We start from the raw sequence: 111,463 nt of genomic DNA, 5'->3' as shown, positions 1-111,463 counted from the left end.
TGCTCGCGTACTTCGACCTTCCGGTGAACCTCCGGTTCGTCCGGGGGATCGGCACGGACGATATCGCCCGTCTCGGTGCGGGATCGCTCAACATCCTCCGCGAACCGGCTCTCCTGCCGGTCGGGGAAGAACTCCGGCACCGGCACGGTACACCCTTTATCGATTCATTTCCGACGGGTCTTGCCGGAACCCTCCGGTTCCTCGAAGAGGTGGGCAGGCTGACGGGGCAGGATACGCGTAAAGCGGTGCGTGAAGAGGCTGCATACCAGGAGGAGATCCTCTCGGAGTTCAGGGAACTTGCCGGAAACCGGGTCAGGTTCAACCGCCTCTCACCGATGCTCAAAGAGGACGGGATCGATCGGGAGATCATCAGAGAACTTGCAGAAGCACTCGATCTCCGCATCGCAGAGGATGGGATCCCACTATCTGCACCCTACCCGGCCCCGGTCGGAACCGGGGGGGTTCACCGGATGCTGCACCGCTGGCAGCGGGCAATCCGTGCCGGCAGCCACCGATAACAGCCGGTTCCTACCCTCGCCCAACCGTACTGTTATATACAGGGTGAGCAAAGGTTTGGATATCCATACAGGAGGATTGAGCCGTGTTTCAGCGCATTTTATTCCCCACCGACTTCTCCGAGCCCTCGATGAAAGCAATGGAATCTATCCGGGATCTGAAGGCCGCAGGCACCCTCGAGGTGGTGATGGTGCATGTCATCGACCAGAAGGACATCACCATGATCGCATCGGGCGGAGCGGGTTTTCTCGGTTCGGTGCCGGACGTCGAGACCGAGGTTCAGCGACGGCTACGGGAGGAGATCCAGAACAGCATCATCGATACCCGCCGGCAGCTCGAACGGGAAGGGCTCAGGGTGCATCTCCGGACACCCATCGGCGACCCGGGGAAAGAGATCGTCAAAGCAGCCGACGAGGAGAACGTCTCCCTCATTGTCATAGGCTCGCACGGCAGAAGCAATCTCCGTGACCGTCTGCTCGGCACCGTCTCCGAGTACGTCGTCAAGAACGCTCACCAACCGGTCATGGTCGTAAAACGCTAAAGCCGCCCAGAGGGGAAAAAGGGAATTATTCTTTTCTCGTTCTGCCCGCGAGGAAGAGCACCGCGGCGAGCGCGAGCACGGCCGGCAGCATGATGGGGGCGCCCCCTGCCTCCTGCGAACTCTGCACCGCCATCATACCTGCCGTGACTTCGGTGCTTTTCCCTGCCGTCACCTGGATCTCGCCCGACCAGTCCGTGTAGCCGTTCATCTTCAGGAGCAGCGTATGCGAACCGGCCGCGACACCTGCCTCTGTGAGCGGCGTTATCCCGAGATACTGGTTGTCGAGGTAGATGTCAGCGCCGGAGGGCGTCGAGGAGACGGCGATTGAACCACCCTCCCCCGGGCCTGCACCCGGCTGCATCACAGCGGATACGCGCACCGTCTGACCCGGAGCAACGGAGATGCCGGTGACGTAATCGGCATACCCGGCACGCGTCAGCGTGACGGTGTGCGTTCCGGGAGAGACCCCGGTGATATCTATCGGGTTCCCGGCGACAGTCGTACCCCGGTAAGTGCTATCGAGGTAGATCGCCGCTCCCGCAGGCGTGGACGTCACGGCGACATCTCCGTTTGTTCCGGCAGGCGTCGGGATGAGAACGGCGTTGACCGAAGTGCTCTTCCCGCCGGCGACCGACGCCGTCCCTGTCCAGGTCTGATACCCGGCGAGCAGGAGGCGGAGCTCGTGCCCGCCCTGGACGACGTTCCCTATGGTCAGCGGGGTATGCCCCCGGTACGTTCCGTCAAGGTAGATATCGGCACCGGGGGGGGTCGACGTGACCGAAAGCGTCCCCGTATCAGGCGCCGGGTTCAGGATCGCGTTAACGGTCACGGTCTTTCCGGCCGTCACGGTTACCGTCTTCGACCAGGGGACGAATCCCGGTTTCGTGATCTTCACCGAGTGCGTCCCGGGCGCCACAGCGGTGAAGTTTGCGGGAGTCGTCTGCGACTCGCCGCCGTCGAGCGTCACCGCCGCACTCCCTGGCGTCGAGGCGACATAGACCGCACCCGACGGCGGGGAAGGAGCAAGGGTTATCGAGAGCGTCCGCAGTTCACCGGGGTTCACCTGAACGGTGGTGACCGAGGGCTGGTACCCGGGAAGCGCTACGGCCACGGTATGCGTTCCTGCGTTCACGCTGACCGAGAACGGGATGGTCGACCCTGCTCCGGTCATGCCGACGTAGGAGCCGTCTATCGTGACGGCGGCGCCTCCGGGGGAGGAGACGATCGTTACATCCGCAGTACCGGCAGCGGATCCGGCAGAGACAAAACCGCCCGCGAACAGCAGGAGCACAACCAGGATCAGGATACGATTCTGAGTCTTCATACCGCATATATTCACGAATAAAAAGATAATACCCCATCATTCGGATCGACGCCGGTGAAGCGCCCGTCCCTTCGCCACCCTTTTTATCCCGCCACATCGATGATCTTGCGAGACCCCATGCACCCCCCCGCACAGCAGGACTGCACGAACCCGCTCTGGCCGTGTGCCATGACCGGAGCGGTCGCGTGCCTCGCCGGGTTTGAGAACCTCGCCGTCATCGTCCACGGTTCGAGCGGATGCTACTTTTACCCGGCCTCCCTCGTCGGTGCCCCCATCTACGGGACGTTCCTCGTCGAGAACGAGATCATCTTCGGGACGGAAGAACGGCTCGCCGAGGTTATCGACGAGGTTGCCGATCGCTACGAGCATATCGCCGTCGTCACCACCTGTGTGCCCGCGATCCTCGGTGAAGACCTCGCGGGCGTTGCCGACGAGCACGACCTGCTCCTCGTCGACAGCCCGGGATTCCTCGGTACGCTCGAGGCCGGGTACCATGCGGCACTGGAACGGATACGCCCGACTGTCGACGAAGGGAGGCAGGGCATCAACATCGACGGGGTCAGCCTCATCGATCCGCTGCACCGGGGGAACATGCTTGAAGCCCGGCGCCTGCTTACCATGGCAGGCGCGGAGATCGGGACGACCTTCTGCTGCGACCGATTCGAAGCGGCATACCGGGCGGCTCCGTTCACGATCGGCACGAACCCCGACCTTGCGAGCGGCGTCGGGGAATGGTACGGTTCCCTCCTCGGCCTCGACGCAGTGGCCGAGACCTTCGAAAGACTCACGGATGCTTGTGAGTCTCTCGATCCCGCACCCGTCTACCGGGAGATCGCCTCGGCAGAGGAGCGGATCGCGAAGGCATGCGACAAGTACCTGCGCCGTTTTGAGCCGCCCCGGGTAGCGGTATGTGGAGGAGGGGCATATGCCGTCTTCGTCGCCGAGACGCTCGAGCGGCATCTCGACGCCGATATAGCCTGCATATGCTCCCGAAACCACACCCCGCCCTCCCGCTTCCGGGTCGAGGAGACGGTCGATTTCATCCGGATAGCGGACCGGCTCAGGGCGTGCGAACCCGATCTCGTCATCGGTTCGTCCTACGAGCGGAGCGTCCTTCCAAATATTCCTTTCGTCCCCTTAACGCCGCCGGTCAGGGGACGGGTGCACCTCCGCGCCCGGGCGCTTGCCGGGGTCGAGGGGACGCTCGAGCTTCTTGATGAAGTGCTGAACGCCTGTATGGACGGAAAGCAGCGGAGAATATAGCCTGGCGCAGGAAACGGAACTGATCCTCCCTTATCCGCTGATCTCTGCGGGCACGGCAGGCGGGGAGAGCGGGAGGAGCGAATGCCGGATCAGATGTCACTTCTGCAATCACAGTATTACCAGTTTTTGTCGCCCCACAAGGTTTTAATATCCTTACCGGCACAGGGGGTGCCCTGTCCCTGGGAGGAAAACGAGTATGACGTACCATGGCTATGATGCACACGGCCAGCTCGTCGAGAAGATGTGGAAGTGCCTCGGCGAGGATCAGATCCGGCAACTTATGATACGGATGATCGATTCACGGATAAAGATGAAAGAGCACTGGATCGAGCAGATGCAGTATAAGATCGAGACGTACCAGATGGCTCGCGATATGCTCGAACAGGGTCAGAAGAAGAAGCAAGAGAAGCAGAAAGGCAGCGAAAAAACACTGTGAGAGGCAGACCCCTTCATCGATCCGTGCGGCGGAGCTCCGGTATTACCTTTTTTACGTCATCCGCGAAACCTCATGCTATGACTCTTACGATCCGGCGCTATCGGGAGAGCGAGTACACCGCCCTCTGTTCCCTCGAAGAGGCAAATACTCCCGGAGAATGCAAACCCGCGGTCTTCATCAGGCAGGCGGGCGTCCTCTTCCCGGAGACCTTCCTCGTCGCCGACCGTGACGGTGAGGTCATCGGGTATACCATCGGCGCCCGGGTGCAGCAGGACCCGACCCAGGCGTGGATCATCCGGCTCGCCGTCCGGGAGAAAGACCGGAGGCAGGGTGTGGGAGCGGAACTTGTCGCGGGTATCCTTGCAGCGTTTCGGAGCATGAGCATACGCGAGGTGTTTTTATCGGTCTCACCGGCGAACGTCCCCGGGCGAAACCTGTATGACAGAAACGGATTTTTTGAGGTCGACTACTGCGGCGATTATTTCGGTGCCGGAGTAGATCGGACTATCATGAAGAGGACAATTGAATGAACCCGGAGGTTATTCCGGCCTCCCGGAAGAGCATGGATTTTTATATCCATCAGGCGATTCATCTATAACAGGCACCATGCGGCTTGAAGGTCTTATACTGGTTCTCTTTGTCTCGCTCAGCGCGATGACGCTGCTCTCGGCATTCGCCGTCGTCGGTTTCTCACAGGGCTACCTTGCGGTGCAGGCGGTCGATAAGGACACACCGGAAGACGAGATCGTCTACCGCCTGACCGAGGACGATCTTACCGGGTACCCGGCGCTTGCAGCGATGATCCTGGATCAGGAAAGGATCATCCGGCCGACCGGCACACTCCTCGATCACCTCCCCCGTCTCTCAAACAACCCCGGATACAGTTCTATCCGTATCACGCCCGACGAAGAGGAGGAACTGATAACCCGTTACGCCTGGTACCCGGATGAGCATGGAAACGTCCGGAACATCATCCTTGATTACCACGGGACATACTACCGGCTCATTGCAGGCAATACGTAGGCGGGCACCCGTGCTTCCGAACTGATACCTTCAACACCGGGAAGCGCAAACCAGAGAGGTGATACAGATGGCAACCGTACCTTTTCGCATCGGAGAGCCGTTCAAACCCGAACCGGCATACCGGACATATATGTATATCTCGCTTCTCCTGATCGTCGTGGTATTCGTCCTCCCCTTCGTCGTCCTGCCCCTCGGCCTCACGGGATCACTGCCTGCCGTTCTCGCCGTCGGGGTTCCGCTCGCCGCAGCCCTCGCCTTCATCGCGGTCTGGATCCCGCTCTACTACGAAAGCGTCGTCTACCGGCTCACTCCCGACGAGATCTCGTGGAAGCGCGGGGTCTGGTTCCGGCAGACCGGGATCGTCCCCTACAACCGGATCACGAACGTCGACATTACCCAGGGGCCGCTGATGCGCTACCTCGGGTTCTCGTCTCTCCGGGTCCAGACGGCGGGTTACTCCGCCCAGGCCAGAGCCGAGATCCACTTAAACGGGATCGAGGACGCTGAAGACCTCCGGGAGACGATCATGGGCTTTGTCCGGGGCGCCCCTCCCGTCGCGACCGAAGGCCAGCCCGAGCAGCCTGCAACGACGGGCGACGACGCCGTGCTCGCGGAGCTTCAGGCTATCCGCAGGCTTCTTGAGAAGCGGGTTGAGTAGATCGCCATACTTTTTTTCGGGACTGCCGCCCGATACGGGCAGGGAAAAAGAATTAGTGTTGCAGGACGAGCGACGCGATATGCTCGCCGACCTCGCTCGTCGTCGCCTTCCCGCCCATATCCCGGGTGACGAACCGCCCGGTGATACTCTGCTCGATACCGCGGAGAACGGCCGCCGCAGCCTCGTGCTCGCCGAGGTGGTCGAGCATCATCGATCCCGCCCAGATGGTGGCCATCGGGTTTGCGACGTTGAGCCCTTTGTACTTCGGCGCCGACCCGTGGATCGGCTCGAACATGGAAGTGCCCTGCGGGTTGATGTTCCCGCCAGGGGCGAGACCGAGCCCGCCCTGGATCATCGCCCCGAGATCGGTGATGATATCGCCGAACATGTTCGGGGTGACCACGACGTCGTACCACTCGGGGTTCTTCACAAACCACATCGTGACGGCGTCGACGAAGTTGAACTCGGTCGAAACGTCGGGGTAATCCTTCGCAACGCCCGTAAAGACGTCCCGCCAGAGGCCGTAGACGTCGGAGAGGACGTTCGCCTTGTCCACGGAGGCGAGTTTCTTCTCCCGCCGTTCTGCAAGGTCGAAGGCATAGCGCATGACGCGTTCCGCTCCCTCGCGGGTGATGACGCCGATCTGGTAGGCGATCTCCTCCGCGTCGGTCGTAACGTCCATCCCGAACTTCACCTGGTAGATGTCGCGGACGACCTCAAGCGTCGCCTTCTCGCTCTCGCCGGCAAAGCGCGACCCGATACCGACGTAGAAGTCCTCGGTATTCTCCCGGACGACGACGAAGTCGATATCCGACGGAGTTTTGTTCGCGAGCGGGGTCGCGACCCCCTCCAGCAGTTTGATCGGCCGGAGGTTGACGTACTGGTCGAAGTGGAACCGGAGGGCAAGCAGGATACCCTTCTCGAGAACACCGGGTTTCACCCGGTCGTCACCGATGGCGCCGAAGTAGATAGCCCGGAACCGGGAGAGGTCGGCAAGGTCGTCCTCGGTGATGAGTTCGCCGGTCGCGAGGTAGCGGTCGGCCCCGATAGCGAAATCTTCCCACGCGATGTCAAAGCCGTACCGCTCGCCGGCAGCGTCCAGCACGACCTTTCCTGCCTCGATGATCTCAGGGCCTATCCCATCTCCGCCTATGCTTGCGATCCTGTACATGTCTCCACCTCATCCATTCCCTTTGCATACTCGACGAGTCCCCCGGCATCCACGATGCGCTGGAGGAACGGCGGCACCGGCTCGATGGCGAGCCTCCTGCCGTCAACTTCGATATAGCCTTCGGCCGTGTTCACCGCGATCGCGGAACCGTCCTCGATCGCCTCCGCCTCCGGGCAGACCAGGGGCAGGAGCCCCGTGTTGACCGCGTTCCGGTAGAAGATCCGGGCGAAGGACTTCGCGATCACAACCCGTATCCCGGCACCCCGGAGCGCGAGGGGGGCATGCTCGCGGGACGAACCGCACCCGAAGTTGTTGCCGGCGACGAGTATGTCGCCTTCCGCGACGGTTGCGCGAAGTTCGTCGCGGGTTCCCTCAAAGACGTGCTCTGCAAGTTCCTTTTCGTCGTAGATCGTCAGGAACCTGCCGGGGATGATTGCATCCGTATCGATGTCGTCACCGAATTTCCAGACTCGCATGCTGTTACACCTCCCTCGGATCGGTGATCTCGCCGTAGATGGCGCTCGCCGCCGCGGTCGCCGGAGAACAGAGGTAGACCGACGCGGCGGTGCTGCCCTGTCTCCCCTTGAAGTTCCGGTTCGAGGTCGAGAGCGAAACCTCGCCGGGTGCGAGGAGCCCGAACGCCCCGCCCATGCAGGGGCCGCAACAGGGAGCCTCGAAGAGGGCTCCGGCCTCCACGAACCGCTCGATCAGCCCTGCCTTGAGCGATTTTAAGTACTCGTCCCGGGACGCGGGAATGACGATGACCCGGACGCTCTCCGCAAACTGCTCTTTCCCGAGCACCTCGGCAGCCTCGGCGAGGTCCTCGAACCGGCCGTTCGTGCACGATCCGATAAAGACCTGATCGACCTTCGTGCCCGCCACCTCACCGACGTCCACGACGTTATCGACGTTGTGCGGGACGGCGATCTGCGGGGCGAGGTCGGCAACGTCGTACTGCCGGTACTCGGCGTAGACGGCATCCGGATCGCTCGCAAGCGCGAAAGGCTGCATCGCCCTCCGTGGAGCGATGTACTCCCAAGTCGTCTCGTCCGGCGGCACGATCCCGGCTTTCGCCCCCATCTCGATGGCCATGTTGGCGCAGGTCATCCTGCCCGCCATATCCATCGTCCGGAACGTATCGCCGACGAACTCGAGCGCCTGGTAGGTCGCTCCGTCGGCACCGATATCGCCTGCGATATTGAGGATGAGGTCTTTTGCACCGACCCGGCGGTCGAACCTGCCGTTCGCCTCGACGAGGATGCTCTCCGGAACCCGGAAGTAGAGGGCTCCGAACTTTAAGACAAAACCCATATCGGTCGACCCGATACCGGTGGCGAACGCACCGCCCGCCCCGTAAGTGCAGGTATGCGAATCGGTGCCGACCACGATCTCTCCCGGAGCCGCGTGGCCTTTTTCCATCACGACCTGGTGGCAGACACCCTCCCGCATATCGTAGTTGTGGATGCCCTGCTCACGCGCAAATTCCCGCATGAAGACATGGTTCTCCGCAGCAGGGATGGAATCCGCAGGAATCTGGTGATCAAAGAGCATGACGATCTTCCGCGGATCGAAGACCCGCTCGCCGCCCATATCACGCAGCACCCGGATTGCAAGCGGGCCGGTGATATCGTGAATCATCGCCGCATCTACCGGTGCCATCACTACGTCGCCTGCACGAATTTCTCTGCCGCAGTGCGACGAGAATATCTTTTCAACAATCGTCGCTGCCATGTATTACCGGGTAAAATTGTGATCTCCTGACGTATGTAGTTTGGCTGCACCACGCGATTTTCACCGATCTGGTGCACCTGATTTCGCCGGTCATTCACTTTTCCGGCAAAGACGCATACCTTATCAGCCCTCGCGAGGACCTTACTAAGGAAGAGCGATGAAGGACGGACCAAGCCCTGCGATGAAACAGTATTATACGGCTAAGGCAGCACACCCCGATGCCATTCTCTTCTTCCAGATGGGCGACTTTTACGAGACCTTCGGTGAAGATGCCGCCGTCGTTGCGCGAGAGCTCGACATCGTCCTGACCTCCCGCGGACGGGACAAAGACGGTGAGCGGATGCCGCTCGCCGGCGTTCCCCACCATGCCGCCGAGGGCTACATCGCCCGCCTGGTGAACAAAGGGTTCAAGGTTGTCGTCTGCGATCAGGTCGAAGACCCGAAGAAGGCGAAAGGTGTCGTCAAGCGGGATGTCGTGCGCGTCATCACGCCCGGCACCGTCATCGACTCCTCGATGCTCGGGTCACCCGGAGCACAGTATCTCATGGCCGTCGCTCCCGGAAAGAAGGGATCGATCGGGACGGCATTCCTCGACGTCTCTACGGGAGAGTTCTTCGTCTCGGCCTCGGACGGCGGGCGTGACTATGCCGAGCTCGTCTCGGAGGTCGTCCGCTACCACCCGTCCGAGTGCATCGTCCCGGAGAGTTCCCCGGACGCGCTCGCCGTCAGGCTCCGGGCGCAGGGTCTCCTTGTCTCCCGCTACCGCGACGATGCCTTCCTCCCGGAGAGTGCTCGTTCGCTCCTCTGCGAGCAGTTCGGCACGAATTCGCTCGGCGGATACGGCTGCGAGGAGCTCGACGGAGCGGTCGCTGCCGCAGGCGCCGCCCTCCGCTATGCCCGGGAGACACAGCGGTCGGAGCTTGCCCACATCGCCGGCCTCTCGACCAGGCTTTCGGCACGGAACATGGCACTCGACGCCATCACCCTCCGGAACCTCGAGATCACGAAGAGTATCCGGAGCGAAGCGGCCGGGATCACGCTCCAGGGCGCCCTCGACGTCACCGAGACCTCGATGGGCAGCCGCCTGATGCGGTCGTTCCTGATCGCCCCCCTGCTCGACCCGGAGGCTATCGGCCGCCGGCTCGACGCGGTCGAGTACTTCGTCGGCAATCCGATGGCACGAGCGGATCTACGCTCGCATCTCGACCGGTGCGGTGATATTGAACGTATCGCCGGGCGGATCTCCTACGGGAATGCGGGACCTCGGGATCTCTTAACGCTGAGAGAGTCTATCGAGAGAATCCCGGCCTTAAAGGATCTCTTTACCGACGAGACTCCGGAGAATATCAGAGAAGCCCTCGAGGCTATGAGCGATCTCTCCGCGACTGCGAACTTCATCGCCCGGGCGATCGTCGACGAGCCTCCGGCGCTGGCGCGGTCGGGCGGGATGATCCGGGAAGGGTTTTGCGCCGAACTCGACGAACTGCGGAATCTCTCAACCTCGGGGAAGGACTGGATCGGACAGTTCCAGCAGCAGGAGCGGGAGCGGACAGGGATCAAGTCCCTGAAAGTCTCCTACAACCGGGTCTTCGGCTACTTCATCGAGGTGACGAGGGCGAACCTCCATCTGGTGCCGGAAGAGTACGAGCGCCGGCAGACGACGGCAAACGGCGAACGGTATACCATCCCGAAGCTCCGGGAGAAGGAAGCGATGATCGCAACCGCCGAAGATCGGCTCTCGGTTCTGGAGGCAGAGGTATACGCGGATCTTGTGCGGACGCTCGCCGCATGCGTTCCCGAATTGCAGGCGACCGCCCGGGCAATAGGGCACCTCGACGTCTACGCGGCCCTCGCCGAGAATGCGGCCCGCTATGACTACACCCGCCCGGTCATCGAGGAGAGCGGCAGGATCGTCGTCCGGGAAGGGCGTCACCCGGTCGTGGAGCGGAGCATGGAGGTCGGGTTCGTCCCGAACGACACCGACCTCGACGGGAGCGGCAACCAGATCATGATCATCACCGGTGCGAACATGGCCGGAAAATCGACGTACATGCGAGCGGTCGCCCTCCTCTGTATCATGGCGCAGATGGGGAGTTTCGTCCCCGCCCGGCACGCCACGATCGGGATCGTCGACCGGGTCTTCACCCGGGTCGGGGCGTTCGACGACCTCGCGAGCGGGCAGAGTACCTTCATGGTCGAGATGCTCGAGCTTGCGAACATCCTCAACAACGTCACCCCCCAGAGCCTCGTGATCCTCGACGAGATCGGCAGGGGAACGAGCACCCTCGACGGATTCTCGATCGCACAGGCGGTAGTCGAGTTCCTCCACGGCAAAGCGGTGACGGGTCCGCGCACCCTCTTCGCCACCCATTTCCACGAGCTGATCGAGCTTGAGGGGAAACTAAAAAGGGTGAAGAACTTCCACTTCGCGGTGAAGGATACGGGACGCGATGTGATATTCCTCCGGAGGCTCGTCCAGGGGGCGACCGATAAGAGTTACGGCGTCCACGTTGCGGAGCTCGCCGGCATCCCGAAGAAGGTGACCGAACGGGCACTCGTCATCCTCAAAGAAGCGATGGTGCAGGAACTGAAAGGAGGCGGGAAAACACCCCGCTACACCCAGATGCTGCTCGTCGATACGGGCGAGGGCGTCGCCGAGACGAACCCGGCGGTCGAAGAACTCCGGGCGATGAAACTCGACGAGATGACCCCGCTCGCGGCGTTAAACACCCTCCACCGGCTCCAGAACCTGGCGAACGGAGGAAACGGACGGCGATGAGCGCCTCTCACCCCGAACCCCGGATTCACCGGCTCGACCCCGCGACGGTGAACCAGATCGCCGCCGGCGAGGTAGTGGAACGGCCGGCATCGGTCGTCAAGGAACTCGTCGAGAACGCCGTCGACGCCGGGGCGACGTCCATCCTCGTGGACGTGACATCCGATATGAAGGGGATCACGCGCATCCGGATCGCCGACGACGGGTACGGGATGACACCCGAGGAGGCGCTCCTCGCCTTCGAACCCCATGCAACAAGCAAGATACGGGAGATCGGCGACCTGCACGTCATCCGGACACTGGGGTTCCGGGGCGAGGCGCTCGCCAGCATCGCCGCCGTGGCGCAGGTGACGCTGGTCACCCGGGCAAGGGGGGAGGGGGCGATCGCCGGAAGGCGGGTCGTCGTCCGGGGCGGCGAGGTGCTCGAAGACCGCGAGACGGGTGCTCCCGAGGGGACGACGGTGATCGTGGAAGATCTCTTCTACAACACCCCCGCCCGCCGGAAGTTCTTAAAGAGCAGGAACACCGAGCTTGCCCATCTCTACGGCACGGTCGAGACGATAGCCCTCGCCCACAGCGATATCGCGTTCCGCCTGGTGCAGAACGGCCGCGAGCGGATGGCGACCCAGCGGTCGGCGGAGCTCCGCGACGCCATCGTCGGGCTCCACGGGATCGACCTCGCCCGGTCGCTGATCCCGGTCGCGGGGCGGACGCCGTTCATGCGGATCGGGGGCTACGTCTCCCGCCCTGCAGAGAGCCGGGGGAGCCCGTTCCATATTAGTATCAGCATCAACGGCCGGAGCGTCGCATCCCGCCCGATCGTCGGCGCAATCAGGGAGGGATACGGCACCCTCCTCCCGAAAGACCGCTACCCGGTGGCTTTCCTCGACCTTGATATCGACACGAGCCTCGTCGACGTGAACGTCCACCCCACCAAACGCGAAGTGAGGCTCAGCCGGGAGCGGGAGATCCTCTCTGCGATCACGGATGCGGTGGCGGAGGCGCTCGGGGAGCGGGATCTCTCCCGCGACGAGGCGGGCGGCGAGCCGGTTCAGACAGCAATAACGCCCGAGAACCCTCCGCTCCCGGAGACCAGGGGCGTCGCGTCGCCGGAACCGGCCTACGCCGCCGGTCACCGGACACTCGCTACCTCGGATCGCCAGCTCCGCCAGACGGAACTCGCGGTTCCACGAGAGCAGAACCTCCTCCCCGCGATGGAGCCGATAGGACAGGTCGCTGCGACCTACATCGTCGCCCGTGGATCGGACGGGACGCTCTACCTCGTCGACCAGCACGCCGCCCACGAGCGGGTGCTCTACGAGCAGGTCGTGGAGCGGCGGGACGCCGCCGTCCGGTCGCAGGAGCTTATCACGCCGGTGATCCTCTCGCTGCGGGCGGCAGAGTCGGCTATCATCCGCGAGGCGATCCCCCTCCTCGCCGAAGAAGGGTTCGTCGTCGAGGAGTTCGGGCGGGACACCTACGCCGTCAGGGCGGTGCCGGTCGTGCTCGGAAAACTTGAGGATATGGCAGTAGTCCGCGAGACGATCACCGAACTCATCGGAGACGGGCAGAAGGCCGCCGCCGGGGCGAAAGAGCGGATAACGACAATCGTCGCCTGCCGGGGAGCGGTAAAGGCGGGAGCTCTCCTTACGGGCGAGCAGATGCGGCGGCTCATCGATCAGCTCGCGGCGACGAAGACTCCCTGGACGTGCCCGCACGGACGCCCGACGGTAGTGGCGCTCGAAAAGCAGAAACTCGACAGGATGTTTCAGCGGACGTGAGTGCCGGAGAAACACCAAAAGGTACCTCCGTTTCGATGTTGCACCGGATCAATCGGCCGATACAGCGAAAGAACGTTTGAACAGAGTTTTGTAGCAGAAGCATGAATATGGCATTACTGTATGAAGAGAGCGCCTTCCCGGAAGAGGCGGGAGACGGCCGGACGTCCATGACACTCCTCCGGCAGATCCGCCTCTGGATGAAGATGAAAGAGCCGGGCGAGCAGTACCACGACGAGCAGGACGACGCGATCATCGAAGAACTCTTTGATCTCTCGCCCGAGGTCGTGGTGCCGTCGGACGAAGACGAACTCCCCAGGCTCCCGGAAGAGAACTGACGGCGTTTGAGGAGCATCCCGGTCAGGTAAAGCCGGATCACTCCCCCCGTTTCTCGCGCATCTCCTTTGCCCTGCCGATGACGTACTCGAGCTCAGCGAGCTCGCCGGCGGTTCCGCAGGCACCCTGACGGCACGCCTCCTCCTGCAGCCGCCGGCATTCCCCTGCGAGCCGGTCGAGGTCCCCGGGCGTATACCGGTGGTACCGGGAAAGGATATCACCGTGCTCGCGGGAAAACTCCCGCATCTCCATGAGGAGGTGCATCCGGTCACTCTTCCGCTTCCGTTCTCCGGCAGGCGGGGACGAAGGGGCGCCGCACCGGGACGGCCCGGTGGTGAAACGATCCATACTCTCTCCTTTCGGCGCCCGGTATCTTATCATTACCGTCAGCGCTGCGTTCGCACCGCCCGTCTCATCTGATCGGTAAAGGGCATCGGCAGCGTGACGACCGGAAGGAGCAGAAGAAAAAGAGTGGGGAAAGGTCAGACCGTGACCGTGATCGTCCACGCGCCTTCGGCCATCACGTTCAGCAGATAGTTATCCGCATCGGCGATCCGGACGGTTGCAGTGCCGTTGTACGGTCCCCTGTGCCAGTGGAGCGGTTCGACGTAGGTATCGGTCGGATCGAAGACGAGCCATCCGGTGCTGTTGTAGAGCCAGACCGCGCACTCCGCCGGGCTCTGAACCGTCATCGCAAAGGAGGCGTTCCCTGCCGGGATCTGGAAGAGCGGCGTTGCACCGTCGCCGGTGCCGGTGAAGGTCTGGGGCGGGATACCGTTGATCGCCTGCGGCCGGTCGACCGCTATCGTCCAGTTACCGTCGGCAACGACCGTAAACTCGTACTCACCGGAAGCGGGGAGGCCGAACGCCTGTTTTCCGTCATATGCGCCGGTGGCGTGGGCAAGGGTGCCATAGACTTCTTCACTCTCGATCTCGACGCTGAACGGGCCGGTGCCGTCGTGCTGCATGGTAAAGACGTACAGCCCGGCATCGAGCGCGACGACCCGGGTGGCGTTTCCGGCACCGCCGAGTGTCGTCACCTTGCCATCCGGTGTCGGAAGAGGAGCAGCGGTATCCGTCGGAGTCGGAGTCGGTGTGGCGGTCGCCGCCGTGTCGGGTGCCGCCGGTGCGGTTCCCATGCACCCACAGGTGATGAGAGCGGTGCAGAGGAGGAGCGGGATCAGGAAATACGATCTCATAGAAGAGGTACGGCGGCGAGCAGGAAAAAGACCCCGGTTTCCCCCGACGGAGAAGAGCCCGAACGGGAGAAAGACGGCAGAGAGATCAGATGAACCGGAACGACTCAAGCATCTCCTTTCCATGGCCGGTATACGGATCGTATGCGGCGGGGAACTCCGTATACATCACCGAGTAGACGACACCCTCGTGCACTGCATACCGGGCGACGAATTGATACCGCTCCTCCCCCTGTATCGGGATCGAAAAGACGCTCTCATACGCAGGAGCGCCGTCAAGCACGGTTTCGCTCATCGAGACCCACTCAGTGCCGGGGATATCCCGCGCAAAATCCGCTGCATAGGTGGTGTTCAGCGAGCGGAGGACGGACTCGATCGGGAAATCGCCGGCGAGGGGATCGGCAGTGATCCGCATCTCCTCGTGGCCGTCCGGGGAGGAGAACGCGACACCTCCGGCAGTCTCGGCGTATTGCCACCCGTCCGGATAGGTGACCGCATAACCGTAGGTCGTATTCGTATAGGTCGGGGCGGAAGGATCGGTGCCCGACAGCAGGAGCGCCGCACCGAGAGCGGCGGCGGCCGTGACCACAAGGGCAGCGAGCAGCAGGAGCAATCGTCGATTCATAGTACTTCCCGGGTACAGGGCGGGGAGTCCATAAAAGGCTTGAGGAGGATGGATCCCCCGGGATGAAAGGACACCTTTCCACAGAGATGATGCCGACCGGGGATCGACTCAAGAGCACCTCTCCGTCGGGCGATCGGACGGCAATTCCAAACCCCTTTATCCCCGGCCACCGAGTCGTACTGTATGATAGAGTGGATCTTCATCGCCGCCCTCCTGCTCCTGTTGATCTACATCGCCTGGCGCTACGCCCGCGTAGCGGGAGAGGTCGAGCGGCGGGCGCGATCGCTCTTCGACGAATGGCGCTCGACCGAGATGCAGCGGCTCGTCGACGAGAAGGCGGAGCTGCTCTTCCGGGAGTGGAAGATCACCGAGGAGAAGAGCATCCGCCGCGACGCCGTCACGCGGAGCGAGGCGGTGATCCGGGGGAAGGTAACCGAACATCTCATCCCCTACTTCCCGGACTTCACCTACAACCCGAAGGATGCCCGCTTTCTCGGCACCCCGGTCGACTTCGTCATCTTCAACGGCCTCTCGGACGGGGAGGTGACGAGCGTCGCCTTCGTCGAGGTGAAGAGCGGCCGATCGAACCTCTCTGAACGTGAGCGGGCAGTCCGCGACTGCATCCTGCAGCAGCGGGTGACCTACGAGGTCATCCGCCAGAACGGGAAATAAAAAAAGAGAAGCGCTATTCCCCGATAGCCAGCGTCCAGTCCCCGGCACACTGCACCGCAAGCAGGTAGGCTCTGCTCTCGGGGATCTCGACGGTCACGGTCTCCTGAGACTGCCCCTCACCGGGGAGCGTGAGCGTCCACCCGGGGTATGCGTAGACATCGTTCCCTCCCTCATCGAAGAGCCAGACATACAGGTCGTCCTCTCCGCTGTGCCATACCGTAAGCGGGAGAGCCCCTGCGGGCAGGTTAAAGTAGCCGGTAACCATGTCGCCCGTCCCCTCGAAGCGGTAGGGCATACTCTGGTCAACGACGCCTGCCGCACGGTCGACCCGGATCGTCCAGAGGCTGTCCCCCTCATCCGTCACGTTCAGGTAGTAGCGGCCGGGCATCGTAATGCCGAACGCATCCACTCCGGAATATGCTTTATCGGTTCCGCGAAGACCGATATGGCAGTTCTCCTTCTCGAGTTCGATCGTAAAGTAACCGGTGCCCTCACGGGTGGTGGTGACGACGTACGTTCCCGTCTTCAGATCGACAACCTGCGACGCGCCGCCCTCTCCGGATATATCCAGAACCGGCATGACCTGCCCAGAAACGGATGGCTCGGAGGTTTGAACTCCCGGTGCTGCCGGTTCGGCGGCAGGGGTCGCGGTCGGCATCGGTGTCGTTTCGCCGACGGATGCGGTATTCGTGCACCCGCACGCGAGCAGGGCAACGGTAATAAGCACAATAAGGGTTACGGCTGTTTTCATGCCAGTTCTATTGGCAGTAGGCAAATATAAACTCCGAAGAATCTCTTCGGCATCGGGGGGGCGCCGTGGCCCCCGATTACCAAAGGAAGGCGGTAACGTCGTCGATCGTATCCACGTACTCCACCGGGATACCGATCTCGTCCTCGATGAACCTTTCCGCATCCACAATCTCCGGCCGCTGCTCCGTGACCACAAAACCGCCGACGTTCCGCGAGACACTCCGATACCGGACGAGCCTGCTGTTCTCCCGGGGGAGAAGGAAGAGATCTTTCCCGGCCTCGCGTACCGCCCGTGCCTTCTCGACGACGCCGCTTATCTCGCCGACGTTCCCGAACGGATCGATGGTGCCGGTCAGGGTGACGGAGTCGTTCACGGGCCGGTCTTCGAGCACCGAGAGGAGGAGCGCCGTCATCAGTGCACCGGCACTCGAGCCGTCGATCGCCGAGACCTCGCTCTCCGCCATAACCGAGAAGATCACGTCGCTCCCGGAGAGGTTTACATCCGAGCGGTTCTGGGCAGCAAGGACAGCCATATTGGCGGCATCCTGGAAGACGAGCCCCATCAGCGGCGTGGTCTGGACGAGCACCCGTCCGCGTCCGGGGGCGACCTCGACCGAGACGTCCACGAGCGAACCCTCTTCCGTCACCTGCTCCCGGGTAAAAGGTCCTTCCCGGGTGAGCTCTACGATCTGCATAATCACCGGTGCCTGGAGCGTCGCTGCTCCCGGGAGACCCTCTCCCGGGACAGGAGAGGCCGGAACCGGGGCTGATGCAGGATTGGATGGAGCGGGTGCCACAGGAGTCTCTGCCGGGAACAGCGACGGTGAGACGATGACCGCCACGAGGTAAGCATTGGCAAGAAGCGACAGGAGGAGGAGCGCGGCAAGGATCGACACAGCCTTCATGGATCTTCCGACAGGGAGGGGCACCCCGGATATTTAAGCATGCGGCACCGGGGCAGACAGATCGATCAGGCAATATACCGCATGACATCCCGGATGGAGTCCACGTACTCGACCCGGATGCCGATCTCATTCTCGATATACTGCCGGGCGTCGATATCCTCCGGGTGTTGCAGCGTGAACTCCACCCCGCCGATGCTCCTCGTCACGTCGCCGTAGGACACGACCCGGTTGTTCTTCCGGGGAAGAAGGATGAGATCTTTGCCGGCATCATGCGCTGCCTGCGCCTTCTCGGCGACGCCGCTTATCTCACCGACGTTCCCGAACGGATCGATGGTGCCGGTCAGGGTGACGGAGTCGTTCACGGGCCGTTTCTCGAGCACCGAGAGGAGGAGCGCCGTCATCAGTGCGCCGGCACTCGGCCCGTCGATCGCCGAGACCTCGCTCTCCGCCATAACCGAGAAGATCACGTCGCTCCCGGAGAGATTCACTCCGGCCTCTTCACAGGCGACGGAGACAGCTGTGTTGCCGGCATCCTGGAAAACCACCCCCATCAGCGGCGTGGTCTGGACGAGCACCCGTCCGCGTCCGGGGACGACCTCGACCGAGACGTCCACGAGCGATCCCTTCTCCGTTACCCGCTGCCGCACGAGCGGATAGTTCCTGACGGACTCGACCTTCTCGACGACCACCGGCGCCTGAAGCGTCGCTGCCCCGGTGAGGGATTCCGCTGCCGGCGGGAGATACGGGGTCGGCTCAGCGGCAGGAGCCACCGCCTGGGAGGCATACTCGGAAACCCTGGCCAGCAGATCGGCATTCTCTTCTTCAAGGACGGCAATCCGGCTATTGAGGTCACGGAGATCCCCATCGACCGCGGCGGGAACGATGACCGCGGAGTATACATTTGCAATCAGTAAAACAACCAGTACTATGACCAGTAAGCGGGATCGCATCGGGGATCAGGCGGGATATACTCTATACCCGGATATAATGGTTTGGGGCAGGCGGATGCAGGAGCTGCAGGATGCCGATCCCGGGTTTTACCGGCCGGCATCCCCCCAATGTCTCGCAAGATCATCTGCAAACGCCGCAGCATGCGCAAGATCCCGGGCATCGGGTCTTCCCTTGTTGATTCCCCCGACGAGCCCGAGCACGGTATAGGTATCCCAGCCCTTGCAGACAAAGTCACCCACGATCCAAAACCCCTTCGCTTCGAGAACCTGCTTCAGGGCAGTATGATCCTGCGCCACACCCCGCCCGCTCGTCGAGAAGACAAACGCAAGCGTTCCGTCGACGGCAGGAAGCATCTCGACGAAACGAAAGAGAGTCTGGTGGTGGCGGCCGTGGTAGATGCCCGAACCAAAACCGATCAGGTCGTAGTGGTCGATCAGCCCGGGCTCGGCTCCAGCCGCATCGACCATATCGGCACCGAGCGCCCCCGCCATCGCCTGGGCAACCTTCCCCGTATTCCCATGGTGCACCGAGGTGTAGATGATGAGCGTCCTCATAGTCCCCCGAAACCGTGAAGGGAACCGGAGTATAAAATGGTGTCCCGCCACCCGGCCGGACGACCTCCACGGAGGGAAAATCAGTCGTTCCGGGCGAGCTCAACGAGCGAGAACCACCCGGCATCGTCGGTGAACCAGCGTTCGGCCGCAAGGCCTGCCCGTTCGAAGAGCCTCATTGCACTCTCCCGGGAAAACTTGCGGGATATCTCGGTATGAATCGTCTCACCCTCCCGGAACTCCACCGCCATATCGAGGAGCCCGATATCGACGGTCATCGCCTGCTTTGCAGCGAGGTGCATCTCGATCTGCTCCGCATCTTCGTTAAAGAACGCGACGTGATCGAAGAGCAAAGGATCGAAGCCGGCGTTGAGTTCCCGGTTGACAACGTGTAAGATGTTGCGGTTAAACGCGGCGGTGACTCCCCGGGAGTCGTTGTATGCCGCCTCGAGAACCGCTCTCTCCTTCAGCATATCGAGGCCGAGAAGGAACCGGTCACCCGGGTGCATGAGCCCGGCGACCATTCCAAGCAGGGACTCGGCCTCCGGCCCGGTGAAATTCCCGAGCGTACCGCCGAAGAGGCTGACGATCTTTGAGGTATTATCCGGTATACTACCGAGGTCGCGGGTGAAGTCCGCGACGATCCCGAGGACGGAGAGCCCGTCATACCGCCGGAGCAGATCCACAGCGGCCGTTCGAAGAGCGGCCTCGCTCACATCGACCGGTACGTAGCGTATGACGCGACTGTCCGCCTGCCATGCCGCATCGAGCAGGCGGCAGATCTTCCAGTTCGCTCCCGACCCCATCTCCACGAGATCGCCGCCGGCAAACGGCTCCATGATCGCCCCGGCATACTCCTGCAGGATGGCCATCTCGGTCCGGGTGGGATAGTACTCGGGGAGCATACAGATCTCTTCAAAGAGCCGCGAACCCCGCTCGTCGTAGAAATACTTGCTCGGGATCCTTTTTTGACCCCCGGATAGGCCAAGACGGACGTCACGGGCTATCTCCTCGGCATACGAACTCGTAAGATAGTTCCGGATCTCAAGCCTCGACTCCCCACCGCCGGTCTGCATCTCCGGATATGTCGCAGGTTCCCCGCTGTCGGAGTGAGCCGGATCGTTCCGACCGTTCGGAGCTACAGGGAGGAACTGCGATACCTGCGAACAGAGCAAACCGGCTGCGGGGTTCAGGCGACTGCGCCGCCCGTATGATGGTGACCCGGACGAACAATCCGCCGTTCTCTCCACCTGCAGATCTTCACGTGCCCAGTCAGAATACGTCATGGAACCGACTTGATGCCCCCGATGCTATAAATACATTGTGGGAAATCGAAGGATACGCCGCTTTTTGGAGAGATAGAACTCTGTAATCGCTTCCGGCTGCCGGGCAGAGAGGACCCTACGAAAGGCCGGGATGACCGGAGAGGAGGGAGAGAACTCTCCCTAACGGCAGGTTACGAACCGGACGGTCGCCTTCCGGTTATGGAGCGTATCGTCCAGAACCGCAAGCGTCCTCTCAACCTCCTCTTCGGTCGTTCCGGCACCAAGAGAGATCCTGATCGAGCAGTGAACCTCCTCGTCTGAGAGACCCATCGCACGCAGCACGTGCGACGGTGCCGGCGATCCCGAGTGGCATGCCGAACCGGAGGAGATTGAGATCCCCTGCTGATCGAGGGCGAGCACCACCGACTCCCCCCGATACCCGGGAAGCGTCATATTGACCGTATTCGGGAGGCGCTCCGTCGGATGCCCGTTCAATCGTGCTTCAGGAACGAGCGCCCGGATCCCGTCTTCAAGACGGTCACGGAGGAGCCTGACCGCCTCCATCCCGGCAAGGTGCTGCTCTGCAAGCTCCGCCGCCCGCCCGAGCCCGACGATACCGAGCACGTTCTCCGTACCGGCACGCAGGCCTCGCTCCTGTTCGCCCCCGTGCAGGAGGGGATCGAGCTCGATCCCCTTGCGGATGTACAGGGCGCCGACCCCCTTCGGCCCGTAGATCTTGTGGGCGGAGAGACTGAGGAAGTCGACGTCCAGGTCGGCGACATTGACCGGGATCTTTCCTATCGCCTGCGTCGCGTCCGTGTGGAAGAGCGCCCCGCTTGCGTGCGCTACCCGGGCGAGCTCCCGGATCGGCTGGATCGAACCGGTCTCGTTGTTCGCGGTCATGATGCTGACGAGCAGCGTCTCCGCCGTGATCGCCTCCGCGAGATCGGCGGGACTGACACGACCGGTCGCGTCGACGGAAAGCTCGGTCACGGTAAACCCGAACTTCCTGAGCCACCGGATCGGCTCGAGCACCGACGAATGCTCGACCGACGAGGTGATGAGATGCTTATTCTCACCGTCCCGGGAGGCGAACGCCAGCCCCTTGATGAGGAAGTTGTTCGCCTCGGTGCAGCACCCGGTAAAGACGATCCGCTTTGCCGTGCATCCGAGGAGCCGGGCGAGCACGCGCCGGGCATCCTCGACGGCCCTCTTTGCCGCCTTGCCCTCCCGGTAGATGCTCGACGGATTCCCGTAGTTCGCCTCGCCAAAAGCGACCATCGTCTCCCAGACCGCGGGATCGATCGGGGTCGTGGCATTGTTGTCAAGGTAGATCCGGGCGGTTTCGGAAGTGGCGGCCGCCGCCGGCAGATCCCGAGGAGCCCCAAGCTCGCCCGAACCGATGGCGACCGTCTCCCCGCCGGAGGTATCCGCCCGCGTTACATCGCAGAGGAGGACTTTATAGACCGGAAAACCGGATATAGGATCGTAGCGCTGCATATCGGTCAGTTCGTTGACGTTCCCCTCCTGCCAGGCCTTCGGCCCGATGTGGCACCCGCCACCCATATTCGCCTCTATAGCACCCCGGACGATATCGTCGGTGACGATCGCCCGGAGCGGGATCTGCCCCCGCAGCGTTCGGACGGTGACCCGATCGCCGTTCCTGATCCCGCGCTCCTCCGCGTCACGGGAATGAATGGTCACTGTCGGCTCGGGACGCTCCCGGATCAGGCTTTCGACCCCGTGGTGCTGTGCATGAAAGTCGGTCGTCACCCGGGCGCCGGAGTTGAAGATTAGCGGATACGTCTCCGCAACATCTGGCCTTGAGACCGGGCTCTCCTGCGGTTCCGTATAGACCGGAAGCGGATCGTACCCGGATTCCTCGAGGATCGTCGACCATATCTCGAACTTGCCCGTCGGGGTATCGAACCCGGGCTTTCCGTCGGGGCGAAGAAGTCCTTTCTCCCACTTTTTGTACTGCATCATCACCGTCGGCGACTGCACCGTCCCCCCGGCAGCCCTGACAGCCTCGAGGCTGAACCCCGAACCCTTCAGAACGTGCCGGAGCATCGCCTCCTCGTCCTGCGGATAGAGATGGCCGTACCCGAGATGCTTCGCGAGTTCCGCCATGATGAAGACGTCGTGCCGCGCCTCGCCGAGGGGCTCGATGACCTTTTCTCGGATCCGGAAGAGAGGGCCGTAGGTCATGTACGACTCACGTTCGTACATCGTCGTTGCCGGGAGCACGATATCGGCGTACGCCGCATCGGCGGTGAGGGTGCGGTCGACGCAGACGAGGAACTCGAGGTTCTCGAGTGTCTCGCGCCAGAGCGGCGTCTGTGGCCAGGAGATCAGGAGATGCCCGGCCTGGATGATCAGGGCTCGTACCTTGTAGGGTCTCCCGTGCAGGACGGACTCGGGGAGGGCGATCGGGTGAGCCTCCTGCCGGTACGCCGTATAGACCGGGAACCGATCGACCCCTATCGCCCGGTTCAGATCCGGATTTTCCAGGTACTCCGAGCGGTTGATAGGGAAAGTATTCTCGAGCATCGAGAAGCAGCGGCCGCCGGGAACATCCATCTGACCGGCGAGCGCCCAGAGGACGATGGCCGCCCGGATCGCCTGCACACCGGAGTCGCTGTACTCAAGCCCGGTGTACATCGCCCACGTCGCGCCGTCCGCCGCAGCTATCCGCCGGGCGAGCGAGAGAACGGTCTCTGCAGGGATGCCGGTTATCTCTTCCACGACCTCCGGCCGGAAATGCTGGACGTACGTGGAAAACTCCGCAAAACCATGCGTCCAGTTTTTGACGAACTCCTCGTCGTAGAGTTCCTCCGCGATCAAGACATTGCAGAGCCCGAGAGCGAGAGCACCGTCGGTGCCCGGACGAATGGGAACCCACTCGGCACCGGCGAGATCGACCGTCTTCGTCCGCCGGGGATCGATGACGACGACCTCGGCACCCCGGCTTTTCGCGGCCAGGATCTTCCGGAGGTTCAGCGGCGGGAAATCGGTGGCGGGATTCGTGCCCCAGACCACGATGAGATCGGCGTTCTCGAAATCGGAGTAGGTGTTGATGTGGAGCCGTCCCATGGTGACGTGGGGCGCTATCATGGCAAATGCAACATAGCAGAGGGCACCGACCCCCATGGTGTTCGGGGAGCCATACGGGAAGAGGACGCTCGATGCAGAGGAGACCGCTACGTCTTTCGGCTGGAAGACATCGCAGTGCGAGAGTTCGAAACTGCCTGAGCCTGTGTAGATCGCCGCTGCCTCAGGCCCGTGCTCATCCTTGATCCGGGTGAGGTTTTCCACAATGATCGCGTATGCCTCGTCCCAGGAGATCCGTTCGAACGCGTAGGTTCCCTTCGGACCCACCCGCTTCAGTGGATGGATTACCCGGTCTTTCGAGTAGACGATCTCCGGCGTACGCTCGCCCAGTTTGCAGATGATCCCGATCTCCGAGTCTTCATCCGCCCGGACACCGGCTATCTTTCCTTCGTCGTCGTAGGTAACGATGACGCCGCAGCCTGCAGAGCAGATGCCGCAGAGTGCGCGGCGTTCCCGCATTCTCGATTCACTCACTCCTGTTGCCTCCGTGCGGGGCGTTCCGGCCAGCCCCGGCGTATCCCCCCTTACTACCGGCAGGCACCTTAAACCTTATCGCAGATCGGTCTCCCGCCCGTCTTTCGATCCGCGTCGTAAGAGGGAACTGCTCCGTGCCGGACCCCACGGGCGGGCCGGCCTCGCCCCGGCTTATCGCAGCGGCGAGGCGTCCGGATACCTTCGACCACTATGGCGCGTGGCGACCCGGCCAGGAGAAATAACACACCGCAATGAGGGCATGGGCGAACAATATTTCTTATAACACGATGAATCGTAATAATATTTTACCCGGAACGGTAATTTCAGAAATAATCATTCCAGAAGAGATATCGCAGGGAAGCATCAAAGGCATATACGGATATGCATCGTTGAGGAGCAAAGATGGCAGAGATCACGGAGAACATTTTTCGGCACCTGCTACGGAGCGACGAACTCCCGGAGGCGGAACTGATTGCAGCCTGCCGAACCGGTTCCACCGACGATGAGCGGATCGGAGAGAGACTCACCGCCCTCGTACGCCAGGGAGCCCTTGCCTTTGATACCGCAGAGGCTCCCGATCCCTGCATATATCGGATACCGTCCGATCCCGGGATCTTCTCCCGGTTATGGCTCGCGTATCCGAATCTCAGAACAGAGCTCATAAAGGCGCCGCGGGTGGTCGATACCATCGCCCAAAAGCGCCTTTTCGTCACCGGCGACGAACTCCGGAGCGAGGTCTCCGATCTGCTGCGCCAGTCTCCCCTCTTCTTTGAACTCTCCCTGAAACACCCGGATATCGCCGGCATAATTGCAGACTGGGACAGAATAGTATGCGAGCCCGGGCATACCTTCGAAAGAGAGATGACCAAACCCGGAAGCGACCCGCTCCCGGCATACAAGATCCACGGATTCTTTGCCTACTGCGTCTTTTACGAATGCATGACGGCGGAGAACCGGGATGAATGGATGAAAATTCGTAGCTCGGTACAGAAGAGCACGCCGACGCTCATCGCCGTCCTGAGCCTGATCAACCGGTTGCGTTGATCCGGCAGAAGTCCCGCGTTGCCCGGAGCACGTATAGCCTCTCCCCCTCAAGGGGTTCCTCGTCGACGATGAACGATACGAACCCGTGGGCGGCGAAGATCTCGCGCACCGCATCCAGACCCGTCAGCGTTGAGACAAGCAGCAGAACCCGGCCGTACGGCGATAAGATGCGGCCGAGATCGCGGATGAACCGCTCGATGACCCATCTCCCGTCAGGTCCTCCGTCGAGGGCATACTCAAGCCAGTCGTCGATCCGCTCCTCCGGCGACGTCGGCAGGTAGGGCGGGTTGAAGACGATGAGATCGAACGGTCCGGCAAGACCGGCGGCAAGATCGCACCGCACCGTCTCGACACCGCACGAACGGGCGGCGAGCACGGCGTAGGGGTTGATATCGGTTGCAACGACGCTGTCCGCAGCCTTCGTAAGCCCGGCAGCGACCCGTCCGCTGCCGGTGCCGACCTCGAGCACCCGGTCGTGCGGCCGGACCTCCCTCTCTGCCGCCCTGAGCAGCAGGAAGGTATCGGCTTCGGGCTGGTAAACCTGATCGTCCATATCCGGCATCCCTTCAGATCAGGTTCGCTATCATCGCGAACTCCTCAAGCGAGAGTTCCTCGGGGCGGCGACCGAGGAGATCCTCCGGCAGGCCTGCGATCACCCGTTCGATCGTCTCCTTATCAAAGAAATCCTTCCCGCTCCGAAGGCCTTTCCGGATCGTCTTACGGCGGTGCGAGAAGAGCACCCGGAGAAGATCGGCGTAGGCCTTCCGATCGTTGATGGGATACGGCGGCTCATGCGGCGTTATCTTCACCACCCACGACCGCACCAGGGGTTTCGGCCGAAACGCGCTCGGCGGAAGCTCGAGGAGCGGTTTTACCGTCGCATACGTCTGCACCATCACCGAGAGACGACCGACCGCGGGCGTCCCGGGCCGTGCGATCATCCGCTGGGCGAACTCTTTCTGGTACATCAGCACGGCCACCTCAAAACCGATCTCGAGCAGACGGAAGGTTATCTTCGAGGAGGCGGAGTAGGGGAGGTTCGCGACCACGATATCAAAGGCCGGAAGGTCGACGCGCGTCGCATCGCCCCGGATGAGGTGGAGCCTTCCCTCCTCAATCTCATCGGCAAAAGAGAATTCCAGTTCCTCACAGAGGGGAGGGTCGAGCTCGACCGCAATGACCTCGGCACCCCGTTCGAGGAGTGCACGGGTAAGCGGCCCTTCTCCGGGGCCAACCTCAAGCACCCGGCGGCCGGAGACGTCGACGAACCCTGCAATCCTCTCGATCGCACGGGTATCGACGAGAAAGTGCTGGTCTTTCGGAGCGCTCATTTCGACGTGAAGAGGTGATACTTTTCTTCGGGATCCTCGATCTCGTGCAGGATCCGGTTGACGACCATCTTATCGGGATGAGGCATCGACTTGATCCGCTGGCTGATGTCGGCATAGCTCTCGAACGGCTTTCTGTTCCGCTGTTCGATCACTTCCCACATCAGCTTCTTGCCGATACCGGGGAGGAGGTGAAGCATATGGAGCTTCGGCGTGATGGAGATGGACTTGTTGAAGAACTCGACGAACCGCCCCTCCTGCTCCCGGACGATCGTCTCGACGGCATACGGCAACTCGAGTTTCGCCGCATGGGTCAGCTCCTCGTATCCAACACGCCTCTTGACGCGCTCGATCTTCTCACGCTCGGAGTCGCCGATATACACCTGATCGTGGATCTGAATATCGACACCCGCCTTCGGCACGAGCTCGAGCAGCTTGAACTGATCCGAACCGACGGCCAGGACAACCGGCTCACGCTTGTAGACCGGACGGGGATCGTTCACGTAGCCTTTCGGAAGGATGTCAATCACTAACGCGTTGACCTCTTTCTTATCGGATTTCACAGGCGCCCTCTCCTAGAAGTGGGTCATTACCAGATCGATAATTTCGTCGAGTTCTTCCGGTGTCAGGGTGAAACGCTCTTTTGCGTAGATGGCACGCAGTTCGTCCCGCGTCCGCGGCATGAGGTTGACGATGCGGAACGCAATCTCCTCCTTCATCTTCTCAAGTTTCAGGAGCTCGTCAAGCAGCGCCTTTGCCTTATCGGCCGGGGTCTTTGAGAGATGATTGGCATGCTCGATGCTCTTGCGAAGTTCATAGGACATCTCCTCTCCTGCAGCAAGTCGTCCGGTTTCCACTTCAAGCAGAATCTCACGTACTTCGGAAAGCAGGATTCGCTCTTCGCTCACAACTCTTTTTACCTTCATGCCAATCACTTGATGGAGATTATACGGTTTGTGCTTTTAGATGTTGCGGTCGCGCGATTACCACTTTGGTGGAATTTCCGTCGCGGATCTCAAGAACCCACGCCCGGCCACGCTGACCGACGACCGTCCCCGTCCTGCCGTGGAACCGGCGGTGGGGCATACCCTTCTGAACAGAAGGCTCGATAACGATGTGGACTTTCTGACCGACATCGAAGTTCTGTATCACGGAGGTGACAGGCGGAAGCCCGCGTTTTCTCAGATCCTTCTTGAATTTATATCTCGTCTTCTTCCTGGGTCCGTTGTGAAGTGCCATTCCTACTCACCATCATAACCTGTTTCAACCAGCATCACATCAAGGCTGGTAACGCGTGCGTCTCTTCCGAGGATCTCCGAGAGGCTCGGCCGGGTCCGGCCGTTGTCACCTGATATCAGTTCTTTGATATAGAGGCCTGCTTCGCCGACAACGTCGATGAAAAACGCATCGTCCTGCACGCCTCCGTATTCGATATCGATGACCCGTCGTTCCCGAACCTTATCCGCCCGTCTGTGCGACACCCGCTTTGGTGTGCGCTGCTGTATTGTCACACCTTTGAGTTGATCGAGAGCCGTTCCGAGCTCTTCTGGCGATACGGAACCGTCGATCTCGACCAAGATCCTGTATTTTTTATGCGCTTTGTCCGATTTAAGGCTTTGCACCGTCTTACGATCCGCCCATCCGGAGAAGGTTACGCCGACCCTGTTTTCAGCGCTCGCATTCACGATCCCCTCAAGCTCGGCGAGGTCGACCTGGCGGCGGCGCGGCGTGACGACCTCCATGACGAACGGCCGGCCGGTGCCGAGCATCCGGGCATCGATATCCTCACGTCCGGAACCGTGCAGGACGGCGTTCTCGGCATCGAACGCAGCGATGAGCGGCCGGCCGATCAGTTCCTCCACCGAGTCGGGATACTGCTTGCCGGTGTAATTGCACGTCTCGCAGCCCTTCCCGCGGCAGAGGCGGCAGTCCCAGTGCGTCTGGGGAATGCCCCGCTCGTACTTCATATACCTGCCTGCGATAAAGATCGGGTTTATCTGGATCTCGACCGTTCCTGCTCCGAGATCGAGGATGGCCACGACATCCGGCTTTGAAACGTCAGCAGGTTTCTCTATCCGGGCAGAGACCGCTTTCCCCACCTCCCGGTTCATCTCCGCTTTCAGCGGCTCCGGGTCGCGGAGCGCAAGATCGCTCCAGACCATCTCTTCGCTCTCCGCCATAAGCGGCGGAACCTTCGTGCCGATCAGGAAGGTCTCGAACTCAAGCCCGGCAAGCGCTTCGACAACCTTCTCCGCCCAGAGATCGACCATCTCGAATTCGCCTGCGCAGATCCAGCAGGCTTCAGAAACCGGCTCGGCGTGAGGAGTATTCCCGGCGAGTTCGTGGGTGATTCTGAGTGCTCTGCCGCGCTCTGCATTTGTAAGACCGTGCGACCGCTTGCCGAAGAACCTGCCGAGGCAGTGATCGCAGATCTCTCCATAGTCGAGAATCGACTGTACTTTCTCCGTCATCTCCATCCGTGTTCCCTCCGGTCAAGTTCGTTCTGGAGGATAGTGATTGCATGATCCGCGTGGAGCGACTTTGGTCCGACAGAATGCCGGGAACGCCCGGCTATCAGTTCACATTCCTCGTCCGAAAAGTTCCGGTGATCGCTCAGCAGGTACGCCTCGGGCAGCGCCTCTTCGTGCCTGATATCGCCGCCGTCTTCGGCGAGCACGGCAAACGGGTGCTCGTCGAGCAGCCGTGCAAGCCCGCCCCGCCGGACATAGACGCCGGGCGTCGATTCCCGGAAGGCATCGCCGCAGGGGAGAGCGAGCGCCTTTTTGATGAGCGATGCGCTACTTCGTTCGTCCGGGCTGAGATAGCGAACCTCGCCGCCTACAAAGAGTACGGTCTTTTCGGGTCCCGGCTCGCCGCAGAGAACCAGGTAGCACTCGACGTCTGCGCGAAGATCATGCGAGAGAAAAAGTGCCGCGTTCACGCAGCGGCAGAGCACATCCATCCTTCCGGCGCTGCCGGGAAGGTCGTTTAAGCTGAAGGTGCCGGCAGTAGCGGCGAGATGGCCGACGATTGCAAATCGCTTCATCTCACTGCGTCCGCCCGAACTTCTTCATCATGCGCTGCATGTTGAATTTGCCGCCGCCCATGCCCCGCATACCCTTCAGGGCGCGCTGCATCGTCTTGTAGTATTTAATAAGCTCCCGGACATCGTCCGGCGAGACACCAGCACCCCTGGCAATCCGGTGAATACGGGAGCTGCTGATGACCGACGGGTCGTCGAGCTCGGCCGGCGTCATGGAGTCCATAATCACCTTATAGCGATCCATCTTGGAGCTCGTGATATCGTAGGCATCGTCCGGGATCTGCATATTGCCGAGCGGCAGCATTCCCATGATCTGCTTTAAGGGCCCCATGCGGTTTAAGGCCTCGAGCTGCTTGTACATGTCCCGGAGCGTGAACTTGCCCTTGAGCATGGCATTGACGTCGAGATCTTCACCCGAGACCGCCTCTTCGGCACGTTCGACGAGCGCCCGAAGGTCGCCCATCCCGAGGAGCCGGGAGATAAACCCGTCCGGGTCGAACCGCTCGAGGTCTTCGATCGTCTCCCCGCTTCCGATGAAGACGATCCCGCTCTTCGTCTCGGATACCGCCGAGAGCGCACCGCCGCCCTTTGCCGTGCCGTCCATCTTGGTGACGATGACGCCGTCGATCCCGATCGCCTCATGGAACCGGCGCGCCTGCTCGCTCGCCTGCTGCCCGAGCGCCGCATCGATCACGAGCCAGCGGTGGTCGGCCTTCGAGAGCGTATTGAGGTTGATGATCTCTTCGATGAGGTGATCTTCGAGCGCGTGGCGGCCCTGGGTGTCGATGATGACCACTTCGAGCTGCTTATAGGCGGCAAGCCCTTCCCGCGTGATCTTCTCGGCATCCGTCTCCTTCGGGTTGCCGAAGCAGGGGACGTTGATCCGGTCGCAGAGGGTCTTCACCTGGTCATACGCACCCGGACGGAAGGTATCGGCACAAATAACGCCGACGCGAAGCCCTTTGCGCTGGAAGTAGCGGGCGAGCTTCGCGGTCGTCGTGGTCTTGCCGCTCCCCTGGAGGCCGGCCATCAGGATCTTCTGCGGCCCGAGAGTGACCTCGGTCGTGCTCCCCATCAGCCGAACGAGTTCCTGGTAGACGATCCGCAGGACATGCTCGCGCACGCCCATCCCCTTCGCCGGCTCTTCTTCGAGCGAGCGCTGTTTGATCGACTGGGAGAGCTGCATCACCAGTTTGACGTTGACATCGGACTGGAGGAGTGCCCGCTGCAGATCGCGCACGAGCTCGTCGACCGCCGCCCGGTCGATCACCGTCTTTCCGGCGAGCTTCTTCACCGCGTCTTTGAGCGAGGTGCCGAGTTTATCGAGCATCAGGCTTCACCTCCGAGGAGGACTTCCACGACTTCGCGCGGGGCGAACGGCATGATATCGTCGTAGCCCTGCCCGGTGCCGAGGAAGACGATGGGCTTACCGACGGTGTGGGCTACAGAGATGGCAGCGCCTCCCTTCGGATCCATATCGGCCTTCGTCAGGACGACCGCATCGGTGCCGACCGTCTTGTTGAACTCATCCGCCCTGATGACCGCGTCGTTTCCGGCGACCGCCTCGTCGACGTAGATGACGAGATCGGGCTTCATGACCCGGCGGATCTTCTCGAGCTGGTTCATAAGGTTCGCACGGTTGTGGAACCGTCCCGCGGTATCCGCAAGGACGACGTCGATATCGTGCGCTTTTGCGTACTGCACCGCATCGAAGAGGACGGCGGACGGGTCGGCGCCCTGCTGGTGCTGGATGACCTTGATGCCGAGCCGGTCGGCGTGCGTCCTGATCTGCTCGATCGCTCCCGCACGATAGGTGTCACCGGCACCGATAACAACCGAAAAGCCGTTCTTCGTGAGATAGTGGCCGACTTTCGCCACCGTCGTAGTCTTCCCGGTACCGTTCACCCCGGTAAAGAGGATCTTCACCGGGCGATCGTGCTGCCGGATGTAGTCACAAAGGTCGAGCCCCTCGCCGAGCACGCCGCAGAGGGCGCTCCGAAGCGTCGCAAGGACGAGATCGTCGACCGACGAGCCGATCTTCCGGTGCTTCCCGACGAGTTCCTCCTTCATCCTCGAGATAATCTCGTCCGTTACCGGCAGTGCCACGTCGTTCTCGAGCAGCACCATCTCAAGTTCAAAGAGCGGTTCTGCGATATCCTTCTCCTTCAGAAGGAGCTCGCGCTCGGTGACCAACACCTTGAACTTATTGAAAAACGAGGGTTTGTCGCGTTCCTCTCTCGGCGGTGCCGGTGCGATCTTCGCCTCTTTCGCAGCCGGTAACGGGGATGGTGCCGGCTTCTCCGTCGAAAGGGGCTTTTGCACGGATTCGCTCTCTGCCGGTGCCGGGATGGCGGGTACGGCAGCCGCCTGCTGCTCTACCGCCGGCTCCGGAGGAACCGATCCCGCGGCCTCCTCGATGCTGGAGCCGAACTTATTCCGAATACCTTTCAGCTTCGCTTTGAGAGAATCGAACATAACCTAGCGACCACCCTGGCCAGGCTGAGGTGGCTGACCTCGCTGCCGGTATACGGCTTCGAGCCTGCGGGAGATCTCGTTCACCTGCCCTCGGAGCTGTTCCAGAGAGCCGGCCACCTTCTTGCCAAGCGCTTCAAGTTCAGTGATGCGATCCTGCAGATACTCTACCGCGTCGGCATGGGTACGCTCGACGACCACATCGGAGCCGATGTTAACCATCACGTGCTCGGGATCGAGAACCTTCGCACGCACGACCGCACCGCCGCCGATAGGGAGGAGTACTGCCCCGTCGTCGCTCTGCCCGAGTGCCTGGATCGACTCGACGGCAGCGAGCGACTCAAGCCGCTGCTGCTCGATCAGATTGAGCTGCTGCGCGAGAACCTCCATCTGCTGACCGTACTCGTTCAGGTACATCTGGAGCGTCTGAACCTCGCGGGGATCTACAGAGTCCACAATCATTCACCAGCTACTACGTTAACTGCCTTGACGCTGATATAATTTCTCTTAAGGCGGTGTTTGCTTCCGATGGTGCAGAACATGCGCTCAACAGCGAGACCCTCGCTCGGAGCTTCAACAACGGTGGTGTAGGGCTTCCACGTGTTGTTGATCCTCACCGCACCGACTACCTCATACTTCTGATTTGCCATTGAATCATCACTCCAAAAACCCAAATACTTCTTCAACTCTACCGAGCTCGAAACCGCTCGTATACGTACCTGCAACATACCCCTTCGTGTTGGCAAGGAGACCCGTTCCCACAAGGCCGCTCCCCATGTTGATCGATCCGCGGCCGATGGGAAGGTCGGTCACCCGTTCGAGCGCCGCGATCTCGGCCTCTCCCGCACGGGAGTGAACCAGAACACCTTTGTTGGTGGCGAATCCCGCCATACCGACGGTCTTGACTCCGCCGAGAGAGACGCGGACGACCGGAACACCGAGGAACGCTCCTATCTCCTCCGCTACGTCGACCTCCATGTCGGGGTGGACGGCAGCGAAGTAGTCGTTTGCAAGGATGACGTTTCCGGCGGCGTTCATGGAGCCCTCGAGGAGGTACACATCACGGTACTCCCCGAGCGCTGCCCGCTCTTCATCGGAGACAAGACCGCTTACCACGAATCCCCGGCTGTTGCCGGCGAGCAGCGATCCGATGATCTCGCTTCCCTGGATGGGCGTGACGAGCAGGTCGACGTCCAGTTCCTCCCGGAGCACGGAGCGAAAACTCTCCGGCGTCGTCGGGTATACGACTGCGACGTCCTCAAATACACGGGCGTACACACCGATATTCGGGTCACCGGCAAGATCGGTTGTACTGCTCATTTCACTCCTCTGCGAGTTCGGCCTGAACCTGGCCGTCCTCGAACTTCATCGCACGGATGCGGATCTTTCTCGGCGGCTTCCCACTGCCGTGTTCCCAGACCTTCTCGTTGATGGTGCTGTCGAGCTTGATATCCTCGCTCTTCATGTGCTGCACGAGGAACGACCTGATATCCTTGATGGCGGTGTTGCATCTCTTCCACCGGGGAGAGCGCTTCACATCGCGCAGGGGGACGACATAGATATGTTCTTTGAGTATCTCGGCCATGATCTTACACCTTCAGCGTACTCTTTCTCCAGTTGCGCCGGTACGGGTGCGAAACGACGCTCCGGTTTGTTCTTATCATCACCCATGCAGGCACGCGGCGGTTCTGCTCGCACGCCTTTGCCAGCCGGACCTTCCGGCCTTTCGTTACTTTGCTCATAGTTCATCACGTCGATTTGTATCTGTCGGTGATACCGATCACCAGCGACTGCCGGTGGTGCTCGGGAAAGAGTGTCGCCGGATCTATCCCGCAGGAACGAACCTTTGAACGGAGTTCCTGTTCGTAGTCCCCGTTCTCGATTGTTCCCGTCTCACCGTATGTAACCACCAGGAATCTCCCGGCGAGGCGCTCAACCTCGGGTTTGCCGTAGCCGAGCAGCGGTCGGATATACGAGCAGCGATAGAGTGCTTCTATGCGCTGCACCTCCGGCCGTGCCAGCATGGGAACCCGGTCGTTCCAGCGGGTGCCGTCCCCCACCACGGTATAGTCGCGGCAGAGGTCTTCGATCGCCCGCCGGTGCACCATATTTATGGCATCGTTCGGGTAGCGGCACCGCAGCACCATGGCCACGGCCTCATCGAGGACGTCGTTCCCGAAGATGCGTTTCCTGAGTGGGAGGCCGAGTGCGGCTGCTGCAGCCTCGACGCCAGGCATCTCCCGCTCCGGGTCGAACACGAAGGTGTTCAGTTCCACGTCGTAATCGCGTGCAAGCATGATCGCCGCAAGCGCGCTGTCTTTCCCTCCGGAAAAGAGAACACCGGCTTTCATCACTTTCGCGTTATCTTGTAGTCTCTCTTCGAGGGGACAAGCTGCTTGAGCAGCTCTTTCAGCTGGTCGTCCGTGATCCGCTGCCGGATCCGGCCGCTCTGCGCAAGCATGACGAGCTGCTGCTCGACAGCCTTTGCAAAGTCCGGCTTCGTCAGCTTGATGGTATTGAGCCGCTCTCTCGCTTCCGGTTCGAGTATCTGCATCAGCACCATGTGAATCTGGGATTCCATCTGCTTCTGCCGCTCGAGCTCGTCCTCCATCGACTGTTGATCCGCCGCCTGCCGCTGCAGCTGCTCCATTCTCCGGCGACGAAGATCAGCGAGTTCGTCGTCTCCCATCAGGCATTCCTCCGGTTAATATTTTGAAAGACCGGGCGCAATCTCGACGGCCTGGGCTTTCATGCTGTTCGCGATGTTGTCCATGAAAGACCTGCCGGCCGCGGTGACGATGCGTCCATCCTTATTCTGTGAGACGTATCCGGCAGCTTCGAGCTGCTGGAGGGCTTTGCGCAGGATCGACCCGCTGCCTCTCCTGAACCGGTAGGGGTTCGAGCCCCGGTCGCGCTTTCCGCCGTAGAAACTGCGCATCCGCTGGATGCCGACAGGTCCGTCGACATAGACGCGCCGCAGTATCGATGCGGAACGAATGTACCACCAGTCGGGGTTTTCGGGGGGCATCTCTCTGTGTACTCCCGTCTTACTGAACGCCGCCCAGTCGGGGGGCTGAACCTCGGGAGTTTTCTTCAGTTCTTCTGCTACCTGCCGAATGAACATATCAGCAGGAATGTCATATACGGTTGTCATTGATAATCCTCACCATCGCTAACAGTCTTTACATATTCGTCCAACGACGTTTTATATATTTCGAGAATCTCATCTGGAGCGCCGGGAGGTCCGCTCTGCAAGCACCATCGTGCGGCCTCGCACGTTGATGAGGTCGGCGCCGGCGGCAGCTGCTATCGCTTCCGGATCGATCTCCGTGTTCCGGAGCCATTTGACCTTAATCACTTTCCGATCCTTGATCTGCCGTTTGATCTCATCGATCATAACATCAGTGCAGCCCCGTTTCCCGATCCAGATCGTGGCCTTCAGATGATGGATCATCTCTTTATCCATGCTGTGACCTCACTACCGGATATCGTGCCCTATGTCCACAGAGAAGGCAGGTGACGATCACCCGCCCCCGATGTATCCGCACTCTCATATTTTCTCCCGGCACAAGAAATGCATTGCAACGGCGACAGAACTGCCGTTTGAACCGACGGTCGATCCGCACCCGGTGGCGCATTCCGATCTTACGTGCGAGTTCCACACAGCGGTTGCTCCACGCCGGATTCTCCGGGTGGAATGCTGCTGCCTGTCGGAAGAGCACCTCGATCCGTTCACGGGCAATCTTCCTGTGATTGATCTTGCGTGCCTTCCCTGCCATCACATTGCCCCCTTATCGTCTGGGTCCCTAAAACTTGGCCGGGAGAGAATATATAAGAGTAGGGAGATGCCGGATCACCGGATCCGGATACGCCGCCCCTCAACCGATAGCCGGTTCTCGCAGAAGAGCCTGACCGCTTCCGGGAGTGCCCGGTGTTCTTCTGCGAGGATTCGCTCGGAGAGCGTCTCCACATCGTCGCCGTCGAGCACCGGCACACACCGCTGCAGGACGATAGGGCCCGTATCCATGCCTTCATCGACCAGGTGAACGGTGCACCCGGAGACCCGGACGCCGTACTCCAACGCCTGGCGCTGTGCATGCAGGCCTGAAAAGGCAGGAAGCAGAGCGGGATGGATGTTCATCATACGCCCGGAGAAGACGTGCACGATCTGCTGCCCGAGGATCCGCATATACCCTGCAAGGACAAAGAGGTCGGCCTCGCACCCCTTCATGGCATCGAGGAGCGCGCCTTCGTACTCCTGCTTGCTCCGGAATTCTCTGAAGTCGACGACCGTGACCGGAACACCGGCCCGTTTCGCACGCTCGATTGCATACGCGGACGGATTGTCGGTGATCAGCCCGACGCAGACCGCCGGGATAAAGCCCGATGCGATACCGTCGATAACGGCCTGAAAGTTGGAACCCCTCCCCGAAGCAAGGACGGCGATCCGTTTCTTCGGAATAGCTCTCTCTGGACACATAGTAACGAATACTCCTCGGCGATAGTGCCGCCTTCAGTGCAGCTCCGCCGCGGGCGGCGGCGGGAGGATAATCTTCACCTTCGTAATCCTCCGCCCGCGCATCTGCATTACGACGAGCGTCGTATTGCTCTCCTCGATCTTGACCACTTCGCCCCGTCGCGGGATATGCCCGAGACGATCGAGCACAAGGCCGCCGATGCTCTCGTACGACTCATCCTCAGGGAGGTCGATCCGGAGATCCTCATTGAGCCGCTCGACCCAGGTGCGGGCATCGACGATATATACCCCCTCCTCGAGCTCCTGCACCTCGGGCTCCTCCTCGTCGAACTCGTCCATAATCTCACCGACGAGTTCTTCAAGCATATCCTCGACCGTGATGATACCGGTGAACGATCCGTACTCATCGAGGACGACGGCCATATGGACTTTCCGGACCTGGAGTTCCTTGAGGAGCTCGTCGATCTTCTTGCTCTCCGGGACGAAGTACGGATCGTGCTTCAGGTCTTTGATCGTCGCGTTCGACCGCTGGCGGAAGACCGAGGCAAAGACATCTTTGACGTTCAGCAGCCCGACAACGTTGTCGATGTGATCGTGATAGACCGGTATTCGTGAAAAACCTGTCTCATTGAAGATGGTGACGGCACTCTCGACCGTGCTCGCGTCGTCGATCAGCACGACGTCGAACCTCGGCGTCATCACCTCGCGGACGGTCGTGTCGCCGAACCGGAGCACCGAGTAGAGCATCTCCCGCTCTTCCTGCTCGATGGTTCCCTCCTCCTCGCCGACGTCGATCCACTCCTTGATCTCCGCCTCCGTAACGACGGGTTCGGTCAGCCCCGGGCCGAACGCAAAACGGCGCTTCGCACGGTCGAATCCCCAGAGCAGGGGGTAGAGAACCCGCGAGAGGAGGAGGATCGGCTTTGAGACCCGGAGCGCGAGGCTCTCGGTGTTGCGGGCGGCGTACATCTTCGGCCCGATCTCGCCGAAGATCAGCATCAGCAGCACGACGACACCGGTCGCGATACCGATACCCGCATCCCCGTAAAAGCCGATCGCTATCGCGGTTGCGAGCGATGCCGCAGCAACATTGACGATATTGTTCCCGATCAGGATGGTTATCAGGATGTGATCAGGTGAACGCTTTAGCGTGTCCAGAGCTGCCGCTCCGCTCCGATTCTGACTGACGAGCGCACGCACCTTTGCACGCGTTATCGATATCAGTGCAACCTCGGAACTTGAGAAAAATCCGGACAGAAGCAAACAAACGAGAAACAGGATAATTTCTACAGTTAAAATATCTACGACTACCATTTACTCCACGCCGCAAAACGGCCGTATCACAGTGGTGTTCATACGCGTCTGTAACGAGAATAATGTCGCAGTCGGATCTAATAAAGCCAGCGCATCAGGCCATGATATCGCGGAGGACTGCCTGCTCTTTCATCAACAGCAGGATCTTCTCTTCGGATGTAAGTTCATGGCTGAAATGGAGATCCTGGAGCTCAAGTGTGAGGTAACCGGCGTATCCGCGTTCGGCAAGCGCTTCCAGGATCAGCTTCGCGTTCTCGTCGGGATGGATAGGGTAGTGCGGCCGGCCGTTCTTCGTTGCACTGACGTGGACGTTCACGAGCCGTTCCCCGGCAAGATCGATATACCGGATCGCCTCCCCGACCGAGGTCATCAGGGCATGCCCCATATCGAGCGTGAAGTACAGCCACGGCTCCCGCTCGAGGAGCTCTGCGGCACTTTCGGGCGTGTAAAGGAGCGAATTCACTTTCGGCTCCATATTCTCGATCGCGACGCGCACCTGCTTTCCTTCCGCCGCATCTCTGATGCGGCCGATGTAACGCTCGAAACGCTCGTAGTCGTACGCACTCGGGACGCGCCGGGCCGTCCTCTTGCCGGGATGTATCGTCACCACCCCTGCACCTATCCGCTCCGCGAGCGCGATCGCCTCGACGGTGTACTCTATCGAGGCAGCGGCGACCCGCGGGTTGATGGAGGTCGGATTTAAATCGAGCGTCGGCGCGTGGAGCGTGATCGGAGCAAACTCAGGGTGGTTGTCGATGCAGCGCAGAAGTTCATCCTCGGGCCTCCCGCGGAGCCAGAAGTGCGGGGTCTCGACCCAGAACTCGATGCCGTCAAGGCCGGACTCGGCAACGTAGTCGAAGATGTACTCGCTAGGATACTCGTGGAAGAGCATGCTCGAAACGGCGAAGCGACCCATGTCACTACTTGATATAAATTATCGGTCTAATAGATTGTGATGGACTGCTCCGGCAACGTAGGCCATCCCGACCTGCACGGAACGCCGATTCTCCGCGTCTCCGAGGTCTCGGGGATGATATGCACCCTCCTTGAAGACTCACGGCTGCAGCATATCTGGGTGCGGGGCGAGGTGACCAACTACAAAAACCACGGTTCGGGCCACCGCTACTTCTCGCTCGGAGAGCAGAACGGCAGGGGAAACGCCGTCATTAACTGCGCCATGTGGCGAACGAACGCACGCCGTCTCGATTTTGAGCCGCAAAACGGCATGGACGTTCTGGTGTTGGGATCGGTCGAGGTATACGAGCCGCACGGAAAGTACCAGCTTATCGTCCGGGATATCCTGCCGGCCGGCCGGGGGGAAAAGCACCTTCTCATCGAGGAGTGGAAGACCGAGCTCGCACGGGAAGGGCTCTTCGCGGAGGAGAAGAAACGCCCCCTGCCCCGGTTTCCGTCCCGGGTAGGCGTCGTCACCTCCCCGACCGGCGCAGCGCTACAGGATATCGTCACCATCATCTCGCGCCGTTTCCCGGTCGAGATCGTCCTCTCACCGGCGACGGTGCAGGGGGAAGCGGCGCATCGCGAGATCGCACAGGCAATCCGGAGAATAGACGGGCTCGTCGACGTCCTCATCGTCGGGCGCGGCGGAGGGAGTTTCGAAGACCTCTTCCCCTTTAATCATCCCGATGTCGTCCGTGCCGTTGCAGGGTGCACGACACCGGTTATCAGCGCCGTCGGGCACGAGGTCGACACGGCGCTCTGCGACTTCGCCGCCGACGTGCGGGCGCCCACGCCGTCGGGTGCGGCGGAGCGCGCGGTTCCCGACCGGCAGGAGCTCCTGAAGGAGGCGGAAGGGCTTGCCGGGCGGATGCAGTCGCACCTGCTCAGAAGGCTCGCGGAGAAGAGACGGGAGGTCGAAGACCTGCGGGCACGGATGCACCCCGCGAGACTCGGCCGCCGGATCAACGAGCGAATGCAGCGTCTCACCGAGCAGGAGGAGCACCTCCGCCGGGCGGTCACCGTCAGGATGGAACGCAACCGGCTGCACCTGGCGGAGCTTCGCGCCCGGATCGAGAGCAGGAGCCATGTAGCCATCCTGCGGCAGGGGTACTGCATCGCCGCAAAGGACGGCCGGGTCGTCCGGTCCGTCCGCGAGCTTGCCCCGGAAGACCGGATCACTCTCTGCATGCAGGATGGACGGAGCAGAGTTATCGTGGAGGATCTTGACTATGATGAGTAGATATGAAGAGATGCTCGCAGAACTGCGGGAGATTGTACGGAAGATCGAAGACGGAGATACCGGTCTTGACGAGAGTATCGCTCTCTATGAACGCGGTTCGCTGCTCGTGAAACAGTGCGAAGACCTGCTCACGACTGCAGAGCTGAAACTCACCGAGCTCGGGCGGGACTGACCCTCCGGGGCATATCAACTGCCGCACACTCCGACAGGCCGGTACAGTCCCTGAGGGATTCGGATCTCAAACCTCGCGCCTTCGCCCGGAATCCCGGTCTCCCGGATGGTGAGATCGGTGATCGCAAGGATCTCGCGGACCAGGAAGAGGCCGAGGCCGGTCTGTTTCCCGTAACCGCGATCGAAGATCCGGTTCTTATCCCGGTATGCAACTCCGATACCGTCGTCTTCATAGACGACGGCAAGCCCCGCTTTTGATTCCGAACAGGAGAAGCGTATCCGCGTGACCGACCCGCCGTGCCGGAGCGAGTTGTCGAGAAGGTTTGCAAAGGCCTTCTCGATCATCGGATCCGCGTACATCTCAATCGGCGGAATGTCGATATCGACCCTGATCGAGCCGCCGGTCTGGGACGCAAGCGCCTTCCTGATCACCCTGCGCACCGTCTGCCACTGCGGTGAACGGACGCCGACCTCCTGGTATGCCCGTGTGAAGGCGATGTAACTGCGTATCCCGAAGGCAGCATCTTTCGCCCGCCGCACGTACTCCTGCAGGATAGGATCGCTCGTCTGTCCCTGCGCAAGTTCGAGGTACCCGAGGAGGACGTTTAACCGGTTGAGGATATCGTGCCGTGTTACACTGGTAAGGAGGTGCAGTTTCCGGTTTGAGAGCCCGAGCACCTTCTCCGTATGTTTCAGGGCGGTGATCTCACCACCCTTCTGTCTGGCGATGTCCTGAAACCCCAGCAGATATCCGGCGTGTGCACCCCGTTCGTCATGCACGTGCGAGACGGAGAGAGCGACCGGGATCGGTTCGCGGTTGCAGGCGAGCAGGCAGGTCTCCCATCCGGATTCGCTCCTCTCCTCCTCGGAGAGGCGGAGCCATGCCGCAAGACCCTCGTGATCCTCCTCCGCGATGAACCGGAAGAGGGAGGTGGCGATCAGGACGTCGCTATCGGCACCGAAGAGTGCGGCTGCTCTCCGGTTTGCCTCACGGATGACACACTCAAGATCGATTACGATACAGGCTTCGGGCGCGGCATCGAAGAGAGCACGATAGTGCCTGCACCGCACCTCGGTCACGGCCAGTGCCGCCGCTATCTCCTCGCAGCGCGCCTGCATGACACCAACCCCGGCCTGCATCGTCTCGAGAGCACCCATACGCTCGTCATCGCCGCCCGCCTGCAGGTGCCGCCGTGCCTCTCCGGTCTCCCGCTCCGGAGGTCTCATCCCTCGCTCACATCCCTTGCAAAAGCCCATTCTCCCATTCCGGGTACCCGGCAGTACGGTGCAGGGGCACCCGGCCTCATCCGCCGCGTTACGGCTTTGGTTTTGCACACCGCTCCGCGCCCTGATTCGACTCAAAGTACCGTGGCAGACGTTTTTTCACGCGCTGAAGGAGATGTTTTGAATGATAAATGTATCTATGGGAGGGGCGGATTCGGCATCCGGACAGTACCATTCAGCAGGATTCGTCAGGCGTCGCGGGAACCTCCACGATCAGTTCTACGATCAGGTCGTCACCCTGCCGGAGCCGGTCGATGAATGAACGGGGCAGCGTGCGGGCAACGCAGTCGGAATAGATGCCGACCGTTCTTCCGCAGACGAATCCGCTTCGCCTCCAGACGAGATCGGTCGGGTGATCCAGTGTAAACTGCGAGCTTCCCCGTGAACGGACTTCAACCGATTCGCTACCGGCGCATAGCCGGGTGAGAAGAACCGCCTGATCGTCGGAGAGCAGGCGCTTGAACGGAGCGGAGAGATCGGCGGCGCCCTTATCGGCGCAGACGCCGATGATGCAGTCCCCGGAAAGGGTCAGCTCGCATTCGCGGGTCACCTCGAAGGTCGTTTTGTGCAGCCCCTGCACGAGCGGGTGTCCGCGGGACCGTACGACATCTCTGGCCTTCATGATTTATAAGGAGAGGGTGTCCATTGCTAATCAATGATCAGTATCCATTGCCCGACCTGCGATGAGGAGTGCACACACAGGATTCTCAAGGAATCCACCGATCTGCTCGTTCAGTGCACCGAATGCGGGCACGTACACCATGCCCAGAGACCGCCCGCCCAAAAGCTCCTCTCCATTCGGACGATCGTGAGCCGCGAGACCGAATCGACGGTCTGCATCGTCGAGATGACGAGCGACGATTACTGCAACGTAGGCGACATGATCGTCGCGGAGTGCGGCGACGAGGCGCTCGGGGTCGAGATCACCAGTATCGAGAGCGGCGACCGCCGGGTCGAGCGTGCAGTAGCTTCCGACGTCACCACACTCTGGACACGGGCTATCGAGACGGTGGTGCTGAAGGTCTCGATTCACAGCGGTCGGACGACAAAACCGGTCTACAAACCCGTCGAAGGGGAGGAGATGTTCGTGGTGGGCGAGGTCTACACCATGGGCGGAAGCAGGTTCCGGATCTCCCACATAAAGCTCCGTGAAGGCCAGGTTATGCGAAAAGAGGGCTGGAAAGCAGCTGCCCGCAGGATTAAAAGAATATACGGCTACCGGGTATAACCACTCCGTGCCGGGAGGGAACTACACGCAGTTCCCGGGATCCGGCTCTTTTACAAGGCTCCCGCCGGGCATACCATCTCCCGGATCCGTCACTCCCGAAGATGCTTTTTAATCGCCGCCTCCAGGTCTTCGCGGTGGACGAGCCCTTCCATCCGCTCCTGCACATCTCCGTCCACGAGAACGAGGGTCGTCGGCGTCACCCGGAGACTGTACTCCTTGATGTACTGCGGCTCTTTGGCGGCATTGATCTCCTCGATCCCGATACCGAGATCGGCTTTGACCTCCTGCAGGATCGGTTCCTGCTCACCGCATGCCATGCACCCGTCCTGGAAAAAACTGAGTACTTTCACTGCCATAGAAAGAAAACAGAAGGGACGATTATAAAAAAATTCCGGTTGGGGATCCGGTCCCTCAGGCGATCTGCTGGAGGAGGATATCCGCACTACCGTAGCGGTATTGAATGACCAGCTGGTCCGGGGTCTTCTCGACGATCTCGCCGATGCGAAGTGCAGCCGTCACGGTCGAGTTCTCCTCGAGGGAGAACTCCGGGGTCGCGGTCAGCCCTATCGTGAACTTATCGCCCACCGTCGCGTTCTTAAAGTCAAGTCCAAACCCTTCTGCCGCCTCGATACTGAAGTTCATCCGCAGATCGTTTCCACCGTAGTCGAACCGGACGGACTTCACCTCGCCGGGGCGCATACCGACGAGCCCGGCCGAGATTGCATTCGTCTCGAACCCGAGGAGCCCGAATCCGGCAAACTCAGACATCTGCGGATAGTAGATCGGAACCGGTGCGACGTTCTCGCCGGAGACTGCAATGCCTGCCGGGATCTCCATCCCGCCCGTCAGAACGACGATGTTCCCCTTTTCGTACTCACTCTGCACAAGCTGCTGATCGGTGGTGAGGACGGGCTGCCCCGCCGCATCACGTATCGTATAGGCGATCACGGCAGTATCCCCGGGCTGCACCGTGCGGGGCGCAGTGAAGATCGGCGTCAGGTACGTCAGCACCATCGCGGCTGCGAACATGACGGCGACACCGACGAAGACCAGTTTGTACCAGTTCTTCTCGTCTTTCTTGGAGCCGTTCTTCTGCGTATTTTTCATTGCGAGTACAATCGGCATGCGGTAAAATAAAATAGTATCGTTCTTGCAGGGGGCAGCCGGGCAGCAATAAGATATATATAGATTTGATACTACCTTAAAGTGAGGCCTGATCCAAAAGCCATTTCAGGCAATCGAACGGTAAAAGGAAGTGGAACCAATGGCAGGAACTGAAAAGCGACCATATCGCTCGGTATGGCAGGATTTTGATGACCTCATGGCAGAGATGGAGAGCAGGTTCCAGTCAATGCTCGGCGGCATCAGCTCACGGGGAGAGGAGGTTCGCGGCCGGATGATGCCCTCGATCCGCGCCGATTTCCGGGTCGACGTCCGGGACCATGAGGACGAGGTCATCGTAGTCGCAGATCTCCCGGGTGTCGAGAAAGAGAGTGTCAACGTCCGCCTTCTCGACCCCCACCACCTCGAGATCTCGAGCGTGCGCAGCGGTGCGGCCGAAGAGCACGTTGAAGACTTCTATGTCAGAGAACGCACCTACGGCACGATGAGCCGCATGGTCGTGCTGCCTGTCGAGGTGACCGATCAGAACTCCGCGGCGAGCTTCAAGAACGGCGTCCTCGAAGTCCGCATGAGGAAGGCACCGACCGAAGTAGGGACATCAATTCCAATAGAGTAACCTTTTTTTCACGATTCTTCATCGATTTCCGACCGAACAATTCATCTTTCGGCAATGTGACATATTCATGATGGACAAAAAGAAGGTCAAAGATTACATGACCTATGATGTCGTCACCGTCGACGTCCACGGGACGGTGAAAGACGTCATCGAGACTATAAAGAAGACACACCACGATGGTTTTCCGGTCATCTGGAACAAAGAAGTAGTCGGATATATAGCAGCCCGCGATCTCCTTTTTGCGCATCCGTCCACCCCCGTCGAGCAGGTTATGTCCCGTCATCTCATCGTCGCCGACCCCGATATGAGTGTCAACGATGCAGCCCGGGTTATCTTCCGGTCGGGTATTCAGAAACTCCCTGTCGTCAACGAGGAGAACAAACTGATCGGGATCATCTCGAATGCGGACGTCATCAGATCCCAGATAGAGCACGTATCCCCCGAGAAGGTCTTCAAGTTCATCGAGACATTAAAGAAACTCTATGACATCGAACCGACACTGAAACGCGGTCAGGTTCCGACGAACGCACTCCTCCCCACGCAGTCGAAGATCTACGAAGACGAACTCGAGGGGAGGATGTACGAGATTAAAAAGGGTCTTGCCGAACCGGTCATCGTCGTCAGGCGCCCAGGCCGCCTGATCCTGGTCGACGGCCACCACCGGGCTATTGCAGCAAAGAGGCTCGGGATCAAGAGCCTCGATGCCTATATAATCGAGATTGCCGCCGATATCGAGCTCGGCATGGAGCGGACAGCACGAACCCTGAACTTAAAGACGCTCGACGACATCAAGGTCATGGATTACGCCCGCCACCCGCTCGTCGCACTCACGCACCGGCTCGTCCGGCACGGTTAGGATCCTTCGATTCTGGTATCGAACGCATCGTTCAGAACGTGTTCTTTCACGACGGTGCCCTCCGGGATGGTGACCTCCGGCCAGAGCCTTGTTCCGGAGTGAACGACCACATTGTCCTTGAGGACGACCTTCGGCCCGATGACGGTGTCGTTCTCGATATTGCAGCCGTCACCGATGTAGGTGCCGTTGTCGAGGATGCTGCCGCTGATGGTGGTGTTCCGGCCGACGACGACCCGGTTGTAGATCGAGGACGAGAATATCTTCGCGTTGCTCTTGATGATACACCCTTCCCCGATACTCGTGTACGGGCCGATGATGACATTCTCCTCGACGATCGTCCCGGCTCCGATGGAGACCGGCCCTATGACCCGGGAGTTCGTGGAGAGCGAGACCGAACCGCCCATCTGCACGGGTCCGGCAATCTTGGCGCCCTTGACGACCAGATCGCCGCTGATATTCGTATACGCGATCTCCTGCAGTTTCCACCGCTCCGCCTGCCGCAGCGAGCGGGGGTTGCCGACGTCCGACCAGTTGCCGCGTGCAAGCCAGGCTTTCAGCGTATACCCCTTCTCCATCAGCGCGGGGAAGAGATGCCGTGCAAAGTCATACTTCTCCCCGGCAGGGATGAAATCGAAGACTTCCGGGTCGCAGACGTACATACCGGTGCTGGCAAGGTTTGAGAAGATCTCGCCGGGTCCGGGCTTTTCCTTGAACCGCTTTATGGTATAGTCGGCATCGATCTCCGCAATCCCGTACTCGGTGGGATCATCGATGCTGATAAGCCCGATAGTCGTTATCGAGTTGTTATTGAGGTGCTCCCGATAAAATTCGAGCAGGTTCAGGTTGATGACGTGATCCCCACCGACGACGAGGAACGGTTGTCCGTCCAGATGCTCCTGTGCGTTCTTGACGCTGCCGGCCGTCCCGAGCTTGGTTCTCTCGGGGACGTAGGTAATGTTCGCGCCAAAGAGCGAACCGTCTCCGAGCGACTCTTCGATCGCCGTGCTCATATACCCGAGCGTGATGATCACGTCGTTGAACCCAAGATTCGCAAGGTGGGATACGAGATGCTGAATCGAAGGCTGGTTGACGATCGGAACGCAGGGCTTCGGACGCCCGAACGTGAGAGGGCGAAGACGGGTGCCTTCGCCTCCGCACATAATGCATACCTTCATGCCACTCCATTGGCAGCAGACGGATTTAACCCTATTGACGGGATTTTCGGAGAGCGTTCCCGAATGGTTCACATACCCCGAGAACCTATGCTACTCTCCATGACCCCGTTCGAGTGCACCCGCTGCGGGAAGTGCTGCATGAACGCCACGGAGTTTCTCGAGATAGAAAAGCGCCTCTCCGGAAGAAACTTCGCCTGCCGCATGAAGATCACCGGCGAGCGGTTCATCGCCAGCATCGAGGAGGAACACCTGCCTCTCTTCAATGATCCGGCATTTCGGCCGCCTTCGTCACGATGGTGCCCTTTCCTCCGCCCGGTTGCCGGAACGGACGAGTACATCTGCACGGTCCATACCTCCCGGCCGCAGATCTGCCGCGGATTCACCTGCTGCACCATCCGGATCTACGGATCGGACGGCCGGGCGGTCGGGAGCGTCAAAGGGCGGCGGAGCCTCTCGACCGCCGATGCCGCACTTAAGGACTGCTGGGAGAACCATATTTCGTCCATCGTCACGGACGAGGAGAAAACCTGGAAAGAACAGGTGCGGGCGGCCTTACGCGAGCACGGCTACCGGGTGGAGATCTATGAGTGAAAAGCATACCGGCGCAATCATCCCGGTCGTCCGGGGCCAGGTGGCATGCCCATCGGGGCAGACCGTGACGCTCGACCGGTGCAGGTTCTGCGTCCATTCGACACAGTTTCAGGTGCAGGGCAGCATGGTGCCGTCTCCTGCACGGGCATACTGCTCGAGGCAGCGGCGGGGAGGAGAAGAGATCGACCTTCGTGCGGTCGAGGCGGTCGTCTGCGACGATCGCTCCGGCGAAGGATACCGGAGCATCATGAATATCATCAGCTGACGGGACAGCCCCCTTTATCTCCAGAACTCCCACGGGTGTTTCGTCTGGAACGGCACACCTTTCGCCTGGTTGTTCCAGTCGGTCTCGATGGTATGGTGAACCAGCCTCACTTCTTTCCGGAGCTCGTCGAGGATGCTTTTTACGCCTTCCATATCTTTTTTGAGTGCGTTTATCTCCTCAAACGAACGCTGCTGCTTCACCGTCACGGCCTCGCCGTTCTGGAAATGCGCCAGCCCCGCCTCAATGAGGTCAAGGATTGCTTCATTCCGTTCCAGGGATCGGTCCTTCGCAAACTGATCGATCTGTTCCATCAGATCGGGATCCAGCGCAAACGAGCATCTCATTACCATATCTCATTCCTCAAGGGTAGTTTCGTCTCCGGCCGCCCGAACCTGCGGGTCGCCGAAGAGAGAGACGATGTAGTCCAGATTCACGTGCCGTTCGAAGTGTCGGGCGAGATCGTCGTACGCACCGCGGACGCAGGGCGTACCCGTATCCGAAACGGATCCGCCGATAGGGTCGAACGTCTCCCCCCGCCGGGCGTGCAGGTACCCGAGGAGGGCGTTCACTGCCGAAGGGTTCTGGAAGAGCCCGTGCATATAGGTGCCGAAGACGAGCCCATCCGGACTTGCCGCCCCGTCGCCTTCGAAGGCCTCGTCCACGCACCCCCGCTCCGTCTCTCCCATATGGATCTCATACCCCTTCACCTCTCCCATTGCCGAGAGGATAGGGCCGAGGGGACGCGCCCGCCGGCGGACCTGGACGGTGGTCTTGCGATACCCGGCAAATCCGGTCACGATCTCAAGGAGCCCGAGACCCTCATGCGTCCCGGGAGTCCCCGACTCAGTTCCGGCATCCTCCAGCCGGGTGCCGAGCATCTGGTATCCGCCGCAGATACCGATTATCGGCACTCCGGCATCCCGCAGTCGGACGAGGTCGGCGGCGGTGCCGCTCCGTTTCAGGGCAGCGAGATCCTCGACGGTGTTCTTCGTTCCCGGCAGGATGATGCAGTCGTAGCCGGAGAGCGACCCTCCCGGCGTGACGTAGTCGACCGCCGCATGCTGCTCGAGAAGTTCGAAGTCGGTGAAGTTCGCTATCCTCGGCAGCCTGACGACGGCGATCCTGACGGTGCAGTCGCTCCGCCTCTGCTTATCTCCAAGAGAGAGCGAGTCTTCGCTTGGGAGATCCATCACGGCATACGGGACGACACCGAGCACCGGGATGCCCGAGAGCTCCTCAAGCCGCGTGACCCCCGTCGCGAAGAGCGTCGGGTCGCCCCGGAACTTGTTGACGACGATGCCGGCGACGAGCGGGCGGATATCCTCGGGAAGGAGGGAGAGTGTGCCGTAAACTTGTGCAAAAACACCCCCGCGCTCGATATCGGCGACGAGGATGATGGGGAGCTGCAGCGAGCGGGCGAGACGGATATTGGCGATATCCCGGTCGTAGAGATTCACCTCCGCAGCGCCCCCGGCGCCCTCGACCACCACGTGTCCGTGAAGGGCCTGCAGGCGGTAGAAAGCCGCCACGGCGGTATCCAGCAGCCGGTCGGTCTCCGCATAGTAGTCTTTGATCTGCACGTCCTTATAGGGCCTGCCAAGGAGGACGATCTGCGAGATCTGATCGCCTTTCGGCTTTAAGAGAATCGGGTTCATATCCGCCGTCGGGTCGAGGCCGGCCGCCGCCGCCTGCATTGCCTGCGCAATGCCGATTTCGCTCCCGTCCGCCGTCACGAAGGAGTTCAGACTCATATTTTGCGATTTGAACGGCGCCACGGAGATACCGCGATTCTTCAGGGCGCGGCAGAGCGCCGCCACAGTGATGCTCTTGCCTACATGCGATGCGGTGCCGAGCACGATCAACGACATTTCACCTTTTAGCTTGGCACGACGCTTTATTAAGGGCAGCGTTCCTGTAACAATCGTATGCAGATCTCCGCGACGGCGCTCGGCCTCCTCACAAGCCGGTACCTCCTGCCCGGTGAGACGGTCGCCGATCTCTTCCGGCGTGTCGCCGGCGCCGTCGGCGGGGCGAAGGCGCAGGAGTACGCGGCAATCATGAGCCGGTTGCTCTTTCTCCCGAACTCACCGACGCTGATGAACGCCGGCACGCCTTCAGGACAGCTCTCAGCCTGTTTCGTGCTGCCTATCGAGGACACCCTCGAAGGTATCTTCACCTCGCTGACCCGCATGGCGCTGATTCACAAGTCCGGAGGAGGCACCGGTTTTTCGTTCAGCCACATCAGGCCGAAGGGCGATACCGTCGGCGGTGCGACGGGTATCGCGAGCGGCCCGGTCTCGTTCATGCACGTCTTCGATACGGCGACCGAGACGGTGAAGCAGGGAGGGCGGCGGATGGGTGCGAACATGGGGGTACTCGGAAGCTCCCATCCGGACATCGAGCAATTCATCGACTGCAAACGTGACGGCGGGCTTCGGAACTTCAACATCTCGGTGGGTTTCGACGCCCGGTTCTTCCGCTGCCGGGAAACCGGCAGGGAGTACGACCTTGTAAACCCCCGTGACGGGAGCGTATGGAGAACCGTTGCCCCGGACGAACTCTGGGAGCGGGTGGCCGGAGCGGCGTGGGCGACGGGCGACCCCGGGATGCTCTTCCTCGATGAGATCAACAGAAGGAACACGACACCGGGACTCGGTCTCATCGAGGCTACAAACCCCTGCGGAGAGCAACCGCTCTACCCGTATGAGAGCTGCAACCTCGGAAGCATCAATCTTGCCCGCATTGTCAGGAGAGGCGAGCTCGACGAGGAACTGCTCAGAGTCCTCGTCCACCGGTCGGTGGCATTTCTCGATGCGGTGATCGACGCGACCCGTTTCCCGCTCCCGGAGATCCGGGAGAAGTCGCTTCTGACGAGGAAGATCGGCCTCGGAGTGATGGGATTTGCCGAAGCGCTGATCAGGCTCGGCATACCGTACGCATCACGGGAGGCTGTCGCCGTCGCGGAGCGGTTGATGGCGTTCATCGCGGCCGAAGCGAGAGCGGCCTCGGTCGAACTCGGAGAACGGCACGGATCCTTTCCGGCTATCGACGGAAGCATCTTTGCCGGGCCGATACGGAATGCAACCGTCACCACCATAGCACCGACAGGGTCGCTCCACATCATTGCAGACACCACAAGCGGGATCGAACCGATCTTCTCCCTCGCCCATACGAGGCGTATCGGCGGGAAGACAGTGGAGGTCGTAAGCCCGCTCGCGGTCGAACTTCTGCCACAGCAGGCGGCGGGACGGGATGTTGCGGCACATATCAGGAGAACCGGCAGCATCCGGGATCTTCCCCTCGATACAGAACTCCTCGAGCTCTTCCGGACGGCAATGGAGATACCTCCGGAGCAGCACGTGCGGATCCAGGCCGCTTTCCAGAAGCATGTGGACAACGCCGTCTCAAAGACGGTGAATCTGCCGGAGACGTCGACGGTCGACGACGTAAGCAGGATATTCGATCTCGCACGGAGGCTCCGGTGCAAGGGCATCACGATCTACCGGTATAACAGCCGCCGGGATCAGGTTCTCGCATCCGGGTGCTCCGTGTGCAGTATGGACACATGAGCATGCCAAGAAATATATAACGAGAGCTGAAAGGTACAATGCAATGAATGGTGGGATATGTCCGAAATGCGGACTGCCAAAAGAACTGTGTATCTGCGAAGAAGTTGCAAAAGAACAACAGAGAATCAGCGTAAAGATAAACAGGCGCCGGTATGGGAAAGAGGTGACGGTCATAGAAGGCCTCGATCCCTACGATATTGACCTTGAAGATCTCACGAAATTTTTAAAGGCAAAACTGGCCTGCGGCGGTACCGTGAAGAACAGTAGCATCGAGCTGCAGGGCAACCATCGGGAGCGGGTCAAGGCACTGCTTGCCCAGAAGGGATACAGCTTGGATAATATCTCGTAAACCGTTCAGGGAACGCCCGGAAACCCGGGTATACCCTTTCTTTTTCTTCTATACTACCGATATAGTTTCTTCTGTCTATCGCCCGCCACGCTCTGGTGACTCTCCTTGCAGAATCCACCGGCGTGGCCGGCATACGTCGGCCTTCAAAGCCCGGCGGGTATGCAAGACACGGCCACCGTTCATCGTGCGTTCGTGACGAAGGCCGCCTGAGAGTGAGCGGCTCAGGAGCAGATCCCGGAATGCCCGGAAACGGCGGCCGATCAGGATCGCAAGGCAGCTTTCACATCACCCGGGCTGCCGCATCGACGGGAGAGAATGCGGAAAGAGGCAAAACCCCGCCTGAAAATGGAATTCCGGGATGACCTGCCGGAGGAGAGCCCCGGGAGAGAGAAGAGGGAGACCGGGAAGGGGAGAAACCCGCCCCGGGAACCGGCACCCGGGGCGGAGCAGCGGTTCAGATGAAGAAGCGGAACGCAATCCAGGCTATGATAACCATCATGGCCGAGTACTTCAGACCGCCGATCGCCCGTCCTTCACCCATGACGCCGGCGGCAAGTCCTGAGAAGAATCCCTGGATCAGTGCGGCGTGGCAGAAGAGCCTGTTGTAGAGGAAGAGGTTGACCGACCCCATGAACTGGCCCGATGCCCCGGACGCGGCGACTGCTTTTCCCGCCTCGGCCATCGTAGCGAGGAACGTGCTCGAGAGGACGGCGATGACGAAGAGGAAGACGAAGAACGACATCAGAACGATGATCATATAGATCATCATGTTGTTCTGCCGCTCGCTCTTTAAGTTGAAGAACTCGTAGGCATCGTTTGCGGCCGCCCGCAGCACTTCGGAGACGTCTCCTCCGGCGGCGCTCGCATGAGCGATAAGGTCGACGCTCCGTGCGGCGAGGGGCGTGTTCACCCGGATGCCGAACCGGCGTATCGCCTCCACAAACGGGACGCTCCACGACATCTCCTTCTCAAGCTCCCGGATATGGGGCGTCAGCGTACCGTACTCGCCCTCCGATACGATCCGGACGGCATGCGGCAGCGTCATGCCCGAGTCGTTCATCCCCGCGACGTCCCGGAAGAAGTTCGGGAGCGACTCCTCGATGCTGTTCACCCGTCTCGACTCTTTGAAGTCCAGGAGGGCAAGCGGGATAATGGCGGCGAGGAGGGCAAAGACGGCCACGTCATCGACCATCGTCGTCGAGAAGAGCACCGAAACCCCGTAGGTGGCAATGAGGCTGAAGAATCCTCCGACAAGAACGATGAGCGCAACCGGCACGGAGATGTAGAGGATATTTACCGGGTTCTCGGAGAGGTACTTCACCGGATTTTTAACGAACTTGCCGAACCCCACCCGGGTTTTGCGGTTATGCTCGATCTTATCGAGGATATCCTGCTGCTGGCGCTCGAAGGCGTCGAGCTCGCCTGCGGCGAGATCACGGCTCCGGACGGTGTCCCGGTTCAGGAAATTGTCTACGACGTCTTTAAATCCCATCTCTCACACCTCCGGCGTCATCGAGCTGATCAGGATGACGAACATGACACTCCCGAATGGGATGATCAGGTAGATGATCACATACAGGAAGAACGGGTCGCTGTCACCGGAAAGGATCGTCATGATCGACTGGAGAATGATCAAAAACAGCATCCCCGCCACCATGGCCGTGACGTACGACTCGGCGATCAGCCCAAGCGTCTCGAGAAACGCCTTCTGCTGCTGGTTGTTCTCAAGCGAATACTGCCGGGCTTTGGTGCGGAAGTACTCGGTAAGATTGCTTCCGCTGGAGATACTGGCAACCGCACCCTGCAGAAACTCCTTCATCCGCTCGCTCGGCGTCACCATGGAGACGGTACGGAGAGCGTCGAGGAGATCCTTTCCGAAGAAATCGACCTCGCGTGCGATGTACCTCGCTTCGACCGCACTCTCGCCGTAGATCTTGCTCTCACCGAGGAGGCGGAAGACCTCGTCGGGGGTAATGCCCGCCGTCGACATGGCCGTGACGTAGTTGATGGCGTAAGGCAGGGTGGCATCGATATTCCGCCGCCGCTCACCGGCGGCGATCCCCGGATAGATGAGAAAGATCAGGTAGGTGATCCCGCCGAATACCGCGAGGGAGAAGGCGGTGATGATGATCGTCCCGAGAAAGAGACGGTAGTCCGAGAGGGCGTACAGGAACTCGGGCACCGCACCCCGGTAGGTGATCATCTCAGGGATCCGTAAGAGGAACGTCACGCACCCGATAAGCAGGGCGGCGGCAAGACCGACCGCGACCGAGCTGACGTACGCCGTCGCCATGTAGGCCTCAAAGGGCGTACTCATCCGGGCGCTCATCATGTCGTTCCTGATCTTAAGGAAATCCGCCCGTTTGGCCTTCATCCTCGGCCCTAAGAGGTTGAAGCAGAACCGCTCAAAGCCGTTCATGCCGCACCACCCTCACCATAGATCTCGGCCCTGACACGCTGGATGACCGTCTCGGGGTCGCGGAAGTAGGAGATGAGAATCTTCGCGACGTCCTTGTAGTGGCGGATCTTCTTGAGCCGCATCCACTCGAGCACTTCCTGCCGGCGCTTGAGCTCTTCGCGCATCCGCTCTTCGCTCCAGCCGCGATCCTCCATGATCTGCTCAAGGATGTAGGATTTGCCGGAGTAACGGATCTCATCGGTCGCCGGATGCCACCGGAAGACCTCGTTCGTGATCAATTCGTTCGTCCGGGGATCGATATCGAGAACCTCGATGAGCTGCTTGTTCCGCCGGATCCGCTGGCCGCCGACCCTTCCCTGCACCTGGATGGAGATGAGGTTTAAAGCAGAGAGCATATTACGCGGAACACTGATCGGGGGATTTTCAAGACGGTGGACGGCGCTCGCCACCGAGTCGGCGTGCATCGTCGCGTAGGTGACGTGGCCGGTGCTCATCGCCTGGAAGAGCGTCAGTGCCTCCTTGCCCCTGACCTCACCGACCAGGATATACTCGGGGCGCTGCCGGAGTGCCGCACGGAGGAGTTCGTACATGTCGATTTCCCCCCGCCCGTCACTTGAGAACGAGTCTCTGGTGATGCTCGGGATCCAGTTCGGATGCGGCAGTTTCAGCTCACGGGTGTCTTCAAGCGTGACGATCTTGGCCACCGGCGGGATGAAGAGCGAGATCGCATTCAGGGTCGTGGTCTTCCCGGAAGCCGTTCCGCCGGCAAAGATGCAGGATTTTCCGCTCTCGACCGCAAGCCAGAGGAACGCAATCCCGAGCGGCGAGAAGGTGTGCCACTCGATGAGATCGGTCGGGGTGATCGGTTCTTCCCGGAACTTTCGGATCGTGAAGGTCGAACCGTGGGCGGTGACCTCCGAACCGAGCGTCATCTGGATACGCGATCCGTCGCTCATGGTGGCGTCGAGCATCGGTTCGGCGATGGAGATGTACTTCCCTGCCCGCTGCGCAAGTTTCGTGACGAACGAGTCGAGGTTCTGGGCGTCCCTGTACATCAGGTTGGTCTTCATCGACTCGTACGTCGTATGGTAGACGAAGATCGTGCTCTTCACGCCGTCGCACGAGATATCCTCGATGTACTTATCGTGCATGATCGAGTCGATGAGCCCGTCGCCGAGAAACTCCGTCTCCACGTTGTAGAGGACCTTCTCACGCTCCGCAGGCTGCAGGTTGATACCGTAATCGGCGATTATCGTATTGGATGCATCCCGGAGAGCCTGGCGTGCCGCCTCGCGGGTCATGTCACGGGCGGTGATATCGAGCGTTTCAAAGAGCCTTTCTTTGATCTCCCCGAGGAGTTCCTTCTCCGCGGCGTTCAGCTCGGGCTCGATGACGTGATACGTGTACTCATGGGTCGTAGCGTCATACGTCACCCGGATATACGCATACGGCTCGTTCACGGGGTAGGTTTCGATCTCCTCGACCCCCGGGGCTGCCCGGAAGGAGAGGTCGACAAGCGGGCCGTGCGCCTTCGGATTATACTCCTCGACGACGCTGCGGACTTTCGGCAGGCGCATCTTCCGGATCATCCCGAGGGGCGAGCGATCATCGTCTTCGCGGGGAGCAGATACCTCAACTGCCGCGTCGCTGATCGCAGCAGCGGAGAAGGCCTCGGAGAAGATGTCGTCGAACTCCGACGCTACCCGGTCGTCGTCCGCGAAGTCGAAGTGGTGCACATTCCTGGCAATGTGCAGTTCGTCGACGTCGAACGTCGCACTTTTCGGGAGGATCAGATCAGCAAGGTGCCCGAGTTCTCCGACCGAGATCACGCCGACATCCTCCTCGGTCACGCTCTCCCGCGTGGGCGGCACCCATGTGAGGCTCTTCGCCATGCCGAGAAGCCCTTCACGCGCCTCCGGCGGGACGACACGCTTTTGTTCCTTCACCGGGGTGCCGGGGCTGCTGCCCCCTGCCGTCCCTCCAGACTGCGCGAGAACCGCATCGACGATGGATCGGAAGTTCCTCTTCACCTCTGCTTTCGCGGCGGGAGGCGGGGTGTCCGGAGAGTCCACCCCTCCCGGAGGGAGATCCGAAACCCGGGGCGGATCCTCCGACTGCGAGGTTCCGGTATGCTCACCCGCCCCGCCCGGCGTATTGTCCTGTGCGAGAACGTTTTTTACTGCTGCAATTAACTCGTCTTCCGAATCATCCTGTGTCCTCATCAAATGTGCCCCCAATATCTACAATCGATTCATGCCTCGCTTCTGCGAAGTCGATGACAAACCGGGTCAGATCACCGGTTCTATCGGATACTACACACGTATATCGCCCACTCAGGAGCTTAAAACAGACAGATCCGTCGGCAGTGGTCGTATCGGTGGCAAGCACGAGTTTGCCCTTTCTGATCGAGACATGCACCCCGCCGACCGGTGTTCCGCGGTTCACGACGGTCAGGCAGAGTACCCCTATTCGCTGTTGCATGCCACGCTCGAGGGTCGGGATATCGGCAAGAGTGCTCTTCTTCAGATGGCTCCGGTCGTACACCCGGCATCGTGCCACCAGTGCTTCGATTATCGGCAGTGCAACCTGATAGAGGCGGAAATCCTCCGAACCGTCGATCTGAAACACTGCCTTGTCGCCGAAGAGCGAACCTTTCTCATCGGCAAAAAGAGCACCGTTCGGCTCACCGTCGACCATTGCCAGCACGAACATGGCGCTGCCGTTCCCTGCTACGCCGAGACCGGTAACGACCTGCTCCTCCGAGCGGCGCACCAGCTCATCGAGGGAAAAATTCCCAAGGTACGTCGACCGTCCGATTATTTCGTCTATAAGACCGCGTACATCCATTGAAACCGACAGTTACGTGTACCGGCCGGTCCCCGCGGGGATCGGCCGCTCACACAATACCAGATGACCAGACTATTATTAATAGTTTGTGTACTCCCGGAGGCAACAAATCGTCGGATACCGGGCGAAAATCGACAGAACCGTTCCATCTCCGGGCCATCCCGCGTCGAACATTTCTTTGATACCGTCCGGGTGCCCCGGAGCCTCCGCGCCGCAGGGTGCTCATGCCCGGCATGCCCTGCATCCTGAGATGCACCGGCGGATGCAGCAAAATCGCCAGACATATGAGGCATCGTGCCCATATCTCTACCCGTCCCATGATTCTGCCGCTCACAATCACTGCAGTCGCCATAGGCGCTACCCTGCTCTATGCATCGTACCGGGACCTCCGCGAACGCCGGGTGCCGCACAAGACCTGGCGCCCGGCACTGCTCATCGCCGCACCGGCGGCACTTCTGGTGTACGGCACGGCATTCCTTGCAGACTGGCGGACGGCTGCGGCCTACCTCATTATAGTCGCCCTGTTCTGCGGATTTTTTTACGCATTCGCCGCTCTCAACATGTTCGGAGGCGCCGATGCCTACGCGCTCATCATCATCACTGCCGCCATGCCGTTCTTCCCCGCTGAACCGCTCCTCGGCATTCCGCCCCACGGATTCTTTCCGTTCACCGTACTCGGAAACGCCGTCATCTTAAACATTGTCGCACCCGTTCTGATACTCCTGAAGAATCTATCAGAAAGGAACAAAGCCCCGTTCCCCTACCTGTTTCTCGGTTTTCCGGTAGACGGGAAAACTATCCAGAATGAGTTCGGCTTTGTGATGGAAGATATCGAGGAGCGGGACGGGGCCGTGGAACGGCACTTCGTCGGGTTCGGCGAGACGCTCCGGCGCATGGCGGCGGGAAACCGGCGCCGCTACACAAAGGATCTGCGCCTCTACCCCGAACGTTACCAGGAGGAACTTGCACTGTACCGGAAAGCCGGGAAAGTGTGGATCTCGTACGGCATACCGTTCATCATCCCGATCACGGCAGGGTTCATAACGGCACTCTTCATAGGGGATATCCTCTACTGGATCATGCAGACACTTGCAGGAATGTGATACGATATGACGATCAACTTTGACGGAGGCCTGGTGCCGGTCATCGTACAGGACGCAACCACCCGCGAGGTGCTGATGCTCGCCTATGCCAATGATGCGGCACTCGAACGGACAAGAGAGACGGGGTACGCCCATTACTATAGCCGGAGCAGGCAGAAGATCTGGAAAAAAGGTGAAGAGAGCGGCCACGTGCAGCGAGTCGTCCGCATCCTCACCGACTGCGACGAGGACACCATTCTCTACCAGGTGGAACAGCAGGGCGCGGCCTGCCATACCGGCCATATGAGCTGCTTCTATCGAACCATTGACGGAGAGGAGATCTCCGGCAGAGTCTTTGATCCAGAGAAGGTATATGCTAATAAGGGTGAATGACCTCAACTATATGGTGATATTTTTATGATAATTGTACCCGATACAAGCGTCGTAATAGACGGGCGCATCACCTCAATGATAAAAACCGGTGAATATACAGGCGCAACAATAATCATACCCGAGGCAGTCGTCGCGGAGCTCGAGGCGCAGGCCAACCAGGGACGTGAGATCGGCTTTTCAGGCTTAAACGAACTTCAGCAACTCTATAGAATGATGGGTGAGAAGATCATCGAGCTGAAGTTCGCCGGCGACCGCCCGAGTCTCGAGCAGGTGAAACTCTCAAGCGGCGGTGAGATCGACGCACTGATCCGGAACGTCGCCCTCCAGCACGATGCGAAGTTCATCACGAGCGACCTCGTCCAGGCGGAGGTTGCAAAGGCGAAAGGGCTTGACGTTCTCTACCTCCGCCCGCAGATAGGAGATTTCTCTCCGCTCTCGATCGACCAGTTCTTCGACGAGGAGACGATCGCCGTCATTCTTAAGGAGCGTGTTCCCCCCATCGCAAAGAAGGGGCAACTCAAAGATATGAGACTCGTGACGCTCCGGGACAACCCGCTCTCCGAGCACGAGCTTCGCTACATGGCTCAGGAGATCCTCGAGCGTGCCAAACGCGATCCCGACGGTTTCATCGAGGTCGAGAAGCGCGGCGTAACGGTGGTGCAGATCGGTTCCCTCCGGATCGCGATAGCGAGGAGACCGTTCGCCGACGGGATGGAGATCACGGCGGTCCGCCCGCTCGTGGACGTCTCCCTCGACAACTACAACATGGCTCCCGAGATCAAGCGGCGGATCCTCGGAAACCGCAGAGGCGTACTGATCGCCGGCCCTCCGGGAGCCGGGAAGACGACCCTCGCCCAGAGCCTCGCCACGTTCCTCGCCGACCACGACTTCATCATCAAGACGATGGAGGCTCCGCGGGATCTGCAGGTGCCCGACCACATAACGCAGTACACGGCGCTTGACGGGAGCATGATGAACACAGCCGAGGTTCTCCTCCTCGTCCGCCCCGACTACGTCATCTTCGACGAACTCCGCAAGAGCGAGGACTTCAGCGTCTACTCCGATATGCGGCTTGCGGGTATGGGTATGGTCGGCGTCGTCCACGCCATGGGCGTGCACGATGCCCTGCAGCGGTTCTGCGACCGCGTCGACTACAGTGTCCTGCCGCAGATCATCAATACCATCATATTCGTCGCGAAAGGCGAGATCACCTCGATCTACGACCTCGAACTGACCATCAAGGTGCCAGAGGGCATGAGCGGCGATCTGCACATGCGTCCGGTCATCACCGTCCGGGAGTACAGCAAGCGCGAGGTGGAGATCGAGGTCTTCCGCTACGAAGGGGAGACGTTCGTCATGCCGATCAAGCGTACTGCCGAGGAGCCGGAGGCACCGGCTCCGGCGGCGGCGGCGGAGCCCGAGGAGAACGTCTCCTGGAGGCTCGCCGAGAAGGATATACAGCGGGAGATCGGGCGGTATACGGACGGTGCGATCGATGTCCGGATCGTAAGCGACAACAAGGCGATCGTCTACATCGAGGATAAGGACGTTCCTGCCGCCATAGGTAAGGGCGGGAAAAATATCGCCGCTATCGTGAACAAACTCGGGATCGGGATCGATATCAGGCCGAGAAGCGAGCTTGAGACGAAGAAACCGGCCGAAGAAGAGATGCAGATAAACGGCGGCATCAGGATTCGTATCGACAAAAAACAGCTGACGATCGTATCGCCCGAACACAAAGGGAGGATCGTCGACGTCTTCGCCGGGAAAGAGTACCTCTTCACGGCAACGGTCAACGACGAGGGCGATATCCTGCTCGCCAAGAACAGCACCATTGCGCAGGAGATGATCAAGCGGTACAACGAAGGGGAGACGATCCGACTGCGACCCGTGTAAGATCGGGAAGGTACGGGTTGACCGAATTTCGGAGGAGTTCTATTTGAGCGGACTTGATATGCGATACACTGAAAAAGAGCTGATTCAGCGATGGGATCATGCCTTTGAAGCCGATCCCGCAGAGAAAGAGAAGTTTTACCTCACGGTAGCCTATCCGTACCCGAGCGGTGCCATGCACGTCGGGCACGGGCGCACCTACATCGTGCCCGACGTGCTCGCACGGTTCAGGAGGATGACCGGAAAGCAGGTGCTCTTCCCGATGGCCTTCCATGTCACGGGGACACCCGTCATCGGAATCTCAAAGAGGATCGCGAACGGCGATAAGAAGACCGTCGGGCTGTACCGTGACCTCTACAGGGTTCCCCAGGACATCCTCGACCGGTTCGTCGATCCGATGGAGATCGTCCGGTACTTCAGCGAGGAGTACAAGCGGGTGATGCAGCGCTGCGGCCTCTCGATCGACTGGCGCCGGCGGTTCATTACCGTCGATCCCCAGTACAGCAAGTTCATCGAGTGGCAGTACAAGCACCTGCACGAAGAGGAGCATGTCGTTCGAGGCGCTCACCCCGTCAAGTACTGCCCCCAGTGCGAGAACCCGGTCGGCGACCACGACCTCCTCGAGGGCGACAAGGCGGAGATCATCAAGTTCACGCTGGTGATGTTCCGGCTCGGCGACGCCCTGATACCCTGCGCCACGCTCAGGCCCGAGACGACCTACGGCGTGACGAATCTCTGGGTCAACCCCGGCACCACTTACGTCCGGGCGAAGGTCGACGGTCAGGAGTGGATCGTCAGCCCCGAAGCGGCCGAGAAACTCAGCCTCCAGGATCACGAGGTCTTCGTGCTCGGCACCGTTCCCGGCACCGATCTCATCGATAAGACCGTCTCCCACCCCCTGTCCGGCGAGGTTCCGATCCTCCCCGCCTGCTTCGTCGACCCCGATATGGGCAGCGGGATCGTCATGAGCGTGCCCGCTCACGCTCCGTTCGACTATATCGCCCTCCGCGACCTGCAGCAGCAGGGGAAGTATACCGGCATCAGACCGGTCTCCCTCATCAGCGTCGACGGCTACGGGGAGTTCCCGGCACAGGATGCCGTCGAGCGTGCAGGGATCACCGACCAGAACGATCCCGGGATGGAGGCGCTCACCCAGGAGGTCTACAGCGCCGAATTCTCCCGCGGCCGGCTCCACGAGAAGTACGGCGGCGGATCCGTCCGTGAAGCGAGAGACGCCGTCGCCGCGACGATGCTCGAAGAGCACGGTTCGGTCGTCATGTACGAGTTCGATATCCGCCAGGTCGTCTGCCGGTGCGGCGGCCGGGTCTTCGTCCGGATTCTGCACGACCAGTGGTTCCTCGAGTACAGCGACCCGGCATGGAAGGCGGAGATCCACGATCAGCTCGCCGATATGTCGCTTGTTCCCGCCGAGGTCCGGGCTGAGTTCGACCGGACGGTCGACTGGCTGAAGGACTGGGCATGCACCCGGCGGGTCGGCCTCGGGACGAAACTTCCCTGGGATCCTGCCTGGATCATCGAGCCGCTCTCCGACTCGACGATCTACATGGCCTACTACACCATCGCCCACCACCTCAGGGAGATTGCACCCGAAAAACTCACCCCTGAGGTCTTCGACTATATCTTCCTCGGCGAAGGGGCTCCCGAGACCGTCGATGCCGGGACGCTGGAGAGACTCAGGACCGAATTCCTCTACTGGTACCCGTACGAGTACCGGTTCAGTGCCAAAGACCTCATCTCGAACCACCTCACCTTCCAGCTCTTCCACCACAAGGCGATCTTCCCGGAGGAGCTGCAGCCGAAGGGGATGGTCGTCTTCGGCATGGGTCTTTTAAACGGGGCGAAGATGTCCTCGAGCAAGGGGAACGTCTTCCTGCTCGAGGATGCCCTCGAAGAGTTCGGTGCCGATACCGTCAGGATGTTCCTCGTCGGGAGTGCAGAGCCCTGGCAGGACTTCGACTGGCGTAACGAACTTGTCTCCTCAACCCGGCGGCAGATCGAGCGGTTCTGGAATACCGTGCAGGAGGCACGCGGCGCCGAAGGTGTTTCTGCGATCGATCCGTGGCTGCAGAGCAGGCTCCAGCAGCGTATCGCCGCCGCGACCACAGCGTTCGAGTCGTTCCAGACCCGGCAGGCACTCCAGGAGGCGTTCTTCGGGATCGAGTCCGACCTCAAGTGGTACCGCCGCCGCCTCCCGGAGGGGACGACCGGTGGAGCGGTCCTCGATGACCTCTGCAGGGTCTGGGTACGGCTCCTCGCCCCGTTCATCCCCTTCACCTGTGAGGCGCTCTGGAACGACCTCGGGGAGTCCGGGATGATCTCGTTCGCAGCCTGGCCGGAGGTCGACGAGGCACTCGTCAATCCGGAGATCGAGCTTTCCGAGGAACTCCTCGCACGGACGGTCGAGGATATCGAGTCGATCAAAAAACTCATCCCCATGACACCGGAGTCGATCAGCCTCTTCGTTGCTCCGGCATGGAAGCACGACGTCTTCCGGACGGTCGCCGCGAGCACCGACAAGACGCAGGTTGTTAAGGAGGTCATGAAGGACGAACAGATGCGGAAACGCGGCAAAGAGGCGACGGAGACCGCAAAGCAGGTCACGAAACTCGTGCTCAAGTTCCCGCCGAAACTCGTGGAGCAGCTCCTGAGCACCACGATCGACGAGCGTGCCGTCCTCGAGGGGGCACGTACGTTCCTCGAGAAGGAGTTTGGTGTTCCGGTGCAGATCCGGAGCGCAGATGAGAGCGATCACCCAAAAGCATCGGGAGCGCTCCCCTTCAAGCCCGCGATCGTTATCGAATAAGGAACAATTCTTTTTTTCTCGCGGTGCATCCCTCACGGCAGGTGAGAGAAGCGATGGCCGCCAGGATCGATGAAAGAAACGAAGGAAAGAGATGTTCTTGCGGCTATCAGTCCTCAATAGCCTTCTTTGCCTTTTTTGCACGCTCTTTCGAGTTGTATCCGGTTACCTGCTCGAGATACTTCCGGAACCGGCGGTTCGTCTCGATGATCGTCTCATCGTCCACATCCGCATTCGACTCCGTATCGACGATCAGTGTCTTGCCCTTCTCCCCGGTCCAGACCTCGAGACGCTGCAGGGCACCGAAGGCGATGGTATAGTGGCCGCCGGACTCTTCGGGCTCCACCCCGAACTGATCCCGGAGACTCTGGATCATGTTTTCTTCGAGATTTTTACCGTATCCTCGCTTTATCGAGTACTCTTGCATAATATTTTTAAGGGACATCCAGCTATGTTAAACTAATCCGACGGGGAGGGATGTGAGCGTATGGACGATATAAAGGTAACCGCCAGGGACCTCGGCAGCGCTGAAAAAACGGTGCTGATCGGTTTTCCCGGCAGTGGTCTCGTGGGCAGTATCGCACTGCAGTACCTGGTCGAACAGATGGAGTTCGAGCAGATCGGATCGATTACGAGCAAGTACTTTCCGCCGGTCGCCCTCATGGCGAAGGGCGTGATAAGCGCCCCGGTACGGCTTTACGAAAAAAACAATCTTGCCGCGATCGTCTCGGACGTCCCGATCCACCCGATGATCTGCTACGAGGTGGCAAACGGGATCATGAACTGGCTCGGCCAGTACAACCTGCGGGAGATCGTCACTATCGCCGGCATCATCACCAACGAGCCCGAGAAGCGTGTCTTCGGGGTGGCGACGACAGAGATCGCCCTGCAGAAGATTGCAGACGATACGATCATTCTGCCCATGGGCAGCATCTCGGGGATTGCGGCGAGTGTCCTCACCGAGTGCAAGACCCGTAGCATCCCGGCGATGGGGCTCCTCGGAGAGACGGTGAACACACCCGACCCGCGGGCATCGGCCTCGACGATCGAGGTGCTCAATAAGATCTACAACCTCGGCCTCGACGTGCAGCCGCTCGTCGAGCAGGCGGTCGAGATCGAGGCGGCCATGGCACAGATTGCCGAACAGGTACAGAAGACCGAAGCAGCGCCCGGGAGGCGGGAACAGCAGCTGCCGATGTACGGGTGATTCTCATGATGTGCACAGCATTAACCGGGATCTCACCATCAGTCATTGCAGAGCTCAAGAACGGAAAGGCCCGCACGATCGAGTTATCGAGCGCCCACAACATCATCTCCCTGACAGAGGCGTCGACGGGGGAATGTGTCTTCATGACCTCGGTCGACCAGGACGACTTCTCCGAAGGCGATCCCGGGATCCTTGTCGATCTCCTCGCACTCAGTATCAGCATGAAACGGCTCGTCGAGTTCGTCAATCCGGCCTACTTTGAGGAGCGCGAACGTATGTCGGCGCGGATCAAGGTCAGATACGCCGGATCGACCCTCGCCCGCGGCGTGGAGGGCCAGGACTGGGGGAAACCGACAAAAGTCGATATCGTCAGGTCGTCCTGCTACCGGGCAGGATGACGCCCCCCTTTTGCCAGGACTCAAAGGATTAATTACCACAGAGGCCTAATCTATATGGGAACAAGGCAAGGGTCTGTGGCTTAGCCAGGACATAGCGCCGGGCTTCTAACCCGGACGTCGGGGGTTCGAATCCCTCCAGGCCCGCTTCATCTCTTTTGCGCCGCTGCACCCATAGTTTCAAATATAAGAAGACGCCCACAGGCTGCTCGTGAAACGGGGCTCCATCTCCACCGGGACGGCGACGATCTCTGCCATAACCATAGCTGCAGTGCTGATGACCGTCGTAGCCGCAGGTCTCCTGGTGCCGGGAGGGGAGACTGCAGCCGCAGACCCGGCACTGCCCCTCCCGGTTGAGACCGTCGCCGGATATGCCGGGACACCGGTAGTACGCATATCCGGCACAGAGAACGCGATCAACCTCACGAACTGCCGGATCTACCTCATCGACCCCGAAGGAACGCTCCGTGATGTGCATACCGCGATCCTCCGGAACACGACGCTCGGCGCGGGGGAGACCGCGTACATCTTCCGTTTTCCCGTAGATGACGAAGCTGTGTCCGGCTACTGGATCACCGACGAGCAGGAGATGGTCTTTACGGCCGCCTATCTTCCCGCCGCCCACCCGTTCTCGCCTGCCGGACGGTGGCGGATCGTCGTTTACGACCAGAGTTCGCTGAAAAACAGGATAGATCAGGTGTTCCTGATCAACGGACCGGTGTCCCCGGGCTGACCGGACGGAGCGGTACGAGGAGTGATGCCGCATCTCCGGCGGCGAGGATCATCCCCTGGCTCTCGACACCGAAGATCTTCGCCGGTGCGAGGTTTGCGATCATCGCGACGTCCTGCCCGATGAGTTCTTCCGGCGAGTAGAACTGCGCGATCCCGCTCACGACCTGCCGGCGTTCGTCGCCGAGGTCGACCGTCAGTTTATAGAGTTTCTTCGATCCCTTGATCGGTTCTGCTGTGATGACGCGGGCGACCCGGATCTCGAGCTCGCCGAAAAGCTCGATCGGAACCGTCTTTACCTGCTTCTTCTCCGCGGCTTTCTTCGCCGCATCGACACGCTGGCCGAGGAGCGTCTCGAGGTCGCTTATCCGGTCGTCCTCGATCTTGACAAAGAGCGGCGCCGGCTTTTCAAGCGTTCGCGCACCGATAGGCTCCGTCGCCTCCGCGAACGTGTGAACCTGTGCGGCGTCGCCGTAACCGAGCATCTCCCACGCCCGCTGCGCCGTCTCGGGGAGGAGGGGCTCGAAGACGAGGATGAGAGCTTTGACGAGCTGGAGACAGTTTGCGATCACCTGCTCCGCCGCAGCCCGGTCTTCCTTGATCAGTTTCCAGGGCGCGTTGTTCTGGATGTAACCGTTCCCGAACGACGCCAGCGTCATCATCGCATCGACAACATTCTTGAACTCGTACTCCCGCATCGCCCGGTCGACGGCGGCGAAGGAGCGATCGATCTCCTCGAGGATGGCAGGCTCTGCCGGAACCGCCGGGACGCCGCCGAACTCTTTCGCGGCGAAGTGCATGGTGCGGTAGATGAAGTTGCCGAGTGTCCCGACGAGCTCGCTATTTACCCGCTGCTGGTAGACCTTCCAGGAGAAGTCGAGCTCCTTGGTGTGGTTCGTGTAGGCAAGGAGATAGTAGCGGAGGTAGTCTGCGGGGAGACCCTGCTCCAGGTAGTCGTCGTTCGTCCAGACGACATAGCCGCGTGACTTCGAGAACTTCTTCCCCTCGATCGTGACCATCCCGCTTGCGACGACGGCGTGCGGCAGATCCATGCCGGCGCCTTCCAGGAGTGCAGGCCAGAAGACGCAGTGGTGGTAGATGATGTCGCCACCGATGAAGTGCGTGACCCGGGTATCGTCACCGCACCAGTAGTCCTTCCAGTCCGCACCGACGCGGTCCGCCCACTCCTTCGTGAACGAGATATACCCGATCGGTGCGTCGACCCAGACGTAGACGACGAGATCGTCCCTTCCCGGGAACTTGACGCCCCACTCGAGCGTCCGGGTGATGCACCAGTCGTGGAGGGCTTCTTTGACCCACCCGAGTGCGTAGTTCCGGGCGTTCGACGATCCCCGGAGGTCGGGGAGGTACTCGAGGAGGAAATCCTTAAACTCGGAGAGTTTGAAGAAGTAGTGCTCCTGGTCGCGGAACTCGGCCTTCGCCCCGCAGACCTTGCAGAGGGCGTCCCTGATCTCGCCCGGCTCGAGGTGCTGGCCGCACCCCTGATCACACTCGTCGCCTCGTGCGATGGCGCCGCAGTGCGGGCAGATCCCTTCGACGTAGCGGTCGGGGAGGAACCTGCTGCAGTCGGGGCAGTAACTCTGGCTGATCGTCTTCGGGTAGACGTAGCCCCTGTCGATGAGCCGCTGCACCAGGTCTTTCGTCGTTTCATGGTTGACAGGATCGTCCGTCATGCCAAACCGGTCGAACTCGACCAGCATCCGCTTGAACGTCGAGTCGAAGTGGTCGTGGTATCGCTCCGAGAGCTCGCGCGGCGTCGAACCCTCCTGCTCCGCACTGATCACGATAGGTGTCCCGTGATTATCAGATCCGCAGATAAAGACGACATCTTCCCCGGCGCGACGCATATACCGCACATAAAAGTCAGCAGGCACGTACGTCCGCAGATGCCCGATATGGCAGGGTCCGTTCGTATACGGGAGCCCGCACGTCACCAGCAACGGCTTACCACTCATCCTTATACGTTCTGGTGGCGATGCTAATAAAGATACTAGCGCATGGCGAAACGTCTGAATATCCCGGTACGATCCTACGGTTCCGAGGTAGGCACCCCCACGATTGAAGAGCTTGCCGCATGGATAGCGGCGAGGCGGGGGAAGAGCGGGGGCGATCTTCTCACCTACAAACTCGAGACGTCGCTTGCAGCCCAGCAGCCGATCGAGGTTCCTACCGTCGGTGGACTCTTCTACGGCGAGCGTTTCCGCGGCGCCCTGATCGGGGTCGAAGAAGGAGTGCTGGTCGATGAACCCGGCATCGACCCGCGTGAGGTTACGGCGGACGCAGCGGCACTCGTAGCACGGAAGAAAGGCATCAGGGTCGCAATACCCGCCCCGCACCTCCTCGGCGTCACCGACGGCTATATCGAGGACCCTGAAGATTTTAAAGAGCTTCTTGCCGACCTCACGGCACGCCTCATGCGTGAGATGCGCGACCGCGGCGTGCAGGGGCACGTGATGATAACCGATACGGCGGACGAGACGGAGCTCGAACGCCTCGCCGGGAAGAAGTGCATCTTCTTCCCAAAAGACCCTGAACGGTTCGATCTCGAACTGCTGCTCGAATACCAGAACGAACTTCCGATCCTCCCGGAGCAGCTCCCGTTCGCGGTCGAACGTGCCGAGGAGTACTCCATCCGCCGTCTGGTGCTGATCAATCCGACGAGCACCGATCTGACGAACGCGGCCGGATACTTCGATCCGGATACGCTCCTTGCGGGAGGCTACTGCGCGGCGGACTGCACCATGTACTGGGAGAGCCTCGGGCAAGAGGCGTTTATTCTGAGATAGTGCCCGAGACCTCGACGAGCGAACGGTAGTGCTTGTTCTTCTTGAAGAGCCAGAACGAGATCCGGTCGAGGAGGGTGAACTCGAAACTGCCTCCTGCTGCGTGCGGGTGGCCACCACCGCCGAACTCACGGGCGATCAGGTGACTGATCGGCGGGACGGAGCGGATGGAGAACCGGCCGTTTTGGGAGACGATCACCTCGATCTCGGTGTCGAGAGTGTCCCGGATCGTATGGGCGGTCTCGCTCGGATAGCCATAGAGGGGCGCAAAGACGATCCGGTACGGCTCGGTATAGACCGTCGCGTGCTTGAGGCTGCTCTCGATGTTCTCTTCCATCTCGCGGACGATAGCGGCGTACTCCTGCTCGATCTGGGGGTCGGAGAAGACCCCGGCGGCAAGACGGTCGCGGACGTAATCCCGGTTTCTCCGGCCGCGCATCACCACCTGCCCGAGCACCTTCGACCGCGGGTCTTCGTGTTTCCAGAGGTCGTAGTCGCAGACCACCCGCGCGATCTCCGTCGCCGTCGGGTTCTCCGGCGCGAGGTCGCGGGCGACAAGGCCGGTGGCGCAGACGGAGGTATCGACCCGGAGCAGGTCAACCATACCCTCAACCGACCGGATTTCCTCCTCCCGCCAGCGGTGATGATCCCGCCACTCGATCCGCCAGCCGTTCGAACGGGCTTTCTTGATCCGTTTCTCCACATCCTTGAAGTAACCGAGATCGGATATGCTGATCAGGTCGCCGCGGCCCGGGGCACCCGCGACCGCGTCGAAGAGGCCGGGGAACTTTCCCACCGATGCGAAGACCGTGAAGACATCGCCGTAGTGTATCCGGTGGATGGCATCGGCACCGGCGGCGTCAAGGTCGTTGTGGGTGAGATGAACGACATGCTGACTCCGTTCGGAGAGTGCCTTCATCAGGTTCGATTCTTTCCCATCCCGTTCACGGCCGCTCCTATCCATTGGTACCAGTTTCGGCATGCAAGGTGATAAAAAGGCACGTCTTCACGGTCGGTTCCGGGATGATGCGGGGTGACGCAGGAGTGACGAATCACAGAATTTATTAGGCACGACAGACAACATTAGTATCCAACGCCTCAGTAGCTCAGTCCGGGAGAGCGCCAGACTGAAGATCTGGTTGTCCCCGGTTCAAATCCGGGCTGAGGCACTTCTGTTTTTCGGTTCAATTCCCGTAACGGAGTTTCATTCGGTTTCCGGTAACTCTCAGGTCCGGGGTTGGCAGTGCCGGTTCTCCAGAGAGATCGCTCGTCCCATACCATCGGTGCTGCTCTTTTCCCGATAGCGCGAAAGCGGAAACGTCGGTGCAGGAGAGAGTGAAAGGCGTTCTTTTCGAAGAGCCGCTTACGAGGGAAGGTTGAGGAGGCCGGAAAGGTACTATCGCTCTTTCGTACCGCGAATATCCCGTGCCACCTTGCTGATCTCTTTCCACCGTTTCCGCTCCGATCGGGCGAGCCCGATCTCGGCTTTTTCCTGTTGAAACTCGAGCTCTTTTGCGAGCATGAGATAACTCTCAAGACGATCCTGTGAGAGAAGGCCCTCCGCGACCGCTTCGCGGACCGCACAACCCGGCTCATGTTCGTGCCGGCAGTCCGAAAACCGGCATCCGGCTGCCAGCTCCCGAATCTCCGGGAACGTGTCGTTCATGCCGGAACCGGCGGTGCCGATCCCGACCTCGCGCAGTCCCGGATTATCGATGACCAGCGCGCCGTTCTCGAGAATGAACATCTGGCGAACAGAGGTTGTGTGACGACCTTTCCCATCGGACTCCCGCACCCGGCCGGTATCCTGCACAGTCCGTTGCAGCAGAGTATTGATCAACGTGGATTTCCCGACCCCGGACGACCCGATAAGAGCAACCGTTCTGCCGGGCAGGAGAAACGGATCGAGCGCCGAGAGGCCATATCCGGTTACGGCACTGAGCGTGATAACCGGCACTCCGGTGGCGACGGGCGCAATCTCCGACGTGAGCGTCGAGGGATCTATGGCAAGATCCGCCTTGTTGATGAGGATCACTGGTTCTGCACCCGATGCATGGACGAGGGTCAGGTACCGTTCGAGCCTGTGGCGGTTCAGGTCGGCGCCGGCCGCGGTCACGATAAAGACAGTGTCGATGTTTGCAGCCACCACCTGGTCATCCCCGTCTCTACCGGGGACACCGCGGGTAAAAAGCGTCTTTCGCGGGAGAATATCCACGATCATAGAGGTTCCGGTATCGGGCTGCCTGTGCAGGACGACAAAATCCCCGACTGCCGGTATCCGGCCGACACGGCGGAGTGCTCCGGAAATACCGGCCTGCATGGATCCGGACTCGGTTATAATAGCAAAGGTGGTGCGATGCCGGCTTGAGACCCTTCCCGGGGTATACGAATCCCGATAGCGTTCAAACGCAGAAGCAAGCGACTCATCCCACCCCAGGGTCTCGAGCGTGAACTCGCGCGATGAACTGAATTGTGCGGCATCGGGAGTCATAATAATCTTCTCCTCATAGCACGTACACCCCCGGATGCATAAAAGTAGTGAAATGTGTCACTATTCTCGTGCAAACCCGAAATGCGCTCAAACCTGCAAAAGAGCCGACTGCAACCATGAAAATGAGCGGTGAGGCCTGATTAGTCCGGTTTGAGGAGATGCTCGCAGAACAGTGCCCTCCCGGGATGTAATCCGTGAGCAGTATTCGGGCGTCGGGGCCGTCCTGATACTCTTCCGGCGTAGCGATGCAGGTCAGAGAAAACAATCTTTGAAATCACAAATTATTTAGCTGACCGGAATGAAATAGGGACTGTGGCAGGTGTAACGAGCGGGGGCAACAGAAAGGGGAGCGGAAAGAAGAGATACATCCCCGGTCTTGCATCGATAAGATTTTCACCGGACGATTACTGGACACCGGATGAGGCACGGAGACGCTACGAAGAGGCGTCGTGCCATCCGGTCGATCATGACACCATTCTCTTCGAGGACTGCATCAGGGGCATGGAGCGGATGCCGTCCTCTTCCGTCGATCTCGTTGTTGCCGATCCCCCGTTCGGAATCGAGTTCTCCGGCAAAGCGTCTGCATATAATAGAAACAGCGACCATGTAGTGGATGCTTACCACGAGGTCGATCAGGACTACGCTGCATTCACTGAAGCGTGGATGGGCGAGGTGCAGCGGATCATGAAACCCCACGCCTCCGCGTATGTCTTCAGCGGGTGGAACCACCTCGAGGACGTTCTGCGTGGCGCCAGAGAGAGCGATCTAACCACCATCAACCACATCATCTGGCGATACCAGTTCGGCGTCTTTACGAGAAGAAAATACGTCACCAGCCACTACCACGTCATCCTGCTCGTCAAAGACCCCTACCAATACTACTTCAATAAGATGGAGCCGTATCCCGAGGACGTCTGGGATATCAAACGCAAGTACACCGTCGGAGAAGCAAAGAATGCCACGACGCTGCCCGTAGAGGTCGTGAAGCGATGTATCGAGTTCAGTTCCCGGCCAGGCGACCTGGTCTTCGATCCGTTCATGGGCATGGGAACCACTGCCGTCGTCGCCAAAAGCATCTGGCGCCACTACTTCGGGTTCGAGAAAAATCTGCAGATGAAGGAGTTACTGCAGAAACGCATCGATACAGTCGCTCACGGGGAAGCGTACGTCACTCTCGAAGAGAGGCTTGAGAAGATACGCGCTGCCGCCCGGGAGAAGTATCCCGCAGCATACGACGTATTCAGAAAAGAGTCGGGAGAGCATGCGGACACCAGGTCCTGATCGCGCAGCGGAAACGACCGGAGAGCCGGTCCGGCGATGCCTGCCCCGGAGCCGCATGCGCCAGCCCTACTAGAGGATAAGCGCGATCTCGACCAGAATGATCAGGAGAACCACCAGGCTCGCGAGCAACAGCGCCGCGAAGACCCCGAACCCGATCACGAGCAGGAGGCGGTTTCTGGACAGGCCGTCCGCGAACCGGCACGCAACCTCGAAAGTCCGGTTTGTATTCGCCGCCGCCGTTCTCGATTCGGTGATCACCTCGGTCAGGGTATCGACCAGCATCTCGAGCCGGGGCTGCCCGCTGACCCGGAACCGCTCGATCGTAAGGCGCATCTCATCGAGCGAGCGGGGCAGAACTCCCGGTTCGTCCACCGGTGCCGACAGCAGCCGGGCGATCTTCCTCTCCACCTTGAGCCGCTCCCGCTCGTAGTACCGGTTGATACCCTGCATTGCAGCAAGGTTTGCAAGCACGGCAGTAATATCGGTGCGTCCCATCACCCGGGCGATGCGGACGCTCTTCGGCGGCCGGAGTCCGGGGGCGGGATGCTGCTCTCCCGGCAGAACAGGATGCGGAGTTTCCGAACCGGCCCGGACAGCGGACGCTCCCCGCTCACGGGTGCCCGGCGGGACGGGAGTTCTCACCACGGCCTCTTCGGGATACGCGCGGAGAAGCTCTTCCTGGAGCCGGATCGTCGCCCGTGTCGTCTTCTCGATCAGCCGGTCGTAGAGGATGAGCGAGGACTGCAGCCGTGCAAGCTCGTCCTGTTTCTCCTTCGACAGCCCCGCGGGGTCTACCACCGTATCCCTCCTGACAACGAAGAGCTTCTCGACCTCGCCAAGAACAGATTCAAAGCCCGCGAGGTTCCCGAGCGTCGCCGCGAAGATCTCCTCGATCTCCGGCTGCTCAAGCGTGTTGAACCGTTCAAGGACGGCTCTCGCGTCATACAGACCGGTAGGGATGACGCCCGGTTCTGCAGCGTCGAGTATCCCGTGTATGGCATTTCGCACTATCGCGAGTTTGCTCTCGGCCAGAGCCTTCTCCTCCGGCGCCGGCGGTTCGCCCTCTCCGTACCGGGCGAGCTCTTCTAAGAGCTCCCTCTCCTTTACCCGCAGTGCGGAGAGCCGCCGCACATCCACATCCAGGAGCTCGTCCTCACCGCGGAAGCTCCCGTCCCTGACCGCCACGAGATCCTCAAGCTCGCTGATGAACGACAGGAGGTTATGAACGGCGCTCGAAAACGCCGTTTCAGCATCAGCCGCCCGATCCCCGATACCGCCGGTGATCTCCTCGACGGCCATGCCCGTACTCCTCACCGTTTTACGCACCTGGTGCGTGGCCTTCCAGAGGTTGTACAGGCCAATCGAAGCAATATCGTACAGCATGTCATCCAGAATCATAACAATCCCCGTCCCCGGGGCTGACAGAACCCACGACAGCACTGCCGGTCAAGGCACTTAAGCGTTGTGCGAGAAGGGATGAACGCCGGTGGTCGCGGCACAGTATGTATTGAAAAGAGGGGAGATCTGTTCAATCACGCAATCGGCGCGTAGATCCAGGTGACGAGGTCGTCCTCCGGCGTCTCGGCGGGGTTGTTGACGTAGACCTCACGGAGGGGACCGGCGATGGTTTTGTGATTTGCCGCTATCCAGGCAAAGAGCTCCTCGTAAGCCTCTCCACAGTCCCGGTACGCACCCATATGGATGATCCTGGCCATCGTTCCGCCGGCAAGTTCGTAGACTCCAATCCCGCTCTCGCCTGCCGCGTCTCCTTCTACCGGGAAGACCACCTCGATATCGGCGGTTCCGGCGCTGTCGGCCTCTCTGACCTCCTCGTGCGTCTGCTCGTGACAGATGAACGCTGGCGGGCCGGTGATCAGAAGACCCTTCTCCGAGACGAACCGGTAAAGTTCCATGAGCACCGAACCGATCTCTTCGTAGCGTCCGTTTCGGCGGAGGCCTGCGACCTTCTGATCGAGTACATCAACGACGGCAACGTTCTTCATGTACCAGTATGACTGCCGCCTGCCTCTTCAATATTGTGAAAAGACCCGGGGCGGAGGCCGGAGTCACGTCCGTTCAATCGCACCGGTAAACTCCATCAGGAATCAGAATCTCAAAGCAGGCGCCGCTCCCCTCCTCACCAATCTCCCGTATGCTCATCCCGGTGATGGAGAGGACTTCGCGGACGAGGAAGAGCCCATATCCGGTATTCTTCCCGACCCCTCTCTGGAAGATCCGCTCCTTCATCGCCTCCGGAACGCCGGATCCGTCGTCGCTAACGGATATCACACCCCTGCCGTTCCGGACGGTGAACGCGACCCGGATCCCGGAGACCGTCTCCCCGTGCCGGAGAGAGTTTTCAAGGAGATTGAAGAAGACCTTCTCAAACATGGAATCGGCAAATATCTCGGCATTCCCGACGTCAATCCGGACGGTGATACCTGCCCCCGGGTCGAGGCTCGCTGCGGCGGCGTGCACGACGTCATCGAGGCGCTGCCACAGAGGCGCTTTGAGCCCCAGATCCTCGTAGTCGCGGGTGAAGGTGATCTGCCGCTGGATAGTCTTCGTCAGATCGGCAATCCTCTGGAAGTACTCCTGCACTTCCGGGTCAGGGGGCGTTGAGTCATTCAGGATCTCAAGGTAGCCGACGATCCCCGTGATCTGGTTTAAGATATCGTGCCGGGTGATACTTGAGAGGAGGTGGAGTTTCCGGTTGATCTGCCGGATCGCCTCTTCGGCCCTGATCCGCTCGGTAACGTCGCGGAGCGAGGCCTGCAGGACGATCTCGCCGTGCAGCGACAGGGCTTTTAAGGAGACTTCGGTATCGACGAGGGTGCCGTCCTTCCTCCGGTGCTGCCATGAGAACTGCTGCGGCGTCCCGGCAAGTGCGGCACAGGTCTTCTCCCGGGCACGATCGGCGGAACTCGTGCCGTCCGGCTGGACTGCCGGGGAGATCTCCTCCGGCCTTCTACCCACCACCTCATCCCGTGAGTAGCCGAGCATCTCCAGGGCGCGTTCGTTGCAGTCGATGAATACCTCCGTCATCAGGAGGATGCCGTCCGACGAGTTCTCAAAGAGGGTGCGGTACTGCGCCTCACGGTCACGGAGCTCGTCTTCGGCAACCCGTCGCTGCAGTGCTATGGACGCCTGATGCGTAAAAACCGCCAGTACGCCGCGATCATGGAGATCACATCCGGAGGGAAGACACACAAGCGCAGCGGCGAAGAGCCGTCCGCCCCACGTAAAGCCGATGCCGTATATTCGTCCTCCCCCGAGGGCATCGCCGATTCTGCTGCAGAGGTAGGGCGAGAGCTGCCCAAAGGAACTCTCGTCGACGCCGCCGGTGATCTCGGCAACCCCGCCCGCGAGCATGCTCGCCATACCTGCCGGAGGGATCTCAAACTGCAACCCTTCAGGCCTGCTCTCCCGGACCTCATCCATTGCGTTCCGAAACTCGTCGGACCCGCCGACAACCCGTACCTGCGCCCTCCGGACGGCATCGTCAATGGAACTGACGACGTTCGATGAACCGGGGAAGATCTCAAGCAGGCGATCGCTGATGTATGCGTAGGTATCACCATCACCCGTCATCTCCGAGAGCTCCGTCGCCGTCCTCGAGAGGAACTCAAGATTCCGCATATGCTCGCGGTCGAGCGCCTCGATCCTTTTCCGCTCCGAGATATCGACGATGACGCCGCGCACCCCCGTCACCCGCCCGTCTTCGTCGATGGAGCCTGATGAGATGATGACGGGGAACGTGCTTCCGTCCGTTCGGAGAGCGGTGTACTCGGCAGAGTGCGAGCGCTCTCCTCCCTCCATGATACGCCGGATTCCCGCCGCCGCCCGTTCACGATCTTCGGGAACGACCGTCTGCAGGACGTGCACGCCCTGCTGCAGGCCGTCGGGAGTGTATCCGAACACCGCAAACGCGCTCCGGTTGGCAAACATGAAGAGGCCATCCCGGCCGAACTCGAAGACCGGTTGGGGCAGCAGCTCTGCGAGTTCCCGGAAACGCCGCTCGCTCTCGCGAAGGGTCGCCTCATCACGTTTCCGCCCGGTAATATCCTCAAGCGTCATGATGATCACCTCGTTCGGGAGGAGACCTGCCGAGACAAGGAGGTCTCTACCGGTTCCGTCCGGGAGTATAAGAACGGTCTCGTAATTCGATATCGCCTCGCCGGAATGCAGTCGCCGGAGAAACTCCTCACGCTCGACCCGGGAGGGCAGGAGCTGATCGAGGGATGCCAGGAACCCTTCCGGCCTCTCCACTCCGGCCATCCAGGTACACCGCCGGTTCGTCTCGAGGATAGTCCCGGAACGGGCGTCGATGAGGCAGATTGCACTGCCGGCGTGATCGAAGATGTTCCGGTACATCATCTCGTTCACTTTCAGGTCTCCCGATACGACCGAGATGGCAACGCCGAGGCTGACGAAGACGTAGAACTGCATCGTGGCTGCCGCAAGGACACCGGTGCCCGGAGAGGCGATACTATAGATGGCCGTGAGATATGCCGCAGCACAGAGCGTAGCGAGCAGAATACCCTTTCGCGGATAGTAGAACGCTGCAAATACTACCGGAAAGTAGAAGAGATGGGTGATAAGGATGTATACGCCGCCTGAGAGGAGAAACAGGCCAAGTTCTGCGATAAGCAGGGTGAAGATAACAAATCCCAGGATACTGTAAAGAACAAGATCATCCTTTCGGTACTGCATCACCCGGCGAACACCGCCCTTCAGAGTTGTTGCACAATACAGTAGTTAAACGTTTTTATATTCAGGCCGGGCAGCAACACTCGAAATAGTGCTTTAAAGCATTTGAGTCCGGTAAAATCAGAAAAGGGCGGACAGTATCCGAAAGAGATGCAGTATTCCAGGCGTGTACCGGCAGCGGTCGGCCGGGTACCCGGTTTGTACCGGTGCGGGAAGGAAAGACCCACACTTCGCTGAAAATCAGGATGCCTGGTATAAAACCATTCTTTTAGCAAAAAACCTGCACAATATAATATCAAAAATATATTAATGCCTCCAGTGTACTCTACTACCGGTTCAGTGACATGCCCGGCAGACCGGAAGGATTCCCGGCATCCGGCCGGACCGAAAGGATCGGAACGGAGACGTTTTCACTGCTGAATTTTGCGAAAATACCCCGTAACTCTGCGAACCGGGCATTAAGAGATGTATAAGGGTCGTGGCATCGCACCCGCTCCCCGCCGGGAGCGGAGACGGAGAGATCGATAGACACAGAACAGGAACGATGGCATGAATGAAACAACTCTCAAGCGGCGCATTGCTGCAATGCGCTCTGCCCTGACCACCATCGCCGCTTCTGCAGAAGACGAGGGCGCCGGAAGGGTATCCCGGATATGTGATGCAGTGCGGCTGCTCTCAAACGACCTCGATGCCCTCGAGTGCGAGTCTGGAGATCGGAACGCGCACAATGAGGGCCCGGGATCGAACCTCCCCATCCCGAAGATCAACGCTATCCTCGCTGCACCGCCCGGGGAGGTATCCATCTTCGACCGGAGCGGGCGCTGCACCTGCAGCAACCGGCTGGCAGCCGCGAGTGACGAGGGTTCTGCAGGGCTGATCGAGGCTCCGGCGGCGAGGGCACGAGAGGCTGCCCTCTCCGGGTGCCCGGTCTCAGGCGAGATACGGCATGCCACACACCCACCCTATAACGGAGACGGAGACGTCGGAGCGGTGATCGGCGCATCATATACTATCACAGATCGGATCGAGACGGAAGAACGGGTGCTCGCGAGTGAACGGCGCTTTAAGACCATCTTCGAGACGTCGCCGATCGGGATAGCCTACTGCGGGATCAGTGGCCGACTGCTTGACGTCAACCCGGCGTTCACGGCGCTCTTCGGTGCCGTGAGCCGGTGCACCCCCGGGGATCTCAGTATCTTCACCATATTTCCGGATCTTCTGACCGGGCGGGAGAGACTCCTCTCCGGAGAGACGCTCCACGAGGTCGTCCGGTGGGAGAGCGGCCGGGGACGCTCTTCCCGGGGTACCCTCACACAGGGAACATTGTACCTCGACGTATGGGTACGCCCGATCCGGTCACCGGAGAAAGGCTCCGTCAAGGGATACCTCATCCATATCCAGGACATCACCGGGCAGATTACAATCCGGGAGATCAAACAGCAGGCGTACGATCAGATCGAGCGGAATATCGAACAGTTTGCGATCCTCGGCGATCATATCCGCCATCCCCTGCAGGTGATCCAGGCACGGGCCGACCTGCTTGAGGATGAGGATACGTCGCGGAGCATTGCGGAACAGGTGCAACGGATCAACGCGATCATCAAAGAGCTCGACAGGGGATGGGTCGAGTCGCGGAAGATCCGCGAGTTCCTTCGGAAGAACGACCTCTCGACCGTCGGCAGTGGGAAAGCGGCTTGAGACCCGCAAGAGTACGCCGCTCGAACTCCAGGAGGAAAAGTCGCCCGAGCGTTATCGCTGCCGTGGCGGCTTCCGCCCGAAGTCCCGCCGCTTCGCCCCGAGCGTGATGTCGCCACCGCTCGTCCGGGTGGCCTAATCGACGGGTACGTCGGTATTCCCGCGGGCACGAATACATCCAGAACCTCCGGCTCGAACTCTCCGGCGATCACAGCATCCACTCCCCGCTCAATGAGGATACGGGCAGTTCGCATGCCGGCTTCGGGAAACGGTATTCTCCCCTGTGATAGTCTGAACGTCGGCATCGACCAGCGTAAAGACGGGGCTATCGTGTCGTCGAGCCCCCCGCGTCCCGTACATGCAACAGCGATTCTCATGAGAGCATGCGTCTCACCCGGCTCTGGTGTGTATGTGCATCGGGGAACGGTATCAGAGGTGCATTGAGTTGTTCACGGGCTCGGGGCTCAGCACGCGGGGATGGTAACAGATCACACTCTCCCGGGCGGTTATCTTACCGTTGACAAGCTGGTCGGCGACGGTGAGATGGTCGTGGACACCCCGCGGGAGGAGGAAGTTCTCCCGCACGAACTCCTTTCCGCGAGCCCCCATCCGCCCGGCAAGATCCGGATTTTTCAGGAGATGAACGAGCCGATCTGCGGTCTCCTGCACGGTCGAGACAAGGTATCCGTTCCACCCGTCCCTCACCTGGAGCGGGATTCCGCCGACGTTGCCGCCGACGACGGGCTTGCCTTTCCAGAAACCCTCCGAGACGGTGAGGCCGAACCCCTCTTTTATCGATTTCTGCACGATGATCGCTGAAGCCCTCTGCAGGGCGTTGATCTCCAGGTGGCTGTCCGGCGGAAGGTCAAGAATATGGATATCGGGATGATCCTCCGCGGCATCTCTGACGTTCCGCAGGACGAGGAAGCACTCGGGATCGTCGCATGCCCGTCCGCCGACGAGGAGGAGCTGGCAGGGAACCTTCTCCCTGACCCTGCGAAAGGCCTCGATGACACCGACGGGATCTTTGAAGGTATCGTACCGCGAGACCTGGGTGATGAGCGGTTTTTCCGTCTCGATACCGTACTTTGCAAGAACACCGTCGATCTCCTGCCCGGTGAGATCGCGGTTCTTATCGGAGAGCGGATCGATGAACGGCGGGATGATGAAACTCGGGACCCGCCAGAGCGGAAGGTACTGGAGGCTTGAGAAGACACTGGCGTGGTACTGCTCCACGAGTTTCCTCATGAACCGTCCAATCTCACTGGCCGTATCGACGGAGAGCGTCTCGAGCTGGACGTGGCACCGCCAGATGAATCGCTTTCGCTCGAGGTCGCTACGGGTCGCATACTCGATCAGCCCGAGCGGCTGCGGGTCGTGGATGGTGACGACGTCGGCATCGTCGTCGATAAGGCCCTCGTTCCTCCGCAGCGTCTCCCAATACACCTCGATCATCAACGGAGAAAAGCCGTCCCTGCCCTGCAGGAAGTTGTGGAGTGTCTTTGTCACATCAAAAAACGGAGCCTCCGCTTCCATAACACTCCACGTCGTCTCAAGGCCGAGGGCTTTTAAGAAAGGAATATAGGAGTTTAAGATCTCGGCCACTCCGCCACCCGACCGGGTGGAGTTGATCTCCTGGAACGTAACGCCGTTAAGCCGACCTGCAAGGTCTTCGAGCACCGCGATCTTCTCCTCTCCGATTATTCCCCGATACTCCTGCAGTGAGAGGGCGGCTGGCAGATCTGTTACCTTCATCGAACATCCACTAAAGCGGTATACCGGGACTCGAGACAAAAATTACTTTCGGTTTCCCGGAAACGGACTGCCCGGAGATTCATACGTTCCGCGATGCCTTCCGGGGCGGCAGGGGGCAGAAAAAAGGTGATGCCGGCCAAAGATCCGCGATCGCGTAACCCTGCAGCTGCCGGACGAACGAAGATGAAACAGATTCCTGATGCGTATCTGCACGTTGTCGTTATCTGCCGCCTGTATGCGAAGCGTTTCCGACAGGGTTTTTCAAATAAGGAGAGTTCTCTTTGGGAAGAATTCTCTCAAGAACAGTCTTTAATTCCGCAAGCGAGATCGGTTTTTCGAGGACACCGACGATGTCGTCTGCATACCGCGAGTACTCCTCCGGCCAGACGTGCTTTGCGGTGAAGAGCAGAACCGGGATCTCTTTGAGTTCCTCATTCCGTTTCAGCTCTTCCAGGAACTGCCACCCGTCGATGGGAGACATCATCACGTCAAGAATGATCAGCGCGGGTCGCTCTTTCTTCAGGATACGGAGTGCATCCCACCCATTATGCACTAAAAGCGGCTCGCGATCAATCTTGCGCAGCAATAGCTCCATTACTTCGAGGGTCGGCAGATCATCATCCACCACCATGATTTTTTCGCCCATATTACACCTCCTTGGATATTCGAACGGTAAAGGTACTTCCTGCCCCCAGATCACTGGTTACGGATATGTCTCCCCCATGCATTCTGATATACTTTTTGGCGATGGAAAGCCCAAGGCCAAGACGTCCGCATTCCCGATTGAGCTGCGAACCGTCACCGATGTAAAACGGCCTGAAGATTGAGTCCATTACATCGGCGGGGATACCGATGCCATTATCGATTACCATAATATAATGGTTCTGATTTGATCCGGTGTACCGTATCCATACTTTCCTCGGGGGTTTATTATACTTTACTGCATTGGAGATCAGGCTCTCCAGAACCTGGTGCAGCCGGTCGCGATCGCCCCGGATATGCAGCCCCTCCGGCACCTCGTTCTCAATCACTGCGTCCCGATCGTAGCCCCCGTCGGCGATGACGCTCTCGATCAGCGGGCGGGCGGCGACGTCCGAGATCTGCAGTTCGACATGCTCCATAGCGAGGAGACTCAGCTCGAGCATCTTATCGACCACTTCGCACTCGTGGCTCGAACTCTCGAGACAGAGCCCGAGCAGGCGGCAGGCCTCGTCGTTCAGAGCGTAGTACTCAGGATCGTCGAGCATCAGCCTCAGGTACCCGATGATCGGCTGAAGGGGTGTGCGCAATTCGTGGGCAGCAGTCGTGATGAACTCCTTCCACTGGTCGATCTCCCACTCAAGCTGCATGCACGCCAGTTTCTGCTGTTTCGTCTCGGTGATGTCGCGTGCCGTTCCGACCACGCCGACGAGCCCGCCATCGGAGCCCGACATGGGCCCAAGCGTCATCGAGAGAACGCGGGCGGAGCCGTTGATGCCGCAGGTGAGCTCGTAGCTGATCGTCGCACGGGTCTCTACCACTTCACAGAGCCGTGAGCAATGGTGTTCGGCCGCCTCGGGAGGCAGGAGAGCATCCACCGTCTTCCCGATCATCGCCGACGGATCGATACCGTTCTCTGCCGCCAAAAGCCAGTAGAAATGGACGAACCTGCCGTGTAAGTCCTGCATGAAGATGAGATCGTGGGACTGGTAGATGAGCCGCTGGAGACGGCCGTTCGACCTGAGCAGCAGATCACGCTCGTTGCGCAGGTGCCCGATATTGACGAGCGAGCACTCAAGGATGTTGTCGGGGAGAAGGGTTCTTCCCGAGAGGAGCACTTCGTTCGCTTCCCCGCCCTTTGAGATGAACGTCTGCTCAAGATTCGCGACATACCCTTCCCGCCCCATCGCCTCTGCAAACGAGCTACGCTCCGCTTCATCCCCCCAGAGCGTCTCGGGAGGGACACCGATAAGCTCGTACGGCTCATAGCCGAAGATCTCGGCGCATCTCTGATTGACGGCAAGAATCCGGAGCGTGCCGGCATCACAGAGGAACCGTGCATCGTCGGCATCTTCAATCAGTTTCCGGTATCGCGAAACAGCGAGGTTTACGTTTCGGGTAAAAAGAGACGTTGCACCGAGCATCCAGAAGAATATAGAGGCGTACAGCACGGATGAAACAGGATCGACCGGCGTTCCGCCCATTGAGAAATAGAGATTGATGAGCAGGAAACCGGCAACGAGGAGCGCCGTCACCTTGATCCCCTGCCTTGGAAACCAGAGCGAGATCAGTATGATCGGGATGCAGTAGATGAGCGGATAGAACGGGGCTGTCTGGGTACCAAGAGCATAGGCCGTTATCATGAGCGATACCGCCACAAATGCCAGTATTGCCACCATCCTGACGAGATCCCCTTCGGTATAGAGGTTCTCGAGCCATACGGAACGGCAATACTGAGTTTTGGGCATTGTACCAGTGAGGTAGAGTATTCAAGTAGTGATATTTATACCATTCGTACTTTTAAATCGCACAGATCGCATCAATCAGTGAAAAAGAAAAGATTAATGAAGATATTGGGGAAAGACCCCCTCCAGCAACCCGTATATTCTGCCGCCACCGGGAGAGGAACAGCGCCGGCGAGGCGCGAAGAGCGAGGCTAATATGGTGCGGCGGATGTAATACTGAAAGCATATGCGTCCACATGTCTTTGTCAACGTCGCGATGAGTGCCGATGGAAAGATATCCACGAAAGAGCGGAGACAGGTGAAGATCTCCGGGAAAAATGACTTCGTGCGGGTCGATCGCATCAAGGCCGAGAGCGATGCAATCATGGTCGGCATCGGGACGGTTCTTGCTGACAATCCCTCGCTGACGGTGAAGAATCCGGATCTTCGGGCGATGCGCCGCCAGGAGGGGAAAGATGAAGACCCGATCAGGGTGGTCGTCGACAGCCAGGCCAGAACCCCGCCCGACGCCGATATCCTCCGGAAAGGAACCGGACGGCGGATCATCGCCGTCGCCGGGAGTGCTCCCCGGGAGCGGGTCGAAGAACTCGGGAAGCTCGGGACGGTCGTGGTCGTGGGGGAGACGGCGGTCGATCTTGCGGAACTCCTCAATATACTCTACCGGTACGGCGTCCGCCGCCTGATGGTGGAAGGGGGCGGCACCCTGATCTGGTCACTCATCAGCCAGGGTCTCGTCGACGAGGTCTATACGTATGTCGGAAGTCTGATCATCGGTGGAAAAGATGCCCCCACCCCGGCGGACGGACAGGGATTTCTGAACGAGGCGGATTTTATCAGGTTGCGTCTGCGGGACGCCGAACCGATGGACGACGGCCTCCTCGTCAGGTGGGATGTCAGGAGCGAGCCCTGATCCGTGAAAAGAGTGGCCGGCATATCAGGAGAGAGAAGGCAGGGAATGCCCCCGGTGGTTTCCCTGCCATGTCCGGGGTTCAGCGTCCCCGGAGGATAGTATCGTAAACGCGGTAGCTGTTCCCGGTACTCATCGTGGCGATCACGATCACGCGATCGTCCCCGCGTGTCCCCGGGATATCCACCTCGCTGCCGATCCGCGGCTCCATATCGTAGTTGTTGACGATGGTGCCGTCCGAACGGACGACGGTAACATTGAGATCCCGCGTCCAGGACTGTCCCTTACCGCCGCGGAAAATGACCGAGATCTCGTTCGAAACCGGATCTTTCTGAGCCTGGATATCTACCTCACCGAGGTTCGACGGCGGCATCTCGGTCGGCTGAGGGGTCAGGGGCACAACCGTCTGAACGGTCGTAGCGGTTCCTTGAGTGGTCTGTGTCGGCGTCGGTGTCGCCGGTGCCGTGCCATTATCGGGCGTTCCGGTGCACGCAGCGGTCAGCGACAGAGCGACCAGCACCGCCATAACGGAAAGCAGGTACTTGATTGTCATAAACCATTCCTTGTCAGCGAGCTATTTGAGAGTTTCGCATCCCGGAACACGGCTCTGCGGATACGTGGGCTCTGCCGGTGTGCGATAGTTCCGGCGGGCAGTGACAGGAGCGGTTCACGGCAGTACTGCCGCCTCGTGCAACGGCTCCCCGGGTAGCGGCAGTGCCCGCATCCTGCTGCCCGTACAGCCGCGGGACGAACATCCGATCGATCAAAGAAACCGCTTCAGGATATCCGAACAGGAATAGAATATTCACACCAATTTATTCAATTTTGACGATAATATTTAATGCAAAGAGAGTATGATGAGTGCCTGATCACCATGAGTGATGACACGAATACTACCATTCTTATCACCGGGGGGGCTGGATTTATCGGTTCACATCTTACCGACGAGCTTTTCAGACACGGATACCACGTCCGGATTCTGGATAACCTCTCACCGAGGGTGCATGGAGTAGACCGCAAGCTTCCAAAGCATCTCGACCCGAGGGCTGACCTGATGGTCGGGGATATCCGGGACGCCCATACGGTGCAGGAGGCGCTCGAAGGGGTCGATGCCGTCATTCATCTCGCCGCATCCGTCAGTACACGGCAGAGCATGTACACCATCGAGCAGTACATGAGTACAAACAACCTCGGCACAGCGGTGCTGCTCGAAGAACTCATCAAAAACCCGGTCGGGCGGCTCATCGTCGCCTCGAGCAGCAGCATCTACGGGGAGGGGCTGTACGGATCGTTCAACGGATCGGTGTACACGACCATCGAGAGAAGGCCCGACCGGCTGGCGAAGGGCGATTTCGAACCCCGAAGCCCGGACGGGGAGGTGCTCTACCCGCTTCCGACCCCGGAGGGGAAAGAACCCTCCCCGAAGTCCATATACGCCCTCTCGAAGTACAACCAGGAGAAGATGTGCATGATGATCGGGGGCACGTACGGCATCCCGACGGTGGCGCTCCGCCTCTTCAACGTCTACGGCCCCCGGCAGGGATATGCAAACCCGTATACGGGCGCCCTGACCGACTACGCCGCCCGGCTCCTGCTGGACGAGTCGCCGCTGCTCTTTGAAGACGGGCAGCAGCAGCGCGACTTCGTGAGCGTCTACGATGTTGCACGTGCATTCCGTCTGGCGCTCGAGGTGCCGAAAGCCGCAGGCATGACCTTCAACATAGGAAACGGCCGCCCGTATACGTTCCGGAGCGTCGCGACCACCATGGCTCTCCTCATGGGAAGACCCGATCTCCAGCCTGAAGAGACCGGTACACACCGGATCGGTGAGGTCAGGCACTGCTTTGCGGATATCGGACGGGCACGGGAAGTTCTCGGATACGAACCGCAGATTCCGCTCGTGGAAGGGCTTGCCGATCTGGCGGCATGGGTTGCCGAGCAGATGGCAGAAGAGCATGAGCGGGAACTCCAGCAGCAGGAGATCGCTGCGGGAAGAATGGTCACATAGCCCCTTAGAGAGACCCCACGGCAGAATCACCGCCCCACTCTTTTTCCCGCACCAGGCGGGGAGATACCCCGACCGACTTTACGAAACGGCGGCAGGAAACGCTACCCTTTTCTCTCGCCTCCTCCCACGCTGATCCGAAGGTAACGGTGCATATGAATATACTGCAAAAGTGGGAGACCCGCCTCGGGATCGCTCTCGTCGCGATCTCCGTTCTGATCTACATGACCAAGTATCTCCTCTTCGGAGATGCGATGAATACCTACCAGTACATCTTTAACGCAATGGGATTTCTGCCGATCAACATCCTTCTGGTGACGCTGATATTGAACCAGCTCTTAAGTGTCCGGGCAAAACGCGACCGGCTCGAGAAGCTGAATATGGTCATCGGGACGTTTTTCTCCGAGGTAGGGACTGGACTTCTCGCGTACCTCTCCGACCGCGACCCGAATCTCGAGAAGATCAGGAGCGACCTCATCGTCAGGGGAGACTGGAGCGATGATACGTTCGCCCGCGTCCACGACCGGCTTCTCGGGTATCCCTACGAGATTACCGTCGGCGACCTCGATCTTGAGGCGATCCGCACCTACCTCATGGAGCGGCGGGGTTTTCTCTTGAGGCTCCTTGAAAATCCCGTCCTCCTCGAACACGAGTCCTTCACTGAACTCCTGCGTGCCGCCTTCCACCTCACCGAGGAGCTCGAGCGAAGAGGCGACCTTACCGACCTGCCGGAGAGCGATATCCGCCACCTCACCGGAGACGTCCAGCGGGTCTACACGCTGCTCGTGCGCCAGTGGCTCGCCTACATGCACCACATGCAGAAGAACTACCCGTACCTCTTCTCGCTTGCGATGCGATCGAATCCCTTCGACGAGACCGCATCACCCATCGTGCGCTAAAAAGATTCTCCCCTTTTTTCACCCGCAGGGCAATCGGGTAACTATATTATTGATGCCCGCACACGCCCCGCGATCAGCATGCGTGAATGTAGCGTCATGATCGGCGGAAAAGCCGGGGAGGGTATCAACACGGCCGGGCTGACGATAGCGAGCCTCTTCAATCATCTCGGGTACCGGGTGTACATGTACTTCGATTACCCCTCCCTGATACGGGGCGGGCATAACTTCGCGGTGATCCGGGCGGCGGAAGAGAAGATCGGTGCCACCAGGGATACCTTCGATATCCTGCTGGCGCTCGATCAGAACTGCATCGACCGCCACACGGAAGCGATCCGCGACGATACGATCGTCGTCTACGACTCCTACCAGGTGGTGAACGCAACCGGACACCCTATCGACGTCGATCGGATTCTCAAAGAAGAGAACGCCCCGCAGATCACCAAAAACTCCGCAATCATCGGGGGGTTCTGCAAGGCTGCCGGGATTGCCTGGGAGATCCTGACGGACGTCTTTAAAACGACCGTCCCGGAGAAGTACCTGGACGTCAATCTGCGGGTCGCCCGCCGCGGATACGACGCCGCTCCGGAGGTGATCCGGATCGAGCCGCTTGGCCGCCCGACCCTCCCGGTGCTCACCGGCAACCAGGCGGCAGGCCTCGGTCTCGTCAGGGGAGGCCTCGACACCCTCGTCGCCTATCCGATGACGCCCACCTCAAACCTCCTCCATTTTCTCGCCGAGCATGCAGACGACCTCTCGGTGAAGGTCATCCACCCCGAGAACGAGATCGGGGTGATGCTGATGGCGCTAGGACTTGCGTACGCCGGCAACAAGACGGCGGTCTGCACCTCGGGAGGCGGGTTCTGTCTCATGACCGAAGGGCTGAGCCTTGCGGGGATGTCCGAGACGCCGGTGACGATCGTCCTCGGGCAGCGTCCGGGCCCGAGCACCGGCGTTCCAACGTATACCTCTCAGGCGGATCTCCACTTCGTCCTGAATGCCGGCCAGGGAGAGTTCCCCCGCTTCGTCGTCGTTCCGGGAGACCTCGAAGAGATGTACTACTGGTCGGCCGTCGCCCTCGGGCTTGCCTGGAAGTACCAGATACCCTCGATCATCCTGACCGATAAGACCCTCGCTGAGGGCGGGTACACCTTCGATATCGATGCGAGCGGGGCGATACCGGAGCTTCCCCCGGTGTTCGCGGACGGAGTGAAACCTTACCGGAGGTATGCGGCTACAGAAGACGGCATCTCACCGCTCGCGTTCCCGCCGGAGAGCACGGCGCCGGTCAAGGCGAACAGCTATGCGCACGACGAGGCGGGGTTCACCACGGAGAAGGCGGAGCTCGTCGCCGGCATGCAAGAGAAGGTGCTCAGAAAGGCCGAAAGCCTCCACCGCGAGCTCGAGACGTTCAGAGGTGTCGAGGTAGCGGGGGTCGCGGGCGCGGGAATCGCACTCGTCTGCTGGGGCTCGGAGAAGGCGGCCTGCATCGAGGCGGCGGCACGGTTCGGGGTAAAGGTCGTCCGGCCGCTCATCTTCGCACCCTTCCCGGTCAGGCAATGGCGCGAGGCGATGCTCGGGGTGCACCGGGTGATCGCGGTCGAGAACAACGCCACGGGTCAGCTCGCACGGCTGCTCCGGCAGAACGGATTTTGGGTCGACGAACTCGTGCTGAAGTACGACGGGAGGCCGTTCTCGGTCGACGAACTGGAGAGGAGACTAGCGGAGGTGATCGGATGAGCAACGAAAAGACGGCAGGGAAACCCGCGGGCAACCTCATCAGCCCGGCGGAGAATACCTGGTGCCCGGGGTGCGGGAACTTCTCGATCGAGCATATGATGAAGTCCGCTCTTGCGGAACTTGCGGAGTCGAAGGGGATTCCCCTTGAAAAATTCGTCATCGTCGGGGGAATCGGATGCCACGGCAAACTGACCGACTACTTAAACGTCAACAGTTTCTACGCCATCCACGGGCGTGCGATCCCGCTTGCAACCGGGATCAAGCTCGCAAACCCGGATCTCCACGTGATCTGCTTCGTCGGCGACGGCGATACCTATGCGGAGGGGCTCGATCACCTCGTCTTTGCGGCGAAACGGAACGCGGATATTACCGTGATCGTCCACGACAACCGGGTATACGGTCTGACCACCGGTCAGTACACGCCGACGTCGCCGTACGGCTTCAAGGGCCGTTCGACGCCGGACGGGATCACCGAACGGCCGATTAACCCTCTCGAACTGATGCTCGTGAGCGGCGCGACGTTCGTCTCCCGGGGATACACAAAAAAGCTCAAACCCTTAAAGCAGACGTTCAAGGACGCCATCCTGCACGAGGGTTTTTCGTTCGTAGAGGTGCTGCAGATCTGTGCGACTTACTTCAACCTGACGGACTGCTACAACGATCAGGTCTACGACCTCGAGGGAATCGACACGACGGACTTCGATCAGGCGCTCGCGAAAGCCCGCGAATGGGACTATACCTCGCTGGCCCGCATCCCGCTCGGGACGTTCTACGACCGGAAGATGCCCGTCTTCGGAGAGAAGTTCCGGCACCTTGAGAAGCGCACCCGGTCGCGGGACGAGGCGGTTCGTGCGGTGCTCGAGGAGTATCGCTGACCGCTCACGGGAGGTCGCAACGCATAAATACGGTTCGGGCAACGGGAAGGAGTGAGGAATTCTGTATGATAAGCACACGACTCGGCGACGCACTGAACGAACAGGTCAAATGGGAACTCTACTCCGCATACCTCTACCTCTCGATGGCGGCCTACCTCGAGGCGAACCGCCTGCGTGGGTTTGCCCACTGGATGCGAAAGCAGGCGGAGGAGGAGAAGACGCACGCGATGAAGATCTTCGATCACCTCGCCTCGCGAGACTACCGCATCCGGCTGCTCCCGATCGACGCACCCCCGTCCGACTGGGCGTCGCCGGAGGAGGTCTTTGCAGAGACCTACAACCACGAGCAGCGGGTGACCGGGCTCATCAACAACCTGATGCGGATCGCGGAGGAGGAGAACGACCGGGATGCGCAGGAGATGCTCCGGTGGTTCGTCAAAGAGCAGGTCGAAGAGGAGGAGTCGGCGGAGAGCGTCCTTGAAAAGACCCGTGCTGCCGGAGGCGATCTGCAGACGCTCGACCGGGAGCTCGGGAATCGGTGAACGGCAGTTCCGGATAGACCGGATCTCTTTTTCCCATTTGCGACCCGTATCGGACAGGCGGACTCCCTGGGGATATACATAAGTCAGGTGAAGGCCACAAAGCCCGGGGGCAACAATCATGAGGAGACTCGAAGGGAAGTATGCGCTGGTAACGGGCGGGTCGACCGGTATCGGCAGGGCAATCGCCATCCGTTTCGCAGAGGAAGGGGCGAACGTCGCCATCAACTACCATTCAAGCAGGGAAGAGGCAGAGATCACCGAAGACGAGGTCAACAAGGCCTGCAGGGTGATCCGGGAGCACGGGTGCCGGGAGATGGTGGTCAAAGCCAACGTCGCGGACGAAACGGCGGTCGCCAGGATCTTCGGCGAGGTCATCGATGCGTGGGGGAGGCTCGATATCCTGGTGAACAATGCAGGCATCCAGAAGACGAGCCCGACCGAAGAGGTGACGGCCGCCGACTACGATAAAGTCCTCGGCGTAAACCTTCGCGGCGCATTCCTCTGTGCACGGGAAGCGATCAGGCACTTCCTCTCACGAGACGGCGGGGGGATCATCATCAACAACTCTTCCGTCCACCAGATCATCCCAAAACCAGGGTATACCCCGTACGCCGTCAGCAAAGCCGGGGTGGGAAACCTCACCCGGACGCTCGCACTCGAGTACGCGGCGAGGGGTATCCGTGTCAACGCCGTCGGGCCAGGCGCGATCGAGACGCCGATAAACAGGGCATGGCTCGACGACCCGGAGAAGAAGGCGCTCGTCAAGAGCCACATCCCGATCGGCCGTGCGGGCACTCCGGAGGAGATTGCTGCCGTATTTGCCTTCCTTGCATCGGACGACTCAGCGTATATCACCGGGCAGACGATCTATGCCTGCGGCGGCCTGACGCTCTACCCCGACTTCCGGACGGCGTGGTCGTCACAGGGGTGAACCGGGGAGGGAGACAGCCTCAGCCTCTCTGCCCTTCTGTGCTGCCGCCGGATCAGATTCGGTGAGAGTGTAACTCTATTTGCAGAAACTCATCAGAGCGGCCTGATCTGCGCCGGGTCAGATTAATATAATGTGCTTTTTATACAAGGGTACTCGCTCCGCTCACCCCGATCCCGGGAGAGAGCCTTAACCCGGAGCATCCGACCCGGATCGACGCAGATGGTTCTCCGGATAGGGGTGCGGGCGTCCGCAAAAGGGTCGGGCATCAGGGGCAGAGACCCCGACAGACAGGTGGAAGCATGGTACTCGAGACGAAAGAGACCCTCACGGACGACGATATTCAGCACGGCCTGAAATGGGTCACCCGGGACGGCCTCGCCACGCAGGCCATGGTGACGCTGACCGGCGGCATCTTCCTCGTAGCCTTCGCTCTCGAGCTCGGGGCGTCGAACACGCTCATCGGGCTTCTCGCCGCGATCCCACCGCTCGCGGAACTCCTGCAGATCCCGTCCATCTACATCGTCGACAGAGTCCGGAACCGCCGGCTCGTCGTCGTCCTCGCATCCGGTATCGGCCGGCTCTTCTGGGTGCCGATCATCCTGATACCGTTTCTCCTCTCGCCGGAGCAGGGAATCATCGCTCTTATCGCCTGCATCATCCTCTATTCCTCGTTCTCGGCGATCTCGCACTGCGGGTGGAACTCCTGGATGCGCGACCTCATCCCGCAGAATATGCTCGGGACGTTCTTCTCCCGAAGGATGACGCTCTCTACCGGCCTCGCGCTCGTCGTCAGCCTCATCGCGGGTTTCTTTATCGACTACTGGGGCGGCCTCTTCCCGGAGGGGATCACGGTCGGCTACTCGGTTCTCTTCGCGCTTGGTCTCGTCGCAGGCATTATCGGCATCTACTTCCTCGCCGCCACCCCGGAGCCCCGGATGGTCGTTGCAGGGGATGGGGTCGGCCTGGCCTCGATCATCGCAAAGCCGTTTCGCGACCTCAACTTTCGGAACCTGATCGTCTTCCTTGGATCCTGGAACTTCGCCGTGAACCTCGCCGCCCCGTTCTTCACGGTCTACATGCTCCAGCGGATCGGGCTCGATCTCTCGACCGTCATCATCCTCGGCATCGTCAGCCAGATCATGAACATCGTCTTCTTCAGATCGTGGGGCCGGATCGCCGACCGGTTCAGCAACAAGTCCGTCCTCGCGGTGAGCGGGCCGCTCTTCATGATCACCATCCTCACCTGGACGTTCACCACCCTCCCGGACGTCTACGTCCTGACGATACCCCTCATCATCGCCATCCATATCGTCATGGGCATATCCCTCGCCGGCGTCTCGTTGGCATCGGGGAATATCAGTCTCAAGATGGCACCGCAGGGTCAGGCAACGAGTTACCTCGCCGCGAGCACCTTCACAAACTCGGTCGCCGCAGGGATTGCACCCATCATCGGCGGACTCTTCGTCGACTTCTTCGCCGAGCGGGAGCTCATCTGGACGCTCATCTGGAAAGACCCGGCGCGGGAGCTCGCCTTCGTCACCCTCGACCTGCAGCAGTGGGATTTCTTCTTCTTCTTCGCTTTCCTGCTCGGGCTCTACTCCCTGCACCGCCTGGCACTCGTGGGCGAAGAGGGAGAGGCGAAAGAGCATGTCATCGTCGACGAACTCATATCCGAGGTGCGGCGGGATATGCGGAACTTCTCCCCCGCAGGGGGTCTTCGCGACCTCGTCAAGTTCCCGTTCTCGACGATCCGGAACCAGAGGAAGAAAGAGCGGTAGCCGCTATGTTTATCATCCCGCCGACCGGTATCGGCCCGTCGGTGATCGGGATGGCAGAAGGGCAGATGCAGCTTGGTATCGTCGGGCTCGGCAAAATGGGCGGGAATCTCGCAGTGCAGGCGGCAGAAAAAGGGATCGACGTTGTCGGAACCGCCCACCACAAAAAACCGGAACTCGAAGAGCAGGGCGTCCGTTTCGCCGGGAGTTACCCGGAATTCGCCGCACACCTCAGACCTCCACGGGTGATCTACCTCTCCGTTCCGGCAGGCCCGCCGGTGGACGAGGTTCTCGCGGAGATGGTGCCGCACCTCGACCGGGGCGACGTCGTGATGGACGGCGGCAACTCCTTCTATCTCGACTCAATGGCACGGGAGAAGGAGTGTGCAGAAAAGGGCATCCACTTCCTCGACTGCGGCACGAGCGGCGGGTTCACGGGCGCCCGGCACGGAGCATGCTTCATGGTCGGCGGATCCGCCGAGGGGTTTCGGATCGCAGAACCCGTTCTCAGACGGCTCGCGGTCGACGAGGGGCTGGTGCATACCGGAAAGGCAGGGAGCGGCCACTTCGTCAAGCTCGTCCACAACGGGATCGAGTTCGGGATGCTGCAGGCGATCGGCGAAGGTGTCTCACTGATGCGGGGCTGTGGGCAGTTCGACCTCGATCTCCGGGCGATCTTCCACAACTGGGCGCACGGGTCGGTGATCCGGAGCTGGCTCATCGAGCTGATGGAACAGGGACTTAAGGAGAGGAATCTCGAGTCTATCGAGAGTTATGTCGAAGACACCGGCGAGGTGAACTGGCTTCTCGAGAGCGCCATCCAGTGGGAAGTGCCGATCCCCGTCACGGCGATCGCGATCATGGAACTCTTCAAGTCCCGGGAGAAGGACAGCGATACCTACCGGTCGATCGCGCTGATGCGACATGGGTTCGGCGGCCATCCCTTCGGCAAGGATGAGCATATCGCGGAAGAGCGAAAGATAAGCCGGATCGCAAGGATCTGATGGTCATGACGAGAGATTCCTGGCTGCTCGCTGTTGCAGTCCTGGCCGCCGTGGCGGCGGCGGGCTGCATGGAGAGCGGCCTTGAGAGCGACGGAAATACCAGCCAGTCCGTGACCGGGAATGAAACGATAGACCTTCCCGCTCCCCGGACGGAGAGCGCCGCCTCGGTAGAAGAGGCGATAGCAGGTCGCCGTTCCGTCAGGGAGTACACCAAAGAGCCGATCACGCTTCAGGAGGTCTCACAGCTTCTCTGGGCGGCACAGGGCATCACCAGTCCGGAAGGACACCGGACTGCGCCGTCCGCCGGGGCGCTCTACCCGCTCGAGGTGTACGTCGTGGCCGGCAGCGTCGGGGATCTCCCGGCCGGCATCTACCGCTACATCCCGGCCGAACACCGCCTCGCCCCGATCCGGCCGGGAGATCTCCGGAGCGAGCTTGCAGAGGCCGCCATAGGTCAGGAGTCTGTGCGCGACGCAGCGGCGAATATCGTCATCGCGGGAGTCTATGAACGGACGACCGGAAAGTACGGGGAGCGGGGAATCCGCTACGTCCATATCGAGGCCGGACACGCTGCGGAGAATATCTACCTACAGGCAGAGTCGCTCGGTCTCGGGACGGTCATTATCGGGGCATTCGAGGATGCGGCTCTCCGACGGATCCTGGGGATGGCGGAGAACGAAACGCCGCTCGCCGTTATGCCGGTCGGGAGGACGTGATAACGGCTTAAAAAGGGATGGGGCGGATACCGCTCAGGTGGTAGCCTCCGCCTTCGATCTCCCCCACCGGTGCTCCAGCGACCCGACGACCGTCAGGATCGCCGGCATGATGATGATCGCCCCGATCAGAGCGAAACCCACCGAGATGACCGTCAGGATCCCGAAGTTGCTGATGATGCCGAAGGTGGAGAGCATCAGCGCCGAGAACCCGAGGATCGTCGTCAGCCCCGAGACCGTGATCGCCGTCCCGATCTTCTGGACGCTCTGGCGGATGGCGTCGAGCCCGGAGAGGCCGTTTTCGCATTCCTCGTAGTACCGCTCCATGATCAGGATGGTATACTCCGACGCCACGCCGATCGTCATCGACCCGAGCGTGGCGGTCATCGGCGTATAGTCGATCCCGAGCACGTACATGATCAGTCCGTTCCAGCCGACGATCAGGACGATCGGTACGAGAGGCGTCCCGGCACGCCCGACCCGCCTGAAGATCAGGAAGAGGAGCCCGAAGATCATCGAAAAGCCGAGCAGAGTCATCTCGAGTTTGCCTTCCCGGATCTCGGTGATGAGGTTCGTAAACATCTCGCCCGTCCCGGTGATCGTCGCGGTCACACCCGGCGGCGGCGGGAGCCAGGCGAGTTCTTTCTGCATCTGCTTAACGAAGGACATCCCGACGTCGTTCTCCATCTCCACAGTGAAGATCTCAATGATCGCCTCGGATCTGCCGTTCACGTACGATTTCTTCTCCGCTTCCGGGATCCGGTCGAGGACTGCCGCAAGTTCGGCGTCGGACGACGGCATCTCCCCGCCGTTATACCGGAGGACGACGTCGGCGATGCTCCGCGAGCCGGTTATCTGGCTGTTGTGCGTCGCCTCGTACTCCTGGAACTCCTGCATCCACCTGACGGTATCAAGATCGACGACGTCCGTCCCCCTGATATAAACGGGCATGCCCGAGGTCGGGCCCATCGTCCGCGAGACTTTGTTCAGGTCGATCAGGGCTGGCATATCGGGCGGCACGAAGGTATCTTCATTGGTATTGACCGCGATCTCGCCGTCGACGTACCACCCGCCGAGTGCGACGAGACCGCAGATGAGGAGAACCGGAATGGAACGCTTCGCAACCATCTCAACGACGGAGCCGACCCCCTCGTCGTACCGCTCGACGGCGGATCGCCGCGCCGGGAGGGAAGAGGACTCCGACCTGGGTTTCGGTTGGTACTTGAGCAGCAGGCCGACTGTGGGGACGATGACAATAGCGGCAAAGTAACAGGCGACCACCCCGATCACGCAGACCTCCCCGAAACTCCGGATCATCGGAAGCGGCGAGATCCACATGGCGATAAAGCCCATCGAGGTTGCGAGCATCGCGTACAGGACGGCAGGCCCGGCTTTCGTGATGGTGTTTCGGACAGCATCGGAGAGCGACCCCTTCCGCGCCTCTTCGTCGAACCGGGAGTGAAACTGGATCGCATAGTCGATACCGATCCCGATGAGCACCGGGAAGGCGGCGATCGTGACCATGTTGATCTTCATCCCGGTAAGACCGATGAACCCGAAAGTGGCGATCAGGCCGGCGGCGACGATCGCAACCGGGAGGAAGCGGTAGCGGACGTGTCCGAAGAGAACCCCGACGGCCAGCACCATCAGGAGCATGGCCGCACCGATGAGGGTGCCCATGCTGGTTCCCATCTCCTGGCTCATCTGCTGGTTGAACGCAGCGTTGCCGGTGACGACCACGTGTACGCCCGGCGGCACGTCGGAGAGGGCGACCCGGGTATTTAACGCACTGACGACCTGGTTCTGGGAGGCCTCGGCGAGTCCCGGATCAAGGGTGACCACCGCAATGGTCATCATATTGGAGGGGACGTAGCGGGAGAGTACCTCTGCCGGTATCCGCTCTTTCACGAGCCCGACATCGGCGTACGACGTGGGGAGAACGCCCCCGTTCGCCTCACGGGCGAGGTCGGCGATACTGCTGACACTCCGGACATACTGCTCGGTGCGGATCTCGGCACCGAGGTCGTCGAGGTAGGCGAGCACCGCGGGATCGAGGACGTCGTCGCCCTCGACGAGCACCATGAGGCTGTCGGACTGGAATGTTCCGGTATACTTCTCGAGCAGGATGCCCCGCTCGGTATCAAGATCGACGTAGGTCTCGTAGCCGGTCTGCATGCTCGTCATCGTCATGCCGTAGAAGGCAAGCAGAAGAAGACAGGCAACCATTCCGGCGACCAGTGCGGGTCGCCGGGATATGGCTCCGGCAGCAAGTTCAAAAGGGGACTGCATCACACCACCTCGTAGATTATCCATGCATTCGCGGCATGAGGGAGAAAAGGGTGAGGAGAGCGGACGGATCGCCGCAGGATCCTCACATTACCCCTTTCTGACCGTCGGCCTTTCTGCGCATGACAAAGACGTAGTAGCCCGCGCCGAGGATAATTGCGGCGATTGCGGCGAGAACGACGGGGTTCGTGACGAGTGAGCCGGTCTTCTGGGCGAGGTCGACCTGCACCTTCATGGTATCGGAGATCCGGCTGCTGCCGAGGGCGTCACGGTAGCGGATCTCGGAGTCGAGGCCGTAGGCCTTAAGGGTGGCGTCGGCGTCGACGTTCATCTCGAACCGTGCGGTTCCTTCCGCGCCGGGTGCGAGGTCGCCGAGGTAGGCGGTGTCGTCGTTGCTGGTGAAGGGGTCGATGGCGCTGATCCGCGCCTGTGCGTTGTAGACGGTGGCGGCGCCGGTGTTTTTGTAGACGACTTCAAGAACGCTCTTCTCGCCGGGGTAGAGGACGGCGCCCGAGGAGACGACCGCAAAGTCGGTCTTGCCGCCGACCGGGATGCCGAGGGTGACGGTCTTTGAGGTCGCGGCGTCGCCGTCCGAGTCGGTGTAGGTGACGAGGGCGTCGAGCGGGTAGGTCTGCGCCTCGGCGTCGGTGGTGACGGCGGCCTTAAAGGTCACGTCGACGGTCTCGCCGGGGGCGAAGTCGCCGAGGTAGGCGGCGGCGTCGGTCGGGACGACCGGGCTCGTGCCGCTCCGGGCGATCCGGGCGACGGCACCCTGTGCGGTCTCGTAGCCGGCGTTCTTCAGGGTCAGGTGGACGTAGCCTTCGGTGCCGACGTTGAGGTCGTCGGTCGTGACCGCGAGCACTTCAACCCGGAGGTCGGGGGTGATCGTGACCGCGAGCGGGAGCACCTCGGTCTTCTCCTCGTAGAAGTACTGGATGCTGTCGCTGCCGTACTGCTCGGCGGAGCGGAGGTAGGTGTAGGTCACGGTGAGCGGGAGGCTGTAGGTGCCGGGAGCGGCGCCTTCGGCGACTTTGACGGTGAAGGTGGCGGTGGCGCTCTTGCCGCCGGCGATGTCGCCGAGGAACTGCGGGTCGGTCTTGACGGTGACCGGGGCGGCGTCGGCGCCGAGCGCGGCGGTGACGAGTTTTGCCGTGTTCGGCAGGTCGTCGCGGGCGACCGCGGTCGGGTCGACGAACTTGAAGGTGTTCAGCCCGCTGTTCTTCAGGGCGACCGCAAGCGCGATCTCCTGCCCGGGTGAAAACTCGTTGGTGCCGGCGATCGAGGCCGAGAGGGTCGGGCTTCCGTAGAGGTATTTATCGGCGGCCAGAGCCGGAGCAGTCATTCCTGCAAGCAGGAGCAGGATCAGGGCCAGCGTGAGACCCCGGGTCATCATCCGGAGAGAGGAACTCTCTCCCGGCTTCTTGGTACTCGAACTATGCATATGGGTTCCTCGTATCTGACGCTCAGGCAGTGGGGCGTCTTGCCCAATAGGTGATGAGACACTACTATAAAAAACCTCGCACCATTTGTAACAAACAACCGTTGCACACAACAGTAGCAGATGTCTGTCACCAATATCCCCCGGATATAAATATGAGAATAAACACCAGTTATACCGATGGTACGGTACCGGGAAGAATTGCAGCAGATCAAAGAACTCTTGAAAAGGAATTCCCAGGGCATGAGCATCACCGAGATAGCCCGCGAGCTCGGCAAAAATATGCACTCGGTCGGGAGGTATCTCGATATCCTGCAGGCGACGGGGCAGGTAGAAATGCGCCAGTACGGTATGGCGAAAGTCTTCTCCCCCTCACAGCGCCTGCCCCTTGCGGCGATGATCAACTTCGCCGGCGAAGGCGTGATGGTGCTCGACGCCGATCTCCGGGCCGTCATGGTCAACGATTACTTCCTGAAGATCCTCGGGAAGGATCGGGACGAGGTGACGGGGAAGAACATCCACCATCTCCCAATCGCCGCGCTCGACATCCAGGAGCTGCTCGAAGAACTCGCCCGGCTGCCGGGGGAGAAGACCGAGGGCGACTTCGAGATCGAACTCGACGACGATCGGTTCTTCAAGGTGAAGTACGCCCCGACCGTCTTTGAAGACGGAAACCAGGGGTTCATCGTCATCCTCATCGACCTGACGGAGTGCAAACGTGCCGAGCGTGCACTGCAGGAGAGCGAGAAGAAGTACCGGGAGCTCGTGGAGAACGCAGGCTCCATCATCCTCAAGATGGACAGGAAAGGGAATATCACGTTCTTCAACGAGTATGCGCAGGAGTACTTCGGCTACCGGGAGGAGGAGATCCTCGGGCGGAACGTCATCGGCACGATAGTCTCTCCGACCGAGGCGTCAGGACGGGATCTGACGGCGCTTATGCAGGAGATCTGCTCGGGATCGGACCGGTTCAGACTGAACGAGAACGAGAATATCACCCGTGACGGGCGCCGGGTCTGGGTGCGCTGGTCGAACAGGGCGATCATCGGCGACGACGGAACCCCGACGGGCATCCTCTCCATCGGGAACGACATCACCGAACGCCGGACTATCGATGAGCAACTGACGGCGAGGGGCGAAGCGGAAGAGGCGCTCCGCCGGGAACGGGATTTTTCCACCGCGATTCTCGATACCGTCGATGCCCTGGTGCTCGTCATGGACACCCGGGGGCGCATCGTGCGGTTCAACACCGCCTGCGAGAAGGCGACGGGATATGCATCGGCGGAGGTGCTCGGGAGAACCGTATGGGAGACCATCCTCCCCGGGGAAGAGGCCGCATCGGTACAGTCGGCGTTCGCAGATCTGCTCGCCGACAACGGATCGCGGCATGCCCGGAACCACTGGATCACCAAAGACGGTGCAAAACGGCTGATAGACTGGTCGAATGCGGTGCTCCGGGACAGAGACGGGAATGCCGAGTACGTTATCGGTACCGGGCTCGACATCACGGAACAGGAAAGAGCCGCGGAAGAACTGCAGGAGTGCCGGGAAAAGGTACGGCTGATGCAGGAGAATGAAGAGGCCTGATCTCCCCATCATCCGGATCTGCAGGAAGAGATATCAGCCCGTGCGACCCCACCCGGGAGCTGCGATGAGCACACCCGATACGATCCGGAGACGGCGAAGCATCCGGAAATACACAGACGAGCCCGTCTCCCGCGAGACGGTCAGGGAACTCCTTGCCGCCGCGATGAGCGCACCATCCACCGCGAACGAGCAGCCATGGCAGTTCATCGTCATCGACGACCCGGGAGTCCTCGCGAATATCCCCACCGTCGGCCCCTTTATCCGGGAGGGCGCCGATGCACCGGTCGCGGTTCTCGTCTGCGGCGATCTCTCGATGCTTCGGATGCCCGGTTTCTGGGTGCAGGACTGTTCGGCCGCCACCGAAAACCTCCTCGTCGCCGCCCACGAAAGAGGGCTCGGTGCGGTCTGGACGGCCGTCTACCCGATAGAAGATCGGATGCTCGGCTTTAGAAACCTCTTCTCCCTGCCCGATACCGTCATTCCGTTTGCCCTGGTGCCGATAGGCTATCCGGCGGAGACGCCGCCCGCCGAAGATCGGTTTCGGGACGACCGCATCCACTACAACGGCTGGTAGGGTGGCCGGGCGGTAAGCGACGGCTGCTGCTGACTGATGCAGTGGAGCGTCCCGAGGCCGTGCACCATCGCAGTGCAGTCTATCCCGACAACCTCCCTGTCCGGAAAGACCCCCCGGATGACGGCGAGCGCCCGCTCGTCGTTCCGGTGTCCGAAGACCGGGACGAGCACCGTGTTGTTGCCGATGTAGAAGTTCGTATAGCTCGCCGGGAGACGCCGTTCGCCGCCGACACGACCGGGCATCGGGAGCGGCACGACAGTCAGGGGATTGCCGTCCTGGTCGGTCGAAGCTTTCAGGATCTCGTAGTTCTCCCGGAGGAGAGCATAATTTTCGTCGGTCTCGTCGTCCTCAAGGGCGCAGAGGACAGTGGTCGGATTCACGAACCGTGCGATATCATCGATATGCCCGTCGGTATCGTCACCCGCGATACCGTCTTTGAGCCAGATGACGTGACGGATACCGAGGTAGTCCCGGAGATACCCCTCGAGTTCCGTCCGGGAGAGGTGCGGATTCCGGTTCCGGTTCAGCAGGCACTGCTGCGTGGTGAGCACCGTGCCTTTCCCGTTCACCTCGATAGAACCGCCCTCCATGACGATGCCGGGGGTGAAGACGGGAAGATTCAGTTCCCGATTGATGACGAGCGGGATACCGTCGTCCCGCAGCAGCTCGTCGTACTTCCCGCCCCAGGCATTGAATGTCCAGTTAACGAGGGCAATCCGGCGCTCCTCCCGGTTCACGACGAACGTCGGCCCGTAGTCCCGGAACCAGACGTCCGCGTACGGCGTGGCGTAAAAAGAGATCCGGTCTCCGGCAACCCCCGCCGCCTGCAGGAGAGCGGCAACCCTGCCTTTCATCTCCGCGCCCGTTACAAGAAGGTTCACGGCCTCGTCACGGTGTATCGCGGCGATCAGGGAGACGTACGACGCCTCGACCGCGGCGAGGTCCGGGAAGCTCTCGGTATCGTGCGGCCAGGAGAGCCAGATCGCATCGTGCCGCTCCCACTCAGCGGGCATCGCATAGCCGAGAGTGGCCGGCGTCTCCCGGACAAGCGACCCGTAGGTATCCGGCCGCCGGTTCCGGAAGAATCCCCACCCCTCCCGTACGGCCGCGTTCTGCGCAAGATCGACCGTCGCGACGAGCACCTCCTCGTCGGCATTGCCTGCTCTGGCAATGACCGTGCCGAACGAGTCGCAGACAAAAGAACTCCCCCAGAAACGGAGAGCCCCTTCGATGCCGACCCGGTTTACCGCAGCGACGTGGACGCTGTTTGCGATCGCGTGGCTCCGCTGGATCGTCTCCCAGGCATCGTGCCAGTCTCCTTCGGCAGGGTCTTCTTCACCGGCGATCCACCCGATCGCCGTCGGGTAAAAGATGATATCCGCCCCCTGCAGGGCGACCGTTCGTGCCGCCTCGGGGAACCACTGGTCGTAGCAGATGAGAACGGCGATACGGGCATAGCGGGTCTCATATACCCGGTACCCGTCCCCCGGGCGGAAGTAGGTCTTCTCGTAAAAGAGCGGATCGTAGGGGATATGCACCTTCCGGTACGCAGGGAGGAGACTCCCGTCCGCGTCGATCACCACGGCGGCGTTATAGTACTCCCCTTCGCCCGTCCGTTCGTAGAGCGGGACGATGATGACCACGCCGAGCTCGCGGGCAAGGGCGGATAAGGCATCCGTCGTCGCGCCGGGAATCGTCTCGGCATACCGGCCAGGGTCGGCATCCTCCGCCTGTGGGAAGTAGGTTGTCCGGAAGAGTTCCTGCAGGCAGACGATCCGGGCACCCCGGCGGACGGCGGTGCGCACCATCTCGAGCGTCCGTGCAAGGTTTCGATCCCGGTCAAGGGAGACGGAGGACTGGACAAGCCCGATCGTCACCGTACTGCTCTCTGTCATCTACCTTCTTCGTTTGACGGAGAGACGGATTAATCCGATCGGATCGGAGACCCCGGCATATAGGCTTATGCCCCGCCGGGTCGCCTTTGTACGATACAGATGGAGCCGATAACCCTCATACTCCTTGCCGTCAGCCTTGCAATGGATGCATTCGCCGTCGCCGTGAGCGGCGGGACGGTGATCAGGCAAGGGATACTCCGCCACGCCCTCATCATCGGAGCATTCTTCGGATTTTTCCAGGGGATGATGCCAATCCTGGGCTGGCTCGCCGGCGTGACCCTTGCGGGCGTCATCGCGGGATACGGTTCCTGGATAGCCTTCCTCCTTCTTGCGCTGATAGGAGGGAAGATGATCTACGAGGCTATCAGCGAGAGCGATGAGAAAGAAGAGCCCGAGCTTGCCGCCCTCTCCCTCGGAACCCTGCTTCTGCTCTCCGTCGCGACCAGCATCGATGCACTGGCCGTCGGGGTCACCTTTGCCGTCCTCGAGACCCCGATTCTCATCCCGGTACTCGTCATCGCCCTCGTCACGGCCGTAATTTCCGGCGTCGGCGTCGTTATCGGAAGCACCTTCGGCCACATCTTCGAGCGGAAGATCGAGATCGCCGGAGGCGTGATCCTGATCGGCATTGGCCTTCGGATCCTCATCGAGGGGCTCGGTTGATCATCCCGTCTCGTCGAGGATCCGGCGGATCTCCGTAGCCGCCGATTTGGCCGCCGGGTCGAGCGGAACCAGACGGAGTTCCTCCGCCGACCGGACACCGACACCGAGTTCTGCCGCCCGGGCGATCTGCTCGAGGTCGAATATCCGCCCCTTCATAACCTGCGGTGTCGAGCCGTAGGAGCGGAGGAGTGCTATTCCGACGGCATCCAGAGCCACGCGGTCGCTGCTTGCGAGAAGAAGGCCGGGCTCGATGAGGCTGCCGGCCTCCGGGCCTCCCGTCGCGAACCCCGCCGTAGCGTCCATCACCACGAGATCGGTTCTGTAATACCGGTTGATCTCGGCGATCATCCGACGCTGGTCGGGCGATGCGTGAAGTTCGGCCATGTAGTTGTACTCCCCCGAGGGGTCGTGCCTGGCGACAAGGCCGACGGAGTTCTTCAATGAAAGCGTGAAGTGGCCGCCGAACCGGTGTGTCTTTAAGCAGCAGGTCTGCACCACCAGATCGGCGTCCCGGAAGATCTTCGCGATCAGAAATCCCCGCTTCCAGGAGAGATCCGGATCGGCGATCGCTTCCCATCCGTCGGCGGGCAGATCGTCGAGAACGACCACGTCGAACCCGAGCGCCTCCGCGGAGTCGAAGACGCCACGGTTTTGGAGCACCGTCCGGGTATCCCCCATCCCGCTCCGCTCCGCAAGAACGATCTCCCGCGCTCCCACATCGTTGAGACGGCGCACCAGAGCCTCGAGGGCATCGGGATGCGTCGAGGCGGGGAAGGGATCGTCGCTGTTGTAGTTTGCCTTCAGTGCGACACGCTTCCCCGTGAGCGGACCTATGCCGGCCTCCTCAAAGACTGCCCCGATGCCGGCAGCCCTGTCCGCTGCACGTACCAGGTATACTTCAGCTGCGGCAGGCGACGCCATGCGCGGAACTGACCCTGCAACCTATTAAAGAATTTCCCGGATCAGAGCCCATGCCGTACCGGGGAAGGCACCGTTCTATCCGCATCGCCCGGGCATTGCATCCGACCAGCCGGATAATACCGGAGAATACCACGAATTATGGCGATCGGACGGCAAAACGACGACATGCCCCACTGAAGCGGCAGGGACCAGTACGACATGTATATGAGTATCATCAGCACAATACCTACTAAAACTGCTATCGGGACAGCCGCCCACCGGGACGATATCAGGGGCGAACCCAACCCCGATTCGCGGCTACTTGTATGCAGCAACCACTAAGGGGGCCTTTAATACCATGTCATCCAGAATGCACACACCTCACACAACCTGCCCAAGCTGTCACGAAGAGGTCTTCCTCGACGAGCTGGTGGGCGGGCGCTGTCCGCTCTGCGGATACTCACTCGACGAAGACGAAGGAGTGTGCGGGGAGTTTGACGAAACCCTCGAGCGGGCCGACCTCGGGTGGATGATCTTCAACTACTTCCTCTTTCGGCGCTTTGACAGCCTCGGCGTCAATCCACTCCAGATCATGCAGCTCCTCTCCCGCTACGAGGACGTCTGCAACTGCAACCCCGCCGCCATGGGACGGCTCCAGTTCGAGCTCGAGGTTCCGATGAACCTCTTTGACCGGCTCAGGCCGAAGAAGTGCTCCCGGTGCGGGCGACTTTTCGTTATGGGCGGGAAAAAAGTAATCGCCGGGGATCTCTCCGAGCCCGTCTTCCCGACGACGTATATCTGCCGGAACTGCTAAATTTCAGTAGGTTCTGGCAACCATCGCCGATTTTCCGCTGCCGCCGCAGACGATACACGGACCGGTCGAATCGGGTATGTGCTCCGACCTGATATCGGAACCGAGGATGCTTGCATCCACGGCCTCTTCTACCGCATCCGCACATTCCTTTGAGCCGCACCAGTGAACGACCGCGACGCCCGTCTTCACCGCCTCGGCCGCATCGGCGACGGTTCCGACGATCCGGATCTGATCCGCCATCGACCGCTCCGCCCGCCCGTAGATCTCCTCCCGGAACTGGGCGAGGATACTGCCGATCCCTTCAACGACACCGCGGCGGTCTATCGTATGTTTTTCACCGCTGCGGGTGACGATGACGACGGTATTGGCGTCGATGTCCCGCGGGCCGATCTCGACCCGGAGCACGGCACCCCGCATCTCCCAGTAGTAGTACTTCGCACCGGGGCGCAGATCCCGCGCATCCATCTTCACGGCAAACCCGGCCGCCCGCAGGTCGTCCTCGAGTGCGGCCGCAGCGGAGAGCACCTCGTCCCGCCGTTTCCCGACGATGATCGGGACGATGACGACTTCTACCGGAGCGACGTCGGGCGGCAGAACAAGGCCTTTGTCGTCGCCGTGAACGCTGATAAGCGCGGCGATCGAGCGCTCGGAGATACCGTAGCAGGTCTGGTAGGCATAGTGCTGCTCGCCGTCCGCGCCCTCGAAGGTGATATTGTAGGTCTTCGAGAAGTGGTCGCCGAGCAGGTGGACAGTTCCGATCTGCAGCGTCTTGCCGTCGGGCATGATCGTATCGACCGCGATGGTGTAATCGGCACCGGGGAACTTATCCCACTCGGGCCTGCGGGAGACGATCACCGGGACGCAGAGCCGCCGGTAGAATGTCCGGTAGAGTTCGATCGCTTCCTCCACCTGCCGCTCGGCCTCGTCCCACGTAACGTGGACGGTATGCGCCTCCTTAAACGAGGTGATCTCGCGGAGCCGGATAAGCGGCCGGGTGTGCTTCGTCTCGTACCGGAACGTATTGACGATCTGGTAGAGCTTCAGCGGAAGATCGGCGTGCGACCGGATCCAGAGCGCATACATCGGGTAGATGGCGGTTTCGCTCGTCGGCCGGAGAGCAAGCGGCACGTCGAGCTCGTTCTTGCCCCCGTGTGTGACCCAGTATACCTCGTTCTCGAACCCCTTGATGTGGGCTGCCTCTTTCATGAACTCGTTCTCGGGCACGAGGAGCGGGAACATCGTCTCCTGATGATCGCGATCCATCAGATCCCGGAGGATCTGATACGCACGTTTCCGGATAGCGAATCCGTGCGGGAACCAGACGTACAACCCCTTGACCGGGTAGCGGACGTCCATGATCTCCGCTCGCCATAGGATTTCGTTATACCAGCCGCTGAAGTCGTCTTTTGTCGGGAGTGCCCCTGTTTCTGCTTCCATCAGTCTCGTTCCCCATGAAGGCGGTTCTGCCTTACGCGATCACACTTAGGACAGCGGGCGTAATAAATGCCTCTATAATCGCGGCAATCGCGAGGAGGGGAACAACGATTTTTAAAAAGTATTTTCCAAGATAGGCCGCAGTCTTCGCCGCATCTCCCTCTCCCTGCCACTCGGAGGCCAGTGCCTGGCCGAGTAACAGCCCGAGGGCTCCCGCCACGAGAAACGAGGGAATCTCGAAGATTCCATGCGGAATGAGCGCAGCAGCGATGAAGAGAATACCCTGCTGCTGGCGCACAATCTCCATGATAGCACCGATTAAAAGCCCGTTAAGCCCGAGTATCAGCAGCGTTACGGTTCCGAGCGACGCACCGCCGAGGAAGAGAAGCGTGCACGCTCCGAGATTATTCAGAAAGATCTTGAGGAAGAGCACAACCGGCGCATCGCTCAGGAGATGCCCTGCAACCTGCTCCTGGAAGAGTGCCAGCATCTCCTCGCCGATAGCGGGCTCCGCGGATACCGCAAGGATACCAAGACCGAGCGATATGGCGAAGACCAGGGACGAGATGATGATTGCCCTCTGAAACGACTGCTCAAACATAGAGTATCATCCGCACCATATCCCGGATCCCGGGCGCCATGCCGACGACGATCATCGCAAGCACGATCAGGTGCCAGAGATCGGGATTTCCTTCCTTTCTGTACAGTTCGAGGATATAAATTGCAGGGACGATGACCACGAGTTTTAAGAGGAACATCGAGAACGCAGTCCCGGTGAGCTCGATCAGGGTCGAACCGACGACGTGCTGCTCGACGTAACGGACGGGATGGAGGTCGATGCCGTAGCTCGTCGCACTGGCATCGAGGAGGTGCCCGAAGATCAGGAGCTTGTAGAGGATATCAGAGACGTACGTCCACCCGAAGGCGTACCGGAGCAGCGCCCAGAGCGCGAGCGAGGTGATCGAGGCCATGGTGAGGATGATCACGAGCACGTCGAGCGCTATCCGTGTCTCGGTGAGACCGAAGACGGTGAGGGCCGCCGCCGCGACGATGCACGAGACGATGCCGGCACCACCGTAAAACCGGCTGTACCGGGAGATCATGCCACGCTTTTCGAGTGCTTTCCCGGCGTAGAGGAGCGGGATCGCGTAGAAGAAGAGGGTAAAGAAGATGAGCGGCGTTATCAGCAGGTACTGCAGGTCGGAGGTGATCATCCCGGTATCCTGCACGACCCGGAGCAGTCCGCCGAGCACGACGAACGGGAGGGTGGCGAGGACGAGCTCGGTATCGATGGCGATGCCGGAGCGTTTCAGCCACCGGTAGACGAGATATACGGAAACGACGAGGATAAAGGCATAAGTGAGTGTATCGACAATGGTATAGGCTCCCCCGTACCTTATGGGATCGATGTAATATTTGTATATGAACTCACTAATCATTACTGATTAAAATGAGCGCAGACGGTATAAATTTACTCAAGAGCAAGGCTTTTGATAAGTCAAAATGGATGCAGCTGCCTCGTGACGTCGTTATCGGCCACGACGTTATCGAGCACCTTCCTGCCGTCTGCGAGGACCTGGCCCTCGGACGAACTGCGCTCGTCATCACCGGGACGCGGACGCGCGACGTCGCCGGCGACCGTGTCCGGGCACTCCTTGCCGAAGACTATGCCGTCACTACCGTCGCCACCGAGGAGATCTCACTTGAAACCATCCGGAAGATCGAGGAGATAGGAGGCGAGGCGGACTTCTTCGTCGGTGTCGGCGGCGGACGGGTGATCGATACCGCGAAGATCGCCTCGTTCAACCTCGACCGCCAGTTCATCAGTGTTCCGACGGCAGCCTCCCACGACGGGATCGCCTCGTCACGGGCATCGGTTCCGACCGTGGAGGGCAACACCTCGATGACCGCTCACCCGCCGATCGCCGTTGTCGCCGACACCGGGATCATCGCCCGGGCACCGCACCGGCTGCTTGCAGCGGGATGCGCCGACGTCATCTCGAACTATACCGCGATTCTGGACTGGGAGCTCTCCCACCGGCTCCGGGGAGAGCCGCTCTCCGAGTATGCCCTGACGCTCTCCCGTATGACGGCTGAGATCCTCGTTAAAGACGCCGACCTGATCAGGCCGCAGAGCGAGGAGGGGGCCTGGATCGTCACCAAAGCGCTCGTTTCGTCAGGGGTTGCCATGAGCATCGCCGGCTCGTCGCGGCCGGGCAGCGGCGGGGAACACAAGTTTTCCCACGCTCTCGACCGCCTGGCACCGGGCAAGGGGCTTCACGGCGAGAAGTGCGGCATCGGTGCAATCATCACCATGTACCTGCACGGCGGCGACTGGCGGGGGATCCGGCAGTCGCTTCGAAAGATCGGGGCTCCCACGACCCCGGCGGAGATCGGCGTCGACGATGAGACGGCGGTTGAGGCGCTTCTGGCGGCAAAGACTATCCGCCCGGAGCGCTTTACAATCCTTGACATGGGACTGACGCCCGAGTCTGCACGGGATCTCATCAAAATGCTGTACCGGGAGTGAGGGGAAGATGCTGCTCAAGAAAGCGAAAGTAACACTGATCGGGTCGGTGCTGGCAAAGCCTGGTCTTGAATTCGTCTACGAGGGACCGGCGGAGGAGTGCGAAGGCTGTAAGATGCGGAAGGTCTGCCACAACCTGCAGCCGGGAAAGAAGTACCGGATCGTCGAGGTACGCCCGACCACAAAGCACGACTGTCCGGTTCATCTCGATTCGGTCAACGCTGTCGAGGTCATCGAGTCGCCGATAATCGCACTGATCGGAGCCGATATGGCGATCGTCAACTCGAAGGTGCAGTACGAGTTCCCCTGCACCAGAACCGGGTGCAGGAACTTTCTGCTCTGCCACCCGGACGGGATCATCGAGGGAGAGAAGTATATCGTCGGCGAGGTGCTGGGGAGCGCCCCCGAGATCTGTGAGCGGGGAAAAACACTCAAACGGGTCGAGCTCCGCCCCGCCTGACCGGCATCAGGGCATGCTCACCGCCGAGAGTGCCCGGGCAACGCCGATCAGTTGCTCCCGGTTCTCGACCCGGCGGTGCCACGAGAGAGGAAAGGCACCAGAGCCCCACGCGGCTCCGGCAAGAGCTCCCGTAACCGCCCCGACCGTATCGGCGTCGCCGCCGAGGTTGACCGCCGTGATTACCGCTTCAGCCGCATTCCGGGCCCTCATGAAGACGGCGACGGCACAGTGCGTGCAGAGGACGGCGTCGAGCGAGGGAACGAGGGGATGACGACCGTAGGCTCCGAGCAGAGCGGCGACCTCGTCGCTCCGGCATGCCGCGAGCGCCCGTTCGTAGGCCGCACCCCGGGACGCGCCGCGGGAGAGTTCGGAGACCATCCGGTTGATGAACGCCGAGGATTCACCCGCCACCGGGTCGTAGTGAGTCAGCCGCGAGCATGCCATGCTGACATCCCGGACAAGAGCCGGACGGTAGAATATCCCGATGGAAACGCCACGCATGACACTCCCGTTGCTTCTGCTCCCCCCGACCGCTTCGTGCACCGCACGGGCGGCGGCCTCCGGCTCGACCCCCGTTTCGATCAGGTCGAGAACGCGGCGCGAGGTCGGCCCGTAAAACTCCGGATGGGCGTGATACCCGCGGATAAGCCTCGAAACAAAATCAGCAGGTGCGAACCCCCGGCCATGGATGAGCGACTGCGCAAGTGCGCACGCCTGCAGTGTATCGTCGGTGTACTGCCCCGGGCGGACATGGTGAATTCCGCCTCCCTGCATCTCCGTTACCTTTCGGAGCGGCGGGCGAGCCCCTTCGAGGGGCGCACCCAATGCGTCCCCAAAAGCCAGTCCAAGCAGCGCGCCGGCTGCGCGCTCAAATCGCATATAAAGATCACCAATAAACTATATTTACCCAAATACTGTAGTAATTTTCGAGGAAAAGGTGATAGTGTGCAGAAGGAAGAGCTACTCCATTTACACATGCTTCTAGTGCATGTCAGGAAATACTACGAGAACATCACCAGCGAGGAGATCCAGACCGAACGATACAACTCCCTGCATATCTCCCCCGTCCACATCCATAAAAACAAAGTTTCACACAAAAAAGCTATCCTCGCACTCGGCGACGAGATCGTGCACCATATCCGGACAAACCACAACCCATTTGTCGAATATCGTCTGGAGATGCCGTCCGAGCGCGTCGCCACCGAGTAGTTGCACACGCAATGAACGAAGACGAGATTTACCGGGAGATCATCTCCCGCATCTATTCTGCAGGATGGGAGACTGTCGATATCCAGAAGATCAAACTCGAGATCTGCCGGCAGTACAGCGTCAGCATGCCGAAGAACTCCGCAATCCTCGCCGCCGCACGGCCGGAGGAGCGGGAACGGCTGCGGAAGATCCTGCTCGTAAAACCGACACGGACGATCTCGGGCGTAGCGCCGGTCGCGGTGATGACCTCGCCTCACCCCTGCCCCCACGGCATATGCCTCCCCTGTCCCGGGGGGCCGGAGCACCCGTTCAAGTCGCCCCAGAGTTATACCGGCGAGGAGCCGGCGGCACTCCGGGCACGGGAACACGCATACGACCCATATAACCAGGTACAGGCACGCCTTGCGCAGTTCCAGATGCTCGGCCACCACATCGATAAGGTGGAGCTGATCGTGATGGGCGGGACGATGACCGCCCGCCCGCTTGATTACCAGCAGTGGTTCGTCGGGTCGGCCGTCCAGGCGATGAACGACTACCCGGACGCCGGCACGCCGCCCGTAGAGGGAGCGGTCGACCTCGAGGCGATCTTCACCGCGAACGAGCAGGCACGGGTACGATGCGTCGCCACCACCTTCGAGACCCGGCCGGACTGGTGCCGGGAAGAGGAGATCAACCGGATGCTCGAGATGGGCGTGACAAAGGTCGAGCTCGGCGTCCAGCATCTCAAAGACGCCATCCTCGAGTACAACCGGCGCGGCCATACCGTCCGGGAGAGCGCGGAGGCGAACTGCATGCTCCGCGACGCCGGGATCAAGGTAGGGTTCCACATCATGCCGAATCTTCCGGGGAGCTCGATCGAGGAAGACCGGCGGATGTTTGAAGATCTCTTCAGAGACGAGCGGTTCCGGCCGGACTTTCTGAAGATCTACCCGACCCTCGTCACCCCGGGCTCGGAGATCGAGAGCCTCTGGGAACGTGGCGAGTACCACCCGTACACCGAGGATGAACTGATCGATCTCATCGCCTACGGGAAGTCACTCTTTCCGGAGTACGTCCGTCTCCAGCGTATTCAGCGGGATATTCCCGCAAAACTGATCGTCGCCGGTTCCAGGCACAGCAACTTCCGCCAGCTCGTACAGGCGCGGCTCAGCGAACAGGGGCTCCGCTGCCGGTGCATCCGGTGCCGGGAGATCGGCCGTTCCCCCAGGGTCGGAGAGGCGGCAGTCTCGACCCTACCCTACCGGAGTTGCGGCGGCGAGGAGGAGTTCATCCAGGCGAGCTCCGGGGATGCCCTCATCGGCTTTGCACGCCTGCGGTTCCCGGGCAGGGCGCTGCGGCCCGAGCTTGCGGGTGCGGCGCTGCTCCGGGAGCTGCACGTCTACGGCAGCATCGTACCGCTCGCCACCAGCGCATCGGACGACGAGTGGCAGCACCGGAGTTTCGGCAACAGGCTGCTTGCGGCCGCCGAAGAGAGCGCCAAAAATCACGGCTACGATCACCTCGCCGTGATGAGCGGGATCGGGGTCCGCCCGTACTACGGGAAACAGGGATATCAACGAAGGGGCCCATATATGATCAAGACGCTAGCATGAAACCCGCCACGCTCGAATTTCTCAAACAGAGGTTCACCGAATATTACCGGAACGGCCATCTCCCCGCTCCGTCGTCCCTCGAGCAGCGGGAGTGGGGTTTTATCTTCTTCGATACATCTTCCGACGTCAGAATGCGCCGCCACATGGCCTTTACCGACCAGCGGGAACTCGCCGATTACCTGCGGAGCATGATTCCCGCCCACGCGTACTACTCTACCGCGTACTACGGCATGCCGGGTGCGCCGACGATGAACGACAAAGTCTGGACCGGCGCAGACCTGATCTTCGACCTCGATGCCGACCATATCATGCGCGGACCCTACGCGGAGATGCTTGCACGGGTCAAGGAGGAGACCGAGAAGCTGATCGCGATGCTGACCGGCGAGCTCGGATTCTCCGCCAGGGAGATCTCCGTGGTCTTCTCCGGCGGCCGCGGATACCACATTCACGTCAAAGATATCGCCATCCGTGAGTGGGGCAGCCAGGAGCGCCGGGAACTCATCGATTACGTCTGCGGCACCGGACTCGATCCGGGCGTGATGCTCGCACCCGTCCGCACGCCCCCCGGCGGATGGA

115 protein-coding genes and 2 tRNA genes (2 of these 117 only partly in view) are annotated in these 111,463 nt (G+C 60.6%); 52 read left to right on the top strand and 65 right to left on the bottom strand.

Going from position 1 to position 111,463, the window contains the following annotated elements:
* Together ABH15_RS04115 and ABH15_RS04110 are read left to right on the top strand one after the other, a co-directional pair.
* On the top strand, positions 1–518 hold the 3' end of the coding sequence (locus ABH15_RS04115; RefSeq protein WP_241647997.1) for a nitrogenase component 1. 541 nt of this gene lie to the left of the window's left edge; the window shows 518 of its 1,059 coding nt (coding positions 542–1,059); the start codon falls outside the window, past its left edge; its stop codon occupies positions 516–518.
* 83 nt (positions 519–601) lie between these two features.
* On the top strand, positions 602–1,057 hold the full coding sequence (locus ABH15_RS04110; protein ID WP_128693076.1) for a universal stress protein: 456 nt from the start codon (positions 602–604) through the stop codon (positions 1,055–1,057).
* 25 nt (positions 1,058–1,082) lie between these two features.
* Here ABH15_RS04110 and ABH15_RS04105 read toward each other — a convergent pair whose 3' ends face one another.
* Positions 1,083–2,381: a PEGA domain-containing protein gene (locus tag ABH15_RS04105; RefSeq protein ID WP_128693075.1), complete on the bottom strand. Its 1,299-nt coding sequence runs from the start codon at positions 2,379–2,381 to the stop codon at positions 1,083–1,085.
* A 99-nt stretch (positions 2,382–2,480) separates the two neighbouring features.
* Between ABH15_RS04105 and ABH15_RS04100 the strand changes: the two genes are divergently transcribed.
* The 5 genes from ABH15_RS04100 to ABH15_RS04080 all read left to right on the top strand — a co-directional run bounded on the left by ABH15_RS04100 (position 2,481) and on the right by ABH15_RS04080 (position 5,761).
* On the top strand, positions 2,481–3,644 hold the full coding sequence (locus ABH15_RS04100) for a nitrogenase component 1 (RefSeq protein WP_241647995.1): 1,164 nt from the start codon (positions 2,481–2,483) through the stop codon (positions 3,642–3,644).
* A gap of 196 nt (positions 3,645–3,840) precedes the next feature.
* On the top strand, positions 3,841–4,080 hold the full coding sequence (locus ABH15_RS04095; RefSeq protein ID WP_128693074.1) for a hypothetical protein: 240 nt from the start codon (positions 3,841–3,843) through the stop codon (positions 4,078–4,080).
* Positions 4,081–4,157: 77 nt separating this feature from the next.
* Positions 4,158–4,610, top strand: coding sequence for a GNAT family N-acetyltransferase (locus tag ABH15_RS04090; protein WP_128693073.1), 453 nt, complete (start codon positions 4,158–4,160; stop codon positions 4,608–4,610).
* A 76-nt stretch (positions 4,611–4,686) separates the two neighbouring features.
* Positions 4,687–5,103: a hypothetical protein gene (locus ABH15_RS04085; protein WP_128693072.1), complete on the top strand. Its 417-nt coding sequence runs from the start codon at positions 4,687–4,689 to the stop codon at positions 5,101–5,103.
* A gap of 67 nt (positions 5,104–5,170) precedes the next feature.
* The gene (locus ABH15_RS04080; protein WP_128693071.1) at positions 5,171–5,761 is read left to right on the top strand and encodes a PH domain-containing protein; all 591 of its coding nucleotides are present in this window, start codon (positions 5,171–5,173) and stop codon (positions 5,759–5,761) included.
* 52 nt (positions 5,762–5,813) lie between these two features.
* On the opposite strand, the gene ABH15_RS04075 is transcribed toward ABH15_RS04080, so the two are convergent.
* From ABH15_RS04075 to ABH15_RS04065, 3 genes are read right to left on the bottom strand one after another with little or no spacing between them, the layout of a single operon-like run.
* The gene (locus tag ABH15_RS04075; RefSeq protein ID WP_128693070.1) at positions 5,814–6,932 is read right to left on the bottom strand and encodes a 3-isopropylmalate dehydrogenase; all 1,119 of its coding nucleotides are present in this window, start codon (positions 6,930–6,932) and stop codon (positions 5,814–5,816) included.
* Positions 6,911–7,408: a 3-isopropylmalate dehydratase small subunit gene (locus tag ABH15_RS04070; protein WP_128693069.1), complete on the bottom strand. Its 498-nt coding sequence runs from the start codon at positions 7,406–7,408 to the stop codon at positions 6,911–6,913. The genes ABH15_RS04075 and ABH15_RS04070 overlap by 22 nt, the downstream gene beginning before the upstream one ends.
* 4 nt (positions 7,409–7,412) lie before the next feature.
* Entirely contained in the window at positions 7,413–8,663 is a 1,251-nt protein-coding gene (locus tag ABH15_RS04065) for a 3-isopropylmalate dehydratase large subunit (protein WP_128693068.1), read from the bottom strand.
* 157 nt (positions 8,664–8,820) lie between these two features.
* On the opposite strand from ABH15_RS04065, the gene mutS reads away from it, so the two are divergent.
* The 3 genes from mutS to ABH15_RS04050 all read left to right on the top strand — a co-directional run bounded on the left by mutS (position 8,821) and on the right by ABH15_RS04050 (position 13,555).
* Entirely contained in the window at positions 8,821–11,442 is a 2,622-nt protein-coding gene (gene mutS, locus ABH15_RS04060) for a DNA mismatch repair protein MutS (protein ID WP_128693067.1), read from the top strand.
* Positions 11,439–13,220, top strand: coding sequence for a DNA mismatch repair endonuclease MutL (gene mutL, locus ABH15_RS04055; RefSeq protein ID WP_128693066.1), 1,782 nt, complete (start codon positions 11,439–11,441; stop codon positions 13,218–13,220). Before mutS ends, mutL begins: the two co-directional genes overlap by 4 nt.
* Positions 13,221–13,327: 107 nt before the next feature.
* Positions 13,328–13,555 (top strand): hypothetical protein, encoded by a 228-nt coding sequence (locus ABH15_RS04050; protein WP_128693065.1) that lies wholly within the window; start codon positions 13,328–13,330, stop codon positions 13,553–13,555.
* Between the two features lie 37 nt (positions 13,556–13,592).
* Here the strand turns inward: ABH15_RS04050 and ABH15_RS04045 are convergent, their stop codons facing one another.
* The 3 genes from ABH15_RS04045 to ABH15_RS04035 all read right to left on the bottom strand — a co-directional run bounded on the left by ABH15_RS04045 (position 13,593) and on the right by ABH15_RS04035 (position 15,374).
* Positions 13,593–13,901 (bottom strand): hypothetical protein, encoded by a 309-nt coding sequence (locus tag ABH15_RS04045; RefSeq protein ID WP_128693064.1) that lies wholly within the window; start codon positions 13,899–13,901, stop codon positions 13,593–13,595.
* A 134-nt stretch (positions 13,902–14,035) separates the two neighbouring features.
* Positions 14,036–14,752 carry a hypothetical protein gene (locus ABH15_RS04040; RefSeq protein WP_128693063.1) on the bottom strand — a complete coding sequence of 239 codons (717 nt, stop codon included), beginning with the start codon at positions 14,750–14,752 and terminating at the stop codon, positions 14,036–14,038.
* 85 nt (positions 14,753–14,837) lie between these two features.
* On the bottom strand, positions 14,838–15,374 hold the full coding sequence (locus tag ABH15_RS04035; protein ID WP_128693062.1) for a hypothetical protein: 537 nt from the start codon (positions 15,372–15,374) through the stop codon (positions 14,838–14,840).
* A 183-nt stretch (positions 15,375–15,557) separates the two neighbouring features.
* Between ABH15_RS04035 and ABH15_RS04030 the strand changes: the two genes are divergently transcribed.
* Positions 15,558–16,046, top strand: coding sequence for a Holliday junction resolvase-like protein (locus ABH15_RS04030; RefSeq protein WP_128693061.1), 489 nt, complete (start codon positions 15,558–15,560; stop codon positions 16,044–16,046).
* 13 nt (positions 16,047–16,059) lie between these two features.
* Here ABH15_RS04030 and ABH15_RS04025 read toward each other — a convergent pair whose 3' ends face one another.
* From ABH15_RS04025 to ABH15_RS04000, 6 genes are all read right to left on the bottom strand, one after another.
* Positions 16,060–16,797 carry a hypothetical protein gene (locus ABH15_RS04025; protein ID WP_128693060.1) on the bottom strand — a complete coding sequence of 246 codons (738 nt, stop codon included), beginning with the start codon at positions 16,795–16,797 and terminating at the stop codon, positions 16,060–16,062.
* 76 nt (positions 16,798–16,873) lie between these two features.
* Complete coding sequence (locus ABH15_RS04020) at positions 16,874–17,701, bottom strand: S16 family serine protease (RefSeq protein ID WP_128693059.1); 828 nt, start codon at positions 17,699–17,701, stop codon at positions 16,874–16,876.
* Between the two features lie 65 nt (positions 17,702–17,766).
* On the bottom strand, positions 17,767–18,651 hold the full coding sequence (locus ABH15_RS04015) for a S16 family serine protease (protein WP_128693058.1): 885 nt from the start codon (positions 18,649–18,651) through the stop codon (positions 17,767–17,769).
* 87 nt (positions 18,652–18,738) lie between these two features.
* On the bottom strand, positions 18,739–19,206 hold the full coding sequence (locus ABH15_RS04010; RefSeq protein WP_128693057.1) for a flavodoxin family protein: 468 nt from the start codon (positions 19,204–19,206) through the stop codon (positions 18,739–18,741).
* An 80-nt stretch (positions 19,207–19,286) separates the two neighbouring features.
* Positions 19,287–20,489, bottom strand: a complete 1,203-nt coding sequence (gene egtD, locus ABH15_RS04005; RefSeq protein WP_128693056.1) for an L-histidine N(alpha)-methyltransferase — start codon at positions 20,487–20,489, stop codon at positions 19,287–19,289.
* A gap of 159 nt (positions 20,490–20,648) precedes the next feature.
* Positions 20,649–24,053 (bottom strand): IscS subfamily cysteine desulfurase, encoded by a 3,405-nt coding sequence (locus ABH15_RS04000; protein WP_206633415.1) that lies wholly within the window; start codon positions 24,051–24,053, stop codon positions 20,649–20,651.
* Positions 24,054–24,455: 402 nt separating this feature from the next.
* Here ABH15_RS04000 and ABH15_RS03995 point away from each other — a divergent pair, with 402 nt between their 5' ends.
* On the top strand, positions 24,456–25,097 hold the full coding sequence (locus ABH15_RS03995) for a hypothetical protein (RefSeq protein ID WP_128693055.1): 642 nt from the start codon (positions 24,456–24,458) through the stop codon (positions 25,095–25,097).
* On the opposite strand, the gene ABH15_RS03990 is transcribed toward ABH15_RS03995, so the two are convergent.
* From ABH15_RS03990 to ABH15_RS03885, 22 genes are all read right to left on the bottom strand, one after another.
* Positions 25,081–25,659, bottom strand: a complete 579-nt coding sequence (locus ABH15_RS03990; RefSeq protein WP_128693054.1) for a HemK2/MTQ2 family protein methyltransferase — start codon at positions 25,657–25,659, stop codon at positions 25,081–25,083. The genes ABH15_RS03995 and ABH15_RS03990 overlap by 17 nt on opposite strands.
* A gap of 4 nt (positions 25,660–25,663) precedes the next feature.
* Entirely contained in the window at positions 25,664–26,428 is a 765-nt protein-coding gene (rsmA, locus tag ABH15_RS03985) for a 16S rRNA (adenine(1518)-N(6)/adenine(1519)-N(6))-dimethyltransferase RsmA (RefSeq protein ID WP_128693053.1), read from the bottom strand.
* Positions 26,425–26,988: a DUF655 domain-containing protein gene (locus ABH15_RS03980; RefSeq protein ID WP_128693052.1), complete on the bottom strand. Its 564-nt coding sequence runs from the start codon at positions 26,986–26,988 to the stop codon at positions 26,425–26,427. Before ABH15_RS03980 ends, rsmA begins: the two co-directional genes overlap by 4 nt.
* A 12-nt stretch (positions 26,989–27,000) precedes the next feature.
* Positions 27,001–27,351, bottom strand: coding sequence for an RNA polymerase Rpb4 family protein (locus tag ABH15_RS03975; RefSeq protein ID WP_128693051.1), 351 nt, complete (start codon positions 27,349–27,351; stop codon positions 27,001–27,003).
* A 19-nt stretch (positions 27,352–27,370) separates the two neighbouring features.
* The gene (locus ABH15_RS03970) at positions 27,371–27,664 is read right to left on the bottom strand and encodes a 50S ribosomal protein L21e (RefSeq protein WP_128693050.1); all 294 of its coding nucleotides are present in this window, start codon (positions 27,662–27,664) and stop codon (positions 27,371–27,373) included.
* Between the two features lie 2 nt (positions 27,665–27,666).
* Positions 27,667–28,902, bottom strand: coding sequence for a tRNA pseudouridine(54/55) synthase Pus10 (locus ABH15_RS03965; RefSeq protein ID WP_128693049.1), 1,236 nt, complete (start codon positions 28,900–28,902; stop codon positions 27,667–27,669).
* Positions 28,893–29,471, bottom strand: a complete 579-nt coding sequence (gene trmY, locus ABH15_RS03960) for a tRNA (pseudouridine(54)-N(1))-methyltransferase TrmY (protein ID WP_128693048.1) — start codon at positions 29,469–29,471, stop codon at positions 28,893–28,895. Before trmY ends, ABH15_RS03965 begins: the two co-directional genes overlap by 10 nt.
* 1 nt (position 29,472) lies before the next feature.
* The gene (locus tag ABH15_RS03955) at positions 29,473–30,798 is read right to left on the bottom strand and encodes a signal recognition particle protein Srp54 (RefSeq protein WP_128693047.1); all 1,326 of its coding nucleotides are present in this window, start codon (positions 30,796–30,798) and stop codon (positions 29,473–29,475) included.
* Positions 30,798–31,943 carry a signal recognition particle-docking protein FtsY gene (gene ftsY / locus ABH15_RS03950; protein ID WP_128693046.1) on the bottom strand — a complete coding sequence of 382 codons (1,146 nt, stop codon included), beginning with the start codon at positions 31,941–31,943 and terminating at the stop codon, positions 30,798–30,800. Before ftsY ends, ABH15_RS03955 begins: the two co-directional genes overlap by 1 nt.
* A 3-nt stretch (positions 31,944–31,946) precedes the next feature.
* Positions 31,947–32,396 carry a prefoldin subunit alpha gene (pfdA, locus tag ABH15_RS03945; RefSeq protein ID WP_128693045.1) on the bottom strand — a complete coding sequence of 150 codons (450 nt, stop codon included), beginning with the start codon at positions 32,394–32,396 and terminating at the stop codon, positions 31,947–31,949.
* 2 nt (positions 32,397–32,398) lie between these two features.
* Entirely contained in the window at positions 32,399–32,590 is a 192-nt protein-coding gene (gene rpl18a / locus ABH15_RS03940; RefSeq protein WP_128693044.1) for a 50S ribosomal protein L18Ae, read from the bottom strand.
* Between the two features lie 7 nt (positions 32,591–32,597).
* Complete coding sequence (locus ABH15_RS03935) at positions 32,598–33,260, bottom strand: translation initiation factor IF-6 (RefSeq protein ID WP_128693043.1); 663 nt, start codon at positions 33,258–33,260, stop codon at positions 32,598–32,600.
* Between the two features lies 1 nt (position 33,261).
* Entirely contained in the window at positions 33,262–33,525 is a 264-nt protein-coding gene (locus ABH15_RS03930; protein ID WP_128693042.1) for a 50S ribosomal protein L31e, read from the bottom strand.
* A 4-nt stretch (positions 33,526–33,529) separates the two neighbouring features.
* Positions 33,530–33,682, bottom strand: coding sequence for a 50S ribosomal protein L39e (locus ABH15_RS03925; RefSeq protein ID WP_128693041.1), 153 nt, complete (start codon positions 33,680–33,682; stop codon positions 33,530–33,532).
* A gap of 6 nt (positions 33,683–33,688) precedes the next feature.
* Positions 33,689–34,291 carry a DUF7411 family protein gene (locus tag ABH15_RS03920; protein WP_128693040.1) on the bottom strand — a complete coding sequence of 201 codons (603 nt, stop codon included), beginning with the start codon at positions 34,289–34,291 and terminating at the stop codon, positions 33,689–33,691.
* The gene (locus ABH15_RS03915) at positions 34,291–34,629 is read right to left on the bottom strand and encodes a DNA-binding protein (protein ID WP_128693039.1); all 339 of its coding nucleotides are present in this window, start codon (positions 34,627–34,629) and stop codon (positions 34,291–34,293) included. The genes ABH15_RS03920 and ABH15_RS03915 overlap by 1 nt, the downstream gene beginning before the upstream one ends.
* 15 nt (positions 34,630–34,644) lie before the next feature.
* Positions 34,645–35,094 carry a 30S ribosomal protein S19e gene (locus ABH15_RS03910; RefSeq protein WP_128693038.1) on the bottom strand — a complete coding sequence of 150 codons (450 nt, stop codon included), beginning with the start codon at positions 35,092–35,094 and terminating at the stop codon, positions 34,645–34,647.
* Between the two features lie 69 nt (positions 35,095–35,163).
* Positions 35,164–35,406: a YhbY family RNA-binding protein gene (locus tag ABH15_RS03905; protein WP_128693037.1), complete on the bottom strand. Its 243-nt coding sequence runs from the start codon at positions 35,404–35,406 to the stop codon at positions 35,164–35,166.
* Complete coding sequence (locus ABH15_RS03900) at positions 35,399–35,719, bottom strand: ribonuclease P protein component 4 (RefSeq protein ID WP_128693036.1); 321 nt, start codon at positions 35,717–35,719, stop codon at positions 35,399–35,401. Before ABH15_RS03900 ends, ABH15_RS03905 begins: the two co-directional genes overlap by 8 nt.
* Positions 35,720–35,793: 74 nt before the next feature.
* Positions 35,794–36,420, bottom strand: coding sequence for a phosphoribosylglycinamide formyltransferase (gene purN, locus ABH15_RS03895; RefSeq protein WP_128693035.1), 627 nt, complete (start codon positions 36,418–36,420; stop codon positions 35,794–35,796).
* Between the two features lie 33 nt (positions 36,421–36,453).
* A complete protein-coding gene (locus ABH15_RS03890; RefSeq protein ID WP_128693034.1) occupies positions 36,454–37,731 on the bottom strand; it encodes a hemolysin family protein in 1,278 nt (425 codons plus the stop codon).
* Between the two features lie 94 nt (positions 37,732–37,825).
* Positions 37,826–38,647, bottom strand: coding sequence for a sugar phosphate isomerase/epimerase family protein (locus ABH15_RS03885; protein ID WP_128693033.1), 822 nt, complete (start codon positions 38,645–38,647; stop codon positions 37,826–37,828).
* A 39-nt stretch (positions 38,648–38,686) separates the two neighbouring features.
* Between ABH15_RS03885 and xseA the strand changes: the two genes are divergently transcribed.
* Together xseA and xseB are read left to right on the top strand one after the other, a co-directional pair.
* Entirely contained in the window at positions 38,687–39,928 is a 1,242-nt protein-coding gene (gene xseA / locus ABH15_RS03880; RefSeq protein ID WP_128693032.1) for an exodeoxyribonuclease VII large subunit, read from the top strand.
* Positions 39,918–40,100, top strand: coding sequence for an exodeoxyribonuclease VII small subunit (xseB, locus tag ABH15_RS03875; protein WP_128693031.1), 183 nt, complete (start codon positions 39,918–39,920; stop codon positions 40,098–40,100). Before xseA ends, xseB begins: the two co-directional genes overlap by 11 nt.
* Positions 40,101–40,114: 14 nt before the next feature.
* Here xseB and ABH15_RS03870 read toward each other — a convergent pair whose 3' ends face one another.
* Together ABH15_RS03870 and ABH15_RS03865 are read right to left on the bottom strand one after the other, a co-directional pair.
* The gene (locus ABH15_RS03870) at positions 40,115–41,326 is read right to left on the bottom strand and encodes a PAS domain-containing protein (RefSeq protein WP_164913625.1); all 1,212 of its coding nucleotides are present in this window, start codon (positions 41,324–41,326) and stop codon (positions 40,115–40,117) included.
* 232 nt (positions 41,327–41,558) lie between these two features.
* Entirely contained in the window at positions 41,559–42,005 is a 447-nt protein-coding gene (locus ABH15_RS03865) for a DUF371 domain-containing protein (protein ID WP_128693029.1), read from the bottom strand.
* A gap of 33 nt (positions 42,006–42,038) precedes the next feature.
* On the opposite strand from ABH15_RS03865, the gene ABH15_RS03860 reads away from it, so the two are divergent.
* Positions 42,039–42,611, top strand: a complete 573-nt coding sequence (locus tag ABH15_RS03860) for an HVO_0476 family zinc finger protein (protein ID WP_128693028.1) — start codon at positions 42,039–42,041, stop codon at positions 42,609–42,611.
* Between the two features lie 89 nt (positions 42,612–42,700).
* Here the strand turns inward: ABH15_RS03860 and ABH15_RS03855 are convergent, their stop codons facing one another.
* Positions 42,701–42,967: a thioredoxin family protein gene (locus ABH15_RS03855; RefSeq protein ID WP_128693027.1), complete on the bottom strand. Its 267-nt coding sequence runs from the start codon at positions 42,965–42,967 to the stop codon at positions 42,701–42,703.
* 55 nt (positions 42,968–43,022) lie between these two features.
* Positions 43,023–43,718: a hypothetical protein gene (locus ABH15_RS03850; protein ID WP_128693026.1), complete on the bottom strand. Its 696-nt coding sequence runs from the start codon at positions 43,716–43,718 to the stop codon at positions 43,023–43,025.
* Positions 43,719–43,875: 157 nt separating this feature from the next.
* Here ABH15_RS03850 and ABH15_RS03845 point away from each other — a divergent pair, with 157 nt between their 5' ends.
* Positions 43,876–44,349, top strand: a complete 474-nt coding sequence (locus tag ABH15_RS03845) for an Hsp20/alpha crystallin family protein (RefSeq protein ID WP_128693025.1) — start codon at positions 43,876–43,878, stop codon at positions 44,347–44,349.
* 70 nt (positions 44,350–44,419) lie between these two features.
* Positions 44,420–45,205: a CBS domain-containing ParB/RepB/Spo0J family partition protein gene (locus tag ABH15_RS03840; RefSeq protein WP_128693024.1), complete on the top strand. Its 786-nt coding sequence runs from the start codon at positions 44,420–44,422 to the stop codon at positions 45,203–45,205.
* Here the strand turns inward: ABH15_RS03840 and ABH15_RS03835 are convergent.
* Entirely contained in the window at positions 45,202–46,380 is a 1,179-nt protein-coding gene (locus tag ABH15_RS03835) for a sugar phosphate nucleotidyltransferase (RefSeq protein WP_128693023.1), read from the bottom strand. The two genes, ABH15_RS03840 and ABH15_RS03835, sit on opposite strands and share 4 nt — an antisense overlap.
* Positions 46,381–46,479: 99 nt before the next feature.
* Between ABH15_RS03835 and ABH15_RS03830 the strand changes: the two genes are divergently transcribed.
* Together ABH15_RS03830 and ABH15_RS03825 are read left to right on the top strand one after the other, a co-directional pair.
* Positions 46,480–46,971: a YkgJ family cysteine cluster protein gene (locus ABH15_RS03830; RefSeq protein WP_128693022.1), complete on the top strand. Its 492-nt coding sequence runs from the start codon at positions 46,480–46,482 to the stop codon at positions 46,969–46,971.
* Positions 46,964–47,236: a hypothetical protein gene (locus tag ABH15_RS03825; RefSeq protein ID WP_164913624.1), complete on the top strand. Its 273-nt coding sequence runs from the start codon at positions 46,964–46,966 to the stop codon at positions 47,234–47,236. Before ABH15_RS03830 ends, ABH15_RS03825 begins: the two co-directional genes overlap by 8 nt.
* 14 nt (positions 47,237–47,250) lie before the next feature.
* Here the strand turns inward: ABH15_RS03825 and ABH15_RS03820 are convergent, their stop codons facing one another.
* Both ABH15_RS03820 and ABH15_RS03815 read right to left on the bottom strand, forming a co-directional pair.
* Positions 47,251–47,586, bottom strand: a complete 336-nt coding sequence (locus ABH15_RS03820; RefSeq protein WP_128693021.1) for a type II secretion system protein E — start codon at positions 47,584–47,586, stop codon at positions 47,251–47,253.
* Between the two features lie 3 nt (positions 47,587–47,589).
* Positions 47,590–49,104 (bottom strand): cobyric acid synthase, encoded by a 1,515-nt coding sequence (locus ABH15_RS03815; RefSeq protein ID WP_128693020.1) that lies wholly within the window; start codon positions 49,102–49,104, stop codon positions 47,590–47,592.
* Positions 49,105–49,161: 57 nt separating this feature from the next.
* On the opposite strand from ABH15_RS03815, the gene ABH15_RS03810 reads away from it, so the two are divergent.
* Together ABH15_RS03810 and yciH are read left to right on the top strand one after the other, a co-directional pair.
* On the top strand, positions 49,162–50,805 hold the full coding sequence (locus tag ABH15_RS03810; protein WP_128693019.1) for an adenosylcobalamin-dependent ribonucleoside-diphosphate reductase: 1,644 nt from the start codon (positions 49,162–49,164) through the stop codon (positions 50,803–50,805).
* A gap of 43 nt (positions 50,806–50,848) precedes the next feature.
* Positions 50,849–51,154, top strand: coding sequence for a stress response translation initiation inhibitor YciH (gene yciH / locus ABH15_RS03805; RefSeq protein ID WP_128693018.1), 306 nt, complete (start codon positions 50,849–50,851; stop codon positions 51,152–51,154).
* Positions 51,155–51,608: 454 nt separating this feature from the next.
* Here yciH and ABH15_RS03800 read toward each other — a convergent pair whose 3' ends face one another.
* From ABH15_RS03800 to ABH15_RS03785, 4 genes are read right to left on the bottom strand one after another with little or no spacing between them, the layout of a single operon-like run.
* The gene (locus ABH15_RS03800) at positions 51,609–52,646 is read right to left on the bottom strand and encodes a type II secretion system F family protein (protein ID WP_128693017.1); all 1,038 of its coding nucleotides are present in this window, start codon (positions 52,644–52,646) and stop codon (positions 51,609–51,611) included.
* A 3-nt stretch (positions 52,647–52,649) separates the two neighbouring features.
* Complete coding sequence (locus ABH15_RS03795) at positions 52,650–53,573, bottom strand: type II secretion system F family protein (protein ID WP_128693016.1); 924 nt, start codon at positions 53,571–53,573, stop codon at positions 52,650–52,652.
* The gene (locus tag ABH15_RS03790) at positions 53,570–55,795 is read right to left on the bottom strand and encodes a type II/IV secretion system ATPase subunit (protein ID WP_128693015.1); all 2,226 of its coding nucleotides are present in this window, start codon (positions 55,793–55,795) and stop codon (positions 53,570–53,572) included. Before ABH15_RS03790 ends, ABH15_RS03795 begins: the two co-directional genes overlap by 4 nt.
* Complete coding sequence (locus tag ABH15_RS03785) at positions 55,779–56,420, bottom strand: hypothetical protein (protein WP_128693014.1); 642 nt, start codon at positions 56,418–56,420, stop codon at positions 55,779–55,781. Before ABH15_RS03785 ends, ABH15_RS03790 begins: the two co-directional genes overlap by 17 nt.
* Positions 56,421–56,737: 317 nt before the next feature.
* Between ABH15_RS03785 and ABH15_RS03780 the strand changes: the two genes are divergently transcribed.
* From ABH15_RS03780 to leuS, 4 genes are read left to right on the top strand one after another with little or no spacing between them, the layout of a single operon-like run.
* Complete coding sequence (locus tag ABH15_RS03780; protein WP_241647994.1) at positions 56,738–57,523, top strand: A24 family peptidase C-terminal domain-containing protein; 786 nt, start codon at positions 56,738–56,740, stop codon at positions 57,521–57,523.
* A gap of 6 nt (positions 57,524–57,529) precedes the next feature.
* Positions 57,530–57,895: a phosphoribosyl-AMP cyclohydrolase gene (gene hisI, locus ABH15_RS03775; RefSeq protein WP_128693013.1), complete on the top strand. Its 366-nt coding sequence runs from the start codon at positions 57,530–57,532 to the stop codon at positions 57,893–57,895.
* Between the two features lie 24 nt (positions 57,896–57,919).
* Complete coding sequence (locus ABH15_RS03770) at positions 57,920–59,791, top strand: PINc/VapC family ATPase (RefSeq protein ID WP_128693012.1); 1,872 nt, start codon at positions 57,920–57,922, stop codon at positions 59,789–59,791.
* A gap of 43 nt (positions 59,792–59,834) precedes the next feature.
* Positions 59,835–62,612 carry a leucine--tRNA ligase gene (leuS, locus tag ABH15_RS03765; protein ID WP_394342486.1) on the top strand — a complete coding sequence of 926 codons (2,778 nt, stop codon included), beginning with the start codon at positions 59,835–59,837 and terminating at the stop codon, positions 62,610–62,612.
* Between the two features lie 106 nt (positions 62,613–62,718).
* Here leuS and ABH15_RS03760 read toward each other — a convergent pair whose 3' ends face one another.
* Entirely contained in the window at positions 62,719–63,036 is a 318-nt protein-coding gene (locus tag ABH15_RS03760; protein WP_164913623.1) for a DUF5611 family protein, read from the bottom strand.
* A 60-nt stretch (positions 63,037–63,096) separates the two neighbouring features.
* Here ABH15_RS03760 and ABH15_RS03755 point away from each other — a divergent pair, with 60 nt between their 5' ends.
* From ABH15_RS03755 to ABH15_RS03740, 4 genes are all read left to right on the top strand, one after another.
* Complete coding sequence (locus ABH15_RS03755; RefSeq protein WP_128693010.1) at positions 63,097–63,816, top strand: proteasome assembly chaperone family protein; 720 nt, start codon at positions 63,097–63,099, stop codon at positions 63,814–63,816.
* Between the two features lie 5 nt (positions 63,817–63,821).
* Positions 63,822–64,214 carry a DUF473 domain-containing protein gene (locus ABH15_RS03750; protein WP_128693009.1) on the top strand — a complete coding sequence of 131 codons (393 nt, stop codon included), beginning with the start codon at positions 63,822–63,824 and terminating at the stop codon, positions 64,212–64,214.
* Between the two features lie 69 nt (positions 64,215–64,283).
* Positions 64,284–64,358, top strand: a tRNA-Arg gene (locus ABH15_RS03745).
* A gap of 64 nt (positions 64,359–64,422) precedes the next feature.
* Positions 64,423–64,944, top strand: coding sequence for a hypothetical protein (locus ABH15_RS03740; RefSeq protein ID WP_128693008.1), 522 nt, complete (start codon positions 64,423–64,425; stop codon positions 64,942–64,944).
* Here ABH15_RS03740 and metG read toward each other — a convergent pair.
* Positions 64,919–66,916: a methionine--tRNA ligase gene (gene metG, locus ABH15_RS03735; protein WP_128693007.1), complete on the bottom strand. Its 1,998-nt coding sequence runs from the start codon at positions 66,914–66,916 to the stop codon at positions 64,919–64,921. The genes ABH15_RS03740 and metG overlap by 26 nt on opposite strands.
* 42 nt (positions 66,917–66,958) lie before the next feature.
* On the opposite strand from metG, the gene ABH15_RS03730 reads away from it, so the two are divergent.
* Positions 66,959–67,747: a hypothetical protein gene (locus ABH15_RS03730; RefSeq protein ID WP_128693006.1), complete on the top strand. Its 789-nt coding sequence runs from the start codon at positions 66,959–66,961 to the stop codon at positions 67,745–67,747.
* Here ABH15_RS03730 and ABH15_RS03725 read toward each other — a convergent pair.
* On the bottom strand, positions 67,734–68,708 hold the full coding sequence (locus ABH15_RS03725; RefSeq protein ID WP_128693005.1) for a phosphoesterase: 975 nt from the start codon (positions 68,706–68,708) through the stop codon (positions 67,734–67,736). The genes ABH15_RS03730 and ABH15_RS03725 overlap by 14 nt on opposite strands.
* 131 nt (positions 68,709–68,839) lie before the next feature.
* Between ABH15_RS03725 and ABH15_RS03720 the strand changes: the two genes are divergently transcribed.
* A tRNA-Phe gene (locus ABH15_RS03720) sits at positions 68,840–68,913 on the top strand.
* A gap of 227 nt (positions 68,914–69,140) precedes the next feature.
* On the opposite strand, the gene rsgA is transcribed toward ABH15_RS03720, so the two are convergent.
* The gene (rsgA, locus tag ABH15_RS03715; RefSeq protein WP_128693004.1) at positions 69,141–70,235 is read right to left on the bottom strand and encodes a ribosome small subunit-dependent GTPase A; all 1,095 of its coding nucleotides are present in this window, start codon (positions 70,233–70,235) and stop codon (positions 69,141–69,143) included.
* A 312-nt stretch (positions 70,236–70,547) separates the two neighbouring features.
* Here rsgA and ABH15_RS03710 point away from each other — a divergent pair, with 312 nt between their 5' ends.
* The gene (locus ABH15_RS03710; protein WP_241647993.1) at positions 70,548–71,516 is read left to right on the top strand and encodes a DNA-methyltransferase; all 969 of its coding nucleotides are present in this window, start codon (positions 70,548–70,550) and stop codon (positions 71,514–71,516) included.
* 69 nt (positions 71,517–71,585) lie between these two features.
* Here the strand turns inward: ABH15_RS03710 and ABH15_RS03705 are convergent, their stop codons facing one another.
* The 3 genes from ABH15_RS03705 to ABH15_RS03695 all read right to left on the bottom strand — a co-directional run bounded on the left by ABH15_RS03705 (position 71,586) and on the right by ABH15_RS03695 (position 76,229).
* Positions 71,586–72,914: a hypothetical protein gene (locus tag ABH15_RS03705; RefSeq protein ID WP_128693003.1), complete on the bottom strand. Its 1,329-nt coding sequence runs from the start codon at positions 72,912–72,914 to the stop codon at positions 71,586–71,588.
* 134 nt (positions 72,915–73,048) lie between these two features.
* A complete protein-coding gene (locus ABH15_RS03700; RefSeq protein ID WP_128693002.1) occupies positions 73,049–73,519 on the bottom strand; it encodes a GyrI-like domain-containing protein in 471 nt (156 codons plus the stop codon).
* A gap of 73 nt (positions 73,520–73,592) precedes the next feature.
* The gene (locus ABH15_RS03695) at positions 73,593–76,229 is read right to left on the bottom strand and encodes a PAS domain S-box protein (protein WP_128693001.1); all 2,637 of its coding nucleotides are present in this window, start codon (positions 76,227–76,229) and stop codon (positions 73,593–73,595) included.
* A gap of 546 nt (positions 76,230–76,775) precedes the next feature.
* Here ABH15_RS03695 and ABH15_RS03690 point away from each other — a divergent pair.
* Positions 76,776–77,924 carry a PAS domain S-box protein gene (locus tag ABH15_RS03690; RefSeq protein ID WP_128693000.1) on the top strand — a complete coding sequence of 383 codons (1,149 nt, stop codon included), beginning with the start codon at positions 76,776–76,778 and terminating at the stop codon, positions 77,922–77,924.
* A gap of 426 nt (positions 77,925–78,350) precedes the next feature.
* On the opposite strand, the gene ABH15_RS03685 is transcribed toward ABH15_RS03690, so the two are convergent.
* The 3 genes from ABH15_RS03685 to ABH15_RS03675 all read right to left on the bottom strand — a co-directional run bounded on the left by ABH15_RS03685 (position 78,351) and on the right by ABH15_RS03675 (position 82,123).
* Positions 78,351–79,676, bottom strand: a complete 1,326-nt coding sequence (locus tag ABH15_RS03685) for a glycosyltransferase (protein WP_128692999.1) — start codon at positions 79,674–79,676, stop codon at positions 78,351–78,353.
* A gap of 220 nt (positions 79,677–79,896) precedes the next feature.
* Positions 79,897–80,322: a response regulator gene (locus tag ABH15_RS03680; protein WP_164913622.1), complete on the bottom strand. Its 426-nt coding sequence runs from the start codon at positions 80,320–80,322 to the stop codon at positions 79,897–79,899.
* A gap of 1 nt (position 80,323) precedes the next feature.
* A complete protein-coding gene (locus ABH15_RS03675) occupies positions 80,324–82,123 on the bottom strand; it encodes a PAS domain-containing sensor histidine kinase (protein WP_128692998.1) in 1,800 nt (599 codons plus the stop codon).
* 223 nt (positions 82,124–82,346) lie between these two features.
* Here ABH15_RS03675 and ABH15_RS03670 point away from each other — a divergent pair, with 223 nt between their 5' ends.
* Positions 82,347–83,030, top strand: coding sequence for a 2,5-diamino-6-(ribosylamino)-4(3H)-pyrimidinone 5'-phosphate reductase (locus ABH15_RS03670; protein ID WP_128692997.1), 684 nt, complete (start codon positions 82,347–82,349; stop codon positions 83,028–83,030).
* A gap of 79 nt (positions 83,031–83,109) precedes the next feature.
* Here ABH15_RS03670 and ABH15_RS03665 read toward each other — a convergent pair whose 3' ends face one another.
* Positions 83,110–83,580 carry a hypothetical protein gene (locus tag ABH15_RS03665; RefSeq protein WP_128692996.1) on the bottom strand — a complete coding sequence of 157 codons (471 nt, stop codon included), beginning with the start codon at positions 83,578–83,580 and terminating at the stop codon, positions 83,110–83,112.
* A gap of 288 nt (positions 83,581–83,868) precedes the next feature.
* On the opposite strand from ABH15_RS03665, the gene ABH15_RS03660 reads away from it, so the two are divergent.
* The 9 genes from ABH15_RS03660 (at position 83,869) to ABH15_RS03620 (ending at position 93,511) form a co-directional block, all read left to right on the top strand.
* Positions 83,869–85,035, top strand: coding sequence for an NAD-dependent epimerase/dehydratase family protein (locus ABH15_RS03660; protein ID WP_241647992.1), 1,167 nt, complete (start codon positions 83,869–83,871; stop codon positions 85,033–85,035).
* Between the two features lie 152 nt (positions 85,036–85,187).
* A complete protein-coding gene (locus ABH15_RS03655) occupies positions 85,188–85,931 on the top strand; it encodes a hypothetical protein (protein WP_128692995.1) in 744 nt (247 codons plus the stop codon).
* Positions 85,932–86,009: 78 nt separating this feature from the next.
* Positions 86,010–87,668, top strand: coding sequence for a 2-oxoacid:acceptor oxidoreductase subunit alpha (locus ABH15_RS03650; protein WP_128692994.1), 1,659 nt, complete (start codon positions 86,010–86,012; stop codon positions 87,666–87,668).
* Positions 87,665–88,543: a thiamine pyrophosphate-dependent enzyme gene (locus tag ABH15_RS03645; RefSeq protein ID WP_128692993.1), complete on the top strand. Its 879-nt coding sequence runs from the start codon at positions 87,665–87,667 to the stop codon at positions 88,541–88,543. Before ABH15_RS03650 ends, ABH15_RS03645 begins: the two co-directional genes overlap by 4 nt.
* 65 nt (positions 88,544–88,608) lie before the next feature.
* Positions 88,609–89,085 (top strand): ferritin, encoded by a 477-nt coding sequence (locus ABH15_RS03640; RefSeq protein WP_128692992.1) that lies wholly within the window; start codon positions 88,609–88,611, stop codon positions 89,083–89,085.
* Between the two features lie 118 nt (positions 89,086–89,203).
* Positions 89,204–90,016 carry a glucose 1-dehydrogenase gene (locus ABH15_RS03635; RefSeq protein WP_128692991.1) on the top strand — a complete coding sequence of 271 codons (813 nt, stop codon included), beginning with the start codon at positions 89,204–89,206 and terminating at the stop codon, positions 90,014–90,016.
* 299 nt (positions 90,017–90,315) lie between these two features.
* Positions 90,316–91,794, top strand: coding sequence for an MFS transporter (locus tag ABH15_RS03630; RefSeq protein ID WP_128692990.1), 1,479 nt, complete (start codon positions 90,316–90,318; stop codon positions 91,792–91,794).
* A 5-nt stretch (positions 91,795–91,799) separates the two neighbouring features.
* Complete coding sequence (gnd, locus tag ABH15_RS03625; protein WP_206633414.1) at positions 91,800–92,795, top strand: phosphogluconate dehydrogenase (NAD(+)-dependent, decarboxylating); 996 nt, start codon at positions 91,800–91,802, stop codon at positions 92,793–92,795.
* A gap of 5 nt (positions 92,796–92,800) precedes the next feature.
* Positions 92,801–93,511 (top strand): SagB/ThcOx family dehydrogenase, encoded by a 711-nt coding sequence (locus ABH15_RS03620; protein WP_128692989.1) that lies wholly within the window; start codon positions 92,801–92,803, stop codon positions 93,509–93,511.
* A gap of 33 nt (positions 93,512–93,544) precedes the next feature.
* On the opposite strand, the gene ABH15_RS03615 is transcribed toward ABH15_RS03620, so the two are convergent.
* Together ABH15_RS03615 and ABH15_RS03610 are read right to left on the bottom strand one after the other, a co-directional pair.
* Positions 93,545–95,797, bottom strand: coding sequence for an efflux RND transporter permease subunit (locus tag ABH15_RS03615; RefSeq protein ID WP_128692988.1), 2,253 nt, complete (start codon positions 95,795–95,797; stop codon positions 93,545–93,547).
* Between the two features lie 82 nt (positions 95,798–95,879).
* Positions 95,880–97,235: a COG1361 S-layer family protein gene (locus ABH15_RS03610; RefSeq protein ID WP_241647991.1), complete on the bottom strand. Its 1,356-nt coding sequence runs from the start codon at positions 97,233–97,235 to the stop codon at positions 95,880–95,882.
* 240 nt (positions 97,236–97,475) lie between these two features.
* Between ABH15_RS03610 and ABH15_RS03605 the strand changes: the two genes are divergently transcribed.
* Both ABH15_RS03605 and ABH15_RS03600 read left to right on the top strand, forming a co-directional pair.
* Positions 97,476–98,819 carry a PAS domain-containing protein gene (locus ABH15_RS03605; protein ID WP_206633412.1) on the top strand — a complete coding sequence of 448 codons (1,344 nt, stop codon included), beginning with the start codon at positions 97,476–97,478 and terminating at the stop codon, positions 98,817–98,819.
* A 64-nt stretch (positions 98,820–98,883) separates the two neighbouring features.
* Complete coding sequence (locus ABH15_RS03600) at positions 98,884–99,393, top strand: nitroreductase family protein (protein ID WP_128692986.1); 510 nt, start codon at positions 98,884–98,886, stop codon at positions 99,391–99,393.
* Here the strand turns inward: ABH15_RS03600 and ABH15_RS03595 are convergent.
* Entirely contained in the window at positions 99,378–101,288 is a 1,911-nt protein-coding gene (locus ABH15_RS03595) for an agmatine deiminase family protein (RefSeq protein ID WP_128692985.1), read from the bottom strand. The genes ABH15_RS03600 and ABH15_RS03595 overlap by 16 nt on opposite strands.
* A gap of 99 nt (positions 101,289–101,387) precedes the next feature.
* Here ABH15_RS03595 and ABH15_RS03590 point away from each other — a divergent pair, with 99 nt between their 5' ends.
* A complete protein-coding gene (locus ABH15_RS03590; protein WP_128692984.1) occupies positions 101,388–101,951 on the top strand; it encodes a manganese efflux pump MntP in 564 nt (187 codons plus the stop codon).
* On the opposite strand, the gene ABH15_RS03585 is transcribed toward ABH15_RS03590, so the two are convergent.
* Entirely contained in the window at positions 101,952–102,872 is a 921-nt protein-coding gene (locus ABH15_RS03585; protein ID WP_128692983.1) for a DUF362 domain-containing protein, read from the bottom strand.
* Positions 102,873–103,209: 337 nt separating this feature from the next.
* Between ABH15_RS03585 and ABH15_RS03580 the strand changes: the two genes are divergently transcribed.
* Positions 103,210–103,665, top strand: a complete 456-nt coding sequence (locus ABH15_RS03580) for a hypothetical protein (RefSeq protein ID WP_128692982.1) — start codon at positions 103,210–103,212, stop codon at positions 103,663–103,665.
* 3 nt (positions 103,666–103,668) lie between these two features.
* Here ABH15_RS03580 and proS read toward each other — a convergent pair whose 3' ends face one another.
* Genes proS through ABH15_RS03565 form a run of 3 tightly spaced genes read right to left on the bottom strand, consistent with a single transcriptional unit; the run spans position 103,669 to position 106,538 of the window.
* On the bottom strand, positions 103,669–105,102 hold the full coding sequence (gene proS / locus ABH15_RS03575) for a proline--tRNA ligase (RefSeq protein ID WP_128692981.1): 1,434 nt from the start codon (positions 105,100–105,102) through the stop codon (positions 103,669–103,671).
* 31 nt (positions 105,103–105,133) lie between these two features.
* A complete protein-coding gene (locus tag ABH15_RS03570; RefSeq protein ID WP_128692980.1) occupies positions 105,134–105,700 on the bottom strand; it encodes a stage II sporulation protein M in 567 nt (188 codons plus the stop codon).
* Positions 105,693–106,538, bottom strand: coding sequence for a DUF63 family protein (locus ABH15_RS03565; protein WP_128692979.1), 846 nt, complete (start codon positions 106,536–106,538; stop codon positions 105,693–105,695). Before ABH15_RS03565 ends, ABH15_RS03570 begins: the two co-directional genes overlap by 8 nt.
* An 11-nt stretch (positions 106,539–106,549) precedes the next feature.
* On the opposite strand from ABH15_RS03565, the gene ABH15_RS03560 reads away from it, so the two are divergent.
* Together ABH15_RS03560 and ABH15_RS03555 are read left to right on the top strand one after the other, a co-directional pair.
* On the top strand, positions 106,550–107,629 hold the full coding sequence (locus ABH15_RS03560; RefSeq protein ID WP_128692978.1) for an NAD(P)-dependent glycerol-1-phosphate dehydrogenase: 1,080 nt from the start codon (positions 106,550–106,552) through the stop codon (positions 107,627–107,629).
* Between the two features lie 7 nt (positions 107,630–107,636).
* Positions 107,637–108,086 (top strand): UPF0179 family protein, encoded by a 450-nt coding sequence (locus ABH15_RS03555; RefSeq protein WP_128692977.1) that lies wholly within the window; start codon positions 107,637–107,639, stop codon positions 108,084–108,086.
* Positions 108,087–108,092: 6 nt separating this feature from the next.
* Here the strand turns inward: ABH15_RS03555 and ABH15_RS03550 are convergent, their stop codons facing one another.
* Positions 108,093–108,965, bottom strand: a complete 873-nt coding sequence (locus ABH15_RS03550; protein ID WP_128692976.1) for an ADP-ribosylglycohydrolase family protein — start codon at positions 108,963–108,965, stop codon at positions 108,093–108,095.
* A gap of 66 nt (positions 108,966–109,031) precedes the next feature.
* Between ABH15_RS03550 and ABH15_RS03545 the strand changes: the two genes are divergently transcribed.
* The 3 genes in view from ABH15_RS03545 to ABH15_RS03535 are tightly spaced (at most 11 nt apart) and all read left to right on the top strand, a layout consistent with a single transcriptional unit that may run on beyond the window.
* Positions 109,032–109,295 carry a UPF0058 family protein gene (locus ABH15_RS03545; RefSeq protein ID WP_128692975.1) on the top strand — a complete coding sequence of 88 codons (264 nt, stop codon included), beginning with the start codon at positions 109,032–109,034 and terminating at the stop codon, positions 109,293–109,295.
* A gap of 11 nt (positions 109,296–109,306) precedes the next feature.
* Positions 109,307–110,887 (top strand): tRNA uridine(34) 5-carboxymethylaminomethyl modification radical SAM/GNAT enzyme Elp3, encoded by a 1,581-nt coding sequence (locus ABH15_RS03540; protein WP_128692974.1) that lies wholly within the window; start codon positions 109,307–109,309, stop codon positions 110,885–110,887.
* Positions 110,884–111,463 carry the 5' portion of a DNA primase small subunit domain-containing protein gene (locus ABH15_RS03535; protein WP_128692973.1) on the top strand. It continues 569 nt past the right edge of the window, so only the first 580 of its 1,149 coding nucleotides appear in the window; the start codon lies at positions 110,884–110,886; the stop codon falls past the right edge of the window. The genes ABH15_RS03540 and ABH15_RS03535 overlap by 4 nt, the downstream gene beginning before the upstream one ends.

The organism is Methanoculleus taiwanensis, from assembly GCF_004102725.1.
GTDB lineage: Archaea > Halobacteriota > Methanomicrobia > Methanomicrobiales > Methanoculleaceae > Methanoculleus_A > Methanoculleus_A taiwanensis.
The sequence above is the reverse complement of the archived record's forward strand: the minus strand, read 5'-3'. Positions and strand labels throughout refer to the sequence as shown.

What these genes read in the sequence shown, in the direction of transcription:
- ABH15_RS04105 (WP_128693075.1), bottom strand. Translation starts at nt 2,381, where the DNA reads ATGAAGACTCAGAATCGTATCCTGATCCTGGTTGTGCTCCTGCTGTTC.
- ABH15_RS04100 (WP_241647995.1), top strand. Translation starts at nt 2,481, where the DNA reads ATGATCTTGCGAGACCCCATGCACCCCCCCGCACAGCAGGACTGCACG.
- ABH15_RS04095 (WP_128693074.1), top strand. Translation starts at nt 3,841, where the DNA reads ATGACGTACCATGGCTATGATGCACACGGCCAGCTCGTCGAGAAGATG.
- ABH15_RS04090 (WP_128693073.1), top strand. Translation starts at nt 4,158, where the DNA reads ATGACTCTTACGATCCGGCGCTATCGGGAGAGCGAGTACACCGCCCTC.
- ABH15_RS04085 (WP_128693072.1), top strand. Translation starts at nt 4,687, where the DNA reads ATGCGGCTTGAAGGTCTTATACTGGTTCTCTTTGTCTCGCTCAGCGCG.
- ABH15_RS04080 (WP_128693071.1), top strand. Translation starts at nt 5,171, where the DNA reads ATGGCAACCGTACCTTTTCGCATCGGAGAGCCGTTCAAACCCGAACCG.
- ABH15_RS04075 (WP_128693070.1), bottom strand. Translation starts at nt 6,932, where the DNA reads ATGTACAGGATCGCAAGCATAGGCGGAGATGGGATAGGCCCTGAGATC.
- ABH15_RS04070 (WP_128693069.1), bottom strand. Translation starts at nt 7,408, where the DNA reads ATGCGAGTCTGGAAATTCGGTGACGACATCGATACGGATGCAATCATC.
- ABH15_RS04065 (WP_128693068.1), bottom strand. Translation starts at nt 8,663, where the DNA reads ATGGCAGCGACGATTGTTGAAAAGATATTCTCGTCGCACTGCGGCAGA.
- mutS (WP_128693067.1), top strand. Translation starts at nt 8,821, where the DNA reads ATGAAGGACGGACCAAGCCCTGCGATGAAACAGTATTATACGGCTAAG.
- mutL (WP_128693066.1), top strand. Translation starts at nt 11,439, where the DNA reads ATGAGCGCCTCTCACCCCGAACCCCGGATTCACCGGCTCGACCCCGCG.
- ABH15_RS04050 (WP_128693065.1), top strand. Translation starts at nt 13,328, where the DNA reads ATGGCATTACTGTATGAAGAGAGCGCCTTCCCGGAAGAGGCGGGAGAC.
- ABH15_RS04045 (WP_128693064.1), bottom strand. Translation starts at nt 13,901, where the DNA reads ATGGATCGTTTCACCACCGGGCCGTCCCGGTGCGGCGCCCCTTCGTCC.
- ABH15_RS04040 (WP_128693063.1), bottom strand. Translation starts at nt 14,752, where the DNA reads ATGAGATCGTATTTCCTGATCCCGCTCCTCCTCTGCACCGCTCTCATC.
- ABH15_RS04035 (WP_128693062.1), bottom strand. Translation starts at nt 15,374, where the DNA reads ATGAATCGACGATTGCTCCTGCTGCTCGCTGCCCTTGTGGTCACGGCC.
- ABH15_RS04030 (WP_128693061.1), top strand. Translation starts at nt 15,558, where the DNA reads ATGATAGAGTGGATCTTCATCGCCGCCCTCCTGCTCCTGTTGATCTAC.
- ABH15_RS04025 (WP_128693060.1), bottom strand. Translation starts at nt 16,797, where the DNA reads ATGAAAACAGCCGTAACCCTTATTGTGCTTATTACCGTTGCCCTGCTC.
- ABH15_RS04020 (WP_128693059.1), bottom strand. Translation starts at nt 17,701, where the DNA reads ATGAAGGCTGTGTCGATCCTTGCCGCGCTCCTCCTCCTGTCGCTTCTT.
- ABH15_RS04015 (WP_128693058.1), bottom strand. Translation starts at nt 18,651, where the DNA reads ATGCGATCCCGCTTACTGGTCATAGTACTGGTTGTTTTACTGATTGCA.
- ABH15_RS04010 (WP_128693057.1), bottom strand. Translation starts at nt 19,206, where the DNA reads ATGAGGACGCTCATCATCTACACCTCGGTGCACCATGGGAATACGGGG.
- egtD (WP_128693056.1), bottom strand. Translation starts at nt 20,489, where the DNA reads ATGACGTATTCTGACTGGGCACGTGAAGATCTGCAGGTGGAGAGAACG.
- ABH15_RS03995 (WP_128693055.1), top strand. Translation starts at nt 24,456, where the DNA reads ATGGCAGAGATCACGGAGAACATTTTTCGGCACCTGCTACGGAGCGAC.
- ABH15_RS03990 (WP_128693054.1), bottom strand. Translation starts at nt 25,659, where the DNA reads ATGCCGGATATGGACGATCAGGTTTACCAGCCCGAAGCCGATACCTTC.
- rsmA (WP_128693053.1), bottom strand. Translation starts at nt 26,428, where the DNA reads ATGAGCGCTCCGAAAGACCAGCACTTTCTCGTCGATACCCGTGCGATC.
- ABH15_RS03975 (WP_128693051.1), bottom strand. Translation starts at nt 27,351, where the DNA reads ATGAAGGTAAAAAGAGTTGTGAGCGAAGAGCGAATCCTGCTTTCCGAA.
- ABH15_RS03970 (WP_128693050.1), bottom strand. Translation starts at nt 27,664, where the DNA reads ATGGCACTTCACAACGGACCCAGGAAGAAGACGAGATATAAATTCAAG.
- ABH15_RS03965 (WP_128693049.1), bottom strand. Translation starts at nt 28,902, where the DNA reads ATGGAGATGACGGAGAAAGTACAGTCGATTCTCGACTATGGAGAGATC.
- trmY (WP_128693048.1), bottom strand. Translation starts at nt 29,471, where the DNA reads ATGAAGCGATTTGCAATCGTCGGCCATCTCGCCGCTACTGCCGGCACC.
- ABH15_RS03955 (WP_128693047.1), bottom strand. Translation starts at nt 30,798, where the DNA reads ATGCTCGATAAACTCGGCACCTCGCTCAAAGACGCGGTGAAGAAGCTC.
- ftsY (WP_128693046.1), bottom strand. Translation starts at nt 31,943, where the DNA reads ATGTTCGATTCTCTCAAAGCGAAGCTGAAAGGTATTCGGAATAAGTTC.
- rpl18a (WP_128693044.1), bottom strand. Translation starts at nt 32,590, where the DNA reads ATGGCAAATCAGAAGTATGAGGTAGTCGGTGCGGTGAGGATCAACAAC.
- ABH15_RS03935 (WP_128693043.1), bottom strand. Translation starts at nt 33,260, where the DNA reads ATGAGCAGTACAACCGATCTTGCCGGTGACCCGAATATCGGTGTGTAC.
- ABH15_RS03930 (WP_128693042.1), bottom strand. Translation starts at nt 33,525, where the DNA reads ATGGCCGAGATACTCAAAGAACATATCTATGTCGTCCCCCTGCGCGAT.
- ABH15_RS03925 (WP_128693041.1), bottom strand. Translation starts at nt 33,682, where the DNA reads ATGAGCAAAGTAACGAAAGGCCGGAAGGTCCGGCTGGCAAAGGCGTGC.
- ABH15_RS03920 (WP_128693040.1), bottom strand. Translation starts at nt 34,291, where the DNA reads ATGAAAGCCGGTGTTCTCTTTTCCGGAGGGAAAGACAGCGCGCTTGCG.
- ABH15_RS03915 (WP_128693039.1), bottom strand. Translation starts at nt 34,629, where the DNA reads ATGGGAGACGACGAACTCGCTGATCTTCGTCGCCGGAGAATGGAGCAG.
- ABH15_RS03910 (WP_128693038.1), bottom strand. Translation starts at nt 35,094, where the DNA reads ATGACAACCGTATATGACATTCCTGCTGATATGTTCATTCGGCAGGTA.
- ABH15_RS03905 (WP_128693037.1), bottom strand. Translation starts at nt 35,406, where the DNA reads ATGGATAAAGAGATGATCCATCATCTGAAGGCCACGATCTGGATCGGG.
- ABH15_RS03900 (WP_128693036.1), bottom strand. Translation starts at nt 35,719, where the DNA reads ATGGCAGGGAAGGCACGCAAGATCAATCACAGGAAGATTGCCCGTGAA.
- purN (WP_128693035.1), bottom strand. Translation starts at nt 36,420, where the DNA reads ATGTGTCCAGAGAGAGCTATTCCGAAGAAACGGATCGCCGTCCTTGCT.
- ABH15_RS03890 (WP_128693034.1), bottom strand. Translation starts at nt 37,731, where the DNA reads ATGGTAGTCGTAGATATTTTAACTGTAGAAATTATCCTGTTTCTCGTT.
- ABH15_RS03885 (WP_128693033.1), bottom strand. Translation starts at nt 38,647, where the DNA reads ATGGGTCGCTTCGCCGTTTCGAGCATGCTCTTCCACGAGTATCCTAGC.
- xseA (WP_128693032.1), top strand. Translation starts at nt 38,687, where the DNA reads ATGGACTGCTCCGGCAACGTAGGCCATCCCGACCTGCACGGAACGCCG.
- xseB (WP_128693031.1), top strand. Translation starts at nt 39,918, where the DNA reads ATGATGAGTAGATATGAAGAGATGCTCGCAGAACTGCGGGAGATTGTA.
- ABH15_RS03870 (WP_164913625.1), bottom strand. Translation starts at nt 41,326, where the DNA reads ATGAGACCTCCGGAGCGGGAGACCGGAGAGGCACGGCGGCACCTGCAG.
- ABH15_RS03865 (WP_128693029.1), bottom strand. Translation starts at nt 42,005, where the DNA reads ATGAAGGCCAGAGATGTCGTACGGTCCCGCGGACACCCGCTCGTGCAG.
- ABH15_RS03860 (WP_128693028.1), top strand. Translation starts at nt 42,039, where the DNA reads ATGATCAGTATCCATTGCCCGACCTGCGATGAGGAGTGCACACACAGG.
- ABH15_RS03855 (WP_128693027.1), bottom strand. Translation starts at nt 42,967, where the DNA reads ATGGCAGTGAAAGTACTCAGTTTTTTCCAGGACGGGTGCATGGCATGC.
- ABH15_RS03850 (WP_128693026.1), bottom strand. Translation starts at nt 43,718, where the DNA reads ATGAAAAATACGCAGAAGAACGGCTCCAAGAAAGACGAGAAGAACTGG.
- ABH15_RS03845 (WP_128693025.1), top strand. Translation starts at nt 43,876, where the DNA reads ATGGCAGGAACTGAAAAGCGACCATATCGCTCGGTATGGCAGGATTTT.
- ABH15_RS03840 (WP_128693024.1), top strand. Translation starts at nt 44,420, where the DNA reads ATGGACAAAAAGAAGGTCAAAGATTACATGACCTATGATGTCGTCACC.
- ABH15_RS03835 (WP_128693023.1), bottom strand. Translation starts at nt 46,380, where the DNA reads ATGAAGGTATGCATTATGTGCGGAGGCGAAGGCACCCGTCTTCGCCCT.
- ABH15_RS03830 (WP_128693022.1), top strand. Translation starts at nt 46,480, where the DNA reads ATGACCCCGTTCGAGTGCACCCGCTGCGGGAAGTGCTGCATGAACGCC.
- ABH15_RS03825 (WP_164913624.1), top strand. Translation starts at nt 46,964, where the DNA reads ATGAGTGAAAAGCATACCGGCGCAATCATCCCGGTCGTCCGGGGCCAG.
- ABH15_RS03820 (WP_128693021.1), bottom strand. Translation starts at nt 47,586, where the DNA reads ATGGTAATGAGATGCTCGTTTGCGCTGGATCCCGATCTGATGGAACAG.
- ABH15_RS03815 (WP_128693020.1), bottom strand. Translation starts at nt 49,104, where the DNA reads ATGTCGTTGATCGTGCTCGGCACCGCATCGCATGTAGGCAAGAGCATC.
- ABH15_RS03810 (WP_128693019.1), top strand. Translation starts at nt 49,162, where the DNA reads ATGCAGATCTCCGCGACGGCGCTCGGCCTCCTCACAAGCCGGTACCTC.
- yciH (WP_128693018.1), top strand. Translation starts at nt 50,849, where the DNA reads ATGAATGGTGGGATATGTCCGAAATGCGGACTGCCAAAAGAACTGTGT.
- ABH15_RS03800 (WP_128693017.1), bottom strand. Translation starts at nt 52,646, where the DNA reads ATGGGATTTAAAGACGTCGTAGACAATTTCCTGAACCGGGACACCGTC.
- ABH15_RS03795 (WP_128693016.1), bottom strand. Translation starts at nt 53,573, where the DNA reads ATGAACGGCTTTGAGCGGTTCTGCTTCAACCTCTTAGGGCCGAGGATG.
- ABH15_RS03790 (WP_128693015.1), bottom strand. Translation starts at nt 55,795, where the DNA reads ATGAGGACACAGGATGATTCGGAAGACGAGTTAATTGCAGCAGTAAAA.
- ABH15_RS03785 (WP_128693014.1), bottom strand. Translation starts at nt 56,420, where the DNA reads ATGGATGTACGCGGTCTTATAGACGAAATAATCGGACGGTCGACGTAC.
- ABH15_RS03780 (WP_241647994.1), top strand. Translation starts at nt 56,738, where the DNA reads ATGATTCTGCCGCTCACAATCACTGCAGTCGCCATAGGCGCTACCCTG.
- hisI (WP_128693013.1), top strand. Translation starts at nt 57,530, where the DNA reads ATGACGATCAACTTTGACGGAGGCCTGGTGCCGGTCATCGTACAGGAC.
- ABH15_RS03770 (WP_128693012.1), top strand. Translation starts at nt 57,920, where the DNA reads ATGATAATTGTACCCGATACAAGCGTCGTAATAGACGGGCGCATCACC.
- ABH15_RS03760 (WP_164913623.1), bottom strand. Translation starts at nt 63,036, where the DNA reads ATGCAAGAGTACTCGATAAAGCGAGGATACGGTAAAAATCTCGAAGAA.
- ABH15_RS03755 (WP_128693010.1), top strand. Translation starts at nt 63,097, where the DNA reads ATGGACGATATAAAGGTAACCGCCAGGGACCTCGGCAGCGCTGAAAAA.
- ABH15_RS03750 (WP_128693009.1), top strand. Translation starts at nt 63,822, where the DNA reads ATGATGTGCACAGCATTAACCGGGATCTCACCATCAGTCATTGCAGAG.
- metG (WP_128693007.1), bottom strand. Translation starts at nt 66,916, where the DNA reads ATGAGTGGTAAGCCGTTGCTGGTGACGTGCGGGCTCCCGTATACGAAC.
- ABH15_RS03730 (WP_128693006.1), top strand. Translation starts at nt 66,959, where the DNA reads ATGGCGAAACGTCTGAATATCCCGGTACGATCCTACGGTTCCGAGGTA.
- ABH15_RS03725 (WP_128693005.1), bottom strand. Translation starts at nt 68,708, where the DNA reads ATGGATAGGAGCGGCCGTGAACGGGATGGGAAAGAATCGAACCTGATG.
- rsgA (WP_128693004.1), bottom strand. Translation starts at nt 70,235, where the DNA reads ATGACTCCCGATGCCGCACAATTCAGTTCATCGCGCGAGTTCACGCTC.
- ABH15_RS03705 (WP_128693003.1), bottom strand. Translation starts at nt 72,914, where the DNA reads ATGATTCTGGATGACATGCTGTACGATATTGCTTCGATTGGCCTGTAC.
- ABH15_RS03700 (WP_128693002.1), bottom strand. Translation starts at nt 73,519, where the DNA reads ATGAAGAACGTTGCCGTCGTTGATGTACTCGATCAGAAGGTCGCAGGC.
- ABH15_RS03695 (WP_128693001.1), bottom strand. Translation starts at nt 76,229, where the DNA reads ATGCAGTACCGAAAGGATGATCTTGTTCTTTACAGTATCCTGGGATTT.
- ABH15_RS03690 (WP_128693000.1), top strand. Translation starts at nt 76,776, where the DNA reads ATGAATGAAACAACTCTCAAGCGGCGCATTGCTGCAATGCGCTCTGCC.
- ABH15_RS03685 (WP_128692999.1), bottom strand. Translation starts at nt 79,676, where the DNA reads ATGAAGGTAACAGATCTGCCAGCCGCCCTCTCACTGCAGGAGTATCGG.
- ABH15_RS03680 (WP_164913622.1), bottom strand. Translation starts at nt 80,322, where the DNA reads ATGGGCGAAAAAATCATGGTGGTGGATGATGATCTGCCGACCCTCGAA.
- ABH15_RS03675 (WP_128692998.1), bottom strand. Translation starts at nt 82,123, where the DNA reads ATGCCCAAAACTCAGTATTGCCGTTCCGTATGGCTCGAGAACCTCTAT.
- ABH15_RS03670 (WP_128692997.1), top strand. Translation starts at nt 82,347, where the DNA reads ATGCGTCCACATGTCTTTGTCAACGTCGCGATGAGTGCCGATGGAAAG.
- ABH15_RS03665 (WP_128692996.1), bottom strand. Translation starts at nt 83,580, where the DNA reads ATGACAATCAAGTACCTGCTTTCCGTTATGGCGGTGCTGGTCGCTCTG.
- ABH15_RS03660 (WP_241647992.1), top strand. Translation starts at nt 83,869, where the DNA reads ATGCAAAGAGAGTATGATGAGTGCCTGATCACCATGAGTGATGACACG.
- ABH15_RS03655 (WP_128692995.1), top strand. Translation starts at nt 85,188, where the DNA reads ATGAATATACTGCAAAAGTGGGAGACCCGCCTCGGGATCGCTCTCGTC.
- ABH15_RS03650 (WP_128692994.1), top strand. Translation starts at nt 86,010, where the DNA reads ATGCGTGAATGTAGCGTCATGATCGGCGGAAAAGCCGGGGAGGGTATC.
- ABH15_RS03645 (WP_128692993.1), top strand. Translation starts at nt 87,665, where the DNA reads ATGAGCAACGAAAAGACGGCAGGGAAACCCGCGGGCAACCTCATCAGC.
- ABH15_RS03640 (WP_128692992.1), top strand. Translation starts at nt 88,609, where the DNA reads ATGATAAGCACACGACTCGGCGACGCACTGAACGAACAGGTCAAATGG.
- ABH15_RS03635 (WP_128692991.1), top strand. Translation starts at nt 89,204, where the DNA reads ATGAGGAGACTCGAAGGGAAGTATGCGCTGGTAACGGGCGGGTCGACC.
- ABH15_RS03630 (WP_128692990.1), top strand. Translation starts at nt 90,316, where the DNA reads ATGGTACTCGAGACGAAAGAGACCCTCACGGACGACGATATTCAGCAC.
- gnd (WP_206633414.1), top strand. Translation starts at nt 91,800, where the DNA reads ATGTTTATCATCCCGCCGACCGGTATCGGCCCGTCGGTGATCGGGATG.
- ABH15_RS03620 (WP_128692989.1), top strand. Translation starts at nt 92,801, where the DNA reads ATGACGAGAGATTCCTGGCTGCTCGCTGTTGCAGTCCTGGCCGCCGTG.
- ABH15_RS03615 (WP_128692988.1), bottom strand. Translation starts at nt 95,797, where the DNA reads ATGCAGTCCCCTTTTGAACTTGCTGCCGGAGCCATATCCCGGCGACCC.
- ABH15_RS03610 (WP_241647991.1), bottom strand. Translation starts at nt 97,235, where the DNA reads ATGCATAGTTCGAGTACCAAGAAGCCGGGAGAGAGTTCCTCTCTCCGG.
- ABH15_RS03605 (WP_206633412.1), top strand. Translation starts at nt 97,476, where the DNA reads ATGAGCATCACCGAGATAGCCCGCGAGCTCGGCAAAAATATGCACTCG.
- ABH15_RS03600 (WP_128692986.1), top strand. Translation starts at nt 98,884, where the DNA reads ATGAGCACACCCGATACGATCCGGAGACGGCGAAGCATCCGGAAATAC.
- ABH15_RS03595 (WP_128692985.1), bottom strand. Translation starts at nt 101,288, where the DNA reads ATGACAGAGAGCAGTACGGTGACGATCGGGCTTGTCCAGTCCTCCGTC.
- ABH15_RS03590 (WP_128692984.1), top strand. Translation starts at nt 101,388, where the DNA reads ATGGAGCCGATAACCCTCATACTCCTTGCCGTCAGCCTTGCAATGGAT.
- ABH15_RS03585 (WP_128692983.1), bottom strand. Translation starts at nt 102,872, where the DNA reads ATGGCGTCGCCTGCCGCAGCTGAAGTATACCTGGTACGTGCAGCGGAC.
- ABH15_RS03580 (WP_128692982.1), top strand. Translation starts at nt 103,210, where the DNA reads ATGTCATCCAGAATGCACACACCTCACACAACCTGCCCAAGCTGTCAC.
- proS (WP_128692981.1), bottom strand. Translation starts at nt 105,102, where the DNA reads ATGGAAGCAGAAACAGGGGCACTCCCGACAAAAGACGACTTCAGCGGC.
- ABH15_RS03570 (WP_128692980.1), bottom strand. Translation starts at nt 105,700, where the DNA reads ATGTTTGAGCAGTCGTTTCAGAGGGCAATCATCATCTCGTCCCTGGTC.
- ABH15_RS03565 (WP_128692979.1), bottom strand. Translation starts at nt 106,538, where the DNA reads ATGATTAGTGAGTTCATATACAAATATTACATCGATCCCATAAGGTAC.
- ABH15_RS03560 (WP_128692978.1), top strand. Translation starts at nt 106,550, where the DNA reads ATGAGCGCAGACGGTATAAATTTACTCAAGAGCAAGGCTTTTGATAAG.
- ABH15_RS03555 (WP_128692977.1), top strand. Translation starts at nt 107,637, where the DNA reads ATGCTGCTCAAGAAAGCGAAAGTAACACTGATCGGGTCGGTGCTGGCA.
- ABH15_RS03550 (WP_128692976.1), bottom strand. Translation starts at nt 108,965, where the DNA reads ATGCGATTTGAGCGCGCAGCCGGCGCGCTGCTTGGACTGGCTTTTGGG.
- ABH15_RS03540 (WP_128692974.1), top strand. Translation starts at nt 109,307, where the DNA reads ATGAACGAAGACGAGATTTACCGGGAGATCATCTCCCGCATCTATTCT.